The sequence below is a fragment of the Bradyrhizobium sp. SZCCHNR2028 genome (genome assembly GCF_032380995.1).
Classification (GTDB): domain Bacteria; phylum Pseudomonadota; class Alphaproteobacteria; order Rhizobiales; family Xanthobacteraceae; genus Bradyrhizobium.
Genome location: NZ_JAUHJF010000001.1, coordinates 226,886 through 342,228, shown reverse-complemented (window position 1 = coordinate 342,228; position 115,343 = coordinate 226,886). Strand labels below are relative to the sequence as shown.

At 64.6% G+C, this 115,343-nt stretch carries 90 protein-coding genes, 1 tRNA gene and 2 pseudogenes (2 of these 93 running past the window's edge); 47 read left to right on the top strand and 46 right to left on the bottom strand.

What is annotated here, in order from left to right; genetic code table 11:
• Both QX121_RS01555 and QX121_RS01550 read right to left on the bottom strand, forming a co-directional pair.
• Positions 1-994, bottom strand: the 5' portion of a protein-coding gene (locus QX121_RS01555) for an efflux RND transporter periplasmic adaptor subunit (protein ID WP_315797451.1). The gene continues 401 nt to the left of window position 1, outside the view; 994 of the gene's 1,395 nt are visible here — the first part of the coding sequence; the start codon lies at positions 992-994; its stop codon lies beyond the left edge, outside the window.
• Positions 984-2,438 carry an efflux transporter outer membrane subunit gene (locus QX121_RS01550; protein WP_315810989.1) on the bottom strand — a complete coding sequence of 485 codons (1,455 nt, stop codon included), beginning with the start codon at positions 2,436-2,438 and terminating at the stop codon, positions 984-986. The genes QX121_RS01555 and QX121_RS01550 overlap by 11 nt, the downstream gene beginning before the upstream one ends.
• 367 nt (positions 2,439-2,805) lie before the next feature.
• On the opposite strand from QX121_RS01550, the gene QX121_RS01545 reads away from it, so the two are divergent.
• The 4 genes from QX121_RS01545 to QX121_RS01530 all read left to right on the top strand — a co-directional run bounded on the left by QX121_RS01545 (position 2,806) and on the right by QX121_RS01530 (position 7,431).
• Positions 2,806-4,119, top strand: a complete 1,314-nt coding sequence (locus QX121_RS01545) for an NAD(P)/FAD-dependent oxidoreductase (protein WP_315810988.1) — start codon at positions 2,806-2,808, stop codon at positions 4,117-4,119.
• A gap of 7 nt (positions 4,120-4,126) precedes the next feature.
• On the top strand, positions 4,127-4,972 hold the full coding sequence (locus tag QX121_RS01540) for a DUF1365 domain-containing protein (RefSeq protein WP_315810987.1): 846 nt from the start codon (positions 4,127-4,129) through the stop codon (positions 4,970-4,972).
• A 110-nt stretch (positions 4,973-5,082) separates the two neighbouring features.
• Positions 5,083-6,315: a cyclopropane-fatty-acyl-phospholipid synthase family protein gene (locus tag QX121_RS01535; protein ID WP_315757534.1), complete on the top strand. Its 1,233-nt coding sequence runs from the start codon at positions 5,083-5,085 to the stop codon at positions 6,313-6,315.
• Between the two features lie 81 nt (positions 6,316-6,396).
• Positions 6,397-7,431 carry a cysteine synthase A gene (locus QX121_RS01530; RefSeq protein WP_315738047.1) on the top strand — a complete coding sequence of 345 codons (1,035 nt, stop codon included), beginning with the start codon at positions 6,397-6,399 and terminating at the stop codon, positions 7,429-7,431.
• Between the two features lie 78 nt (positions 7,432-7,509).
• Here QX121_RS01530 and QX121_RS01525 read toward each other — a convergent pair whose 3' ends face one another.
• The 4 genes from QX121_RS01525 to QX121_RS01510 are packed head-to-tail and all read right to left on the bottom strand — an operon-like array spanning position 7,510 to position 12,043.
• Positions 7,510-8,253 carry an amino acid ABC transporter ATP-binding protein gene (locus tag QX121_RS01525; protein WP_315711850.1) on the bottom strand — a complete coding sequence of 248 codons (744 nt, stop codon included), beginning with the start codon at positions 8,251-8,253 and terminating at the stop codon, positions 7,510-7,512.
• A gap of 22 nt (positions 8,254-8,275) precedes the next feature.
• Positions 8,276-9,796 (bottom strand): amino acid ABC transporter permease, encoded by a 1,521-nt coding sequence (locus tag QX121_RS01520; protein WP_315810986.1) that lies wholly within the window; start codon positions 9,794-9,796, stop codon positions 8,276-8,278.
• Positions 9,793-10,998, bottom strand: a complete 1,206-nt coding sequence (locus QX121_RS01515) for an ABC transporter permease subunit (protein WP_315810985.1) — start codon at positions 10,996-10,998, stop codon at positions 9,793-9,795. The genes QX121_RS01520 and QX121_RS01515 overlap by 4 nt, the downstream gene beginning before the upstream one ends.
• Positions 10,999-11,026: 28 nt before the next feature.
• Complete coding sequence (locus QX121_RS01510) at positions 11,027-12,043, bottom strand: amino acid ABC transporter substrate-binding protein (protein ID WP_315738050.1); 1,017 nt, start codon at positions 12,041-12,043, stop codon at positions 11,027-11,029.
• Positions 12,044-12,358: 315 nt separating this feature from the next.
• Here QX121_RS01510 and metC point away from each other — a divergent pair, with 315 nt between their 5' ends.
• Together metC and QX121_RS01500 are read left to right on the top strand one after the other, a co-directional pair.
• A complete protein-coding gene (gene metC / locus QX121_RS01505) occupies positions 12,359-13,552 on the top strand; it encodes a cystathionine beta-lyase (protein WP_315810984.1) in 1,194 nt (397 codons plus the stop codon).
• Between the two features lie 120 nt (positions 13,553-13,672).
• Positions 13,673-15,367, top strand: a complete 1,695-nt coding sequence (locus QX121_RS01500) for a Na/Pi cotransporter family protein (RefSeq protein WP_315810983.1) — start codon at positions 13,673-13,675, stop codon at positions 15,365-15,367.
• 145 nt (positions 15,368-15,512) lie between these two features.
• On the opposite strand, the gene QX121_RS01495 is transcribed toward QX121_RS01500, so the two are convergent.
• From QX121_RS01495 to QX121_RS01470, 6 genes are all read right to left on the bottom strand, one after another.
• The gene (locus QX121_RS01495; protein WP_172109779.1) at positions 15,513-15,851 is read right to left on the bottom strand and encodes a lipid-A-disaccharide synthase N-terminal domain-containing protein; all 339 of its coding nucleotides are present in this window, start codon (positions 15,849-15,851) and stop codon (positions 15,513-15,515) included.
• Positions 15,851-16,588: a glycosyltransferase family 2 protein gene (locus tag QX121_RS01490; protein WP_315780016.1), complete on the bottom strand. Its 738-nt coding sequence runs from the start codon at positions 16,586-16,588 to the stop codon at positions 15,851-15,853. The genes QX121_RS01495 and QX121_RS01490 overlap by 1 nt, the downstream gene beginning before the upstream one ends.
• 97 nt (positions 16,589-16,685) lie before the next feature.
• Positions 16,686-17,477, bottom strand: a complete 792-nt coding sequence (locus tag QX121_RS01485) for a phosphatase PAP2 family protein (RefSeq protein ID WP_315810982.1) — start codon at positions 17,475-17,477, stop codon at positions 16,686-16,688.
• On the bottom strand, positions 17,478-19,220 hold the full coding sequence (locus QX121_RS01480) for a glycosyltransferase family 39 protein (RefSeq protein WP_315797459.1): 1,743 nt from the start codon (positions 19,218-19,220) through the stop codon (positions 17,478-17,480). It abuts the gene before it with no gap.
• 51 nt (positions 19,221-19,271) lie between these two features.
• On the bottom strand, positions 19,272-21,479 hold the full coding sequence (gene pbpC / locus QX121_RS01475) for a penicillin-binding protein 1C (protein ID WP_315810981.1): 2,208 nt from the start codon (positions 21,477-21,479) through the stop codon (positions 19,272-19,274).
• Positions 21,476-26,695, bottom strand: coding sequence for an alpha-2-macroglobulin (locus tag QX121_RS01470; protein WP_315810980.1), 5,220 nt, complete (start codon positions 26,693-26,695; stop codon positions 21,476-21,478). Before QX121_RS01470 ends, pbpC begins: the two co-directional genes overlap by 4 nt.
• 485 nt (positions 26,696-27,180) lie before the next feature.
• On the opposite strand from QX121_RS01470, the gene QX121_RS01465 reads away from it, so the two are divergent.
• Positions 27,181-27,257, top strand: a tRNA-Arg gene (locus QX121_RS01465).
• 105 nt (positions 27,258-27,362) lie between these two features.
• On the opposite strand, the gene QX121_RS01460 is transcribed toward QX121_RS01465, so the two are convergent.
• The 4 genes and pseudogenes from QX121_RS01460 to QX121_RS01445 all read right to left on the bottom strand — a co-directional run bounded on the left by QX121_RS01460 (position 27,363) and on the right by QX121_RS01445 (position 29,561).
• Positions 27,363-27,602, bottom strand: a complete 240-nt coding sequence (locus tag QX121_RS01460) for a hypothetical protein (RefSeq protein WP_315810979.1) — start codon at positions 27,600-27,602, stop codon at positions 27,363-27,365.
• A 34-nt stretch (positions 27,603-27,636) separates the two neighbouring features.
• Positions 27,637-28,377 (bottom strand): annotated as a pseudogene (locus QX121_RS01455) (IS3 family transposase); the annotation flags it as partial.
• Between the two features lie 133 nt (positions 28,378-28,510).
• Positions 28,511-29,248, bottom strand: coding sequence for a hypothetical protein (locus tag QX121_RS01450; protein ID WP_315810978.1), 738 nt, complete (start codon positions 29,246-29,248; stop codon positions 28,511-28,513).
• A 40-nt stretch (positions 29,249-29,288) separates the two neighbouring features.
• Positions 29,289-29,561, bottom strand: a complete 273-nt coding sequence (locus QX121_RS01445) for a hypothetical protein (RefSeq protein ID WP_315810977.1) — start codon at positions 29,559-29,561, stop codon at positions 29,289-29,291.
• Between the two features lie 26 nt (positions 29,562-29,587).
• Between QX121_RS01445 and QX121_RS01440 the strand changes: the two genes are divergently transcribed.
• The 3 genes from QX121_RS01440 to QX121_RS01430 all read left to right on the top strand — a co-directional run bounded on the left by QX121_RS01440 (position 29,588) and on the right by QX121_RS01430 (position 31,584).
• Positions 29,588-29,983 carry a helix-turn-helix transcriptional regulator gene (locus QX121_RS01440; RefSeq protein ID WP_315810976.1) on the top strand — a complete coding sequence of 132 codons (396 nt, stop codon included), beginning with the start codon at positions 29,588-29,590 and terminating at the stop codon, positions 29,981-29,983.
• 441 nt (positions 29,984-30,424) lie between these two features.
• On the top strand, positions 30,425-30,847 hold the full coding sequence (locus tag QX121_RS01435; RefSeq protein WP_315810975.1) for a hypothetical protein: 423 nt from the start codon (positions 30,425-30,427) through the stop codon (positions 30,845-30,847).
• Positions 30,841-31,584, top strand: coding sequence for a tyrosine-type recombinase/integrase (locus tag QX121_RS01430; RefSeq protein ID WP_315810974.1), 744 nt, complete (start codon positions 30,841-30,843; stop codon positions 31,582-31,584). Before QX121_RS01435 ends, QX121_RS01430 begins: the two co-directional genes overlap by 7 nt.
• Positions 31,585-31,740: 156 nt before the next feature.
• On the opposite strand, the gene QX121_RS01425 is transcribed toward QX121_RS01430, so the two are convergent.
• Together QX121_RS01425 and QX121_RS31605 are read right to left on the bottom strand one after the other, a co-directional pair.
• On the bottom strand, positions 31,741-32,364 hold the full coding sequence (locus tag QX121_RS01425) for a hypothetical protein (protein WP_315810973.1): 624 nt from the start codon (positions 32,362-32,364) through the stop codon (positions 31,741-31,743).
• A gap of 253 nt (positions 32,365-32,617) precedes the next feature.
• Positions 32,618-32,875: a hypothetical protein gene (locus QX121_RS31605; protein ID WP_409999305.1), complete on the bottom strand. Its 258-nt coding sequence runs from the start codon at positions 32,873-32,875 to the stop codon at positions 32,618-32,620.
• Positions 32,876-33,572: 697 nt separating this feature from the next.
• Between QX121_RS31605 and QX121_RS01415 the strand changes: the two genes are divergently transcribed.
• Both QX121_RS01415 and QX121_RS01410 read left to right on the top strand, forming a co-directional pair.
• On the top strand, positions 33,573-34,310 hold the full coding sequence (locus QX121_RS01415) for an FkbM family methyltransferase (protein ID WP_315780023.1): 738 nt from the start codon (positions 33,573-33,575) through the stop codon (positions 34,308-34,310).
• Positions 34,311-34,782: 472 nt separating this feature from the next.
• Entirely contained in the window at positions 34,783-34,944 is a 162-nt protein-coding gene (locus tag QX121_RS01410; RefSeq protein ID WP_315810971.1) for a hypothetical protein, read from the top strand.
• A gap of 82 nt (positions 34,945-35,026) precedes the next feature.
• Here the strand turns inward: QX121_RS01410 and QX121_RS01405 are convergent, their stop codons facing one another.
• From QX121_RS01405 to QX121_RS01395, 3 genes are all read right to left on the bottom strand, one after another.
• Positions 35,027-35,239: a hypothetical protein gene (locus QX121_RS01405; protein ID WP_315738059.1), complete on the bottom strand. Its 213-nt coding sequence runs from the start codon at positions 35,237-35,239 to the stop codon at positions 35,027-35,029.
• Positions 35,240-35,361: 122 nt separating this feature from the next.
• A complete protein-coding gene (locus QX121_RS01400; protein WP_315738060.1) occupies positions 35,362-35,835 on the bottom strand; it encodes a hypothetical protein in 474 nt (157 codons plus the stop codon).
• A gap of 149 nt (positions 35,836-35,984) precedes the next feature.
• Entirely contained in the window at positions 35,985-38,021 is a 2,037-nt protein-coding gene (locus tag QX121_RS01395) for an acyltransferase family protein (RefSeq protein WP_315810970.1), read from the bottom strand.
• Between the two features lie 1,131 nt (positions 38,022-39,152).
• Between QX121_RS01395 and QX121_RS01390 the strand changes: the two genes are divergently transcribed.
• Both QX121_RS01390 and QX121_RS01385 read left to right on the top strand, forming a co-directional pair.
• Positions 39,153-39,308: a hypothetical protein gene (locus tag QX121_RS01390; protein WP_315738062.1), complete on the top strand. Its 156-nt coding sequence runs from the start codon at positions 39,153-39,155 to the stop codon at positions 39,306-39,308.
• 265 nt (positions 39,309-39,573) lie between these two features.
• Positions 39,574-39,849 (top strand): hypothetical protein, encoded by a 276-nt coding sequence (locus QX121_RS01385; RefSeq protein ID WP_315738063.1) that lies wholly within the window; start codon positions 39,574-39,576, stop codon positions 39,847-39,849.
• Positions 39,850-39,934: 85 nt separating this feature from the next.
• On the opposite strand, the gene QX121_RS01380 is transcribed toward QX121_RS01385, so the two are convergent.
• Positions 39,935-40,303: a PRC-barrel domain-containing protein gene (locus QX121_RS01380; RefSeq protein WP_315738064.1), complete on the bottom strand. Its 369-nt coding sequence runs from the start codon at positions 40,301-40,303 to the stop codon at positions 39,935-39,937.
• A gap of 72 nt (positions 40,304-40,375) precedes the next feature.
• Positions 40,376-40,540 carry a hypothetical protein gene (locus QX121_RS01375; RefSeq protein ID WP_315738065.1) on the bottom strand — a complete coding sequence of 55 codons (165 nt, stop codon included), beginning with the start codon at positions 40,538-40,540 and terminating at the stop codon, positions 40,376-40,378.
• Positions 40,541-40,751: 211 nt separating this feature from the next.
• Between QX121_RS01375 and QX121_RS01370 the strand changes: the two are divergent.
• Positions 40,752-41,179 (top strand): annotated as a pseudogene (locus tag QX121_RS01370) (SDR family oxidoreductase); the annotation flags it as partial.
• 10 nt (positions 41,180-41,189) lie between these two features.
• On the opposite strand, the gene QX121_RS01365 reads toward QX121_RS01370, so the two are convergent.
• On the bottom strand, positions 41,190-41,321 hold the full coding sequence (locus tag QX121_RS01365) for a hypothetical protein (RefSeq protein ID WP_315756589.1): 132 nt from the start codon (positions 41,319-41,321) through the stop codon (positions 41,190-41,192).
• Positions 41,322-41,345: 24 nt separating this feature from the next.
• A complete protein-coding gene (locus QX121_RS01360) occupies positions 41,346-41,537 on the bottom strand; it encodes a hypothetical protein (RefSeq protein ID WP_315810969.1) in 192 nt (63 codons plus the stop codon).
• A 650-nt stretch (positions 41,538-42,187) separates the two neighbouring features.
• Here QX121_RS01360 and QX121_RS01355 point away from each other — a divergent pair.
• Positions 42,188-48,367 carry a HAMP domain-containing protein gene (locus QX121_RS01355; protein ID WP_409999304.1) on the top strand — a complete coding sequence of 2,060 codons (6,180 nt, stop codon included), beginning with the start codon at positions 42,188-42,190 and terminating at the stop codon, positions 48,365-48,367.
• A 13-nt stretch (positions 48,368-48,380) separates the two neighbouring features.
• Positions 48,381-49,874 (top strand): HWE histidine kinase domain-containing protein, encoded by a 1,494-nt coding sequence (locus tag QX121_RS01350; RefSeq protein WP_315797467.1) that lies wholly within the window; start codon positions 48,381-48,383, stop codon positions 49,872-49,874.
• 14 nt (positions 49,875-49,888) lie between these two features.
• On the opposite strand, the gene QX121_RS01345 is transcribed toward QX121_RS01350, so the two are convergent.
• Entirely contained in the window at positions 49,889-52,174 is a 2,286-nt protein-coding gene (locus QX121_RS01345; RefSeq protein WP_315810967.1) for an FdhF/YdeP family oxidoreductase, read from the bottom strand.
• A 266-nt stretch (positions 52,175-52,440) separates the two neighbouring features.
• Positions 52,441-53,001 (bottom strand): type 1 glutamine amidotransferase domain-containing protein, encoded by a 561-nt coding sequence (locus QX121_RS01340; RefSeq protein ID WP_315810966.1) that lies wholly within the window; start codon positions 52,999-53,001, stop codon positions 52,441-52,443.
• Between QX121_RS01340 and QX121_RS01335 the strand changes: the two genes are divergently transcribed.
• A complete protein-coding gene (locus QX121_RS01335) occupies positions 52,994-53,578 on the top strand; it encodes a hypothetical protein (protein WP_315810965.1) in 585 nt (194 codons plus the stop codon). The two genes, QX121_RS01340 and QX121_RS01335, sit on opposite strands and share 8 nt — an antisense overlap.
• A 103-nt stretch (positions 53,579-53,681) precedes the next feature.
• Here QX121_RS01335 and QX121_RS01330 read toward each other — a convergent pair whose 3' ends face one another.
• Positions 53,682-53,876, bottom strand: a complete 195-nt coding sequence (locus QX121_RS01330; RefSeq protein WP_315810964.1) for a hypothetical protein — start codon at positions 53,874-53,876, stop codon at positions 53,682-53,684.
• 289 nt (positions 53,877-54,165) lie between these two features.
• Between QX121_RS01330 and QX121_RS01325 the strand changes: the two genes are divergently transcribed.
• Complete coding sequence (locus tag QX121_RS01325; protein WP_315738073.1) at positions 54,166-54,453, top strand: hypothetical protein; 288 nt, start codon at positions 54,166-54,168, stop codon at positions 54,451-54,453.
• Positions 54,454-54,473: 20 nt separating this feature from the next.
• Here the strand turns inward: QX121_RS01325 and QX121_RS01320 are convergent, their stop codons facing one another.
• Positions 54,474-55,835: a glycoside hydrolase family 3 N-terminal domain-containing protein gene (locus tag QX121_RS01320; protein ID WP_315774907.1), complete on the bottom strand. Its 1,362-nt coding sequence runs from the start codon at positions 55,833-55,835 to the stop codon at positions 54,474-54,476.
• A gap of 108 nt (positions 55,836-55,943) precedes the next feature.
• Here QX121_RS01320 and QX121_RS01315 point away from each other — a divergent pair, with 108 nt between their 5' ends.
• The 7 genes from QX121_RS01315 (at position 55,944) to QX121_RS01285 (ending at position 65,209) form a co-directional block, all read left to right on the top strand.
• Positions 55,944-57,521, top strand: coding sequence for a DUF4173 domain-containing protein (locus QX121_RS01315; protein ID WP_315810963.1), 1,578 nt, complete (start codon positions 55,944-55,946; stop codon positions 57,519-57,521).
• 23 nt (positions 57,522-57,544) lie between these two features.
• Positions 57,545-58,246 carry a response regulator transcription factor gene (locus QX121_RS01310; RefSeq protein WP_315738076.1) on the top strand — a complete coding sequence of 234 codons (702 nt, stop codon included), beginning with the start codon at positions 57,545-57,547 and terminating at the stop codon, positions 58,244-58,246.
• Entirely contained in the window at positions 58,243-59,856 is a 1,614-nt protein-coding gene (locus tag QX121_RS01305; protein ID WP_315810962.1) for an ATP-binding protein, read from the top strand. The genes QX121_RS01310 and QX121_RS01305 overlap by 4 nt, the downstream gene beginning before the upstream one ends.
• 276 nt (positions 59,857-60,132) lie before the next feature.
• A complete protein-coding gene (locus QX121_RS01300; RefSeq protein WP_315810961.1) occupies positions 60,133-61,749 on the top strand; it encodes an ABC transporter substrate-binding protein in 1,617 nt (538 codons plus the stop codon).
• A 24-nt stretch (positions 61,750-61,773) separates the two neighbouring features.
• Positions 61,774-62,751, top strand: a complete 978-nt coding sequence (locus tag QX121_RS01295) for an ABC transporter permease (RefSeq protein ID WP_315756600.1) — start codon at positions 61,774-61,776, stop codon at positions 62,749-62,751.
• A gap of 2 nt (positions 62,752-62,753) precedes the next feature.
• On the top strand, positions 62,754-63,584 hold the full coding sequence (locus QX121_RS01290; RefSeq protein WP_315738080.1) for an ABC transporter permease: 831 nt from the start codon (positions 62,754-62,756) through the stop codon (positions 63,582-63,584).
• Positions 63,581-65,209 carry an ABC transporter ATP-binding protein gene (locus tag QX121_RS01285; protein WP_315810960.1) on the top strand — a complete coding sequence of 543 codons (1,629 nt, stop codon included), beginning with the start codon at positions 63,581-63,583 and terminating at the stop codon, positions 65,207-65,209. The genes QX121_RS01290 and QX121_RS01285 overlap by 4 nt, the downstream gene beginning before the upstream one ends.
• Here the strand turns inward: QX121_RS01285 and QX121_RS01280 are convergent.
• Positions 65,206-66,516: an NAD(P)/FAD-dependent oxidoreductase gene (locus QX121_RS01280; protein WP_315810959.1), complete on the bottom strand. Its 1,311-nt coding sequence runs from the start codon at positions 66,514-66,516 to the stop codon at positions 65,206-65,208. The genes QX121_RS01285 and QX121_RS01280 overlap by 4 nt on opposite strands.
• A gap of 151 nt (positions 66,517-66,667) precedes the next feature.
• Here QX121_RS01280 and QX121_RS01275 point away from each other — a divergent pair, with 151 nt between their 5' ends.
• On the top strand, positions 66,668-67,525 hold the full coding sequence (locus tag QX121_RS01275; protein ID WP_315775302.1) for a VOC family protein: 858 nt from the start codon (positions 66,668-66,670) through the stop codon (positions 67,523-67,525).
• A gap of 40 nt (positions 67,526-67,565) precedes the next feature.
• Here the strand turns inward: QX121_RS01275 and QX121_RS01270 are convergent, their stop codons facing one another.
• The 3 genes from QX121_RS01270 to QX121_RS01260 are packed head-to-tail and all read right to left on the bottom strand — an operon-like array spanning position 67,566 to position 70,710.
• Entirely contained in the window at positions 67,566-68,600 is a 1,035-nt protein-coding gene (locus tag QX121_RS01270) for a 2Fe-2S iron-sulfur cluster-binding protein (protein WP_315738084.1), read from the bottom strand.
• A complete protein-coding gene (locus QX121_RS01265; protein ID WP_315810958.1) occupies positions 68,600-70,531 on the bottom strand; it encodes an ethylbenzene dehydrogenase-related protein in 1,932 nt (643 codons plus the stop codon). Before QX121_RS01265 ends, QX121_RS01270 begins: the two co-directional genes overlap by 1 nt.
• Positions 70,528-70,710: a hypothetical protein gene (locus tag QX121_RS01260; protein WP_315738086.1), complete on the bottom strand. Its 183-nt coding sequence runs from the start codon at positions 70,708-70,710 to the stop codon at positions 70,528-70,530. The genes QX121_RS01265 and QX121_RS01260 overlap by 4 nt, the downstream gene beginning before the upstream one ends.
• Positions 70,711-71,487: 777 nt before the next feature.
• On the opposite strand from QX121_RS01260, the gene QX121_RS01255 reads away from it, so the two are divergent.
• The 9 genes from QX121_RS01255 to QX121_RS01215 all read left to right on the top strand — a co-directional run bounded on the left by QX121_RS01255 (position 71,488) and on the right by QX121_RS01215 (position 90,600).
• Complete coding sequence (locus tag QX121_RS01255; RefSeq protein WP_315738087.1) at positions 71,488-73,350, top strand: type I secretion system permease/ATPase; 1,863 nt, start codon at positions 71,488-71,490, stop codon at positions 73,348-73,350.
• Between the two features lie 3 nt (positions 73,351-73,353).
• A complete protein-coding gene (locus QX121_RS01250) occupies positions 73,354-75,309 on the top strand; it encodes an HlyD family type I secretion periplasmic adaptor subunit (protein WP_315810957.1) in 1,956 nt (651 codons plus the stop codon).
• Positions 75,310-75,377: 68 nt separating this feature from the next.
• Entirely contained in the window at positions 75,378-77,510 is a 2,133-nt protein-coding gene (locus tag QX121_RS01245; RefSeq protein WP_315810956.1) for an autotransporter strand-loop-strand O-heptosyltransferase, read from the top strand.
• 552 nt (positions 77,511-78,062) lie between these two features.
• The gene (locus tag QX121_RS01240; protein ID WP_315810955.1) at positions 78,063-81,329 is read left to right on the top strand and encodes a hypothetical protein; all 3,267 of its coding nucleotides are present in this window, start codon (positions 78,063-78,065) and stop codon (positions 81,327-81,329) included.
• A gap of 566 nt (positions 81,330-81,895) precedes the next feature.
• The gene (locus tag QX121_RS01235) at positions 81,896-83,695 is read left to right on the top strand and encodes a hypothetical protein (RefSeq protein ID WP_315810954.1); all 1,800 of its coding nucleotides are present in this window, start codon (positions 81,896-81,898) and stop codon (positions 83,693-83,695) included.
• A 252-nt stretch (positions 83,696-83,947) separates the two neighbouring features.
• Positions 83,948-88,174: a sulfotransferase gene (locus QX121_RS01230; protein ID WP_315810953.1), complete on the top strand. Its 4,227-nt coding sequence runs from the start codon at positions 83,948-83,950 to the stop codon at positions 88,172-88,174.
• Positions 88,175-88,872: 698 nt separating this feature from the next.
• A complete protein-coding gene (locus QX121_RS01225; RefSeq protein ID WP_315738093.1) occupies positions 88,873-89,466 on the top strand; it encodes a formyltransferase family protein in 594 nt (197 codons plus the stop codon).
• A gap of 293 nt (positions 89,467-89,759) precedes the next feature.
• Positions 89,760-90,110 (top strand): hypothetical protein, encoded by a 351-nt coding sequence (locus QX121_RS01220; RefSeq protein ID WP_315738094.1) that lies wholly within the window; start codon positions 89,760-89,762, stop codon positions 90,108-90,110.
• A 22-nt stretch (positions 90,111-90,132) separates the two neighbouring features.
• Positions 90,133-90,600, top strand: a complete 468-nt coding sequence (locus tag QX121_RS01215; protein ID WP_315770776.1) for a hypothetical protein — start codon at positions 90,133-90,135, stop codon at positions 90,598-90,600.
• Between the two features lie 6 nt (positions 90,601-90,606).
• Here the strand turns inward: QX121_RS01215 and QX121_RS01210 are convergent, their stop codons facing one another.
• A complete protein-coding gene (locus QX121_RS01210) occupies positions 90,607-90,837 on the bottom strand; it encodes a hypothetical protein (protein ID WP_315738096.1) in 231 nt (76 codons plus the stop codon).
• Positions 90,838-91,060: 223 nt separating this feature from the next.
• On the opposite strand from QX121_RS01210, the gene QX121_RS01205 reads away from it, so the two are divergent.
• Both QX121_RS01205 and QX121_RS01200 read left to right on the top strand, forming a co-directional pair.
• Entirely contained in the window at positions 91,061-91,951 is an 891-nt protein-coding gene (locus QX121_RS01205; protein WP_315770779.1) for a DMT family transporter, read from the top strand.
• A gap of 208 nt (positions 91,952-92,159) precedes the next feature.
• Positions 92,160-93,620, top strand: coding sequence for a caspase family protein (locus QX121_RS01200; RefSeq protein ID WP_315738098.1), 1,461 nt, complete (start codon positions 92,160-92,162; stop codon positions 93,618-93,620).
• A 75-nt stretch (positions 93,621-93,695) separates the two neighbouring features.
• Here the strand turns inward: QX121_RS01200 and QX121_RS01195 are convergent, their stop codons facing one another.
• Both QX121_RS01195 and cysK read right to left on the bottom strand, forming a co-directional pair.
• On the bottom strand, positions 93,696-93,935 hold the full coding sequence (locus QX121_RS01195) for a BrnA antitoxin family protein (RefSeq protein WP_315711784.1): 240 nt from the start codon (positions 93,933-93,935) through the stop codon (positions 93,696-93,698).
• Positions 93,936-93,937: 2 nt separating this feature from the next.
• Positions 93,938-94,900 (bottom strand): cysteine synthase A, encoded by a 963-nt coding sequence (gene cysK, locus QX121_RS01190; protein ID WP_315738099.1) that lies wholly within the window; start codon positions 94,898-94,900, stop codon positions 93,938-93,940.
• A gap of 488 nt (positions 94,901-95,388) precedes the next feature.
• On the opposite strand from cysK, the gene QX121_RS01185 reads away from it, so the two are divergent.
• Positions 95,389-95,607 carry a hypothetical protein gene (locus QX121_RS01185; RefSeq protein WP_315711782.1) on the top strand — a complete coding sequence of 73 codons (219 nt, stop codon included), beginning with the start codon at positions 95,389-95,391 and terminating at the stop codon, positions 95,605-95,607.
• A 174-nt stretch (positions 95,608-95,781) separates the two neighbouring features.
• Here the strand turns inward: QX121_RS01185 and tgt are convergent, their stop codons facing one another.
• Positions 95,782-96,936, bottom strand: a complete 1,155-nt coding sequence (gene tgt, locus QX121_RS01180) for a tRNA guanosine(34) transglycosylase Tgt (protein ID WP_315770781.1) — start codon at positions 96,934-96,936, stop codon at positions 95,782-95,784.
• A 272-nt stretch (positions 96,937-97,208) separates the two neighbouring features.
• On the opposite strand from tgt, the gene QX121_RS01175 reads away from it, so the two are divergent.
• Positions 97,209-98,234 carry an aspartate-semialdehyde dehydrogenase gene (locus QX121_RS01175; RefSeq protein WP_315738101.1) on the top strand — a complete coding sequence of 342 codons (1,026 nt, stop codon included), beginning with the start codon at positions 97,209-97,211 and terminating at the stop codon, positions 98,232-98,234.
• A gap of 39 nt (positions 98,235-98,273) precedes the next feature.
• On the opposite strand, the gene queA is transcribed toward QX121_RS01175, so the two are convergent.
• The 4 genes from queA to coaD all read right to left on the bottom strand — a co-directional run bounded on the left by queA (position 98,274) and on the right by coaD (position 101,391).
• Complete coding sequence (gene queA, locus QX121_RS01170) at positions 98,274-99,368, bottom strand: tRNA preQ1(34) S-adenosylmethionine ribosyltransferase-isomerase QueA (protein ID WP_315810952.1); 1,095 nt, start codon at positions 99,366-99,368, stop codon at positions 98,274-98,276.
• A gap of 139 nt (positions 99,369-99,507) precedes the next feature.
• The gene (locus tag QX121_RS01165) at positions 99,508-99,972 is read right to left on the bottom strand and encodes a peptidylprolyl isomerase (protein ID WP_315770783.1); all 465 of its coding nucleotides are present in this window, start codon (positions 99,970-99,972) and stop codon (positions 99,508-99,510) included.
• A 291-nt stretch (positions 99,973-100,263) separates the two neighbouring features.
• Complete coding sequence (locus QX121_RS01160; protein ID WP_315711771.1) at positions 100,264-100,827, bottom strand: peptidylprolyl isomerase; 564 nt, start codon at positions 100,825-100,827, stop codon at positions 100,264-100,266.
• Positions 100,828-100,896: 69 nt separating this feature from the next.
• Positions 100,897-101,391, bottom strand: coding sequence for a pantetheine-phosphate adenylyltransferase (coaD, locus tag QX121_RS01155; RefSeq protein ID WP_315810951.1), 495 nt, complete (start codon positions 101,389-101,391; stop codon positions 100,897-100,899).
• A 290-nt stretch (positions 101,392-101,681) separates the two neighbouring features.
• On the opposite strand from coaD, the gene QX121_RS01150 reads away from it, so the two are divergent.
• Positions 101,682-101,939: a hypothetical protein gene (locus tag QX121_RS01150; protein ID WP_315738105.1), complete on the top strand. Its 258-nt coding sequence runs from the start codon at positions 101,682-101,684 to the stop codon at positions 101,937-101,939.
• A 119-nt stretch (positions 101,940-102,058) separates the two neighbouring features.
• Here the strand turns inward: QX121_RS01150 and gyrA are convergent, their stop codons facing one another.
• The 3 genes from gyrA to QX121_RS01135 all read right to left on the bottom strand — a co-directional run bounded on the left by gyrA (position 102,059) and on the right by QX121_RS01135 (position 105,937).
• Positions 102,059-104,809, bottom strand: a complete 2,751-nt coding sequence (gene gyrA / locus QX121_RS01145; protein WP_315756621.1) for a DNA gyrase subunit A — start codon at positions 104,807-104,809, stop codon at positions 102,059-102,061.
• 170 nt (positions 104,810-104,979) lie between these two features.
• The gene (locus QX121_RS01140; protein WP_315810950.1) at positions 104,980-105,378 is read right to left on the bottom strand and encodes a DUF2306 domain-containing protein; all 399 of its coding nucleotides are present in this window, start codon (positions 105,376-105,378) and stop codon (positions 104,980-104,982) included.
• Between the two features lie 58 nt (positions 105,379-105,436).
• Positions 105,437-105,937, bottom strand: a complete 501-nt coding sequence (locus QX121_RS01135) for a single-stranded DNA-binding protein (protein ID WP_315738108.1) — start codon at positions 105,935-105,937, stop codon at positions 105,437-105,439.
• 461 nt (positions 105,938-106,398) lie between these two features.
• On the opposite strand from QX121_RS01135, the gene QX121_RS01130 reads away from it, so the two are divergent.
• The 6 genes from QX121_RS01130 (at position 106,399) to uvrA (ending at position 114,308) form a co-directional block, all read left to right on the top strand.
• Entirely contained in the window at positions 106,399-107,154 is a 756-nt protein-coding gene (locus QX121_RS01130) for an outer membrane protein (RefSeq protein ID WP_315810949.1), read from the top strand.
• A 192-nt stretch (positions 107,155-107,346) separates the two neighbouring features.
• Positions 107,347-108,102 carry an outer membrane protein gene (locus tag QX121_RS01125; protein ID WP_315774929.1) on the top strand — a complete coding sequence of 252 codons (756 nt, stop codon included), beginning with the start codon at positions 107,347-107,349 and terminating at the stop codon, positions 108,100-108,102.
• Between the two features lie 273 nt (positions 108,103-108,375).
• Positions 108,376-109,161, top strand: a complete 786-nt coding sequence (locus QX121_RS01120; protein WP_315738111.1) for an outer membrane protein — start codon at positions 108,376-108,378, stop codon at positions 109,159-109,161.
• Between the two features lie 212 nt (positions 109,162-109,373).
• Positions 109,374-110,114, top strand: coding sequence for an outer membrane protein (locus tag QX121_RS01115; RefSeq protein WP_315738112.1), 741 nt, complete (start codon positions 109,374-109,376; stop codon positions 110,112-110,114).
• 286 nt (positions 110,115-110,400) lie between these two features.
• Complete coding sequence (locus QX121_RS01110; RefSeq protein ID WP_315738113.1) at positions 110,401-111,045, top strand: porin family protein; 645 nt, start codon at positions 110,401-110,403, stop codon at positions 111,043-111,045.
• Between the two features lie 275 nt (positions 111,046-111,320).
• Complete coding sequence (uvrA, locus tag QX121_RS01105) at positions 111,321-114,308, top strand: excinuclease ABC subunit UvrA (protein ID WP_315810948.1); 2,988 nt, start codon at positions 111,321-111,323, stop codon at positions 114,306-114,308.
• A gap of 185 nt (positions 114,309-114,493) precedes the next feature.
• Here the strand turns inward: uvrA and QX121_RS01100 are convergent, their stop codons facing one another.
• Together QX121_RS01100 and QX121_RS01095 are read right to left on the bottom strand one after the other, a co-directional pair.
• Positions 114,494-114,841, bottom strand: a complete 348-nt coding sequence (locus QX121_RS01100) for a hypothetical protein (protein ID WP_315810947.1) — start codon at positions 114,839-114,841, stop codon at positions 114,494-114,496.
• A 236-nt stretch (positions 114,842-115,077) separates the two neighbouring features.
• Positions 115,078-115,343, bottom strand: partial view of a hypothetical protein gene (locus QX121_RS01095; protein ID WP_315810946.1) — the 3' portion only. Its footprint extends 52 nt past the window's final position; 266 of the gene's 318 nt are visible here — the last part of the coding sequence; the start codon falls outside the window, past its right edge; its stop codon occupies positions 115,078-115,080.

Sequence of the window (115,343 nt, the reverse complement as noted above, 5' to 3'; positions counted from 1 at the left end):
GCTGCACCGCCGAGGTCGGCACCGTGATCGCCTGCGACAAGGTCTCGACCTTGAGGCGGACATTGACGAACTGTCCGGGCCAGAGCTGGAATTTGCCGTTGGGGAATTCTGCTTTCAGTTTCAGCGTGCCCGTCGTCTGATCGACCTGGTTGTCGATGCCCCGCAACGTGCCAGTGTCGATGACGGTGACGCCGTCATTGCCGAACACGTCGACAGCGAGCGGCCCCTTGGCAGCGGCCGCATTGACGCGCATGATCTGCTGCTGCGGCAGGCTGAACTGCACCGCGATCGGCTGAAGCTGCGTGATGACGACGAGACCGGTCGCGTCAGAGGCATGAACGATGTTGCCCTGGTCGACCTGGCGCAGGCCGGCGCGGCCGGAGAGCGGCGCCACGATCTTGGTGTAGCTCAAGGTCGTCGCCGCATTATCGATCGCGGCCTGATCCGCCTTGATCAGCGCCTGCTGCTGCGCCACCACCGCGCGCTGCGTGTCGGCCTGCTGCTTGGAGCCGGCATTGCTGGCGGCCAGCTGCTCGTAGCGGGCGAGGTCGAGCTTCTGGTTGGCGAGCTGCGCCTCGTCCTGCGCCTTCTTGGCGACGGCCTGGTCGTACTGCGCCTGGTAGATCGCCGGATCGATCTCGGCGAGCACGTCGCCCTTCTTGACGTCCTGCCCCTCGACGAAATTGACCGCGATCAGCTTGCCGTCGACCTGGGAGCGCACCGTGACGGTGTTGAGCGCGCGCACCGCGCCGACGCCGTCGAGATAGACCGGCACGTCCTTGATGACAGGCGAGGCGGCCAGGACCGGAACCGGAAGGTCGGGCCGCGCGAAGCGGTTATTGGCCTGCTGCTTCTGCTGCATCGCCGACCAGCCGATATAACCGAGGCCGCCCAGGATCAGCAGCGTGATCGTGATCGACACCAGCCGCCGTGCCACGCTGGACCGCGCGCGCTTCACTGCCGCTGCTCCCTTCTCGTCCGGTTTAAAGAGCATCGGCCGACTTCTCCATGCGCGGCTCCCAGCCGCCGCCGAGCGCCTGATAGAGGCTCACGAACGCCTGCAGGCGCGCCAGTTGCGCCTGCCATAGCGCGTCCTCGGCCTGGAACAGCGTCAATTGCGTATTCAAGACTGTCACGATGTCGGCAGTTCCCGCGCGCAGTTGCTGCTCGGAGAGCTGGAAGGCGCGGCGGGAGGCGGCAACGACTTCTCGCTGCAATTGCAACTTGATCGTGGTCTGCTTGATCGAGAACAGCGCATTGTTGACGTCGGTGAAAGACTGGATGACCGTCTTGCGGTAGGTTTGCAGCAGCTCGTCCTGCCGCGCCTTGGCGTTCTCGAAATTGCCCAGGATTCTGCCACCATCGAAGATCGGCTGGGTCAGGCTGCCGGCGAGGCTGAAGAACGCCGCATGCGGCTGAAACAGCGACATCAGTGCTGCGCTCTGGTAGCCGCCATTGCCGGTCAGCTGGATGCTGGGAAAGAACTGCGCCCGCGCGCTGCCGACATTGGCGGTGGCCGACGCCAGCTGCGCTTCCTGCCGGCGGATGTCCGGCCGTTGCGTCAAGAGTTCGGACGGCAGCCCGGGCGTGACCCGCGGCGTCCTGATCCGGTCGAGCGAGCCGCCGGCAATGCGAATGCCCTCGGGCGATCGCGCGACCAGCACGGCCAGCGCGTTGACGTTCTGATCGAGCGTCTGGCGCAGCGGCGGCACCGCCGCCTTCTGGTTGGCGAGCACGCTCTCCTGCTGCGCGACGTCGAGATCATTGCCGGTGCCTGCCTTCTGCCGTTCGCGGATGGCATCGAGCACACGCGTGGCGCTGGCGATGTTGCGCTCAGCCGTCCGAATCCGATCCTGCGCGGCCAGCACCTGGAAATAGGCATTGGCGACGGTGGCGAGCGTCGTCAACTGCGTAACGTCGCGGTCGAAGCGGTTGGCCACCGCGGTTTCCTCGGCCGCCTGCAGCGCGTCGCGATTCTGGCCGAAGAAGTCGAGCTGGTAGCTCGCAGAGAGCGAGGCTTGGTAATTGACGACCTCGCGGCCGCCATTGGTGAGCCCGCTGGAGCTCGACCCGGACGTGCGCGAATAGGTCTCCTGGCCGGTGGCGGACAGGCTCGGCAGCAGCGCCGCGCCGGCCTGCCGCGCCAGCGCATCGGCCTGCCGGAACCTTGCCACAGCAGCGGCAATATCAAGGTTGACGCTCTGCGCCTCCTCCATCAGCTGGGTCAGCTCGCGTGATCCGAAGCCGCGCCACCAATCCAGCGGCGGTGGCGCCGCCATATCGGAACCGGACGCCGCCTTGTAGCGCTGGGGCATGTCGAGGGCCGGATCGGGAATATCCTGCGTCAGCAGGCAGCCGGCCGAGTTCGCCGCCAATCCGATCGCCGCCAGCCAGTGGACAAATCGCCGCAGGGTAGCCGGCACACGGCGCTCCCGCATCCCGGCGACGATCCGCGGGTCAGCGGACGCGCGGCAAGGCTCGTCGACGGCGATCGGCACGATGGACACTGGCGTGATGCTTCCCTGTAGTCTTGGGAATCATTCTAGCCGCAGCCCACGGCGCCGGACAGCCCTGCAGCCCCCCGTCCCCCCAGCAGCGATGGTGCCGATAAAGTCCACCGAATCGACGAATCTCCCGCAAATCAGCGAAGTTTCGTGCAGGCACGGCCACGGGCCACCGGCTGCCGCCTTACCAAGATTTCATCTGTCGAATGCCGTTTTGGGCGGGGTGTGACGCGGGGAGCGCGCCCGTGAAACCCTTTGGCGGCGACTCCGTAACTTGCACGTGAACTTCAGGGGGGCATTCATGCGAGTTGCGGTGGTCGGAACGGGTATTGCGGGTAACGCCGCGGCCTGGTCCCTGGCGAAGCGTTATCCGATCACCGTCTACGAGCGAGATCTCCGTCCGGGCGGCCACAGCCACACCGTGACGATCGACTATGACGGCGCTCCGGTCTCTGTCGACATCGGCTTCATCGTCTACAACGAGCTGAACTATCCTGAGCTCACCGCCTTGTTCGACCATCTGGGGGTCGAGACGGTCGACAGCAGCATGAGCTTTGCCGTCACCGCGGATGCCGGCCGCTTCGAATGGAAGGGGGGCGGCAACACCTGGCTCGACACCGCCAAGGGGCTGTTCGCGCAGCCGAGCAATCTGCTGTCGACATCCTATCTCTGGATGCTCAGGGACATCCTGACCTTCAACGAGCAGAGTACAGCCGACTTCAAGGCCGGGCGCCTGCATGGCCTTACGCTCCGGGATTATTTCCGGCGCAACCATTTCGCCCCGCGACTGCTCACCGACTATCTGGCGCCGATGGGTGCCGCGATCTGGTCAGCCCCGGCGTCCGAGATGCTGGACTTTCCGGCCGAGAACTTCGTCGCGTTCTTCAGCAATCACAGGTTGCTGCAATATGACCGTCCGATCTGGCGCACCGTCAAGGGCGGCAGCCGCCGCTATGTGGAGAAGCTGACGTCGAGCTTCCGCAAGCATATCCGGCTCGGCAGCGCCGTGACCAGCATCGAACGCACTGCCCACGGCGTCGTCGTTCAGGACAGCAGCGGCCGTCGCGACACCTACGATCATGTCGTGATCGCCGCACACAGCGACCAGGCGTTGTCGATGCTCACCGATGCGGACGAGCGGGAGCGCAGCATCCTCGGGGCGATCAAATATTCGCCCAACACGATCTATCTGCACCGTGACAGCAGGCTGATGCCGAAGCGTCGCCGCGCCTGGGCTTCGTGGAATTTCCTGCGCTGGCAGCGTGAGGGCGTTCCCATGAACGACGTCGCCGTCACCTATTGGATGAACAACCTCCAGGACATCGACAACGCCAAGCCGCTGTTCGTCAGCCTCAACCCACCCTTCGCTCCGGCTCCGGAGCTAACCTTTGGCAAGTATATCTGTGAGCACCCGCAATACACGGCTGCCGCCTTTGCGGCGCAGAAGCGTCTGGCAGCGATTCAGGGGCAGCGCCATACCTGGTTCTGTGGCGCCTGGACCGGCTATGGCTTTCATGAGGACGGGCTACGCTCGGGTCTCGCCGTGGCAGAGGCGCTCGGCGCGAACGTGCCGTGGCGCGGGCTTCCCACCGAGCTCGCCGAGGCTGCGGAATAGGCGCGATATGGACATGGATCACTCGGGACCAGATGACAGAACGGAAGCGGCCGCGCTCTATGTCGGACAGGTCATGCATGCCCGCATGCGCCCGACCACGCATCGCTTCCGCTATCGCGTGATGAGCCTGCTGATCGATCTCGGTCGGCTCGACCAGGCGGACCGGCAGGCTTCGCTGTTCGGGGTCAATCGGCGCGCGCTCTACAGCTTCCACGAGGCCGACCACGGTCCGAGCGACGGCTCGTCGCTACTGGCCTATGCGCAGACCTGTGCGGCGGATCAGGGGATCGATCTCAGCGGTGGGCGCGTGCTGCTGCTGTGCTATCCGCGGCTGCTCGGCTACGTGTTCAATCCGCTGTCGGTCTATTTCTGCTATCGTAGCGACGACACCCTGGCGCTGATGATCTACGAGGTCCGCAACACCTTCGGCGAGATCAAGCCCTATGTGCTGCCGGTCAGGCCGGATGAGCTATCGGCAGCAGGGCTCCGCCAGGCGCAGGACAAGACCTTCTACGTCTCGCCCTTCATCGACATGGCGATGCGTTACCATTTCCGGGTCATGCCGCCTGGCGACAATGTCAAGCTGCGGATTCTCGAAACTGGGGCCGACGGCCCCCTGCTTGCCGCAACCTTCTCCGGCCGCCGTCGCACGCTGACCTCTGGCTCCCTGCTCGCCGCCTTCGTCTCGCTCCCGCTGGTGACTGTCAAAATCTTTGCCGCGATCCATTGGGAGGCGCTGCGGCTGTGGGCCAAAGGCGTCCGCCTCGTCCCGCGCGGCGAAATCAGCGCAAGCCCTGGAACCAATACCGACTTGGCGGGGAACGGCAGCCACGCTTATATTTCACGACGCTGACCGGAAACGGCCGGCGCGCTCTGCGTCCGTGATTCCCTGCCCGCACAGGTGCCACACCGGCCAGCCGACGGGGGACGTGGGCTCGAGCCGTTTGCGTGAATGGACCTGCCATGCCGAACGTCATCCCAGTCACCCCTGACACCATCGACAAGGTGCTTGCCGATCTTCCCCGCCTGCCCCGCCTTGCCCTCGGCTTCGGCTCGCGCTTGCGGAAAGGCACGCTCGACGTGACCCTGCCGGACGGACGGGTGATCCGGCTCGGCGGCGTTGAGCCCGGGCCGGCCGCCGCAATGATCCTGGCCAATTACGGCTTCGCATCGCGCCTTCTCAATGGCGGCGACATCGGCATCGCCGAGGCCTATCTGAACGGCGACTGGGACACGCCGGACCTGACGCAGTTTCTCTATCTGTTCTGCGTCAACCAGCACCTGCTGCAGTCGATGCTGGAAGACAAGCCGCTGATCCGGTTTGCCCAGCTGGTTCGGCACTGGTTCAACCGCAACACCAAGCGTCAGGCAAAGCGCAACATCTACGCCCATTATGACATCGGGAATTCGTTCTACTCGGCGTGGCTCGATCCGAGCATGACCTACTCCTCGGCCCTGTTCGAGGAGGACACCACCGACCTCACCGCCGCGCAGACCAACAAGTACAAGCGGCTGGCCGAGGCGATCGATCTCAAGCCCGGGCAGAAGCTGCTCGAGATCGGCTGCGGCTGGGGCGGCTTTGCCGAATATGCCGCCAAGACGTTCGGCGCCCAGGTCGTTGGGCTGACGATCAGCCAACAGCAGCGCGACTTCGCGCAGCGCCGCATCCACGAGGCCGGGCTCGCCGAGAAAGTCGAAATCCGCCTGCAGGATTACCGCGACGAGCGTGACCGCTACGATCGCATCGCCTCGATCGAGATGATCGAGGCGGTCGGCGAACAGTTCTGGCCGAAATATTTCTCGCAACTGCGAGACCGTCTGCTGCCGGGCGGATTGGCCGGTGTCCAGGCAATTACCATCCAGGACAGCCTGTTCCAGCACTACCGCCGCGAGGTCGACTTCATCCAACGCTACGTCTTCCCGGGAGGCATGTTGCCGACGCCGCAGATCCTGAAGTCGCTCGGCGACCGCTTTGGCATACCCGTCATCCGCGAGCGCATCTTCGGGGAAGATTATGCCAGGACGCTCGCGATCTGGCGAAAGAACTTCCGGGAGGCCTGGCCGGACCTCACGCCCGCAGGATTCGATGAGCGCTTCAGGCGGCTCTGGGAATATTATCTGTCCTACTGCGAAGCAGGTTTCCTCTCTGGGAACATCGATGTTCGCCAGGTCGTCTTTGCGAAATCAGGGGGCTGATCCGGCCGGCTTACGCTGCCCTGGATATCAGGCTAGGGTCCTCTTAAGTGTGCTCGAGGAAACTCCTACGGTATCTGCAAAATGACCATTCACAACGACGTCGTCGCGGCGATCGGCAACACGCCCCTGATCAAGCTCAATCGCGCCTCGGAGGCGACGGGCTGCACCATTCTCGGCAAGGCCGAGTTCATGAACCCGGGCCAGTCGGTCAAGGACCGTGCCGGCAAGTGGATGATCCTGGAGGCCGAGAGGCGCGGCGATCTCAAGCCCGGCGGCCTCGTGGTGGAGGCCACAGCCGGCAACACCGGCATCGGTCTGGCCGTGGTCGCCAGCGCGCGCGGCTATCGCACGCTGATCGTGATCCCGGAGACGCAGAGCCAGGAAAAGAAGGACATGCTGCGGCTGTGCGGTGCGGAGCTGGTCGAGGTGCCGGCGTTGCCGTTCAGCAATCCCAACAACTATCAGCATGTCGGGCGCAGGCTCGCCGACGAATTGCGCAAGACCGAACCGAACGGCGTGCTGTTCGCCGACCAGTGGAACAACCTCGACAACGCCAAGGCGCATTATGAGTCCACGGGACCCGAGATCTGGGAGCAGACCGGCGGCAAGGTCGACGGCTTCATCTGCGCGGTCGGCACCGGCGGCACGATCGCCGGCACGAGCCGCTATTTGAAGGACAGAAACAAGAATATCGTCACCGCCTGCGCCGATCCGCACGGCTTCGCGATGTACGAATGGTTCAAGAACGGCGTCGTCAAATCGACGCCCGGCGATTCCATCACCGAAGGCATCGGCATCGGTCGTGTGACGCCCGTGATCGAGACCGCCAAGGTCGACGACGCGTTCCTGGTGTCCGACGAGGACGCCGTCAACACGATCTACGACCTCGTACAGCATGAAGGCTTATGCCTGGGCGGCTCGACCGGCGTCAACGTCGCCGGCGCGGTGCAACTCGCCAGGAAACTCGGCCCCGGCCACACCATCGTGACCATCCTGTGCGACTCGGGCACGCGCTATCAGTCGAAGCTGTACAATCCCGAATTCATGCGTTCGAAGAACCTGCCGGTGCCGGCCTGGCTGGAGCGGCGCAGCGGCATCAAGCCGCCTTTCGTTTGAGGGCGAGTAGCGAGTAGCGAGTAGCGAGTAGAACTTTTCGCCCTATTCGCTATTCGCAAGTCCCTATTCGCTTCCTCATCAATGCCGCAAAATCTGGCTCAGAAACAGCTTGCTGCGCGCATGCTGCGGGTTGGCGAAGAATTCCTGCGGCGTGTTCGATTCGATGATCTGGCCGGCGTCCATGAACACGACGCGGTTGGCGACCTCGCGCGCGAAGCCCATCTCGTGGGTCACGACCAGCATGGTCATGCCCTCCTTGGCGAGATCGACCATGGTGTCGAGCACCTCCTTCACCATCTCCGGATCGAGCGCCGATGTCGGCTCGTCGAACAGCATGACCTTCGGGTTCATCGCCAGCGCGCGCGCGATGGCGACGCGCTGCTGCTGACCGCCCGACATCTGGCCCGGGTATTTCTGCGCCTGATGCGGGATCTTGACCCGCTCCAGGAACTTCATCGCAGTCGCCTCGGCTTCCTTCTGGGGGATGTTGCGCACCCAGATCGGCGCCAGGGTACAGTTCTCCAGCACGGTCAGGTGCGGAAACAGGTTGAAGCTCTGGAACACCATGCCGACCTCGCGGCGGACCTCGTCGACGCGCTTGAGGTTGGGCCCGAGATCGATGCCGTCGACATTGATCTCGCCCTCCTGGAATTCCTCGAGCGCGTTGATGCAGCGGATCAGGGTCGACTTGCCCGAGCCCGAGGGCCCGCAGATCACGATGCGCTCACCCTTCCCGACGGAGAGGTTGATGTCGCGCAGGACGTGGAATTCGCCGTACCATTTGTTGAGGGCGGAAATGCTGACGATCGAATTTGCAGTCATGGGTCTCTCGATGATCTCTGGCTCAATGGCGCCGGTGCGCGTTGACGCGGCGCTCGACCAGCATGGAGTAGCGTGACATGCCGAAGCAGAAGGCGAAGTAGATCAGCCCGGTGAAGGCAAAGCCGGTGAAGGCCGTGGTCGGCGTCGCCCATACCGGATCGGCAAACGAGGCCTTGAGGCTGCCGAGCAGGTCGAACAGCGCCACGATCGATACCAGCGAGGTGTCCTTGAACAGCGAGATGAAGCTGTTGACGATGCCGGGGATGACGTGGCGCAATGCCTGCGGCAGCACGATGAAGCTGGTCGTCTTCCACCAGGACAGCCCGAGCGCGCTCGATGCCTCCGCCTGACCACGCGGTATAGCCTGCAGGCCGCCACGGATGACCTCGGCCATGTAGGCGCCCGAGAACAGCGCGACGCCGATCAGCGCCCGAACCAGGCCGTCGACCCTGACATTGCCGGGCAGGAACAGCGGCAGCATGTAGGTGGCGAAGAACAGCACCGTGATCAGCGGCACGCCGCGAACCAGTTCGATGAAGGCAATCGAAAAGATGCGGATCAATGGAATGGTCGAACGGCGGCCGAGCGCAAGCGCAATGCCGATCGGCATCGACGCGACGATGCCGATCACCGAGACGACCAGCGTCACCAGCATTCCGCCCCACAGCCTTGTATCGACGATGGGAAGGCCGCCGCGATCGAGGCCCATGATCGCAATGACGATGGCGATGCCGGCGAAGGCCGCGGCCGTGGCGATCACGCTGCGCAGCGCCCTGCTCCCGCCACCGACGATGAAGACCAGCGCGGTGACAATGATCGCGGAGAGCACGAGATCATTCCACACGGGCTGGTGAGATTGCTGCAGCTCATTGCGGATCCAGACCAGCGGCCAGATCACGAGCGATGCAAGCGTACCGATCAGCACGACCAGCTTGCCGAGCAGCCACAGCAGCATGCCGACCACCGGCAAATTGTCGCCGGCGCGAACCAGCGCGTTACCGGCCGTATCGATGCTCTCGACGAACAGCTGGAGCGCGCCTGTGGTCCAGCTCACGCCGAAGCCCTCCAGCCCACCGCCATAGAGCAGGAAGAATGCGACCACCGGAAGCGCGAAGAAGAACAGGCCCGCGTTCAATCCTTTGGCCGGCAGGCGCGGGATCAGCAGCGGCGCCAGCAGCACCACCGCGAGCCCGTAGGTCAGATTGACCCGCCACCGGTCGGCCTCCGGATAGAAGCCGTACATGAACTGGCCGAACTTCGCCGAAATGTAGGGCCAACAGGCGCCGACCGGATGGCCCGCGTTCTGCGCCAGACAAGCTTCGCGGTCCTTGCCGACCCACACCGCGTCGGCCAGCAGGAACTTGACCGCCGGGATCACGGTGAACCAGATCAACAGCGCGCTCACCAGGGTGAGCAGGATATTGGTCGGCGAGTTCAACAGCCTCGTGCGGACGAAGCCGACGAACCCCGTCGTCTTGATGGGCGCCGGACGTTCTCCGGCCATGTCCTGACGGATGAAGGTTGAGGCCGTGATGTCGGTCATGCGCCAAGTCTCTTCCCAAGCCGCCAGCTGTAGAAGCTCATCATCGCGCTGGTGATCAGCGACAGCGCCAGATAGACGCCCATCGTGATTCCGATGATCTCGATGGCCTGACCCGTCTGGCTCATCGTCGTGCCCGCGAACACCGAAACGAGATCGGGATAACCGATGGCGACCGCGAGCGAGGAGTTCTTGGTCAGGTTCAAATACTGGTTCGTCAGCGGCGGCAGGATGACGCGGAGCGCCTGCGGCACGACGATCAGGCGCAGCACGGTGCTGCGGCTCAGTCCGAGCGAGAGCCCCGCTTCCATCTGCCCCTTGTGGACGGAGAGGATGCCGGCACGCACCACCTCGGCGATGAACGACGCCGTGTACATGGTCAGCGCCAGGGTCAGCGCGACGAGCTCGGGAATGATGCGCGAACCGCCGGCGAAGTTGAATCCCTTGAGCGCCGGCACCTCGAACGAAATCGGCACGCCGAACACGAGCGTTGCAATCAGCGGCAGGCCGATCAGCAGCCCCAGCACGTAGGGCCAGATCCGCATCGCATGGCCGCGTACGAACAGCTCACGCCGCGCGTAATAGTGCAGACCGGCCGAGCCGACGATCGCGGCACCGAGCGCGACCAGGAACGGCATCAGGCCGGGCTCCTCGATCGGTCGCGGAACGATGAAGCCACGATTGTTGAGAAAGAACGTCGAGAAAAGAGAGATGCTCTGTCGCGGTCCGGGCAGAGCCGCCAACACCGCAAGATACCAGAACAGGATCTGGAACAGGAGCGGCAGGTTGCGGATCAGCTCGACATAGGCGCCGGAGACACGCGACAGCAGCACATTCGGTGATAGCCGGCCTAGAGCGACCAGGAAGCCCAGGATGGTCGCCAGCACGATGCCGATGACCGAGACCAACAGGGTGTTCAGCACGCCGACGATCAGCACGCGGCTGTAGCTGTCGGAGCCGGAGTAGCTGATCAGGGTCTGGTTGACGTCGAAGCCGGCCGTGTTGTTGAGAAAGCCGAATCCCGACGTGATACGTTGGGCTGCGAGGTTGCTGCGTGCGTTGGCCACGATCTCGTAGCCAACCCACACCAGGACTGCGACGAACAGGATCTGCAGGATGATGCCGTTCCATCCTGCCTTTCCTCCGAGCATGCGCTTCAGCCGAAGCCCATATTGCGGAGGCGGTAGCCTCGCTTCGATGCTCATTCGCCGCAGCCCCGATCTCGTGCAGCGATCAGCGGATCGGCGGCGCGTACTGCAGACCGCCCTTGTTCCAGAGCTGGTTCAGACCGCGCGCAATCTGCAGCTTGGACCCTGCGCCGACGTTGCGGTCATACATCTCGCCATAATTCCCGACCGCTTTCACGATGCGCGAGAACCAGTCCTTGGTGAGGCCGAGCTGCTCGCCGAGATTGCCGTCGGTGCCGAAGGCGCGCTTGAACTCGGGCTTGTCCGACTTGGCCATCTCGTCGACGTTCGCCTGCGTCACGCCGAGCTCCTCGGCGGTGACCAGCCCGAACAGCGTCCACTTGACGATGTCGAACCACTGATCGTCACCGTGACGCACCATCGGGCCCAGCGGCTCCTTCGAGATCACTTCCGGCAGCACGACGTGATCGGCCGGATTGGACAGCTTCAGCCTCTCGGCGTAGAGGCCCGAGACGTCGGTGGTAAACACGTCGCAGCGGCCGGATTCATAGGCCTTCACAGTCTCGTCGGCGCCGGCGAACGCGATCACCTCGTACTTCATCTTGTTGGCCTTGAAGTAGTCGGCGAGGTTCTGCTCGGTGGTCGTGCCGGTCTGCACGCATACCGAAGCGCTGTTGAGCTCGAGCGCCGAATTGACCTTGAGGGCCTTCTTCACCATGAAGCCCTGGCCGTCATAATAGGTCACGCCGGCGAAATTGGCGCCCAGCGAGGTGTCCCGCGACAGGGTCCAGGTGGTGTTGCGCGACAGCACGTCCACTTCGCCCGACTGCAGTGCGGTAAAGCGGTCCTTGGCGGACAGCGGGACGAACTTCACCTTGGTCGGATCATTGAAGATTGCGGCGGCGATGGCGCGGCAGACGTCGACGTCGATCCCGGTCCAGTTGCCCTTGTCGTCGGGCGACGAGAAACCAGGGAGGCCCTGGCTGACGCCGCAGGCGAGCATGCCACGATCCTTGACGGTCTTGAGCGTTTCGGCCTGGGCGCCGACGCTCGCCAGCACCGGGGCGAGAGCAAGAGTGAGAGCCAGAGTGACGCGTTTCATAAATACAGCCTTTCGCGGTCGTCCTTGGGGAGCGATGAAGTCTCAGCGCGCAGGGGGGCCCGACCTGAATCCGCGTTGCAAACGCCATACCAAGAATATGGCGTACACCATGCACGACGAAGCCGTGCAGGCGAGATGAAGCGGAAATCGCGGCAAGCCCCTCAACGTGCAGCGATCGAATTGCCCCGGCATCACAGAACGACTGGCGGTCCGGGTCAAGGGGTTGACGGGCCTGTTCTGCATTCTGTTATTAACGACCGCAGTGCTGCCCGATTTCGAGCTATCCCGGCAGGTTAAGAGAGAAAAGACACGCGAATGGCATCATCGAATGACCCCGCTGCGGCGGTGCGACAAAACGTCGAAACACGGCTGATCACGGCGGGGCGGGATACGAAGGCGCAGCACGGATTCGTGAATCCCCCCGTCGTTCATGGTTCGACGGTTCTGTATCCAACCGCCGAGGACCTGCACGCACACCGCGGCGAATTCCAGTATGGCCGCCACGGCACGCCGACGACGAAGGCCCTGCAGCAGGTCCTGATGACGCTGGAGGGACCGCAATGCGCCGGCGTCGGCATCGCACCATCCGGCCTTGGGGCAATCTCGACCACGCTGCTGTCGGTGCTCAAGGCCGGCGACCACGTGCTGGTGTGCGACAGCATCTATCGTCCGACCCGCAATTTCTGCAACGGCATGCTGGCACGCTACGGCGTCGAGACGACCTATTTCGACCCATTGATCGGCCCAGGAATTGAGCAACTGCTCAAACCAAATACACGCGCGGTGGTTGTCGAGGCGCCCGGCTCGCAGTCGTTCGAAATGCCGGACATCCCCGCCATTGCCGCGGTCGCACATGCGCACGGCGCACTGGTCATCGACGACAACACCTGGGCGACGCCGCTCTACCACCGCTCCCTCGACCAGGGCGTCGACATCAGTATGCAGGCGGCCACCAAATATATCGGCGGCCACTCCGACATCATGTTCGGCACGATTTCGGCCAATGCGAAGGCGTGGCCGCTGATCGCCGAGGGCATTCGCCTGCTCGGCGTCTGCGCCGGCCCGGACGACGTGTTCCTCGCCCTGCGCGGGGTGCGGACGCTGGGCGTGCGCCTGGCGCAGCATCATCGCTCGGGGCTGGAAATGGCCCGCTGGCTCGCCGCGCGTCCCGAGGTGATCGAGGTGCTGCATCCCGCGCTGGAGAGCCATCCGGGGCATGCGATCTGGAAGCGGGACTTCACCGGCGCCTCCGGCCTGTTCAGCATCGTGCTGCAACCAAAGCCACAAGCCGCGGTTGATGCGATGCTCGACACGCTGACGCTGTTCGGAATGGGCTATTCCTGGGGCGGCTTCGAGAGCCTTGCGATTCCGTTCGACTGCGCGAGCTACCGCACGGCCACCACCTGGGCGCCGGGGGGGCCCTCGCTGCGTCTGCATATCGGCCTGGAGAACGTGGAGGATCTCAAGGAGGATCTCGACCGGGGCTTTGCGGCGTTCAACGCGGCTTAAGCACGCTTGCAGCCAGCGGAGCGCCGCGCGATCGGGCAGCCGGGGCCGACAAATTGGCGTTGATGTCCCGCCGATTGGGGGTAGCCTGCGCGGCAAGGAAAGCTCGAACGAACGGAAATCATGGTTCTGCTCGATCTGATGGGCGGCGTGGCGTTGCTGCTGTGGGGCCTTCACATGGTCCACAGCGGCATTCTCCGCGCCTTCGGCCCGGACCTCCGGCTGCTGCTGTCGCGGGCGCTGCGCAACCGCTTCAGCGCCCTCGCTGCCGGCCTCGGTCTGACCGCTCTGCTCCAGAGCAGCACGGCGACCGCGCTGATCACGACCTCCTTCGCAGCGGAAGGCCTGGTCGGCCTGATCCCGGCGCTCGCGATCATGCTCGGCGCCAATATCGGCACCACGCTGATCGTCCAGGTGCTCTCGTTCAACGTGGCGGCAGTCGCCCCCATCCTGTTCGTGCTCGGCCTGGTGGCGTTCCGCAGTGGGCCGCGATCGCGCATCAAGGATCTCGGCCGAGTAGCAATCGGCCTCGGCCTGATGCTGCTGTCGCTGCATATTCTGATCGATACGTTGGCACCCGCCGAAGAAGCGCCGGCGATGCGCGTGTTCATGCAGGCGATCACGGCCGATGTCACGCTGTGCATCATCTTCGGTGCGCTCGTCACCTGGATCGTGCACTCCAGCGTCGCCAGCGTGCTGCTGGTGATGTCGCTGGCCTATGCGCATTTCGTTACGGCCGATGCGGCGCTGGCGCTCGTGCTCGGGGCCAATCTCGGCAGCGCCGTCAACCCGGTGTTCGAGGGCGCGCACCGCGACAATCCTGCGAGCTATCGCCTGCCCGTCGGCAATCTCCTCAACCGCATCATCGGCGTCGCGCTGATCACACCCTTCCTGCATCCGCTCGCCAATTTGCTGCAATCGTGGCAACCGGATCTGTCGAAGCTGACAGCGCAGTTCCACATGGCGTTCAATCTCGGCACGGCCGTGGTCTTCATCGGCCTGCTGGGCGGCATGGAGAAGTTGCTCACGCGACTGTTTCCGGACCGCCCGGCCGAGGTCGATCCGGCGAAGCCGCGCTATCTCGACGAGACCGCGCTGGAAACCCCGTCGCTTGCGCTTGCGGACGCGGCGCGCGAGGCGCTGCGCATGGGCGATCTGGTCGAGACCATGTTGCGCAACGTCATGACCGCGATGATGACCAACGACCGTGGCCTCGTGGATCAGGTGTCACGCGCCGACAACGTCGTCGACCGGCTCGACGAGGCCATCAAGCTCTACATCACCAAGCTGACGCGCGGCAGCCTGGACGAGCGCGAGGGCAAGCGCGCGATGGAGATCATCTCCTTCGCGATCAACCTCGAGCATATCGGCGACATCATCGACAAGAACCTGAGCGAGCTCGCGACCAAGAAGATCAAACGCAGGTTCCAGTTCTCCGCTGAGGGCGCCGACGAGCTGCAGGCCTTTCATCGCCAGATCATGGAGGCGCTCCGCATCGCGTTCGGCATCTTCATGTCCGGCGATGCGCAGCAAGCCCACCAACTGCTCGATCAGAAAGCCGAGCTCCGCAACGCCGAACTCGGCGCGACCGAGCGGCACCTCGAACGTCTGCGCGAGGGCCGCTCGGAGACGCTGGAAACCACCTCGCTGCATCTCGACGTGCTGCGCGATCTCAGGCGTATCCACTCGCACATCTGCTCGGTCGCCTATCCCGTGCTCGACGCGGCCGGCGAGGTCGCGACCCGCCGCAGCGAAGCAGTCGAGAGCGCAGAGACCGCCGCCCTGCCCGCATCGTCGGCCCAGCCATTGCCGCGTTGAGTCTTGCGCGTCCTATCAGTGAAACTACTCTTCCGGTTTCACGACCACCGTCATTCCTGGGCAAGCGTCAATGTGCAGCCGCGACGCGGCTGCGCGTGGCGATTGAACCCGGAATGTCGGCGGTGGTGAGACCCCTACGGCTCGATCAGTTGCTCAGCGTCTGCGATTCCCGCTGGCGGTTCTTGAAGATCAACATCACGTTGCGGACGTAGATGATGTTCGACAGCAGCTGGCCGAAGATGATGACCGGCTCGCGCTTCACGAGACCATAAATCAGCGTCATCAGCCCTCCCCCGATCGAGAAGAACCAGAATGCGAGCGGCACGACGCTCTTGCCCGCGCGCTCGCTGGCGATCCACTGCACCAGGAAGCGCGCAGCGAAGGCCAGTTGTGCGGCGAGGCCGAACACCAGCCAGAAATCGAACTTGGCGATGAAGATGTCGTAGAGATAGTTGCTGAACGCCTGCCCGAATTGAATCAGCATTACTTCACCTCGATCGCAACCGGCGTCGGCTTCTTGCGGCGGATCAGCCACCACACGCCGGCGAGATCCATGATCCCGATCCAGAGCCGGTCGAAGAACCCGTAGTTCGAGACACCGGAGTGCCGAGGCCGGTCGATCACGTCGACATAGGCGATGTCATAGCCCTCGCGCCGCACCAGCGCCGGCAGGAAGCGGTGCAGACCATCGAAATACGGCATCATCAGGAACACGTCGCGGCGAACCGCCTTGAGGCCGCAGCCGGTGTCACGCGTTCCATCGTGCAGCACCGCATTGCGGATCTTGTTGGCGAGCCGTGACTGCAGTTTCTTGAAGCCAGTATCCTTGCGGCCGACCCGCTGCCCGGCGACGAGGCCGACATGCGCACCGCCCTTTTCGAGCGCGGCGATGAGCTCGGGCAGAAAAGCAGGGTTGTTCTGCCCGTCCCCGTCGAGCGTCGCGACGACAGCGCCGTGAGCGGCGCGGATGCCGCTCCTGACAGCCGCCGATTGGCCGGAAGACGTCTCATGCCGCAGGACGCGCAGGTTCGGCCGCCGTGCCATTTCCTCGGCGAGCCGCTGCGCGGTCTCGTCGGTCGAGCCGTCATTGACGTAGATGATCTCGTACGGCCACAGACCATCGAGCGCGGTCGCGATCTCGCTGATCAGGGGCGTGATGTTGCCGGCCTCGTTGCGCACGGGAACGACGATGGAGACGGCAACGGGGGATTCGGTCGACAAGAGTTTGAGACTCGTAAGGGCGTGATCGGGCCGGTTCCTGCCCCGGGGCGCTCCGGCGGAGGCTTCTTATGGGGCTTGGGGCCCGCTATCAACCCCTTTAGCGCGGTACGATTTGGCCGTCCTTGCCGAGACGAAAGCCGAGCCGACGAGCTGCGAACCAGTAGCGGACGAGCATGGCGCAGGCCAATCCCACCACGGCGCCGGCGACCACGTCGCTCGGATGATGCGCCAGCAGCACCAGCCGACTCAAGGCGATCACGACGGCATAGATGAACATGGGAACGCGCAACCGCGGCCAGATGGCGGACATTGCAAAGGCCAGCGCGAAGGCCGTCACCGCATGTGCGGACGGCATGCTGAAATAGGCCGGCGTGCCGTTGAACGGGTCGAAATTGAAGGCATTCGCCTTGCCGCCGACGAAGGGGCGGCCGCGGCCGATGATGTATTTCAGCACTTGGGCAGCAAGTACCGCGCTCAGCACCGCGAAGAAGGCGTATTGAACGTGGGTCGCGAAATTGAGCAAACGGCTGCGGCTGGCTTCCGGCCACAGCGGCGCAATCAGGATCGTCGCGACGACGCCCACGGCCAACAGTCCCAGCACGTATTCATCCTGACCGAACTCGGTGATGATCCGCACCGGCCAAAGGCTCGGTGTTCCCCGCGCCGGCATCAGCCCGATCTCGTAAGCATCGAACGCGAACATCAGCACCAGGACCACACTCAGGCCGATGGCGCCGAGCAGGAGAAGCTCGCGCCCCAGGCGTTGCTGGCTCGCGGCCTCCGGCGCCGTTTGCGGCTGGCGGACCAGCCGGCCGAGCGAGAATTTGCCGACCAGCGCGAGCTGGGCGAAATAGCCTGACGATCGCGCGGGGCTGTCGGGCGCCGACATCTATTCGGTGCCCTCCGAGCGATAGATCGCGATCGAGACCGGACGGCCCTGCGAGATGTTGTAGCCGTCGATGCGCTTGGCGACGTTGTAGCGCAGCCCGATCGCTTCGGCCCGTTGCACGAAGGCGCGCTCGGTGCGCTGCTCGACCAAAGCAAAGCGGCAGGTGCCCTGGCTGAGGAAGTCGGCGGCGCCGGAGCCGTCCGTGAGCTGCGTCGACGACCCTGTCATGAAGACGAGGCTCGGCTCGTGGAAGCCTGCCGCCGCCGCCTTCGGCCCGACGCAGACCACGTTGCGGAGAGCGCGCGCAATCTCCGCGCTGGGAAACAGCGGCGTCAGCGCCGGCAGCACGGCGCCGTACACCACGAACGCCAGGAACATCGCCGCCACGCCGGCATTCAAGAGCGAGCGCTCGGCACGGCCGTCGTCATAGAGCCACCAGGCGAACAGGCCGAAGATCAGCGACGCCGCGACGAACGGCCAGGCCAGGAACACCGGCTGGTGCGTGACGATGATGGCGCCAATCACGGCCACCACCGAGGTGATGGCGGGAATCGCAAACCACCAGGCGGCGCCGCGCCGCAGCCAATTGCGCGCCAGCACCCGCCGCTCCAGCGCGCCCACCGTGAGGATCGCGATCGCCGGATACAGCGGCAGCACATAATGCGGCAGCTTGGTCAGCACCGCCTCGAACACGATCCAGGACGGAAGCAGCCAGGCCAGCAAGAACTGCGCCCCCGGCTCGCGCCGCGCGCGCCACACCGCAGGCGCCGCCATTGCGGCCAGCGGCGCGCCGGGCCAGAAGGTGATGAACAACAGCAGCAGATAGAGGCCCGGCGGCGCGCCATGCGACTCCTGGGCGCCGATCTTGCTCAGCATGTCGCCGCCGACGGAGTCGGCGAAGAAGGTGTCGCCGGCGCGCAGGAAGATCAGCACGAACCAGGGCAGCACCAGCACCAGCATCCACATCAGTCCCCACAGAGGGCGCAGACGCGATAGCCAGCCGGCGCCGCGATCCATGATCGCCAGGGCCACGATCGTCAGTCCCGCGAACATCAGGATCAGCGGGCCCTTGATCAGGATGCCGCCGGCGAGCGCCGTCCAGAAGATCGCAGGCGGTCCCCAGGGCGGATGCACCGGATCCTCGCCGCGCTGCCACGACAGATAGACGCGCGCCAGCGCACCCATGGCAGCCACCACGGTGAACAGCAGCATCGCGTCGGTCTTGGCGAGCCGGGCTTCCACGCCGAGCAGCACCGAGCAGCACATCAGCAAGGCGGCGAACACGGCGCCGCGCCGTGTCACGAAGGAGAGCGCGGTCCAATAGGTCAGCAGCACCGCGCCGATCGCGCCGATCAGCGAGGGAATGCGGTAGACCCAGATGCGCAGTTGCGCACGCGGCAGACCGATCGCCGACGCCGTCTCGACCGCGGCCGATTGCAACCAGTAGATGCCGACCGGCTTCTTGTAGCGCACGTCGTCCTGGAAGCGGATGTCGACGTAATCGCCGCTCTCGACCATCTGCTTGGTCGCCTGGGCGAAGCGCGCCTCGTCGCGATCGATCGGCGGGATCGTGAAGAAGCCCGGCAGGAACAACAGCAGCCCGCAGACGAGCAGGAACGCCGCCGCCCTGGTGTGGTTCACGGTGACGGCATCGATCATCCGCACCAGCCGATTGCCTGGATTGACCAGGTTCTTCGGCTCGCGTGGCTCTCCAAAACGGGGGCGGGCATAGGTCTCGACCATGGGGTTCCGAATACGCTGAAACCGCCATGTCGACAACCGCTTAGCGAACCCTCACTGGATTCTGACCACAACTGTGTCCGCAGCGCCCGTGGCGTCGATCACGGTGAGGCGGGCAAAGCCCGGCCCGGGCGGATCGATCAGGCGCTGGCGGCGGCTATCGATCTCGCCGACGGCCAGTCCATTGACCAGCATGGTCAGCGGCAGCACGCCGCCCGACACTTTCACCGGCATCACCGATGCCTCGCGTCCCGCGGATCGGTCGACATCGATGCGCGAGCCGTTCGGCGGGAACTGGATGTGCGGCGCCTGTTCGGCGCCGGTCCGCACCAATTCGCCGATCGGCCGGAACCGGCGCAGCGGCAGCGGCAACTTTGAATTGCTGGCGACCAGCGCCCCCTTGGGCGGCTTCGGCAATGTTGCTGGCAGCTTGCCACTGCGGGCAAAAGCGTCGAACAGGATCGGCGCCGCGGCGACGCGACCGATCAGGCCGGGCACCGGCGCGCCATCAGGCCGGCCGACCCAGACGCCGATCGTGACGCGGCCGTCGAAGCCGACCGACCAAGCGTCGCGATAGCCGTAGCTGGTACCGGTCTTGAAGGCGATCCGGTTGCGGGCTGCGTTTTCCGGCGGCGGCGTCCCCAGCAGCACGTTGCCGACCTGCCAGGCGGCCGCCGAATCCATCAGCCGCATCGGCTCGCGCGCGCCGTCAGTCCCCTCAGCCGTCATGATCTCGCGCAGCGGCCTGGTGGTGCCGAGGCGCGGAAAGCCTGCATAGAGCTGGGCGAGGTCCTGCAGGGTCACGCCGACGCCGCCGAGCCCCATCGCAAGGCCGGGCGCCTCGTCCTTCGGCAGCACCAGATTGCCGCCGGCCTGCTTCAGCCGCGATGACAGCCGGCTCGCCCCGACGCGATCGAGCAGCACGATCGCCGGCACGTTCAGCGACAGCTGCAGCGCCTTGCGCACCGGCACCGTGCCCTGGAACGTCATGTCGAAATTCTCCGGCGCGTAGGAGCCGAAGCGCACCGGGCGATCCTCGATCAGGCTCTCCGGGTGCACGAAGCCGTCCTCGAAGGCGAGTCCATAGATGAACGGCTTCAGGGTCGAGCCCGGCGAGCGCACCGCGCGGGTCATGTCGACCTGCCCTGCCCGCTTCTCGTCGAAGTAGTCGGCCGATCCGACATGGGCGAGCACGTCGCCGCTGTCATTGTCGACCACGATGATGCCGACCGAGACGTTCGGTCCCAATGCGATGGCGCGATCGCGCGCCAGCGGCTCCAGCACTTTCTGCAGCGACGCATCGAGCGTCAGGCGGATGATCGGCTGATCCTTGACGGCCGCCGAGGCCTGGTCGGCGGCATGCGGCGCCAGGATCGGCATCGGCTTGCGGAAGGCCGGAACGGCTTGCGCCTTTGCCTGCGCCGCGTCCTCGGCGGAGATCACGTTCTCCGACACCACGCGGTCGAGCACGCGGTCGCGGCCGCGTCGAGCGGCCTCGGGATGCCGGTCGAGCCGCCGCGTCTCCGGTGACTGCGGCAGCGCCACCAAGAGGGCCGCTTCCGCCAGTGACAGCCGCTTCGGCTCCTTGCCGAAATATGCAATCGAGGCGGCGCGAATGCCTTCAAGATTGCCGCCATAGGGCGCCAGCGTCAGGTAGAGATCGAGGATCTCGTCCTTGCTCAGCTCTCGCTCGAGCTCGAGCGCGCGCACGATCTGCCGGAGCTTGGCATGCAGCGAGCGCTGCCGCCGCGGCTCGAGCAGCCGCGCCAGCTGCATCGTGATGGTCGAGCCGCCGGAGACGATGTGGCCGTGCGAGCCGAGCTGGATGGCCGCCCGCACCAGCGCGCGCGGATCGACGCCGTGATGGTCGAAGAAGCGCTGGTCCTCATAGGCCAGCAGCAGCTTCAGATAGGTCGGATCGACGTCTTTTTTGGCGCTGACCGGCAGCCGCCACCGCCCGTCCGCCATCGCATAGGCACGCAGCAACTTGCCGTGGCGATCGACCACGGTGGTCGAGACCGCCCTCGCCTCGCCCAGCGGCAGCGGGCCGAGGGAGATGGTCCAGGCGGCGACGGAGACCGACGCGACCAATGCGAGCGCAATGGCGAACAGCCGTTTGACGCCCCGCCCTCTCCTGCCGTCATGGCCGGGCTTGTCCCGGCCATCCACGTCGTTCGGAGCGCGCGGAGCGACCGGGCATGGCGGAGTGTGGAGGTCCGTCTTGCCACCCAGCTCACGATCGCTCGTCCCACCCTCGCTCATTTGGCCGCGCGGACCTCCACCGAGCCCGTGCCCGTCCGACCATAGCGCGAGGGATTGTACATGTCCTCAACATAGGCCTGCGGCAGCACGTATTTGCCGGGCGACACCGCGCGCACGACGTAGGCGACCGTGAACACCGACTTGGAATCCGCGGCGCGGTCGAGCGCGGCGGTGAAGCGGTCGTCGCGGAACTCGGTGTTGACCGGTTCCTGGCCGTCCTCGATCCAGTCCAAGGTGCCGCTGTCACCCGACGACACCAGGTGCGGATTGTCGATCTCAAGCCCCGCCGGCAGATAGTCCGACACCATGATGTGGCCGTACTCCGGCTTGGCCTCGGTGACCTTCAGCACGACAGCGAAACGGTCGTTCTGCTTCGCGGTTCTGATATCGGCCGGCTTGCCGTCGAGCGTGTAGTAGCCGCGCTCGATCTTGAAACCGTTCGACGCGGCCGGCTCCGGCGTCAGCGGCGAGCCGGAGACCGAGACCACTGCCTGCACCGGCGCATCACCGGTGTTGGTGATCTTCAGCGGCTGACCTGAGAGTTCCGCCGCCTTGTAGCTGCGGTACATCGCCTGCTTTACGGCCTGGCCGTTGACGTCGAGCGTCAGCGTCTCCCTGGCCATCGCGCGCGCCGCCAGCACCATCCACGCATTCTCCTGCGTCGAGGTGTACGGCGTCAGCCCGCGCGCGGCTTCGACACGGGCGACGGCCTGCGTCAACGTCGCCCGCGGCGCATTGCCCTCGCCCGCCAACGACACCAACGCCGCTGCATCGCGCAGGTCGGAGCCGTAATCGGTGCGGCCGAACACCAAGACCGGCTTCGGCGCGAGGCTGTCGGCCGCGGCGGCATAGACCCGCTCCGCACGGGCGCGGTCGCCGACCAGCGCCAACGCCGCGGCAAGCTGCGCCTTGGCGATCGGGGTGGCGAGATTGCCGAGCTTGGTGTCGGCGAGATAGCGCAGGTCGCCGATCGGCGCCGCGCCATTGCGCGCCAGCACGTAGAGGCCATAGGCAAGATCGCGGCCCCCGCTCTTCTCCGGCTCCTCGGCATTGACGACCGAGTTCCTGACGCGGTCGAGCGCGCTCTTGAACAGCACGTCCGGCACGGCAAAGCCCTTCTCGCGGGCGCGGGTCAGGAAGTCCGTCACATAGGCATCGAGCCAGGGATCATCGCCGCCCGACGACCACAGCCCGAACGAGCCATTGGATCCCTGCCGCGCCAGCAGCCGGTCGATCGAGTCGCGGATGCGCTGGTCGACCTCGGTGTCCATCGCCAGATGCGCGCCGGCCGCGAGCTCGTTGACATAGAGCAGCGGCATCGCGCGGCTCGTGATCTGCTCCGAGCAGCCATAGGGGTAGCGGTCGAGCGCCTTCAGGATGGTCGCCGCATCGAGCGCGGTCGACAACCCCGCCGACAGCGACACCGTGCCGGTGCCCGCCACGAGATCGGAGAACATGTCGGACGTCAGCGTCAGGCTCTCGCCCTTGGCGAGCGTGCGGATCGAGCGCCGCGCCAGCACCTGGGTCGCCGGCTTGACGTCGAGCTGATAGTGCCGCGCCAGCGAAAGCCCGTTCGGTCCCTTGATCTCGACGTCGAGCTGCGCCGTGCCGGTGCCGCTGGCCTCCAGCGGCAGGGTCGACGACGCCCGCTGCTTGGCCGCGAGCTTCATCGTGACGTTGGCATTGCCGGACACCTTGACCGGACCGCCCGCCTTCACGCTGACGACATAGTCGCCGGGCCCGCCTTCGACATTGTCGACATCGAACGACAGCGTGCCGCGATCGCCTGACAGGAGGAAGCGCGGCAGGGTCGCGGTCAGCACCACGGGATCGCGCACGGTGACGTCGACATTGGCGCGGCCAACTTTGGTGGCGCTCCACGCCACCGCCATCACCCGCGCTGTGCCGGCGAACTCCGGAATGTCGAAGCTGACCTCGGCAGTTCCGTCAGGCCCGACGGTGACGATGCCCGAATACAGCGCCAGCGGCTTCTGCGTCGGTGGCGAGCCCTGCAGCTCGGCGCCGCCAGAGTCACCGCCAGAGCGGATCTGGCCGCGCGAGCCCTGCATGCCATCGATCAACTGGCCATAGAGATCGCGGATCTCGGCCGAGAGCTGGCGCTGGCCGAGATAATACTCGTCCGGCGCCGGCGGCTTGTAGTTGGTGAGGTTGAGAATGCCGACATCGACTGCGGCGATCACGACCTTGGCGTCCTCGCCGGGATTGAGCCCGCCGATCTTGACCGGGATCTTCAAGGCCGAGCCCGGACGGACCAGGGCCGGCGGCGTCAGCGCGACGTTGAGCGTGCGCGCGGACTTGTCGATCCCGAACCAGGCGACGCCGAGCGCGCGGCCCGGCATGCGCTGCGCGGCCGTATCGAGCGGACGGCGCAGCGTCGTCACGACATAGGCGCCAGTGCCCCAGTCCTTGCCGACTGCAAGCTTGACCTGGTTGGTGCCCTCCTTGACCTCGGTGGTCTGCGTCGTCAGCAGCCGGTCGCCGAGCACATTGACCGTCAGCTTGCCGGCGGTGCGCGCATTGATCGTCACGACCATGCTGTCGCCCGACTGGTATTGCGGCTTGTCGAGCGAGGTCTCCAAGAGATCCGGCGTATCGGCGCTGCCGTCGGTGTACCAGCCGACGTCGAACTGCAGCGACGTCACCGGACCGTCGGCATCCGCCGACTTGACGTCGAGGCGATAGCGCCCGGCCTCCGGCAGGAAGCTCAGCCGCGCCGGCTTGTTGGCGGCGATCGTGACGTCGCCATCGCCGACCCGGCGCGTCGACTTCACCGGCTCGTACTCCCAATAGGAGTTCTGCCGGTACCACTGATAGCGCGACTCGATCTTGAGCAGCTCATAACGCAGCCCATTGCGCGCCAGCGTCTTGCCCTCGGGCGAGACGAACACGACGTCGAACTCGGCCTTCTCGCCCTCGCCGACGCTCTTGCCGGAAAACGACGGCTTGATGCCGATCTGCGCGGCCTTGGGCGCCACGGGGAGCACCAGCTTGCGCTCGACGGCGCGGCCGCCGGTCTCAGCCATCCGCACATAGATCTGCGCCTCCTGCGGCCGGCTGGAGGACGGCGGCTTGGACAGGCTCACGGGGAACGTCGCCGCGCCCTTCTCATCCGTTTCCGGCATGCCTTCGATCGGGGTGCGCTCGTTGGAGGCGCTCTCCTCGTCGGCGACGCCGAACTGATAGCCCGGGAAGCCCGGCCGCTCGGAGGCGGTCGTCACCAGCAGGTCGCCCTCGAGCTGCAGGCCGGAGGCCGGCGCGCCGTAGAGGAAATGGCCGTCGACCTTCACCTCCACAGGAGTCTCAGCCTTGATCTGCTTGTCCTTGGACGACAAGTCGAATTCCAGCCGCTCGGGGACGTAGTCCTCGACCATGAAGGTGGTCTCGCCGACGGACGCCCCCTTGGGATCGGTGAAGGCGCGCACGCGGTAGGTGCCGGTCGGCACCGCCGAATTCAGCGCCACGCTGAACGACCGCCCGCCGGCACCCTGGTCAGGCAGCACGGCGCGGCGGAACTCGACTCCATCCGGGCGCTCGACGACCAGCGTCAGCGGCGTGCCGGTCATGGCGTTGCCCTTGCCGTCGCGCAGCAGCGCCGTGAGGTAGACGGTCTCGCTGGACCGGTAGACGCCGCGCTCGGAATACACGAAGGCGTCCGGCCCGGCCGGCGCCTCGCGGCCGGACACGCCACGGTCGGAGAGATCGAAGGCGGTCGTCTTCAGGCTGAGGAAGGCGTAGTCGGCTTTCTCGCCGACCACCGTCAGCATCGCCGGCGACAGACCGCCCTCGCCCCGCGCCAGCCCCGTCTCGAAAAGCGCGTGCCCGGCCTCATCGGTCCTGCGGGTCGCCAGGATCTCGTTGTTGCGCGCCACCAGCCTCACCTCGGCGCGCGCCACCGGATCGGTGGACGCTAGCGAATTGACGAACACATGGATTCCGTCATTGCCGGAAAACGAGGCGACGCCGAGATCGGACACGATGAACCATTGCGTGGCGAGCTGGCCGCCGCTGTCCTCGTCATTGCCACTGGTCGGGCCCTTCGGCGCGGCCGTCATCACATAGACGCCGGGCTGCATGTCGCTGAGCGCCTGATCCACCGGAAAGGCGGTGGTGACGTCCTGGTTCAGGGTCATCGCGGTCGAGAGCTCGCCGCTCCACACCTTCATGCCGCGCTCATTGCCGAGATCGGTGAGCTGGTAGCTCGACAGCGGCCGCTGGAAGTCGCTGTCGATGACGGTGTTGATCAGGTTGCGGTCGCCGATCCGGAAGACGTTGATGTTGACGGCGGGCGTGTTGACGCTGACCAGCGGAATGCCCTTCTGGCCGGTGCGCGGCAGCACATAGGCCTTGCCGGTGAAGCGCACGAACGGCTTGCGGTCGCGGACATAGATGTTGAACTCGGCCGATTTCGGCAGGCTTTCCTTCACGCCTGACGGCAGCCCGGCGCGCAGGTTGATGTTGTAGCGCTCGCCATGCTTGAGGCCTTCGACGCAGAGCTGCTTGTCCTCCGAGGTCAGCGCCGGCTTGTCGGTACCTGCCTGTGCCACGAACGGCGAGAAGTCGGTGCGCTTGGCAAGATCCTCGGAGAACTGGAAGCAGGCGCGCGGGCTCGCCGAGTCCGAGTCAACGGTATAGTCGAGCAGCTTGAAGCCGTGCTCGTCGCGCATCCGCTCATACTGTCCTCGGACGTCGGCGATCTCGCGCAGCTCGAGCGACATCCTGAGCGTATCGAGCGCCGGCCGCCACAGCTTGCGCTCGGCCATGGTCTTGCCGAGCACGGCGAGCGCGTCCGCCTCCTCGCCGGCATTGCCGGCGCGCTGGTAGGCGATGTAGGCCGCCGTCGAGGCGCGCTCCAGCAGGAAGGTCTGCTCCGACGAGTTGATCGGCTTGATCTGGTTGAGCACGGTGCGTGCCAGCCGCAGCCAATTACCGGAATCATCCGGGGCCACTGTGGCGATCTGTCCGAGGATCTGCAGACCCGTGCGGAGGTCGTTGCGGCGCAGCGCCGCATCGGCGTCGGTGCGCAAGGTCGCCAGCGGCTTGTTGACCGCCCCCGCCTCGCTCTTGATCTGCGCCTCCAGCTTGACGGCGGCGTCAGCCAGATCGTCGCGCTTGAACGCCTTGTCGGCGGCGTGGGCGGCCACGAGGCCGAGCGCCATGGTGGCGCAGAGGACGGCGGCGCGAACCAGACCGATCATGGGACAGCTCCTTGGACGGCTCTTTGAAAGTTCTCTGGAAAGATTTCCGGACAGGTCCTGGCGGTGCACGGATCGACGCCCGTGTTTGGCCGATTGGTGGCGAGAATGGACGCGATATGGTGACGGACTGATGGCAAGAGTTGTAGGGGCCAAGATAGCGACCCGTGGCCTTGGCTGCCATCGGCAGGCGGCCGCGGCCGGGAAAATCTGTTCATCAACGGCAATTCACGGGACATGTTCACAGGACATGGCATACCGGCAAAGACCGCAGCAGCCGTTTGACCAGCGCCGCTGACGCGCGAACGGCCCTTGATGACCCTCCTCCGCCTCCGCTTGGTCGCCGCCGGCCCGTATCCGGTTCGGACGGTCTTGGCGAAACGGAAGATTTTTCATATGACCCATGCTATGGGATGGCCGTACCGGCGGGGCTTCGCCTCGGGGAGTCATCCCGCGACGTCCGCCCGTGCCGTTCACGTCGCGACGACGGTCCCATAGCTCAACTGGATAGAGTAGCGGATTTCTACTCCGCGGGTTGCAGGTTCGAGTCCTGCTGGGATCGCCAACGGCTTTTTCCTCCGCTGATTTCATTGAAGAAAACAACGCTCAGTGACCCACATTTTGGAACGCCTGTTCTGGTGGGTCACATTCGCCTCTTGAGCGGTCGAAATCACACCAGCGACAACAGATCCGGCGCGGTAGCAAAGCGGTCCGGCGACGGGCCGGTGACGAGGATCTCGGCGACGTCGGACCATTGGCCGGAGATGGTGTAGCGGGTCGTCCCGGCCTCGATCGCATAGTTCGCGAAGACCTCGCGCGTCTCCGGCACGTCGTTGACCGACAGCATGAACTTGCCAGCGATGCTGCCGAGCCGCTGCGCCAGGCACGCGAAATCGTCTCGCGAGAACACGCCGGCGCCGTAGTCGTGACCTTGCCCCCAAGTTTTATCCAGATCTGAGTTCGTTCGGGCGGTTGGATGTGCCCATCCGGGCGGTGGTAGCGGCGGGAGCTGGCGCGGAGCTCTCGGCATAGCGCAGCGCCAGATCCCGACGCGGATTGCAGGTGGCCGCGAACTCGGATGGCGTCTTCCATCCGAGCTGGGAGTGCGGTCGAGCGTCGTTATAGTCGGCCTGCCAGCATCGGAGCGCAACGCGGGCCTGGGCGAGCGAGGTGAACAGCGTCTCGTTCAGCAGTTCGTCCCGCAGGCGGCCGTTGAAGCTCTCGATGAAGGCGTTCTGCATGGGTTGCCCCGGTGCGATGTAGTGCCAGGCGATGCGGCTCTGATCGGCCCATGTCAGGATGGCATTGCTGGTGAGCTCGCTGCCGTTGTCGCTCACCACCATCTTGGGCTTGCCGCGCTCGGCTACAAGCCGGTCCAGCTCTCGAGCGACCCGGGCGCCCGAGAGTGAGGCGTCGGCCACCAGCGCCAGGCACTCGCGGGTGCAGTCGTCGACCACGGTCAGGACGCGGAATCGCCGGCCGTCGGTCATCTGATCCGACACGAAGTCGAGCGACCAGCGATCATTCGGGAGCAGCGGCACCGTCATCAGTGCTCGTGTGCCGAGGGCCCGCTTGCGGCCACCTCTGCGGCGCACCGTGAGCCGTTCCTCCCGGTACAGCCGGAACAGCTTCTTGTGATTGACCAGATAGCCCTCCCGCTTGAGCAGGACGTGCAGGCGACGATAGAGGCGAGGACATCGAGCGAGAAGTCGTCGTCGCGCGTCGCATACCCAAGGCACTGCCGCCGCGGGCGCTATGGGTGGAAAGCGGACATCAGCACGGCCGACAGTCCCGGCGAAGCACCCGCTTCGACGACGATCAGAAATAAGCCCGTATAGGGTGACCCCGTTCGCCCCAGAAAATGAACCAGCGCCCTGCGGCGCGCACAATATCTAGCTGCTCCGGCAACGGAAGAGGCTCGGCTGATTTCACGAGGCCAAGACGCGAAAGAAAACTCCGGTGCGCCACGCGAGACGATGTCTCGGCCGCGTCTGCCGCGGCGAGGAGCGCTCGCCCATACTTCGTCGCCGCCTCAGGAAACTTATGTTCCCACGCCTCATCCAGCAATTGCTTGTCGATCACATTCCCACAGCTCTTCAAGAAAGCGCCGCGAAAACTGGTCTCGTCAATGCCTTCGTAGAGGCCGGCATTGCAGTAGGTCGGCACACCGTCGCACTTAACGAGCCTTAAGACGTAATATCCGGAGAATTCCTTTAGAGTAGCCGCTACCTCATCGGTCGTTTGCGCTTTCCGGGCCTCGATGATCCACGCATCCGCTGCGGCATCAAAACCGACCCGCGGAGCGCCGATACGCTCATAGCCGGGAACGCTGATCGAGTTGAAATGGGTGATCTCGGCCTCTGATAGTTGACTGCTCGAGAATGCGCGTTCCAAGAGACGGCGCCACTCCCTCTCATGGCCGGGCTTGGCGCAACCTTCCACAACGAGGTCGAGACCCATAAAATCCTCCGCAGTCAAAACCCAATTCGACAGCGAACCGGAATAGCACAGGCGATGCTGTAATTGCATAGCGGCTTCACTGCTGCTGATGACCAACCGCCCTCGGCGATGTCCAGCTGCAATTGCCGACGGCCTACTACACCGCCGAGAAGGTGACGCCGCCGAGCGTCGCAATCTGGCTCGGCGACAGCGCGACGTCGACCGCCGGCGCGTCGACGCGGCTGCGCGCCTCGCCGGCCGCGTTCGCAATCGCCTGCCAGATCCACGACCGCGAGAACGATGCCGGTGAGGCCAGATAGGGCATCGTCGAGATCGCAGCGTCGCTGCCAGCGACGCGGGAGTTGAGCCGAAAGGCGGCTGCAAGCTCGACCTTGATCGCCTCCTGCACGTCCGTGGTGAAGGGCTGCAAGCCAACCACCACATCGAGAGACATCGATGCCGAAAAGCGCTCAAATCAAGAAGCCCCGATCCACGACCGAGACTGACGCGAAGATCGGCAGGCGCATTCGCATGCGCCGCCTCGAACTGGGCATGAGCCAGACCGATCTGGCGAACGCCGTCGGCGTCACGTTTCAGCAGATCCAGAAGTACGAGAAGGGCACCAACGGCATCCGCGGATCGCGGCTCGCCGCCATCGCGGCCGCGCTGCAGGTCGATCTTCCCTTCCTGTTCGCGGCCAAGGACGCGGCGCCGGACGATACCGTCGTGGACACGTTCATCACCTCGTCGGAAGGCGTGCGCATCGCCAAGGCGTTTGCTCAGATCCCCGAGAGCATCTGCTTGACGATCGTCAAGCTCGCGGAATCATTGGCGCAGGAACTCGTTCGATGAGGCAACGCTCCCATCCGTTCCCACTCGGGGAAGGCCTGACGCACGCCACCGCGGCAAAGGAGCTTGGATTGGCCTCCTCCCAGCGACCGTCCAGGCCCCAGGGACCCCCGCTCGCCGAACCACGGCTCGGAGATCCGACCGCAGGGTCTCGCGGAAGAAGAAGGCGCCCGACCATCGCGAACGAGCCTACGCGCCGCGCGGCCTGCGCCGGCCCGCAGCGGCCGACTGGGTCGGGATGTCGCCGACCAAGTTTGACGAGTTGGTCTCCGACGGGTTGATGCCCCGCGGCCGACTGGTGCGCGGCTGCCGGGTCTGGGACCGTTACGAGCTTGACATTGCCTTCGAGAACCTGCCTCGATGAAGACGAGGCCGTCGCGCTTGCGCCGGTGCCCAGCGCCTGGGACAGCGTCGCCTGATCCCAGGCTCCGAGGAGAGGTCCTCGTGCCCCCAATCGACCAGCGCTACTATTACGAAGACCGCGATCGCCACGGCAATCTACGGCGCTATTTCCGCAAGCGCGTTCCCGGTACAGCCAAGTTTCGCAAGGTGCGCTTGCGCGAGGAGCCTGGCACGGCTGCCTTTCACGAGGAATTTGCCGCTGCTTTGGCCGGGCGGCATTATCAACGACCGGACACGGCGCCACGGCCGCCAGCGCCTCCCCGTGTGGTCGAGCGCTCGCTGCGTTGGCTGATCCAGAAATTCTACCGGGAGTGCCTGGAATTTCTAGGCTACGACGTCGAGACCCAGAAGAACCGGCGGCGCATCCTGGACGCCCTGTGCCGTGAGCCGGTGCAGGAGGGCGCCGAGCTCGAAGTCGGCGATCTCCCCTGCGACATTCCCAAGGGGCCAAGATCCAGGTGCTGATCAACCGCAAGGCGCTGACCTCGATCAACTCGGCGAACCACCGGCTGAAGGCGCTTCGCAAGCTATCGGAATGGGCGGTCAAGACCGAGCCAAAGCTAATGGCAGCCAATGTCGCCAAGGAGGTGGAACTGCTCGACGTGCCCAAGACCGGCGGGCATCACACCTGGAGCATCGAGGAGATCCTGCAGTTCAAGCAGCGCCACCCGGTCGGCAGCAAGGCCTATCTGGCTCTGGCGCTGTTCATGATGACCGGCCAGCGGCTTTCGGACGTGGCACGTATGGGACGTCCGCACATCCGCAAGGCCGAGCACATGAGCCCGCTATTGCGCCAGGTGCATCCCGGGCGTTGGCTCGACTTCCGCCAACGAAAGAACCGCACGCGCAGCCCGGTCGACCTGGTGATCCCGATCCTGCCGCAGCTGGAGGCCGTGCTTACGGCCTCGCCGCTCGGCGAGCTGACCTTCCTGGAGACCGAGCACAAGCGGCCGTTCACGACCAAGGGGCTCGGGAATTGGTTCGAGAAACGGTGTATCGAGGCCGGCGTCCCCGGACGCGCCCACGGCCTCCGCAAGGCCGGCGCGACCATCGCGGCCGAGAACGGGGCGACACCCCACCAGCTCAAGGCCATCTTCGGTTGGAAGACACTGCAGCAGGCGGAACTCTACACCGAGAAAGTGCGCCAGCAACTGCTGGCTGGCGGCGCCATGGGACTGATTACGTTCACTGGCAAGATTTGACGACCTACAACGTCGCGTTGGGGATGATCGTCGTTTGATGCACGATCGCTAGGCCGTGAAGCTACAACCCGTCGGCCAAAAGCAGCCATCAGCCGAATTGTCTCGATCCTTGCCCGCGAGTAGCGGAGGTCTCGCGGGCCACTCCCACTTGCTGTCTCAGCGCGAGGGTATATTCCACGGGACCGCACTCCATATCGTTGTCCATTCGCTTGCGAGATCTTTCTTCACTTCGACACGCGCAACTACAAATCCATCATAACCCTGGTAGCGATAAGAGTAGCGTCCTAGGCTTTGACTGGTGTCCGAACCTATTTCGGCCCGAAAGATACCTGTATCTTGCTGATATTCTATACTTCCCGGTCTATCCGTTGTTCCAAATCCGTCTGGATATGCCGCAACCGGAAACAGAACAACTCTAGGCTTTTGCAACTCTGTAAGATCGAAAACTTGGTCCGATCCAGAGATTCCAGGCCGACAAAAAATGATCGAGAGACGACGGCCTTCGATGCGCATAAAGCGGATCGGATGCTTCTTGATGTCTGGTTCGTAGACGCAGCCTGACTGTCTTGCAAAATGCGCAAGAAACTTCGGCACCAGCTCAGGATCCGACACCTCGAAGTTGGTCTGTCCTTTGGAAACCCTGGACCACTCTTGCAGCACCTCTCGCCGGGTGCGCTCTGCGTCCGACAGTTCCTCACCGGGTACAGCGGGGGCTGGCCCAAATAACAACATTGCTACGGCCAGAATGAGTGGCGATAGTTGGGAAGCCGCAACGCGCACGACGCAAATCTCCATAGTTGGCTACAACCAAACACAGCTCGACGACTATCGTCTTGATATTTCGATATAGGCAATGGGCCAAAAGTGGCCCTCCGGTCCTTCGACGGTTCACTTCCGGTTGCCGCCCAACAGTAGACGTCCCTGGCGCCGACCGGAAGGTCCGAGATGGGCCATATGCAGACACTCGATCACGTCTCCGTCCACTCTATCGACTTCGGGAGCGTCTCAGATTCAGCAAACTCTTGAGCGGCAATTAGGCCCTTTTCAAAAAGGGTATCACATATTTGCGCGGAAACTCCGTCTGATGAGCGAGCCCGACGTAGCAAGTCATAACCGGATGCGTGCTGGACTGATCGCCGCGACTTACATAGTACGGCGGATTGTGGTGACCGAACTGAAAAGCGAGGACGGTCTCGTCGCCACCCACGACCAACGCAAGATCATTACCGTTTGGGGCCTGGAGAGAGATGATGTTCAACGTGTCCAGCGTTCGCGCTTCGTCGCGAGCCATGCGGATTACTCTTTCAAATTCTGCAAGCGTTGAGACCCGCACGGCCTCCTCGGCATCGTGAACGATAATCGAAAGATCCACGATCTAGCTCCCCTGGTGGCCGCCCTCGGCTGGACAATATCCGTTGCTCCGCAGTCCGTCATTGCGTCCGCTGTGGGTCACAAGCGGCCTATCAGTCCTGCCGTGGGTTACTTCCGGTTGTGCCCCGGAAGCGGACATCGCCGCGCCGACCGGACGGTCCGAGATGAGGTCATTCACGGCCGCGGCAAACCAGCGACAGGCCGGGCTACTTCCGCCATACCTTGATGACGAGCAACCTTGCGGTGCCACAAAGATTTCGCGATGGGCTGGCTACCCACTATCATCGGCGCGGAAATCTTTAGCTTGAACCGAGATTCGTCGCCTTCTGGCGTGCCGACCTAGGGTGAGCCAGTCGGCACCCGACCGTCGGTTGAGGTGGGTCACAAGCCCCAAAAACTCCCGGGAATCGCGTGAATGCGGGCTGTGACCCACTCGCCGCCATCCCATTGATCCGGCTTATCCGGAAAGCCCTGCTGGGATCGCCAATCGCCACGCCAGCGCCATCGTGGCGCCCCGCCGCTCGTCCATTTCGAAACATTGCCGTGAACGACAGGGCGTGCGCACCCAAGCTTGCCTTCGTTTGGCGGATGCGTAGCCATGGCATTGGGGGGCTCGGTTGGCGAAACATGAGGCATCCCGGTTTCTGGTGAGAATTTTGCGGTCCAGATTCCGCGACCACAAGACGGAGCTTTCCGAGCTGCGGCGTCACATCCGGCGCGGCGACGTCGTCTGCGACATCGGCGCCAACAAGGGCAGTTTTCTCTACTGGCTGGCGCGGTGGTCGGCGCCGGGGCGGGTCGTCGCCTTCGAGCCCCAGCCGGACCTGGCCGAAAGATTGGCGCGGCTCTGCAAGCGGTTCTCGCTCGACAACGTCGTGGTCGAACCACGCGCCGTCTATTCGTGCTCCAGCAAGAAGACCCTGTTCGTGCCCGAGGGGCACCAGCCCGGGGCCTCGCTGCTCCGCCCCGCCGAGACCTCGAAGGCCATCCAGGTGCAGACGACGTCGTTGGACGACTATCTCCCCGATACGGGAAACGTGTCTGCGATCAAGATCGACGTCGAGGGTGCCGAACTCGACGTGCTGCGCGGCGCCGAGCGCACCTTGCGCCGATGCCGGCCGTTGATCGTGGTCGAGTGCGACCACCGCCTGGCGACGCTCGACAGGGTGAAGGAGACGTTCTTGCTCCTGCGGGGTCTTGGCTATCGAGGCCAATTCCTGAGCCGCGGGAGATTGCTTCCGTTGTCCGCCTTCGACCCGGAGATCCACCAGCGCGCCGATGGCGAATGGTTCTGGAAGCGAAAGGACTACTGCAACAACTTCATCTTCAGGAGCTTGCACGCGCCCACGTCCTGAGCTGCGGATGAGCCGGGCTGGTCGATGATGACGTCACAGTCGCTGATCAATCGCCCCTCCCCCGCGCAGGACGAAACATTCCGGGAGCCGATCGAAACCATTTCGCCGCGCCTACGAAGTCGTCGTGAAACAGACCCCCGGCATGTTGCCGAACATCAAATCGACCGTAGGGGTTACCGATGTCCGCGTTGCTGAGCTTCATTTTCGAATCCTATTGCCTGAGCTGCCGGGCGATGTTTCCAGAGCTCAATACCGATCAGTCGACCGTCGCGGAGTAGCTCGCGGCCGAGTGGCCGGAATTTCGATCCGAGATTGAGCCGCGCGGGCGCCGCCGGCCCACTTTGGCTGTCTGCTTGCAGACTGCTCGTCCGGAAAACCAACGCGCATCAAGCTTTGCTCTTCAGCTTAATGGCGGCTTCCATTTGACGCCGACGCCCTTCATCCGCCACGTCTTGGGCGATGGAGTTGGACCATGTTTGAACTAGCCATGTTTGCCGCAATCTGTTTCATCGCCGCTGTCGCCCTCACGATCATTTACCGGCGGCGTCAGGACGTCCTCTACGGCCCCTATGTCGCGGATGTCTCGTGGCCGACGGCGCTGCCCGACGACCGCATCGAAGCGTCGTCACCCTGAACCTGGATGTGCTCCCGGGAGGCACCGGGCAGGCCGTCGCGATCACGCCAGCGATGATTGCCGATCTGCATGACGCCCGGCTTCACAAGCCGATGCGCCCGCCGGAATCGTTGAGCAGCGCATCGAGCCGGTCTGGGCTCATCCTCTGTCCACCCGGCGTCTCTATGCTGACGCAGGCAGCGCCGAGACGCAGATAGGCGTTTGCCGTGAGCAGCGCATCCTGCGCGCTGCGGCACCTGATGGTGGCGATCGCGCTGGCGCTTTCGGCCCGGACGGTGAAGGACGCGGCGGCCATGAGGGGCGGGCTCGTCTGTAAGCGGCGGCTGAAATGAAGCCGAAGCTTATGCGACGCAGCCCGACGGTATCATTGAGGCGGATCAAAGCCGCCGGTCCCAGGCTTCGCTATGGGCGTCCCGCTCAGCTCCGATTCAGCGACAGGCTGATGCGGGTGACGATGCCGTCCCAATCGCGCTCCCAGGCCCGGGGGTAGTTGATCAGCACGCAGTGGACATAGCCCCCAACGAAGTTGCAGCGATTATACCAGACGTAGTCGCCCTTGTAGCTCGACACCGCGAAGAAGCGCGAGGTGACGCGCTTGTACTGGATGTTCGGCGGCGGGTTCTTCTGGGCGAGGAATCGCGCCGGCGACTCCCGGGTGTCATCGGGCATCGACTGCACGGTCAGATTGGCGCGACCGTCCGCGGTCTGGAAGCGCTGGCCGTAGCCCTCGGGTTGGCCCGCCGTGTCGCTGAAGATCGAGACGGGAATGTCGACCGACGTGCCGGTCTCCGGGATCCTATAGGTGTTCCAGCGCACCGATTCGGCCGGCGCGGCGTTGCTCCAGCACGCGGCGCATGCAAGCACAGCCATGGCCTTGATGATCGGATTCATGTCTGTCGTCCCCAACGGCTTGAGAAAACATGACGTTGAACCACCTTCGCGGCTCAGCGAAGGCAGCGTCCGCCATCAGCGGCAGGCGAACGCGCGACCCCAGTCGAAGGTTCATGGCTCCCGCAGGTCCCGTGCTCGATCGCTCCTCATCATTGAACCTGGGATGGAGCGACGTTCCGGGTTGCCGTCGGGCCGTCACCCGCCATGAGTTCGTGCGTTCCGGTCTCGGCGGGCTGCTCAAGTCTCCGCAAGAACGCATCCAGTTGCGGCGCGAGTTGCGAAAGGACAAACCTCGACCCTTCCGGGGTGAAATGGATGGTGTCCCAAACAATCGGCGTTTCCGCGTCGATCGTCAGCGGGCAACGCCTCTTGCTGCAAATCGTGTCGAGAATGGAAACGTATTGAACGAGCGGATACGCGCTGGCGATCTCCTTCAAACGGTCGTCCGCCTTGAACGCCCCCTCTCTCGGCAAGAGCGAATTGCCGATTGGGACGTGCGTCTGCTCATGGTTGAACAACGTCGAAGCCAAGGGAGCGGGGAACTCGATCGAAGGACCGAGGAGCAGAACTGGAACGCCGGCTTCCTGAGCTGCCGCCAGCAGCGCGTTCAAATACCGATCGACGCGCCGTGCAGGAGGCTGGCCGTAGGTTTCGAGATAGGCGCGCCAATTGCCGGAAAGAACGACGCCGTCAAAGCCGTGGGCCCTGATCTGATCGCGTAGCAGCTGATTGACGTCGTTGCAGTTTCGCGAGGTGCTCAGCTTGAGCTCGACGAACGGGGGACAGGCCGCTGACGTAAGCTGCAGAAGATGATAGGCATCGGAGGATAGGTAGCTGCGCAATCCCCAGGCATAATGTGCGGCGAGACTGTCGCCGGCGAGCAGAATGTTGCGCTTGTTTGCGGCCGGCTTCAGGCACGCATCAAAGTCGTAGGCCGATGGCGGCTCATCGGGCTGCAAGAAGCAGCTGTGCGCACGATAGAACGGCTCCATCGTCCGGGAATCGTACCGGAGCATTCGTGCCTGGGATTGCGGGAAGCGATCGGCGTAGCCGTCATGAGCGATGCCGTGAACTCCGACCGCGATCAGGACGACGGCAATGCCCGCGATCACCGGGGAGCCACGCACGCCAACCCACTCCGTTCGCGCGCGTGCCGGCCGCTCGACGATGACGTAAGAGAGATAGGCCAGCAGCAGCGAGCACAGCAGGAGCCCGGCGGTAGCAAACGCCGAGGTCGCGACATCGAGCGGCAGCGCGGCCCTGCCGAGGACGAACACCGGCCAATGCCAAAGATAGAGCGAATAGGACAGACGGCCGAGGAAGGCTCCGGTCTCGCGGAACGGCAGCCGGGGCCTGCCCTGCTCCTGATTGAAGGCGACAATATAGAACGCAGTACCGAGACAGGGAATCAGCGCATGCAACCCGGGGAATCGTGTCTCCGCGCGGAAGATGACCACGGGAATCAGCACGGAGCCCATGCCGGCTGTCGCAAGGATGAGACGCGCCTCGCTTCTGACCGGTGACCATCGATGCAGAAAGAATGCGATGCTTCCGATCAGAAACTCCCAGGCCCGCAGCGGGGCGATGTAGAAGGCGGCCGAGGGCGATTGCTTGATCCAAAGCTCATCGAGCACACACAGCGCGACCGTTCCGGTGACGACCAGTCCGAGCGACAGCTTCGACGTTGGGTCGGGAAACAGTCTGCTCCAGAGCCAAGTCACGACCGGAAACAGGAAGTAGAACTGCTCCTCCACCGACAATGACCAAGTGTGGATGAGAACCTTCCCGATCGTTGGGAGATCGAAATAGCCGGTCTGCGACCAGAAGAAGATGTTCGAGGAAAACAGAAGCGTAGAGACCGCGCTTCCGAAAAACATTCGGTAGTCGCCAGGAGGCGCAAAGAACCACGCGACTATCCCGGTAACGACAATCATCAGGTAGAGCGCTGGAAGCAGGCGCCGCGCCCTTCGTTCGTAGAAGGCGATGAACGAAAACGAATTGGATTGAATGCCGGTCCAGATGAGCCGGGAGATCACATAACCGGAGATGACGAAGAAGATATCGACGCCGACAAACCCGCCGCCAAAGCCTGGCAACTCGAAATGAAATCCAATGACCGAAATCACGGCTACGGCGCGCAGCCAATCGATGTCCGGCCGGTACTCCAAAACCTTTGTGTGCGTCATGCTGGTAGCCTGGGCGGGCCATTCGCCCTAACGAGTTACCTGCTGACATGTCCGCAAATGGATCGCAACGTTCCGAAACACACGGAAATACCGTTCTTGGTTGGTGTATCCGAATTGCCGCACCATCCCACGGTCCCGCCGCGTGGGGACGCCGACGGATCGCAGGCCCAGCGGGAGGCCATTCGCCTGCGGGGGTGCATCCCGCGAGCATCAAGACAACTCGCACTCGGTCCCGATCCCGGTGCTGACTTTGAGGCGGTGATTGAAAGCCCGACGCGCCAGAGAGAATGGCAGCACCGTCAAGGCCAACATGCCGGCAAGCCGGATCATTCACTGCGCCAGCGCGCCCCCCCGCCCGACGCAGCTTTCGACACGAGGACCGCTTGTGTGTCCGTGACTGACCAGCCCTCCGCCTTGATTGCTCCGGCTAGCAACGCGCTGTCGTCACGCGGGCAGACGTGCCGCGCGTACTCCCTCGATCATCATCCACGAAACGCCTGCCACGCTGACGCCTCAACTAGGCTCGACGCGAGACGCACGCGGGATCCACGCTCGATGATTGTGCGGCTGTTGTTTGATGAGCACACCCACCCGCGAGATTTCAGCGACCGCCTTCCGTCGTCACCACTCACATGATACCAATCATGCCAAAGAAGCTGGCGAGCGAGTGGCGACATCGCCATAGCCGTTAACACCTCGCCACAAATCGGCCGAGGTCGAGGTGGGCTGCCTCTATACTTCGAGTTGCTTTTGCAACCGCATTGGCGTCGTACCTCGGACAGTGCTTATCGGCACCGGCCCGCGCAGGCTGAGCGCGCCTAAACCGCTTCCCTGAAGGAATTTGGCTTAAAAACGTGCGACGCCGCGTCTCCGCAACCTGGCAACTTCCTTCAACAGCCAAAACGTGCAACAATACTGCACGCAACTAATATCAACCTCAGATTTAATTTACTGATCATTTACTTTCCGCAACTTTGCCCCAAAAACTGCACGATGCTGGGTTCCTCTTTCACAATTAGAACTCTTCTGGGGCCCTACAAAAACCACCTCCCCAGAAACGGGATCTAACAACCTCGGATATACTTTTCAAAACTCACTCTCCGTCTTCGTTTCGCGTACAGAGGTCCCACAATGACAACACTCATCAAGGCTCTCCCGACCCATCTCGAAGAGACTCGTATCGACTCCGAGAAGCTGCGCACGATCCTGATGCTCTGCGGCGCCACTGCGTTTGGCTTCATTCTCCACGCCACCTACGGTCTCGATCTCAGCTACGCCTTCTTCTGATTTGATCAGTCTGCCGGTCGAGGCTGGCGGCTCTTCATTGCCGGACGCAATCGGCGTCGGTCCGGGCTCGCGGGGTTGTTGAACGGCCCCGCGCGTCGCCTTTTCGAAGTGATACGCGCCACGCGAAGAATATGGCAGATGCCGTCCATTGCAGGCTTGATCGTGCTTTTGCACAGCTTGGCCGCGCCGCTCCCACAATTCCGCCGCGACGACGCGACACGCTGAGGGTGTTGAGGATTGCGGTTGCTTGAGGACGAGTAGCGTCATGCGTTCACCAGTATATGATCTCTATCAGATGAAGCAGGATCGCTTGCCGAAAGGAGCTCGTTCGGCATGGCTGAGGACGAGGCCGAATGAGCCGCCGCCCGCCGCCGACGACTGGGTCTTCGTCGGCAAGGAACGGCATCCGAGCCGGTGGACGGTCGCGGAGATGAATGAAAAAGGCACCTGCTACCGCGAGATCCCGATCTGGCTGTCGAGCCGCCGCAGCATGATGGCTGGATCGGCGGCCGAAAGCGGCGCTCAGCCGCCGGCCGCCTGAGATTCATCGGAGATCGCTGACGATGGCCGCTACGCGCCACGTTCGTCAGCAAGCCTCGCCAGGGCAATGAGCGGGATCGGCGGTCCTACGCGAGTTGGACGCCGTAATAGTCGTCGACCTTGCGCCCCGCCCCGGCATCCCCCCAGTCCCACTCACGCTCGTCGGAATATTTCGGCGCGCCTCGCAGTTGGTTCTCGGTCACGCCGGTAACGTAGCCGCCGAGTCGCGTGTCGTACTTCAGGGATTGCCAGGGCAACGGGTAGTGATCATTCCCAAGCCCGAGGAAACCGCCGAAGCCCAGGACGGCATACGAGACCCGCCCGCTCAGCTTGTCGATCATCACGCGTTCGATGGTGCCGATCTTGGTGTCGTCGGCGCCATAAACGGCCGTGCCTTCGACCTTGTCGCTTCCAATCAGGTTGCCATATTCGCGTTCATCGAGCATCGACGTCATGTGGTCCTCCCGGTGCGAGTGGATCGATAACGTTCGGCCGTCACCGGCCGTTCCCAAGAGCCTGAAGCGCTCTCAGTCGGCCTCCGACGGGTTACCGTCCTGCTCGGGATGACGTGTCGCCTCGCGGGACGGAGCATCCGGAGATGTGGTCTTATGAACCTGCTGCGCACGCTCCTTGTCGGCGGGCTGATCCTCACCGCGTCCTGTCCTGACGATGCCTTGGCCTTGCTGCGCCATCGGATGGCTCTCCTTGGTTGGTGATCCACGAAGGGCGCCGGATTGGATAGCGCTGACGCCGCTGCGATTCGATCGAAACGACGCGGGCCGCGCCTGTTCGTTCCCTCCTTGAGCCAACAGGCCGCAGAGCCGACCGCGCATCTGGCGCAACACGGTGCTTTGAGCGATCCAAACGAAACGTTGGCGATCTCAGGCTGTTGACCACGTCCCTCGAGAGGAGACGTTCTGCCGGCGGCTGGCGCAACAGGCCGTCGAAGCACTCGGCGGACTCGACATTGTCGTCAATAACACCCGCGCGGCAGCAGACGCGTCAGTCGACCCTGGATGTCTCGTCCGAAGATTTCGACGCGACGATGAAAACCAATATCTATGCCCCGTTCTGGATCATCAAGGCCGCCCTGCCCCATCTGAAGCCGGGATCGGTCATCATCGGCACCTCGTCCGAGCAGGCCTATGATGGCTCTGCGGATCTCTACGACTATGCGCGAACAAAGGCGGCGACCCATGAACTATGTGAAGTCGTTGGCCAAGCAGCTCGGACCGAAGGCCATACGCGTGAACGCCGTCGCGCCCGGGCCGATCTGGACGCCGCTTCAGGTCTCCGGCGGGGCCACGATGGAGAAGATGGAGAAGTTCGGCTGCCGCTGGTTCAGATGTGGGTGATGGGCTGCGGCAGCGAATACGCTTCCGTATGCACCTGACGAATCGTCGTGAACGCGGCGACGGCCGAGGCCAGGCTGAAGGCCGTCAGCAGCGCAATGAGAACGGTGCGGGGGGTCATGGGACGCTCCTCCATCCAGATTGGTTACTCGCGTAGCGCGGTCCGGCACTCGCCGAGCGGTGCGATTTCGCCATCGAGCCAATCCTGCTGGAGCGCGAGCGCTTTCCAGCCTTGGGCCATCCGTCGATAGCGCCGGAACGCCGGCTCTCCCTCGGCGCGCTCCGCGAGCTGGAGACAGTTGTCTGCGTTCTCTCTGAAAAGATCCGATCGTTTCATCTCAATCAGCTGGGAGCCACGGCGGACCGCCGCAACTCTGTTACACGATATTAATGTTCGCTCTGCGCTGGTGGAACATGGCGCACGTTGCAGCGCGGGTCCTGCTCAGAAGCGACGCGACACTGCCAACGTGAAGGGCCTGCATTCTTAGGCGTCTCGGGATCTTCGGATCCGTCGGCATCCCGGCGCCATTGCTTCCGGCATCCCCGTCTCTGCCGTGGTTTCCATTGCTAGTCCCCTTCGGAGGCATCAAGACGGCAGCAATAGCGAACTTGAGGCAGGTTCTCCTCTTACTCGAATGAGACGCGCCCCCTTTCCCCGTTCCAATGGAAATCGCCTCCTTCGTCAGCGACGAATACATGGGAACCCTTTTCCTGGATTGGAGTTGAAGCACTCGCGCCAGTAAAGGCCGGTTCCATTAGCCTTGGAAATCGGCATCCTGGCTTGATTTGAGTAGTTGCGGCGGCTTCTATGGCCGCCGGCTATCCGAGTCTCGGATTTTTGCTGGTAGACGGTCTGCCACGGGGAACTTGATGAGCGATCTCGATTCTGCTGCCAGTCCGATGCCCGAGCGCCAAGGGTTTGGCCGCCAAGGCAACGGAGCCGAGGCGGCCGATGCCAGCCAGGACCTGCTCCGCGCTCTCCAGGCCATGCGTTCCGGAGATTTCTCCGTGCGTATGGGCGGCGACTATCTCGGCATCGACGGCAAGATCGCCGACACGTTCAACGAGATCATTGCGGCCAACGAGCGGATGGCGCAGCAGCTCGAGCGCGTCGGCCAGGTCGTGGGACGGGAGGGAAAGACGCGCCAGCGCGTGCGGTTCGGCATCGCAAGCGGCTCCTGGGCGGATATGGAGAGTTCGATCAACACGTTGATCGACGATCTTCTATGGCCCACCCGTGAGGTGACGCGCGCGGTTGCCGCCGTGGCCCAAGGCGACCTCCTGCAGACCGTGAAACTGGACGTCGATGGCCGGCCTCTGGGCGGCGAGTTCCTGCAGTCGGCGACCATCGTCAACACGATGATCAAACAGCTCAGCGTCTTCACGTCCGAAGTGACCCGCGTGGCGCGCGAGGTCGGCACCGAGGGCAAGCTCGGCGGCCAGGCCCAGGTTCCCGAAGTCACGGGCGTCTGGAAGGACCTGACCGAGAGCGTCAACTCCATGGCCAATAATCTCACCGGCCAGGTCCGCAACATCGCGGAGGTGACGATCGCAGTCGCCAATGGCGACCTATCGAAGAAGATCACGGTCGACGTTCGTGGCGAGATCCTGCAGCTGAAGGAAGCCATCAACACGATGGTCGATCAGCTCAGGTCGTTCGCGTCGGAGGTGACGCGTGTGGCGCGCGAGGTCGGCACCGACGGCAAGCTCGGAGGTCAGGCCATCGTTCCCGGCGTTGCCGGCACCTGGAAGGACCTCACCGACTCCGTCAACGCGATGTGCGGCAACCTCACCGCTCAGGTCCGCAATATCGCCAACGTCACCACTGCGGTCGCCCGCGGTGACCTGTCACGCAAGATCACGGTCGACGTGCGCGGCGAGATCCTGGAGCTGAAGGACACCATCAACACGATGGTCGACCAGCTCAACGCCTTCGCATCCGAGGTGACGCGCGTGGCGCGCGAGGTCGGCACCGAGGGCAAGCTCGGCGGCCAGGCGCAGGTGCCCGGCGTTGCCGGCACCTGGAAGGATTTGACCGACAACGTGAACTTCATGGCGTCGAACCTGACGGCACAGGTCCGCAACATCGCCGACGTCGCCACGGCCATCGCCAGCGGCGACCTGTCGAAAAAGATCACCGTCAACGTCTCCGGCGAGATCCTTCAGCTGAAGGAAACGCTGAACACAATGGTCGACCAGCTCAATGCGTTCGCCGGCGAGGTCACGCGCGTGGCGCGAGAGGTCGGCACCGACGGTCGGCTCGGCGGACAGGCCAACGTGCTCGGCGTCGCCGGCACCTGGAAGGATCTCACCGAGAGCGTCAACTCGATGGCGTCGAACCTGACGGCGCAGGTCCGCAACATCGCCGAGGTGACGACCGCCGTCGCCAATGGCGACCTGTCGAAGAAGATCACCGTCGACGTGCGCGGCGAGATTCTGGAGCTGAAGGACACCATCAACACGATGGTCGACCAGCTCAACGCGTTCGCCGGCGAGGTGACCCGCGTCGCGCGCGAGGTCGGCACCGAGGGCAAGCTCGGCGGGCAGGCCATGGTGCGCGGAGTCGCGGGCACCTGGAAGGACCTGACCGACAGCGTCAACTCGATGGCCTCCAACCTGACCGGCCAGGTCCGCAACATCGCGGAGGTCGCCACCGCCGTCGCCAAGGGCGACCTGTCGAAGAAGATCACGGTCAACGTCTCCGGCGAGATCCTTCAGCTGAAGGAGACGCTGAACACGATGGTGGACCAGCTCAACGCCTTCGCCGGCGAAGTGACGCGCGTGGCGCGCGAGGTCGGCACGGACGGCAAGCTCGGCGGACAGGCCGAGGTGCCCGGCGTCGCCGGCACCTGGAAGGATCTCACCGACAGCGTCAACTCGATGGCCGGCAATTTGACGGCGCAGGTGCGCAACATCGCCGAGGTGGCAACGGCCATCGCCGGAGGCGACCTGTCGCGCAAGATCACCGTCGACGTGCGCGGCGAGATCCTGAGTCTCAAAGAGACGCTGAACACGATGGTCGATCAGCTCAACCGCTTCGCGGGCGAGGTGACGCGCGTCGCGCGCGAGGTCGGCACCGAGGGCCGGCTCGGCGGCCAGGCCAACGTGCCCGGCGTCGCCGGCACCTGGAAGGATCTCACCGACAGCGTCAACTCGATGGCCGGCAATCTGACGGCTCAGGTCCGCAACATCGCCGAGGTGACCACGGCAGTGGCGCGCGGCGACCTGTCGCGCAAGATCACCGTCGACGTGAAGGGCGAGATCCTCGAGCTGAAGAACACCATCAACACCATGGTCGATCAGCTCAACGCCTTCGCCTCCGAAGTGACGCGCGTGGCGCGCGAGGTCGGCACCGAAGGCAAGTTGGGCGGCCAGGCCGAGGTGCCGGAAGTCGCGGGCACCTGGAAGGATTTGACCGACAGCGTCAACTTCATGGCCTCGAACCTGACGGCCCAGGTGCGCAACATCGCCGAGGTCGCGACCGCGATCGCCGGCGGCGACCTGTCGAAAAAGATCACCGTCGACGTGCGCGGCGAGATCCTGCTGCTCAAGGACACCCTGAACACGATGGTGGAGCAGTTGCGCTCGTTCGCGGCCGAAGTGACGCGCGTCGCGCGCGAGGTCGGCACCGAGGGCCGGTTGGGCGGCCAGGCCGTTGTGCCCGGCGTCGGCGGCACCTGGAAGGACCTGACCGACAACGTCAACCTGCTCGCGGCCAACCTGACCACGCAGGTCCGCAACATCGCCGAGGTGACCACCGCCGTGGCGCGCGGCGACCTGTCGCGCAAGATCACCGTCGACGTGAAAGGCGAGATCCTCGAGCTGAAGAACACCATCAACACCATGGTCGATCAGCTCAACGCCTTCGCCGGCGAGGTGACGCGCGTGGCACGCGAGGTCGGCACCGAGGGCAAGCTCGGCGGACAGGCGCAGGTGCCGGGCGTTGCCGGCACCTGGAAGGACCTCACCGATACCGTGAACTTCATGGCCGCGAATTTGACCGAACAGGTCCGCGGCATCGTCAAGGTCGTGACCGCCGTCGCCAATGGCGATCTCAAGCAGAACCTCACGGTCAAATCGAAGGGCGAGGTCGCAGCGCTCGCCGAAACCATCAACAACATGACGGAGACGCTGGCGACCTTCGCCGACCAGGTGACGAGCGTTGCCCGCGAGGTCGGCGTCGAGGGCCGGCTCGGCGGCCAGGCCAACGTGCCCGGCGCGGCCGGCACGTGGAAGGATCTGACCGGCAACGTCAACCTGCTTGCGGCCAACCTGACATCCCAGGTGCGCGCCATCGCCGAGGTCGCGACGGCCGTGACCAAGGGCGATCTCACCCGCTCCATCCAGGTCGATGCCCGCGGCGAGGTGTCCGAGCTCAAAGACAACATCAATACGATGATCACCAATCTGAGGCTCACCACCGACCTCAACACAGAGCAGGACTGGCTCAAGACCAACCTGGCCAAGTTCACCAACATGCTGCAGGGCCAGCGCGACCTGACCACCGTCGGCCGCCTGCTGCTGACCGAGCTGACGCCGCTGGTGAACGCCCACCGCGGTGTGATCTACCAGGTCGAGACCGAGTCCACGCCACAGCTGCGCCTGCTTGCCTCATACGCCGATGACGGCATCTATCCTCACCGGACGCACGTCCAGTTCGGCGAGGGGCTGATCGGACAATGCGCGATCGACAAGCGACAGCGGCTCGTCTCCGAGATTCCATCCGACGTCATCCCCGTGGGCTCCGCCCTGCTCCGCGCCGTCCCGAAGAACCTCGTGGTGCTGCCGGTGTTGTTCGAGAACCAGGTCAAGGCGGTGATCGAGCTGGCGTCGCTTAGTTTGTTCACGACGTCGCAGATGACGTTCCTCGAGCAGCTCACCGACTCCATCGGCATCGTGCTCAATTCGATCGAAGCCACGATGCAGACCGAAGGGCTGTTGAAGCAGTCGCAGCAGCTCGCCGCGGAGCTTCAGACCCAGCAGCGCGAGCTGCAACAGACCAACGAGCAGCTCGAGCAGAAGGCGCAACAGCTCGCCGAGCGCAACGTCGAGGTCGAGCGCAAGAACCAGGAGATCGAGCAGGCCCGCCGCGCGCTCGAGGAAAAGGCGACCGAGCTCGCGCTGACATCCAAGTACAAGTCCGAGTTCCTCGCCAACATGTCGCACGAGCTGCGCACGCCGCTCAACAGCATCCTGATCCTCGGCCAGCAGCTGACCGAGAATCCGGACGGCAATCTCACCCTCAAGCAGGTCGAGTTCGCCCGCACCATCCATGGCGCCGGCACCGATCTGCTCAATCTGATCAGCGACATCCTCGATCTCTCCAAGATCGAGTCCGGCACCGTGACGGTCGATGCCGAGGAGATCCTCACCACCAACCTCCTGGAAACCGTGGGACGTCCGTTCCGCCACGAGGCGGAAAATCGCCTGCTCGCCTTCAACATCGACGTGGACCCGAACCTTGCGCGTAGCATCGTCACGGATTCCAAGCGCCTGCAGCAGGTGTTGAAGAATCTGCTCTCGAACGCCTTCAAGTTCACCGCCGAAGGAGGGGTGCGCTTGAAGGTATCTGCGGCGCTCGGCGGATGGAGCGCAGAACATCCGGTGCTCAACACTGCACCGGCCGTGATCGCGTTCGAAGTCTCGGACACCGGCATCGGCATTCCGCAAGACAAGCAGAAACTGATCTTCGAGGCGTTCCAGCAGGCGGATGCCGGCACGAGCCGCAAATATGGTGGCACCGGCCTCGGGCTCGCGATCAGCCGCGAGCTCGCCAACCTCCTGGGCGGCGAGATCCATCTCAAGAGCGCACCCGGCAAGGGCAGCACCTTCACGCTCTATCTGCCGCTCAAATATTCAGGTCCCGCAACGACGCCGCGCGTCAGTCCAGCATCGCCCGTTCCCTATGTTCAACCCCCAGCCGTACAGCAAGCGGCCGCGCCGGAGCGCGGGATCGAGCCCCCGCCGGATGATCGTCTCGATCTCGAACCCGACGATACGATCCTGCTCGTGGTCGAGGACGATCCGCACTACGCGCGCGTCCTGATCGACCTCGCGCGCGACAAGGGCTTCAAGGTCCTGATCGCCGGCCGCGGCGCCGAGGCGCTGGACCTCGCCAAGCAGTATCAACCGGCCGCGATCTCTCTCGACGTCTTCCTGCCGGACATGCTCGGCTGGACCGTTCTGAGCCAGCTCAAGCACAATCCGCTGACGCGGCACATCCCGGTGCAGATCATCACGCTCGACGAAGACCGCCAGCACGCTTTGGCGCGTGGCGCGTTCTCCTTTGTCAGCAAGCCCACGACAACGGAAGGCGTCAGCGCGGCCCTGTCGCAGATCAAGGAATACGCCAAGCCGCGACGCAAGCGGCTGCTGATCGTCGAGGACAACGCGGCCGAGCAACTCAGCATCCGCCAGTTGTTGGATCACGACGACATCGAGATCATCGCGGCGCATACGGGAGCTTCGGCGCTCGAGACGCTGCGCAGCGCGCCGTGCGATTGCGTGGTTCTCGATCTGCGGCTGCCCGACATGAGCGGGTTCGACGTACTCGATCAATTGCGCTCCGACGATTTCTTGTCGAGCGTTCCGGTGGTCGTCTTCACCGGGCGGGAATTGTCGGCCGAGGAGGATGCGGAACTGCATACGATGGCGCGCAGCATCGTCGTCAAGGGCGTCGAGTCACCGGAGCGGCTGCTCGACGAGACGTCGTTGTTCCTACACCGTGTGATTACGGAACTGCCGCTCGAGAAGCAGCGCATGCTGGAGAAGCTGAACAGTTCCGACGAAGATCTGATCGGCAAGACGGTGCTGCTGGTCGACGACGACGCCCGCAACATCTTTGCTCTCTCCAGCGTGCTGGAACGCCGCGGCATGAAAGTGCTGACGGCGACCACCGGAAGCGAAGCGATCGACCTGGTGCAGAGCAATCCCGCGATCTCGATCGTCCTGATGGACATCATGATGCCGCAGATGGATGGTTACCAGACGATCGGCGTCATTAGGCAAAATCCCGCCTTCGTCCGGCTCCCCATCATCGCGTTGACCGCGAAAGCCATGAAGGGAGACCGCGAAAAGTGTCTCGAAGCTGGCGCCTCCGATTATCTGGCAAAGCCCGTCAACACCGAGCAGCTGCTCCTTGCGATCCGCATGTGGCTGCACCGCTGAACGGTTCATCATGATGGAACATGCGAAGGTCAACATCCTCCTGGTCGACGATCAGCCGGCGAAGCTGCTGGCTTACGAGGTCATCCTGAAGGAACTCGGCGAGAAACTCGTAGTCGCCACCTCCGGGCGCGAGGCGCTCGAAATTCTGTTGAAGAACGAGATCGCGGTGATCCTCGTCGACGTCTGCATGCCCGAGCTCGACGGCTTCGAACTGGCGCAAATGATCCGTGAGCATCCGAGGTTCCAGAAGATTGCGATCATCTTCATCTCCGCCATCCAGGTGAGCGACTTCGACCGCCTTCGTGGCTATGAGATGGGCGCCGTCGACTACGTACCGGTTCCCGTCGTGCCGGAGGTGCTGCGCGCCAAGATCAAGGTTTTTGCCGAGCTCTATCGCAAGACACGCGAGCTGGAACATCTCAACCTTGAGCTGGAGGACCGGGTACGGGCCCGCACGGCCGAGCTTGAGCGATCGACAGCAAAGCTCGTCGAGAGCGAGCAGCGTCGGAGCATGGCGATCGCGGCCGGCAGGATGGGCTCGTGGGACTGGGACGGTGTCAATGGCGATTGGATGTGGGACGAGGGCCAGTACCGTATCTTCGGCGTCTCGCCTCAGAGCTTCGAGCTGAACACCGTGAACATCATGGCGCTCCTGCACCGGGAGGATGCCGAGCGTGCCCGCCAGGTGGTCGCGGAATTTAGCCGAGGCACGACATCGTATGAGGCTGAGTTCCGGATCAACCGGCCAGATGGCGAAGAACGCTGGTGCGTCGGAACGGCCGCAGCGACAACCGACAGGACCGGTCGCGTGATCCGCGTCAGCGGGGTCACGATCGACATCACCGAGCGAAAACGCGCCGAGGAACGCCAGAACCTGCTGACCCGCGAGGTCGATCATCGCGCCAAGAATGCGCTGACCTTGGCCCAGTCGATCGTTCGCCTGACAAAAGCCGACAGCGTGAAGACCTATGTCGACGCGGTAGAGGGGCGCATCAGCGCGCTGGCCCGCGTACACACCATCCTCTCGCTATCAAGCTGGGAAGGTGCGAAGATAAGCAGGCTGGTGGCCGAAGAACTCGCGCCCTATGCAACCGGCGGCCAGGTCGCCTTCGACGGCGCCGAGCTGCAACTCGAGCCGGCGACCGCGCAGACGCTGGCGCTGGCGCTGCACGAGCTGGTGACAAACTCGGCCAAATACGGCGCGCTGTCGGTCCGCTCCGGGCATCTCTCAGTCAAATGGACCATCGAGAATGAGCGCCTGGATCTGATCTGGATTGAAACCGGCGGTCCCTTGGTGCGCGCGCCGACCTCGCGCGGCTTCGGCACGCGCAGCCTGATGGCCAGTGTGGAAAGCCAGCTCGGTGGGCGCGCCTCGTTCGACTGGCGTCCCGAGGGATTGGTGTGCCGGCTGGTCGTCCCGCTCCGCCCCGGCGCGACCCCGCCGGAGATCACAAGCCCTTGCGCAACGGTGGCGCCGGGCGACGCACGACAACGGGCTGCGGGCTGACCGCTCCGGACGGCTCAGGCGGCCATGTCGCGCGAGATCCGGACCGGGATCGACTTGGCGGCGGGCACCTTGCTCCCCTCCGCGTAGTGCCATAGCGGAATCAATCCGTTGCATTCGGGATAGTAGGCCGCAACGCTGTAGCGCGGAATGTCGAACGCCACCGCCTGAAGCCCGCCCAGCGAGCGCGCCACGCCGTCATCGGCCTCGGTCGAAAGCCGTACCAGTTCGCCCTGCTTGATGCCCAGATCAGCCATGTCGCTCGCGTTCATGAAAACGATCTGACGGCCACCCGTGACGCCGCGAAATCGGTCGTCCTCGTTGTAGATGGTGGTGTTGAACTGGCCGTCGGCGCGCAAGGTCATCAGCTGGTACACGCCATTGCCTTCCTCCGGCGGATTGAGTGCCGCCTTGGGCACGGTGAAGTTCGCCTTGCCGGTCGATGTCTTCCATTTGCGTTCGCGGGCGCCAATGGGCCGCGGAAAGCCGCCGGGCTGAAACAGGCGCTTGTTGAAGTCCTTGAACTGGTCGGGATAGGTTCGCTCGATGGCATCTCTGACGCGCGCGTAGTCGCCGACCCAGGCATCCCAGTCGACTCGCGGATTTGGCTTCAGGGTGGCCTTGGCGAGACCGGCGACAATGGCTGGTTCGGACAACAGGGTCTCGGCGACTGGCTGGCGCTGGCCGCGCGAGCCGTGAATGCAGGTAGTGGAGTCCTCCATCGAGACCGCCTGCTCTCCGCCCGCCTGCCGGTCGATTTCGATGCGGCCGAGGCACGGCAACAGATAGGTCACCTCGCCCGGAACGAGGTGACTGCGATTGAGCTTGGTTGCGATCTGCACCGACAGCCGCAGCTTCGACCATGCCGGCTCCATCAGCGAACGTTCCGGAATGGCGCGCAGGAAATTGCCGCCGAGGCTGACGAAGCCCTTCACGTCGCCCTTGATGATGCCCTGGCAGGCATCGACCGTGCTGAGACCGTCCCAGCGCGGCGGCTCGAAGGAATAAAGCTCGGCCAGCTTGTCGAGCGGCACGAGCTTGGTCTTCTCCGAGATTCCCACGGTACGCTGCCCCTGCACGTTGGAATGGCCGCGGACAGGCGAGATACCCGCCCCGGGCTTCCCGATGTTGCCGCGCAATAGCAGCAGATTCACGATCATCTTGGCTGTCTCGACGCCATGGCGATGCTGGGTAATTCCCATCCCATAGTTGGCTATGACGGCGCGTGAGCCTGCGTAGACCTTGGCGGCCTCCAGAATAGCGCTGCGCGTGAGGCCGGAGGAGCGTTCGATATCGCTCCACGATGCCTGCCGGCAGCAGGTTGCGAAAGCTTCGAAGCCGGACGTGTGCTGCTCGATGAAGGCGACATCGAGCACGCGCGGGCTCTTGGTCGCGACCGCGGCATCATCCGCCTCGATCACGGCCTTGCACAATCCGAGTAGCGCCGCACCATCGCCGCCAATGCGCAGCTGATGATACTGCGTGCTGATCCGCGTTCCCCCGGTCAGCACCATTTGAATGGGATTTTGTGGATTGGTGAAGCGCTCCAGCCCACGCTCCCGCAGCGGATTGAACGTGATGATGGGCACGCCGCGTTGTGCCGCCTTCTGCAACGGATGCAGCATGCGCGGCGAGTTGGTCGTCGTGTTCTGGCCGAAGAAGAAGAAGCAATCTGCCTTGTCGAAATCCTGAAGGAGCACCGTACCGACGGGGACGCCAATCACCTCCGGCAGAGCCACTGATGTGGATTCGTGGCACATGTTGGAGCTGTCGGGAAAATTGTTGGTGCCGTACATGCGGCCGAACAACTGATACATGTAGCTGGTCTCGAGCGAAGCCCGGCCCGAGGTGTACATCACGACCGAATGCGGATCGAGATTGTTCAACTCCGCGCCGACGTCACGAAAGGCCTCCTCCCAGCTCACGGCGACATAGCGATCCGCCGCAGCATCGTAGCGCAGGGGATGAGCAAGACGCCCTTGCTCTTCCAGCTGATGATCCGACCAGGTCCGCAACTCAGCTAACGTGTGCCGAGCAAAGAACTCCGGTCCGACCGTCTTGCCGGTGATTTCCCACGCGGTTGCCTTGGCGCCATTCTCGCAGAATTCGAACGGGTGCGGCTTTGCCGGCTTGGCCCAGGAGCAGCTGACGCACATGAAGCCGCCTGGCTTGTTCTGTTTGAGCAGGATCTCGCTGCCGAGCAGCGTGACCTCCTCCTGCGTCAGGATGCTCGCGACCGCGCGCACCGATCCCCAACCGCCGGCCGGAGCCTTGTAGTCCTCGATTTTTGCTTTCTCACTCACGACACATCTCCCGCGGCCCGTTCAAGAGCGGCAAACCCGGGATAAGCAGCGAAGTTCCGACGTTTCACTGAACGTTGCGAGGCCGTCGACCACTGGCCAATGTGCGATCGGGGGCGGAATTGGGAACGACCCAGCCCGCCGCGCGTCTTTTCTGGGCCTCTGGCGGCGTTCCCCCATTGCGCTGGAGGCGCTCCGTGTGGACTGCGGCCCAGCGTCCGAACACCTTCGGACGCTGGGCCCGTCCCCGCGCCCTGATCGCTGCGGACTCAGGCCGCATTGCGTTTGAGATGGCGGCCTTCCTTGACCTCTTCGATAATCTTGGCGCTGAAGGCTTCCAGATCGCTGGGATTGCGCGAGGTGATCACGCCCTGATCGACCACGACCTCCGCGTCCTGCCACTGAGCGCCGGCATTGGCAACGTCCGTCTTGATCGATTTGTAGGACGTCATCTTGCGCCCCTTGGCAATTCCCGTCTCGATCAGGAGCCACGGCGCATGACAGACCGCAGCAACGATCTTCTTGGCTTCGAAGATCTCCTTGATGAACCGCAGTGCCTTCGGCTCCATACGCAGCAGATCCGGATTGATCTGGCCGCCCGGCAGCACGATGGCGTCGTAGTCCGAAGCAGAAGCCTCGTCCAACGTCTTGTCGACCTTGACGGTCCGTCCCCAGTCCTTGTCATCCCAGCCTTTGATCTCGCCCGGCGCGAGCGAGATGATCTCGACGGTCGCGCCCGCCTGCTTGAGGCGATCGCGCGGCACTTCGAGCTCGGATTGCTCGAACCCGTTGGTCGCGAGGATCGCGATCCTCTTTCCCTTGATGTCCATTGAATTCTCCTGGAAATTCGACACCGCGGGCAACCTCGCGCTTGCGTCCATGTTCCGCCGGGCGGGCCGGACGGATCGTTACAACTGGTCGATCGGATCGGCACTCTCCTGCGTGGAACCAGCCAGCACCTGCAGCAGTTTGTCTGGACGTGCCTGCCTCGAATGGACGGCCGGCTTTGAGCAGCGCGGCATCGCTGCCTCGATGGATCGCAATCTGGAGGCGCTCGTGCCCTACGCATTGTTTGAGAATGACGAACAGCTGACCCGTCCGTTTCGTACCGAGCGCGAGGTCTGGGAGGCTGCGGAACAGGCTGATCTCATCACGCTCGGCACGCACGGCGAAAAGATCCTGGACAACAATTTCGAGATCAAATCGTGCGAGGCTACCGCGGAAGAGCTCATGACCGTGCCGCCGGACATCGTCTTGCCCGAGGCTCGTACCTCCGAACCGGCGCCAACGACGGCAGCCAACAGGAAGTCGCAGGGCTCCGCACGCCCCAGCCAGGGTGCAACGGATCAGGATGAAGTCGGCTCGGGCGCGCCGAACAACGACCTGTCGCAAGTATCGGACCGCTGACGCACATCGGCCGGTCAGAGCCCTCGCGTCCGGAGGGTCCGTTTTTCGCTCTGGCTCCAGATGACTGGCATCGCTCCGCGATGCTCCCAACGCCGCCAGCATCTCATGCGTGCCGGGCGCCCCGCTGCTTGCGAGGCAGCAGGCTCGCCTGCTCCACCTTGAGCTGCTCGCGCTGCTGCCGCAGCCGCTCGAGAGTTTCCAGCATGCGCTGCAACAGCGCCTCGGCCGCTACTGTCGCCACTCCGGCTCGCCGCAGTTGCAGGATTTCACGACGCTGCCGCCCGACCTGTAGACGCATTCGATCGATCTCGTCTCGGACCCAACACAGATCGCGCATGGAGCACCCATAGGCAAGCATCGCCGCAATCTAGAACAAATCATGAACTTACGCAAGCCATTCCACAGGCGGGGGCATCCGAACTGATCAATGAGATCGAGACGCTCGCGGGGGACTGGAGCGTTCGTGCCTCAAGTAATCAGGACAACAGATCGACAAATGGTATTCCCATGTTGCCGATGCCGGCCTGGAGCCGTCGCGAATCAAGACCTGGTTGTTTAGTCTTCGCGGCATTTCGCGGGAGTGCACCATGGTTGCGGACAGTGACAGCAAGGTTGCCTGGCATCGCGCCCAGCTCAAAAAGAATCGTGCGGTCTTGAAGCAGATCGAGACGGCCCGGTTCACCGTCGGCGAGAGCGCCGACGGGAAAGCGCTGGAACTGACCAAGCGGCAAGTCGCTGAGCTCCAGCTCAAGATTCGTGAGTCCGAGCAGGTCATTGCCCAGCACGATAAGCAGACGCGACGCCCGCTGGCGACCGACCTGCGTAGCCTCTCCAACGTCGCCTGGCGCAACTGGACGGGCAACGGCCCGCGCTGAGTGTAGGCTCCTGCTGCGAGTCAGTCGACGACATTCCGACGCACGCCTTCCACCCGAACCGTCGAGATGGTCGAAGGCTCGGACGGATTGTCCTCAGGCCTCCAGCGCTTCAGCCGCTCATCGCTCCTCCGGAGTGCATCGAGATCGATGCGTCCTTCCGCCAGAGCTTCCTTGGCGCAAGCAAGCACGCGATGGAACTGGGTCCCGTCATAGGCCACCAGCAAGAGATCGGCGCCGCCATTGAGCGCTTCCACAACGGCTTTGCACAGATCATTGCCATAGACCGCCCCCATGACCAGATCATCCGTCACGATCACGCCCTGATAGTTCCAGCGGCCGCGAATGAGGCCATCGAGCACGGCCTTGGAATGTGAGGCAGGCCGTTCTGGATCGATCGCATCGACCATCACGTGACCGACCATCATTGCCGCGTGCGAGCCCTGCAGCACTTGTCGGAACGGCCGCCAATCCGACTGTTCCAACACATCGACTGCCGTGTCGAGCTGTGCCGAGAAGTGATGCGTGTCCGCCGCGACGCGCCCGAGGCCAGGGAAGTGCTTCACCGCCGCGCGAACACCGCTTGCTTCCAGGCCGCGGACATAACCAAGCGCGATGTCGCCGACCACCGTGGGATCGTTGGAGATCGCGCGCCGGCCGATCAAGGTGTGGAAGTCCAGTCGGTTGCGCGTCCAGCTCGGGCGAAGGTCGACGACAGGAGCCAGATTGAAGGTGATGCCCGCAGCCGCGAGCGCCTCACCTTGGGTACGTCCCATCGCGAACGCATCCTGCGCGCGGCGAGAGGCCGGCAGATCGGCCAGCGTCGCGAGGCCGGGCATGTTCGGCAGGGTCGGAGACAGGTGTGCGACAGTGCCTCCCTCCTGATCCGCCGCAACCAGCAGGGGCGACAGCCCGGCGCTCCGGCGCTCGGCCTGCAATCGCGCGATCTCGGCGCGCAATTGAGGCTCGGTCCGGCCACGTACGTTGTGGTGTGTCACATAGACGCCCGCGATCAATCCCTGTCGCGCCAGCGCGGCGGCGTCGTCCACGGCCGTGTAGCCGACGATGAAATGCCGGCCGAGCAGATGCGCCACGTCCGGGGGCGTGCGGAACGTCTCGTACTTGCGCCAAGCAAACATGAACTGCGTCGACGTCAGCATGATCAGCGGAACACACCATGCCACGACGAGCGCGCGTCCGGCGGCATCCCGCCGCCACCGACCGCCGAGCATCAGTAGCAGCGGAACGGCAAGTCCTATGAGAAGCAGGGCTGCGTGGCCACTGCCCCGCAGCCGAACCAGATAGGGCTCGTTGCTGTTCAGCGTGACGAAAATGAAGAGCAGAGCAAGAAGCCAGAGAACCGCGGTCCTGATACGTCCGAGCATGTGTGCAGCCGATCATCCCAGGGAAAGACGACCATTGCGTAACAATCACGCTTCCCCTGCGCCAGATGTGGAATCGCGTCTGCACGAAATCTGCAAACAAATCCTGAAATGCTGCAGACCGTCTCCGGCACCGCTGCACGCGCGGGGGTCATGCTCGCTTCATCGGCGGGCGCTGCCGACCGAGTCGTGACTCAACCAAGGACTACTTCAATGAATGGCTCCGCCGAGCTGACGGCTTCCCCAGAGGCATCTGAGTCCATGTGGCACAAGTTCATCATCGCGATCGGCCTGCTCGGGCTCGCCGACATCCTGCTTTACGACCAGACGCTAGGCCTCTCCTTCCCGATCTTTGCGGCAGCGCTCTTCGCAGCCAGCCTCCTCGCCAATCACGACCGGATCCACCGCCCGCGCGCGATTCTTGCGAATATCGTCCTCGTTGCAGGCCTGTTGCCCGCGATCGAGGACCTGACGACGTTGTCGGTATTGATCGTCGTCCTCGGGACGATATCGGCCGTCGCCCTGTCGACCGATCCGGCCGCCGAAGGACTTCTCGTGCCGCTGAGCGCAGCACGGCAACTTCTTCTGATCGGACCGTTCCAACTGATCCCCGATACTTTGGCCACGCTTCGTGCCAACGATTTTACACGCATCGTGCTGACCTGGAGCATCCCCCTCGCCCTCAGCCTCGTCTTCATTCTCCTGTTCGCGGCAGCCAATCCCGTCATCGAGCAATGGCTCGACGAACTGCATCCTCAGCACATTGCGTCGAGCCTGAGCGTAGGCCGTCCCATCTTCTGGCTCCTGATGGTGTCCCTGATCTGGCCATTCATCAACTTGCGCTGGCGCCAACGAGGCAAGACGCAACGTCCTCCGATCGATCTCGATGGCGACGACCAGGCGCCGTCGGTCGTCAGCCCCCTCCTCAACCAGCAGACCGTCGTCCGCTCCTTGATTCTGTTCAACCTGCTGTTTGCGATCCAGACCGCCCTGGATGGCGTCTATCTGTGGGGACATGCGGCGCTTCCCAACGGAATGACTTACGCGACCTACGCCCACCGAGGCGCCTACCCGCTGATCGCTACGGCACTTCTGGCGGCCGCCTTTGTCATCGCCGCCGTCCGCTCGGGACAGGAGGGGTCGCGGCTCATCCGCCCGCTCGTCTATCTCTGGGTCGGACAGAACGTGATGCTGGTCGTATCCTCGATTCAGCGGGTCCACATCTATATCGAGAGCTATCTCCTGACGCAGTGGCGCATCGCGGCTCTGATATGGATGGCGCTGGTCGCCGTGGGACTGATCCTGATCATGGCGCGGATCATTCTGGAGAAGCCCAATGCATGGCTCGTGCGCATGAACCTGCTTGCGCTCGCGGCGACGCTCTACGGCTGCGCGCTGGTCAATTTCAACGGGCTGATCGCCGACTACAACGTGACCAACAGCCGTGAGGCAGGACGCAGCGGGTCCGCCATCGATAGGGACTATCTTTCCAGCCTCGGTACCCAAGCCCTGCCGGCCGTGCGGCGGGCCATGTTGCTGTTGCCGCAGGACGCCGGTCTGCCCCGGATCCACGACCGGCTGCTGGACCAGCAGGTGGCCGAAATGGCGTCGTGGCGATCCTGGAGTTTTCGCGGCTGGCGCTTGCAGCGCTATCTCGATAGACATCCTCTAACGCAGAATCCCAGTTGATGCCTCGCCGCGGAGCCCTGGCCGTGTCCCCCCGAATCCTCATTGTCGACGATGACGCGCATATCCGCGAGGTCCTGCGTGTCGCCGTGAGCAAGGCCGGCATGGCGGTGACGGAGGCGGCCGACGGTCGGGCCGCGCTGGTCAGGTTCGCCGAGGACCGGCCCGACCTCATCGTGCTCGACGTCGGCATGCCGGAGTTCGACGGGCTCGAAGTCTGCCGGCGCATCCGCCGGACCTCGCAGGTGCCGATCCTGTTCCTGTCGGCGCGCGACGAGGAGATCGACCGCATTCTCGGGCTCGAGATCGGCGGCGACGACTACGTGACCAAGCCGTTCAGCCCGCGCGAGCTGGTTGCCCGCGTCAACGTCATTCTCCGTCGGGTCAACTCCGGTGCTGCGGATCGTACGCTCGAACCGGAGGAGCTGGCGCACGGCAGGCTTCGTCTCGACTCGCAGCAGCATCTGGCGCGCTTCGGCGATACGCCGCTGACGCTCACAGCGCTGGAGTTCAGCATCCTGCGCACGCTGATGACGCGTCCTGCAGTCGTTTTCAGTCGCGAGCAGATCATGACCGCCGCCTATCAGCTCAACATCCAGGTCTCCGACCGAACGATCGACAGCCACATCCGCAACATCAGAGCGAAGCTCGCAGCCGCGCATTGCGACGACGCGATCGAGACCGTCCATGGCGTGGGCTTCCGGCTCGGCCGCTGCGGCGCCTCATGATCGCGCCCAAGCCCAAGGCGAAATGGCGGCCGTCGCTGGGACAGATCGTCTTCAGCGTGCTGGCGCTGGTCGCCACCCTGCCCCTGGTCGGGCTGTTCTTCTTTCGCATCTACGACAACCAGCTGATCCGTCAGACACAGGCAGAGCTGATCGCGCAGAGCCGTGTGCTCGCGGCGGTCTTTGCCGAGGAGGTGTCCGCGCGCCTTGCCGCTGGCCTTCCGCTCGGCGCCGAAATCCCGCCCGAGGCACGCCCCGATTCCGCAGACGAGGTGACACCCATCCGTCCCCTACTCGATCTGCTGGCCAACGATCTGTTCGTCCGCCGCCCGGACGCCCGCGACGCGATCCATCCTGCGGATCCCGCCTATGTCGCGATTGGCGCGCGGCTGCTTCCGATCGTCAGGGAGACGCAGAAGGTCACCTTGGCCGGATTCCGTGTGCTCGATCCGCAAGGCGTCGTGATCGCCGGCCGCGATGAAATGGGCAAGTCACTCGCCCATATCGACGAGGTGGCTGCCGCCCTGAAGGGACGCTACAGCGCCGCGCTCCGCATTCGCATTCCGGACAAGACGCCGCCACCGATCTATTCGATCAGCCGCGGCGTCGGTGTCCATGTGTTCTCGGCCATGCCCGTGATCGTCGACGATCACGTCGCCGGGGTCATCTATACCTCGCGCACGCCCCGCAACATCTTCGAGCATCTTTATCAAGAGCGCGGCAAGTTCGTTGCCGCAGGCTCCGCCATCGTCCTCACGACGCTGCTGGTTGGCCTCATCGTGGCACGCACGATCACACGGCCGATGCGCGAGCTGGTCGATCGCGCCGGCAGGATCGGACGCAACGATCCCGCGGGTTTCCGTCCGCTCGCCCATTACGGCACCCGCGACTTCGCCGAGCTCGCCGAGCACTTCTTCGCCATGGCCGAGCAACTGGCCCAACGCTCCAACTACATCCGGAGCTTTTCCGCGCATCTGACGCACGAGCTCAAATCGCCGCTGACCTCGATCAAGGGCGCAGCCGAGCTGCTGCTCGACTCTCTGGCCAGCCCTTCCGAGACCTTGACACGCGCCGAGCAGGAGAAATTCCTCACCAACATCCTTGGCGACGCCGACCGCCTCGCGGCGCTGGCCCAACGCTTGCGCGAGCTGGCACGGGCGGAGACGGTGTCGACGGTCGAGGCCGGTAGCATAGCCGAGGCCGTCAGCACGCTGCGAGCGCGTTTCCCCTCGACCGTCATCGAGACGTCCGGCCCGGTCGAGCGCAGCACCACGCTCCCGAACGAGACCGTGCTGATCGTGCTCACGCATCTCGTCGACAACGCCGTCCGGCATGGCGCCCGGCGCATCCGCCTCGAGGCCGAGGAGAGCAAGGAGATGCTGATCGTCATCGCCAGCAATGACGGCGATCCGATCTCGCCGGAGAACCGCGACCGCATCTTCGATGCCTTCTTCACGACCCGGCGCGACAGCGGCGGTACCGGCATGGGGCTGTCGATCGTGCGCGCCATCATGGCAAGCCATGCCGGCGAGATCTCGCTGCGGCCGGGCGACAACGGTGTTGCGTTCGAGCTGCGGCTGCCGATCGAAGGAGCTCCCCTGACGTCGATCTGAGATAGCGCGATCTATTGGCGCCACGTCAAAGTTGCCTCCGGTCGCTCCGTGGCAGCCGGCAATCCCCACCACATTCAGGGTCTTGTCGGCGAAGACCTTCTCCCATTCGTTTGTATACGAGCAATGTATGCCACGATGCCGCCGGCTGCATGGACCGGCCGAGAATGCCGCAGATCTGCATCGCAATTCGCAAATGACTTGGACCCGCGATCCGCGTAATCTTCAGCGCGATTGCACCATCGGCCAGCGTCCCCGCTTGGCCTTCGGGAGACCTTGATGAATTCGAGCCGTTTCGAGATCAGCCGCCGGACCGCCCTCCTGACCTCCGCCGCCATCGCCGCGAACGTGGTCAATCCATTCCGGGCCTTCGCCCAGGAGACCCCGCGCAAAGGCGGCGTATTCAACGTGCACTACGGCGCCGAGCAGCGCCAGCTCAACCCGAGCCTCCAGGCATCGACCGGCGTCTACATCATCGGAGGCAAGATCCAGGAGAACCTCGTCGACCTCGATGCCAACGGCCAGCCGGTCGGCGTGCTGGCCGAGAGCTGGGAGGCAACGCCGGATGGCAAGACCGTCACTTTCAAGCTGCGCAAGGGCATCACCTGGCATGACGGCAAGCCGTTCACGTCGGAGGACGTCGCCTTCACCGCGATGAACATGTGGAAGAAGATCCTCAACTACGGATCGACCTTGCAGCTGTTCCTGACAGCGGTCGACACGCCGGATCCGCAGACCGCGATCTTCCGCTACGAGCGGCCGATGCCGCTCAACCTGCTCCTGCGCGCGCTACCCGATCTCGGCTACGTCTCGGCCAAGCACATCTATGAGAGCGGCGACATCCGGCAGAACCCCGCCAACCTCGCCCCCATCGGCACCGGTCCGTTCAAGTTCGTGAAGTACGAGCGCGGGCAATACATCATGGCCGAGCGCAACACCGATTATTGGCGGCCGAACGCGCCCTACCTCGATCGCATCGTGTGGAAAGTGATCACCGACCGCGCCGCCGCAGCCGCGCAGATGGAGGCCGGCGAGTTGCACTACAGCCCGTTCTCTGGCCTGACCATCTCCGACATGGCGCGGCTCGGCAAGGACAAGCGCTTCATCGTCTCGACGAAGGGCAACGAGGGCAACGCGCGCACCAACACGCTCGAGTTCAACGTCCGCCGCAAGGAGCTGGCGGATGTCAGGGTCCGCCGTGCCATCGCGCATGCGATCAACGTTCCCTTCTTCATCGAGAACTTCCTCGGCGATTTCGCCAAGCTGGGCACCGGCCCGATCCCGTCGACCTCGACCGATTTCTACCCCGGCGCCAATACGCCGCAATATCCCTACGACAAGGCCAAGGCGGCAGCGCTCTTGGACGAAGCCGGCTACAAGCCCGGCGCCGGTGGCAGCCGCTTCTCGCTGCGGCTGCTGCCCGCGCCATGGGGCGAGGACATCTCGCTGTGGTCGACCTTCCTCCAGCAATCGCTGGGCGAGGTCGGCATCGCGATCGAGATCGTGCGCAACGATGGCGGCGGTTTCCTGAAGCAGGTCTATGACGAGCACGCCTTCGACCTCGCGACCGGCTGGCACCAGTATCGCAACGATCCGGCCGTCTCGACCACGGTCTGGTACCGCTCCGGGCAGCCCAAGGGCGCGCCGTGGACCAACCAGTGGGGGTGGGACAACGCCAAGATCGACAAGATCATCGATGACGCGGCGACCGAGGTCGATCCGGCCAAGCGCAAGGCGCTCTATGCCGATTTCGTGCGCGAGGCCAATACCGAGCTGCCGGTGTGGATGCCGATCGAGCAGATCTTCGTCACCGTGATCACGGCCAAGGCGCGCAACCACTCGAACACGCCGCGCTGGGGATCGTCGAGCTGGCACGATCTGTGGCTTTCCGCCTGAGCCGGAATCCGTCAGGATAAGGCCATGCGCATCTTGAGCCTTGCGGGGCGGCGGCTCGCCGCCTCGATCCCCACCCTGTTCCTGATCCTGATCGGCGTCTTTCTCCTGCTGCAACTCGCGCCGGGCGACACGGTCGACGCGATGATGGCCCAGATGGGCGGCGGCGATGCTGCGACTGCCCGCGAGTTGCGCCGCTTCTATGGGCTGGATCTGTCGGTCCCGATGCAGCTGGCCAATTACCTGTGGCGGCTGGTGCGCCTCGATCTCGGATTCTCCGCGATCTACGGCAAGCCCGTCGCCGCCGTGATCCTGGAGCGGCTGCCGCCGACCCTGCTGTTGATGACTTCGTCCCTGTCCTTTGCCTTTTTCTTCGGTCTTGTCTTCGGGGTGATCGCTGCGCGCGACGTCAACCGGTGGCCCGACACGCTGATCTCCACCGTGGGGTTGATCTTCTACGCGACCCCGTCGTTCTGGTTTGGTCTGATGGCCATCGTCGTGTTCTCGATCTACCTGCAGTGGCTGCCAGCCGGCGGCTTCGAGGATATCGGCGCGGTCACGAACGGCCTCTGGCGCGTGCTCGACATCGCCCGCCACCTGGTGTTGCCGTCCTTGACGCTCGGCCTGATCTTCCTGGCCATCTATCTGCGCATCATGCGCGCATCCATGCTCGAGGTCCAGAACCTCGATTTCGTCCGCACCGCACGTGCCAAGGGCCTCGACGAGACCCGCATCATCACCCGCCACGTTCTGCGCAACGCGCTGCTGCCGATGGTCACGCTGATCGGGCTGCAGGCGGGGACGATGCTCGGCGGCTCCGTCGTCGTCGAGACCGTGTTCTCGCTGCCTGGCCTCGGACGCCTTGCCTATGAATCGGTGGTCCAGCGCGATCTCAACACCCTGCTCGGCATCGTGTTCGTCTCCGCGCTCCTGGTGATTGCGGTCAACTTCATCACCGATCTGCTCTATGCGCGGCTCGACCCGCGCATCACGGCGGAGAACTGAGCATGGACGCCGTGAAACGCTATTTCCGCAGTCCCTCCGCGGTGTTCGGCCTGATCCTGCTTCTTGTGGTGGTGGGCATGGCGATCAGCGCCGGCTATCTCTATCCGCGCGATCCGCTCGCGCTCGCCGGGCGTCCGCTGATCTGGCCGTTCGCCAATCCGCGCTTCCTGCTCGGCACCGACAATTCCGGCCGCGACATTGCCGCCCAGATCTTTCATGGCGCCCGCATCTCGCTCCTGATCGGCGGCGTCGCGACGTTGATTGCCGTGGCGATCGGCGTCATGGTCGGCGCGCTCGCGGGCTACTACGGCGGATGGGTCGACAACATCCTGATGCGCATCACCGAGGCCTTCCAGACGCTGCCGAACTTCGTGCTGCTGCTGGTACTGGTGGCGGTGTTCGGCTCGACCTTGACGACTGTCACGATCGCGGTTGGCATCGTGTCGTGGCCCGCGCCGGCGCGGCTGACCCGGGCGGAGTTCCTGTCGCTGCGCGGCCGCGAATTCGTCCAGGCCGGCCGCACGCTCGGCATGCGCGACACCCAGCTGATCCTGGGCGAGATCCTGCCCAACGCGCTGCCCCCGGTGATCGTCTATGCCGGCGTCGTGATGGCGGTCGCGATCCTCCTGGAGAGTGCACTCGCCTTCCTGCGGCTGTCCGACGCCAACGTCGCCTCCTGGGGCAACCTGATCGGTCTCGGGCGCGATGTGCTGCGCGTGCAGTGGTACGTGTCGGCGATCCCCGGCGTTGCCATCCTCATCACCGTGCTTGCGGTGTCGCTGGTCGGCCAGGGCCTCAACGATGCACTGAACCCGCGGCTGAAGCAGCGATGAGTCCAGCACAGCCCGTTCTGACCGTGGATCGCCTCAGCGTTCGTCTGCCGAAAGGCGCCGACCGCACGCATGCCATCTCCGAGGTCTCGCTTGCGATCGCCGAAAACGAGATCGTCTGCATCGTCGGCGAATCCGGCTCCGGCAAGTCGATGATGGCCAACGCCATCATGCGGCTGCTGCCCGACAGTGTAGGCACGGATGGCGGACGCATCCTGTTTACCGGGCGCGATCTCTGCACCGCCACGGCGGCCGAGATGCGCAGCATTCGCGGCGCCGAGATCGCGATGGTGTTCCAGGAGCCGATGACCGCGCTCAATCCGTTGCGCACGATCGGCGACCAGATCGGCGAGGTCTTCGACATCCATACCGATCTCTCCAAGGCCGAGATCAGGTCGCGCGTGCTGTCCCTGTTGTCCGACGTCCATATTCCCGATCCGCCGCGCGCGGCGAAGGCGTATCCGCACGAGTTGTCCGGCGGCCAACGCCAGCGCGCGATGATCGCCATGGCCTTGGCGCTCGATCCGAAGCTGCTGGTCGCCGACGAGCCGACCACGGCGCTCGATGTCACGACGCAGGCGCAGATCCTCAAGCTGATCCGGGAGCTGCAGCAGCGGCGCAAGACCGCGGTGCTGTTCATCACCCACGACTTCGGTGTCGTCGCCGAGATCGCCGACCGCGTCGTCGTGATGCAGCATGGCAGCGTCGTCGAACAGGGCGCGGCGGCGGATGTCCTGCAACGACCGCAGCATGACTACACCAGGCAACTGATTGCCGCGGTGCCGCCCGTGGCGGCGCCCCCGGCACGCGAGCTGTCGGACCGGATGATCCTCACCATCTCCGGCGTCTCGAAGACCTATCGCACTGGTGGCTTCCTCGGCCGCGGCGAGCGCGTCACCCATGCGGTCAGGGACGTCTCGCTCGCACTGCCAAAGGGCGCAACGCTCGGCATTGTCGGCGAGTCGGGCTCCGGAAAATCCACCCTCGCCCGCTGCATCATCCGCCTCATCGATCCCGATGCAGGAACGATCCTGCTCGACGGTCAGGACTGGGCTCGCCTCTCGCGCAGCGAGGTCAGAAGCCGGACCCGGCAGATGCAGATGGTGTTTCAGGACCCGTTCGCCTCGCTGAATCCCCGGCGCAAGGCGGTCGAGCTGGTGGCGCAGGGACCGATCGTGCACGGCACCGCGCGAGACCAGGCACTGACCGAGGCGCGCGAGCTGTTCAGCCTGGTGGGGCTCGACCCGTCCGCCGCCGACCGCTTCCCGCATGAGTTCTCCGGAGGTCAGCGTCAGCGCATCGGGCTGGCGCGCGCGCTGGCACTGAGGCCCAAGGTGCTGGTCGCGGACGAACCGGTGTCCGCGCTCGACGTCTCCGTCCAGGCGCAGGTGTTGAAGCTGCTGACCAGCCTGCGCGAGCGGCTCGACCTGTCGATCATCTTCATCACGCATGACTTGCGCGTTGCAGCCCAGATCTGCGATCTGGTCGCGGTGATGAAGGACGGCGTCGTCGTCGAGCATGGACCCACGCACGACGTGTTCGGCAACCCGCAGCATCCGTATACGCAGGCTCTGCTCGAGGCCATTCCGGGCGGCGACTTCGCCCGGACCGAACATCCCACCTCTTAGCTGATCTCGCGCGCGTCACGGTATCGGTACAAGAGCAGCATCAGCGGCGCAAACGGACGCAGCAGGGCGTGCGCCGGAATGGTGACCGGCTCCGTGAATGGCAGCGCCAGCTCGTTCGCCGACACGCCGCGCACCGCTTTCGCAAGCTCCGCACCGAGGGGGATCGTGAGCGCGACCGCCCGGCCGTTGCAGCCGGTCCAGCCATAGGCATCAGGACCGAGGCGATGAATCCGCGGCATGTAGTCCGTGGTCATGCCGACATAGCCGTTCCAGACGTAGTCGAACCTGACCTCGCCGATCGGCGGCCACAGGCGCTGCAGGCGTTCGGCGATCCGCGCCTTCAGCCGCTCGGCCTTATTGCCGGGGCCGATCACGGCGCCGCCGGTGACCAGTCGGTTGCGGGCGTCGTAACGCGCAAAATAGAGTTCGCCATGGGTATCGGACATCGCCTGCCGCGCCGGGATGACGGTCTTCCGCACATTGTCCGACAGCGGCTGCGTCGCCATCTGCCACGACAGCACCGGCATCACCTCGTGCGCGATATCCGGTGCGAGCGCCTTGGAGAACTCGCCGCTATAGGCATTGCTCGCCAGCACCAGCGCGCGCGCCGACAGCTCCCCTCGTGCGGTGCGCACGATCCAGCGATCCCCCCGCCGGGCGAAATCGATCACCGGCGAGCGCGCATAGATCCGGCCTCCCAGGTTCAGCACCGTCCGCGCCAAGCCACGCGCCAGCGCGAGCGGATTGATGTGGCCGCCGGTCTTGTTCCAGAAGCCGCCATGCCAGGCGTCCGAGCCGAGCATGTCTCGCGCCTGATCGCGCGACAGCAGCTCGACCGGCGCGCCGAACTTCGACCACTGCTTGAACCTGCGCTCGGCGATCTTGATGCGGCCGGGCGTATGCACCGGCTGGACCCAGCCGGCCTGCTCATGCTCGGCGTCGATGTTGTACCGTCTCACGGTATCGAACAGACTGGACGCGCTGTCGCGTAACATCGCCACGAAGCGCTCGCCCGCGGCGCCATGACGCGCGACGAGATCGTCAGGATCGGGACGTGACAGCGTCGGAATGACCTGACCGTTGTTCCGGCCGGATGCGCCCCAGCCCGGCTCCATCGCCTCGACGATCGCGACATCGACGCCGGCCTCGCGCAGATGCAGCGCCGTCGACAAGCCGGTGAAGCCGCCGCCGATGATCACGACATCGGCCTGCAAGCTGCCCTGTAGCACGGGCAGATCAGGGCCAGGCGGGGTCTGTGCGGCCCACAAGGACGGCGGCCATTGAACGTTTTCTGCGGTCATGCTCATGGAGGACAGCTCATCCTTGCTGATCGACCAACATCCCGGAGGTCGATCTTGCCTTGCGCCCGGCACCCGGCATGCGCCGGTTGCGGTGCATGGGTCGATTGGGCATAGTTCGGCCGCCAATATGCCAAGTTCGCGGCAAGGAGACAAACGCGTGGCTCTCAAGAATGTCATCGGTATCGATCACGCGGTCGTCGTGGTGAAGGATCTCGACGCGGCGGCGGATACCTGGAAGCGGTTGGGTTTTACGCTGTCTCCGCGCGGCACGCACAGCGCCAAGATGGGATCCGGCAATTACACCATCATGCTCGATCCGGACTACATCGAGCTGCTCGGCATCCTCGCCGAGACCGACCATAACGTTCCGACCCGCAACTTCCTCGCCCAGCGCGGCGAAGGCATCGAGCGCATCGCCTTCACGGCGATTGATTCCGCGGCCGGCGCAGAGGAAATTCGCGCGAAGGGCTTCGAGCCGATTGGTCCCATCGACTTCGAGCGTCCGGTGCCCCTGCCCGACGGCAGCATCTCGGCCGCGAAATTCCGCGTGTTTCAATGGCCGGTCGCGGAGGCTCCGGGCGGCCTGCGCATTTTCGCCTGCCAGCACAAGACGCGCGAGACGGTCTGGATCCCGGAACTGATGCGCCATGCCAACGCCGCCAAGCAACTGAAGCAGGCGCTGATCGTGACGCCGGACCCGGCCAAGGACGCGGCTCACCTGTCGCGCCTGATCGATCGCGACGGCCGAGACGAAGCCGACGGCGCCGTGACCGTCACCTCGGGCGGTGACCGCGCCGATTTCGTATTCCTGACCAGGGACCAGCTCGCAGCGCGCTATCCGGGTGTGTCGCTTGCCGGCCTGCCGGAGCGGGGCGGCGCAGGCCTGGTGCTGGCCTCACACGATCTGACCGCCACCGAAAAGGTTCTGGACGCGGCAGCCGTGCGCAGTGGCGCGAGCCTGATCGTTCCGCCCGCGTCGGCCACCGGCACTCTGCTCGCTTTCGTGGCCGGCTGAGCGCCGGACTGCGGCCGCGCGCGTCGCGGCCGCCACGATCTCATTCCGCCGGCTGGAACATGGCCGGCCGGCCGCGCTGGCTGTCGAGCCACCCGACCAGCCGATTCATGAGTCCGCCGCTCGACTCGGAGGGCTGCGCCGATGATACGAACGGATCGCAGTGACACTTCGCTCCGGCCCCGCGCGCCATCTTCGCAACCGCCTCCGTCATGGCCGGCGCGCCACAGGTGTAGACGACGTCGTTCGGTGTGAGCTCCGGCATGTGTTCGGTCGGCCGGCCGCTGCGAATCGCCGGCGAGACGTTCTGCGGCTCCGACACGATCGGGATGATCTTCACGTTCGGGAAGCGCGCGAGCCGGCACAGCGCCTGATGCATGTAGAACGACTGCAAGGTGCGCGACACAACGATGAAGACGATCTCGCGCTTCGGATTTTCGGTGATGGCGGCGACCGCGATCGCCCACATCGGGGCAAAGCCCGTGCCGCTCGCGACCAGGATGATTCGACCGCGATGCTTCTGCCGGAAGAACGCAGTGCCCAGCGGCGCCGTCAGCTTGACGCGATGGCCGACCTGGATGTCGCGGCCAAGCGCCGACGACACCAAGCCATCCTTCAGGATGCGGATGTGCAGATACAGCAGATGGCTGTCAGGCGCGCCGACCATCGGATAGGTCGGGCTGTAGCAACGCGTCGGAAAACCGCGGTACTGGACCTTGGCGTATTGCCCGGGGAAGAATCGCAGCGGCTTCGGCATCTCGATGGTGACACCGACGACATCGGGCGCGAGCCGGACGAGATCACCCACCTCGCAATTCATCGTCACCGTGTCCGGCACGGGCTCCGTGATGATCTTCAGGTCGGACACCACACGCGCCTGGCACGCATGCGCCATGTCGCCTTCCATGCCGCCGAACAGCTTGCCGTCGACGACCGTCACTTTGCAGGATCCGCAGATTCCGCTGCGGCAGTCATGGGGCAGATCCACGCCGCTGTTGATGGCGCCGTCGAGCAGGATATCGCCCACATTCGCGTAGAACGTTTCCCTGTTGTACTGGATTTTGCAAATCTTACCCATCACTGCACCTCAAGTCGCATAGGCCGGATCTGCCTCGTATGTCTGATCTGGGTATGGTCGAACGCTGCGACACGCATGAACACGCCATTCTTGATCGGAACGTCGTACTTGCTTTTCGTGTCCATTTTGCGGGCAATTTCGAGCGTCCAATGGCCCGCGGCCCAACGCGCTGCGCAACGGATGTCCGCGCGATCACCGGTGAACTCGCCGCTGACGAGAACACCGGGCACGACGGTCCCGATCGGCGTCTGCGCATCCGCCTCGGCCGAATACGGCACGGATTCGGCCTCCGTCATGAACCAGCGTGCGCCTTCACTCTCGCCGATGTTCGGATCGAGATTGATCTCGCCCATCGCCGCGGTCATCGCGGCGATGTCCTTCGGAAGACGCTTCGGTCTCACACCCCGATTCCCTAGTCTTGCGGCCTCCCTGTCGATCACGAAATTGTCCGAATAGTTCGCGGTGCCCGGATCCGATGCGAACCCGCCCTTGTAGGGCGTGAGTCCCTTGACCTGATCCGGTGTCGGCTCCGCAGGCGGACCGAAATGATCATCGTCCATCCATCCGGTCGGGCCGCCGCTCGTCGCCTTCCACAGCCAGGCGTCGGCATAGAGATTCGGCGCCGGCGTGTAGTGGATGCCGCGACCGGACAGGGTCGGCGGCTTGTCCGGCATCGGCTGCGAGCTCATGTGAAACGTTCGGTCCGCGGCCAAGGTGATCGGCAGCGTCGTGAACAACAGCGAGAACTTGTCCTCGTTGAAGTCGTTCTCGTCGCCCTTGTCGAATCCGTTCTGCAGGAGATGCCAGCCATCCGCCTTCTTGATCAGCGGCAGCTGCTTCAACGACCGCGTCGGATCCTCCCAGATGACGAGGAAGTAGACCCACGTGCCGTCATGCGCTGCCTTGATCCACACCCGCGATTCGCCGGTACCGTCGAAATTGTCGCCCTGGTTGGTCGTGACCATGTGCGGCTGGATGTTGCGCCAGACACGATCCGACGAATCGCCGTCGAGGGTCGGCGCATCGGACGTGGCAATCCGGTACACCGTGACGGTGTCCTCGGCGTAGTAGTCGGCGGCGAACATCGCCGAACCGATCACGATGGCTGCGGCGATCGCGACCATGAACGGGTTGGATTGGAAGCTCGGATTGCGGCGGCGGGAATTGCCCTTGGCAGGTGCCGGCGGCGGACGCATACGGCCTGGCGGCACGCGCGGCTCGGAGCGCGCCCGCATCGGCTCCTCCATGCGCCGCGGCGCCGGCATCGGCTCACGCGCTGCAGGCCGCGCAGCGGGCGCCGGCCTCTTCGGAGGCGCCTCCGCCTCCTCCAGCTTTTCCGACTGCTCGACCAGCATCGTGAGGAGCTCGACGGGATCGAGCTTCGGCGGCGGGGGCGGCAAGGGCGCCGGCCGGAACACGCGATAGAGCTGCATCTTTCCGCCGATGCTGAAGTGAACCAGGACGTGCAGCACCACGAAGGCCGGGATCACCCAGGTCGCGTACCAGTGGATCATCATGGTGACGTAGCCGGAGGCCACGCCGAAGAAGAGCATCCCTCCGGTGACGATCAGGATCGCCATGGAGATGAAAAGCACCCAGTGCAGCATCACACTGATCGATCCCAGCCGCGCCGGCCGGCGGCCGAGCAAGCCCTTGAAGCGCATCTTGTCGATGGTGACGCGGCGACCGAGCCCTGACTTCGAGATATAGATCATGTAGGCGAGGGCCACGCTCGCGAGCACGACCCCAGCCGGCATGTGCCAGGTCCAGGTCCGGTGCCGGGGCAGCAGCCAGTCGAGATTGTTGGCGATCCACGCGTGTCCAGGCGCTTCGGTCGCCATGCGAAGCCCTGTCATGAAGGCGATCACAGTGGCCCCAACCAGGGTCCAGTGCAGGATGATCGTTCCATAGTCGGTCTTGCGGATCTTCATGCGTGCGCCTCCAGAGCTGCGCGCACGCGATCGGCGCGATTCACCGCCGACCCGGCGACCGTATTTCGTCTCAGCGGATCGATCCGGCGCGGGATGATTAGGTATTCAACCCTGCAGGCCGCCCCTCGACCCGAATCCATTCCCGCATCACGCGTCTCGATGGTGATGTCGTCCAGCAACTTTGTCGTCCCCCGGATACGCTTTACTAAGTGAGCAACTTCGTCCGACTTCGGCGTCACAGCGCCGTTCTGCACCCAATCGTTGCCCCGCTACGCTTGAACGTGATCGGTTGGATCACGCCTATGGTCGATCAGCTGCCGCGGCCCGAGCCGGTGACGAGTTGCTCGGATCACCCGCGGACTGATCTGCTTCGTCCTCCCTCGAGTTGATGTTGATCTCGTGCGCCCGATGCTGGACGGGTCACTGGTTCCACAGCGGCCGCACGTTCGATGATAGAACACATCGTCGGCCACCATGGCCGGCTGAGCTGATTGCACGTCTTGGATTGGTGCGCGGAGCCGCACGCCCTCGTGTTGCCGCCGCCATCATGATCGTTCTCAGCACCATCATCGAATACCGCATGATCGAGATGACAACGCCTGTGCGTTGCACCGCAGGAAGATTTATTCGCCTTCGTGGCGTCATTCGGCCCGGACCGCGACCAATGAGTACGGAACCAAGGTGATAGACGGACGAATGTGTGACGCGCGTCGCATGCCGATGGCTGTTATCACGCTGCAACTATCGACGATCGCGGACAGATTTCGCGCAGACCCGATCGCGCTGAGCGACGCCACAACTTTTCAGAGCCGGCCCGGCGCATTGTACCTCGCACCGGTCGTGTACCCCCGTCGCTGCGACAGAATTGCCCACGTGTCCAATTGTTGCCGGAAAATCGTCGGTATCGACTGTCAATAGCGCGGAGTGAAGCACTGTGTTTTGGGAGACGCGCCTGGATGAGTCTGGCTCAAGACCGCCCGAGAACGAAAGCCGCGGCTGCCCTCAACGACCTTCTCTCGGGAAGCGACGATCCGGTGACGCGCGGGTTGCGCCAGGCTGTCAAACGCATGGCCGGCATCGGCGTGTTCAGCGGCGTCATCAACATCCTGATGCTCTCGGGCTCGGTTTATATGATGCAGGTCAATGATCGCGTCGTTCCGAGCAAAAATCTCGCCACGCTCGTCGGCCTGTCGGTGATGATTCTGGTCGTCTATCTGATTCAAGGCTATTTCGACGCATTGCGCACCCGCATGCTGTGCCGGGTGGCGACCGTGTTCGACGCGAGCTTGCAGGACGCGATTCATCACGCTCTGGCCACCCTGCCCCTGCGCGGCACCAAGCCGATGCTGATGCAGCAGCCACTGCGCGATCTCGACCAGCTCCGCGCCTTCATGTCGAGCATGGGACCGACCGCCTTTCTCGACATGCCATGGATACCGATCTTCCTGATCGGCATGTTTCTGTTTCATCCGCTGATCGGCATCACGGCCGTCATCGGCACGGTCGGAATCATCTCGATGACGCTGGTGACCGACCGGTTGTCGCGTCAGGCGAGCAAATCCGCCAGCGATACGAGCGCCGCACGGCAGGTTCTCGCCGATGCTACCCAGCGCAATGCAGAGGTGATTCGCGCGCTCGGAATGCTGGATCGCTTCTCGGCACGCTGGAACGCCGTCAACGAGCGCTATCTGAAGGACAACATTCGCGCGAGCGATGTCTACGCCAATCTCGGGGCCGCCGCGAAAGTGCTGCGCTTCATCCTGCAGTCGGGCATGCTCGGCATCGGCGCGGCGCTCGTCGTCTCCGAGCAGGCCTCCGGCGGCGTGATGATGGCCTCGTCGATCCTGATGGGCCGCGCGCTCGCCCCGATCGAGATCGCACTTGGCAGCTGGAAACAGCTGGTCGCCGCGCGCCAGGGCATCGCGCGTCTGCGCGATATCTGCAAGGCCACCGCCAGGCCGGAAGCGCCGCCGGTCGCGTTGCCCCGCCCGTTCCGCGAGCTGACCGTACAGGAGCTGACGGTCACCGCGCCGGGCACCGACCGGCCGATTGTTCAAAACGTGTCGTTCTCGATCAAGGCAGGCACGGGTCTGGCACTGCTCGGCGCGAGTGCCTCCGGCAAGACCTCACTCTCGAAGGCGCTGGTCGGCATCTGGCCTGCACAGCATGGTTCCGTCCGCCTCGACGGCGCAGCGCTCGACCAATGGAGCAACGAGGATCTCGGCCGCCACATCGGCTACCTGCCGCAGGACGTTGCCCTGTTCGATGGCAGCATCGCCGACAACATCTGCCGCTTCGACGAGAATGCGAGCTCGGATGCGATTCTGAAGGCGGCGCAGATCGCCGGCGTGCACGACATCATCCTGCGGCTGCCGGAAGGCTATTCGACGCGAATCGGCCAAGGCGGCATGTCGCTGTCGGCCGGTCAGCGGCAGCGCGTGGGTCTGGCCCGCGCGGTGTATGGCGATCCGTTTCTCATCGTCCTCGACGAGCCAAATGCCAATCTGGACACCGACGGCGAGAACGCGCTCAGCCGCGCCATTCAGATCATGCGGCAACAGAATCAGAGCATCGTGATCGTGATCTCACACCGTCCCAGCGCGCTGAATGCGCTCAACGTGGCGCTGGTGCTGTACGAGGGCAAGGCGATCGCATTCGGGCCCTGCCAGGAGATCTTTGCCCGCGTCGCCGGGGCCAACAAGGCCGCGGGACCTGCCGTCGCGCATGCTCCTGCTCCGCCCAGGGTTGCAGCTCCGGCAGCGGCGCCAAATCCGAACGCCCGCTCGCTTCGTCGCGCCGCCCCAGCAGAAAGCGCTTGATCAATGAAACACATCAACGACTTCAGGCCCTTCGACGACGACGACTATGTGCGACCGAAGACCCGCGCCGTCGGTCCGCAGGGCGATGCATTGATTCTCGAACTGCAGCGGCTGCAGGGCGCATTCGACGACGGCTCGGACGAGGACCCGCGGCAGCGCCGCGCCGCACGTGACGGCGGCAAGAAGCGCCGGCGTCCGCCGCCGTCGCAAGTCAGGCCAAAGCCGCGCTCGAAGAAGAAGGGCAGCACCATGGGCCGCGCCCTCGGTGCGTCGCTGTCGCTGTTCGGTCTCGGCGCCCAGGCGCCCCGGGCACGCCGGGGTGAAGGCATCCGCGAGATGGACTGGCAGCAGCCCGCACCGATGCGTGGCTACGAGCCGGAGCTGTCGCCACCCCAGCGCAATCCGCCTGCACGCATGGCGGGCGGCAATTCGGCACCCCTGCTCGACCTGCAGGATGCGCGACGCGACGGCAATTTCGGCGTCGGTGCGCCGCGGCCGATGGGACAGCAGAACCTCCCTGCCCGCCTGGCGCATGCGCCTGTCGTTCCGCAAACCCGAGTCGGCCGCCTGGTCGGCACCGCCGGCACGGCCTTGACCACTGGCATGACCTTCATTGCGACGCAAGGAACGGCGGCCGATCTCGACGACGGCTCGGACGAATCGCTGGTGCCGCGCGTCAGCCGCATGTTCGAGAACGAGCTGCGTCTCGGCATGCGGGTGCTGCTTGTCGCCGGCGTTCTCGGCGGCGGTTGGCTGACCCTCGTGCCGCTCGCCGGCGCGATCGTGGTCCCCGGCAATCTCGTGGTGCAATCCAACGTGAAAGCCATTCAGCATCCGACCGGCGGCATTGTCGCCGAGATCAAGGTCGACAACGGCAAGCGCGTCGCAGCGGGCGATCTGCTCGTGCGGCTCGACGCCACTCAGAGCCAGGCCCAGCTCCAGGCGATCACCAAGCAATTGAACGAACAGCGCGCCAAGATTGCACGGCTCTCGGCCGAGCGTGACGGTCTCGATCAACCGGACTATCCGTCCACGCTGACCTCACGTCAGGACGATCCAAATGTCCGCACCGTCATCGCGTCGGAGAACGCGCTGTTCAAGGCCCGTGCCACGACCCGCAAGAGCCAGAAGGAGCTGCTGCAAGGCCGCATCGTCCAGCTGAACAACGAGATCAGCGGTATGGAGTCTCAGCTCGAATCCAAGAACAAGCAGATCGAGTTGATCAAGGGCGAGTTGGCCGGCGTGCAGGAGCTCTATGACAAACGGCTCGTTCCGCTGACGCGACTGACCACGCTGCAGCGGGAAGCCGCTCGGATCGACGGTGAACGCGGCCAGCTGGTGTCCAGCGTGGCGGAGACGAGATCCAAGATCAGCGAAGCCGAGCTCCAGACCGTCAAGATCGATCAGGATTTCCGCAGCGAGGTGGTCAAGGACCTCAGCGAGTCCCAGGCCAAGGAAGGCGATCTGGTCGAGAAGGGCGTCGCCGCGCGCGACCAACTCGATCGCATCGAGATGCGCGCGCCGAACTCCGGCACCATCCACCAGCTCGCGATCCACACCATCGGCGGCGTCATCAAGCCGGGTGAGACCGTCATGGAGCTGGTCCCCGATTCGGACGAACTGCAGGTCGAAGGGCACGTCCAGCCCAAGGATATCGATCACGTTCACACCGGGCAGGATGCGATGGTCCACTTCAACGCCTTCAACCAGCGCACCACGCCGAAATTGAGCGGCCAGGTCTCGTTCGTGTCGCCTGATATCACCAATGACCCGCGAACCGGCTCCACCTTCTACACGGTCAGGATCACGCTGTCCGACGAGGAGCGCAAGCGGCTTGGCAACGTCAACCTGATGCCCGGCATGCAGGCCGAAGTCTATGTTCAAACCGGCAGCCGGACGATGCTCAGCTATCTGATGAAGCCGGTTCTCGATCAGTGGCGCCGCGCCTTCGTGGAGTAACAAGGCCCGAACAGCCGCGGTCGGCGTCATCGCACACGAATGAACGCAGACCGCGTCAGCACCTCAACATGAACGTTGCAAATTTTCCCCGCACCTCGGACCCGGCGATGGTGCCGACACGTGCGTTACCCGCCGACGCCCAGCCTGGCGCCCGCACCGAGGCGTCTGATCACGCACGCAAGCCGCGACTGCCGCCGCCAGCGGCCGTGCCGACCCAGGAGGGTCCCCAGGGGCTGCGCTTCGATTTCAACGACGGCTGCCGCGTGATGCTCCCCGACACCGGACACCCCTGGCGCGTCCGGCTGAGCGATCTCGAGACCACCAACGTCCTGTTCGACATCGACCTGCGTTCAGGGCACGTCAACAGTAGCAAGCGCTATTTCGTCCGGTTCAGGCTCGAAGTCTGGTCAGGGCCCGAGCTGCTGTTGTGCCACGACTATGATGCCACCGACCGAGACGTCCTGATCCAGTTCCCGGTCGGCACGATCGGCGACATCATCGGCTGGATGGGCTATGCGGTGAGGTTCAAGGACCTGCATCGGTGCCGCCTGAGCTGTGCTATGGGCGAGCCGCTGATCCCGCTGTTCCGCGCCGCCTACCCTGACATCACGTTCCTCAGCCACGAGATGGTCCAGGCGGAGCGATACTACGCCACCTACTCGGTCGCGCTGTTCTTCGACGATGCCGAGCTGGTCCATCAGCCCTGTGATTTCCGGCAGGTCGGCCTGCATCGGACGGCCGCTCATATCCTCGGCGTCGATCCGGCCGAGCAGCCGCCGCGCGTCGCACTGAGCGAAGACAGCCGTCCCATCGAGGAGCCCTATGTCTGCATCGCGGTGCAGGCGACGACCGCGTGCAAGCACTGGAACAATCCTGAGGGCTGGCAGAGCCTCGTCGATTTCCTGCGCGCGACCGGCTATCGCGTGATCTGCATCGATCAGACCGCGGCGCGCAGCCACGGCGCTTTCCGAACGCAAATTCCCGCCGCAGCCGAGGATCAGACCGGTGACCGGCCGTTACCCGAGCGCGCCCGCTGGCTCAAGCACGCCGCGTTCTTCATCGGCCTTTCCTCGGGGCTGTCATGGCTGGCCTGGGCTGTCGGCACTCCGGTCGTGCTGATCAGCGGCTTCACTCATCCGACCAACGAGTTTGCGACCCCCTATCGGGTCATCAACCGTCACGCCTGCAACAGTTGCTGGAATGATGTCCGTCATCGCTTCGACCATGAGGACTTTCTGTGGTGCCCGCGATGGCAGGGCACGCCTCGACAGTTCGAATGCACGCGCCTGATCACGGCCGCGCAGGTCGAGGGCATGTTGCTTCGAATTCCCGGCTTCGGACAGGGATTGCGTCCGAAACCGCGCACCTCTCAGCAGCAGACGCCGCCTGCGCCCTTTGATCGGCAGCGAACCTCCAGGGCAGAGTCTGCGCAGGACTCCGTAGAGAGCGACGAGCCGGTCGCGCTCGCCGCACTGCTGGCGCAGCCGCGCGGCGACGTTCCCCACGGGGGCCTTGCGGTCGGCGTCACGGTCGCCGCCGGCAGACTGCTGGATCAGGCTGCCGCCGGGATCGCGGAAGGCGATCGCGCCGCCACCGCCAGCGATCTGATGGAGGCCTTGCAGAACTACAAGCAGAGCATCGCCATCGTCAGACACCTGACCGGAGCCAATCCGGACGACGCCGGGCTTCAACGCAACCTCTCGGTCGCCTTGAACCGCATCGGCGCCGTGCTGTTCGTTCAGCGAAACCTCGAGGCCGCGCATGCCGCCTATTCCGCCAGCCTCGCCATCGTTCAAAAGCTGACCGCAGCACACCGCGGCAATCTCAGCTTCCAGCGCGATCTCGCCTGGTGCCATGCTCTGCTGGCGGACGTGCTCGCCGCCCAGGGCCGGCATGCCGAAGCCTTCGATCAGCGTCGCGCCAACACCGCGCTGATTACCCACCTCGCCAACAGTGCCTCCAACGATCCGTTGCTGCAGCAGACTCTTGCAAACTCCTACCAGAATCTGGGCGATGCCTTCGTTCCGCTCGGCAACATCGACGGCGCCCTCGCCGTCTACCGGATCAGCCTCGGCCTGACCAAGCAAGGGCTGGACGCGAACGGGCAGAATGATCCGGCCTGGAATCAGCTCTACACCGCGCTGCTGCAGAAGATCAGGACTGCGCTCCTGGCGCAGCGCCAGGCTGCGCCGCCGTCCTGAACAGCGTTCGGCGCGGTTGGCCGGCCGCCACGCCTTCACCTTAAAGCTCACCCGGACGGATGATCCATCGTGGCATTTTTCCAGCGATGGCCCTGCGGCAAGGCCGCGCGCAAGTGTCGCCGGGCAGCCTTGACAACGTCTGACAGACCCTACGGCTGACTTCTGGAGACCGGCCACTCACCGGCGAGATGCAGGCAGCATCTTGACGACAACATGCAGCTCGCGCCCGATCGCGCCCCCTCGCGTTTGCCGCTTGCCACCAAAAATCAATCACTTAGCACGCGATCGCGGCGCATCCGTCACAGATCCGCGATGTCTCGAGAACAACATAATTGCGGACTCCCCCACGCCTTTTTTGGCCCGATTGCTCCGAGCATATAGCGAGGTGCGACAAAGTAACGCGCGTCAGAAAAGCGCGCGGCACAGAAGCGCACGGGCGTGAGGCGCGGCGCGCAGCACGTCCGACGCAGGGCCGATGCGCTTCCGCATCGTCTGGCCAGTTTCGGTACGGGGCCCTGCCGGGCGTCGGATGAACTTGGGGAGAGATGATCTATGGCGAACAACACCTTCAACCCGACGGCGCTGGCCAACGGAACGTCGAACCTGCTGGTGCGCGCCTCAGCGCTCAACATGTCGACCGACCTCGTCCAGGCCGGCGTGGTGTTCAACGATGCAGTGCGCGCCTCGCTCGGCCTGTTCTCACAGGCCGGCAGCGGCAACTCGAACCCGTTCCTCGGCAGCTACACGACCGACCTCCACGCCGTACAGAACGACATCGCCGCGATGCTCACCAATCCCGGCCAGGTGACCCTGGGCGGCCAGGCCTTCACGCTGAACGCGACCGACACCGCCGTTCTTTCCAACGTGCAGGCGCAGATCTCGACGCTGCTCACGGCCGCACCGCAGACCACGAATGCTGCGACGATCACAGCCGCGGATCAGACGCTGCACGCGGTCCAACAGGAGATCCTGCAGGAGATCAACGGCGACGCGCATCTGTCCGGCGCGCTCAACAAGGTCAACTTCCTCGCCAACACCGGCGGCCAGGACGTCGGCTTCCAGAATACGCCGGCCGGTGCCGATGATGCGGCGACCTTGGCCGCTGCGACCGCAGGCAACACGCTGAAGGACGTCGGCCTCGTCTTCAACAAGGTCGTCGACCTCGCCTCCGGCGGCATCCACACCGGCAACCTTCAGGAGGTCACGACCGACCTCACCGCGATCTCGCAAGGTCTCACCAACATCCTCAACAACAAGACCCAGCTCGCGCAAATCGAGAAAGGCGAGACGGCGAATGCAGCCGCGCTGACGACCATCCATCTGCAGACGGTACTCGGACAGGTCAACCTCGAGCTCAACCAGTATGCCAAGGCGGAGACGACCGGCAATCAGGCCGCGTTGCGCGGCACCGCGGACAATCTGCTCGACAGCATCGACATCATCCAGAACGACGCCAATCTGAACACGGCGGCCGGCGGCAACGGAATGCCCGGCCATGCCGGCGGCTTCGCGGAGGATCCCGGCGGATTGACCGGCACGGTCACCAAGTTCCAGGACAACCAGGCGCAGACCAATTTCTGGGCCGCATTCCTGGCCGAAGCCAACACCATCAACGCAACCCTGCAGAAGATTTCGACCGGTGGCGCGCAAGCCAGCGCGGCATTGATCACGCAGATCCAGAACTACCAGCAGTTCGGCGCCAATTTCGACGCCGCCCAAGGCAACGTCTTCCGTGGCCGCTTCGACAACGAGCTGCTCAGCGGCACGCTGGAAGCCGACTCGGCGGCCGCCGTGAAAGGCTTGCAGGGCATTCTGAACGGCGACACCGGCGCGGCGCTGGCGGCCGACAAGGCGGCGCTCGCCGCTGCCGGCCAGGGCTTCGCGGCCGACGCCATGGACGTCTCCGGCAACAACATCGCCATCGGCGGCGCGACCTATGTCGGCTCGGCGACCACGGTCTCGACGGCCACGTCGGTGCACGGCCTGGCCCAAGGCACGATCCCGGTGACGGCAACCCCGAACATTGCCAACGGCACCGGCGGCTCATCGTCGACGCCGCCGGCTGGCGGCGCCACGCCGGTGAACTTCAGCCCGACCGCGCTTGCCAACGGCACGTCGAACCTCTTGACCCGTGCCACGGCGATCCAGCATTCGACCGATCTGGTGCAGGCTGGCGTCGTCTTCAACGACGCGGTGCGCGCCTCGCTCGGTCTCTTCAGTCTCGCCAACAGCGGCAACTCGCCGACCTTCCTGAGCAGCTACCAGGCCGACATCACCGCGGTGCAGACCGACATCGCCGCGATGCTCGCCAATCCGGGCCAGGTCACGCTCGGCGGGCATACCTTCGCGTTGAACGCCACCGATACGGCGGTTCTCACCAATGTCGAGGGCCAGTTGGGCACGCTGCTGCAGGCCGCGGGACAATTTGCGAACGCCACCACACAGGCCGCGGCCAGCCAGACCATTCATGCGCTGCAGCAGGAAATCCTCGGCGAAATCCACAACGACGCGCATCTGGCGAACGCGTTGAACAACGTCCCCTTCCTCGCCAATACCGGCGGCCAGGACGTCGCCTTCCAGACGTCGCCCGCGGGCGCGGACGATCCGGCGAGTCTTGCCGCCGCTACCGCCGGCAACAGCCTGAAGGACGTTGGTCTGGTCTTCAACAAGGCCGTCGAGGTCGCCTCGGGCGGCATCAACACCGGTAACCTTGCCGAGGTGGCCGCGGACTTCACCGCCGTCCAGCACGGACTGACCGCCATCCTCAACAACAAGACCCAGCTCGCGCAGATCGAGGCTGGCGAGACGGCCAACGCCGCGGCGCTGACGACGATCCATCTGCAGACTGCGCTCGGCCAGATCAACCTGCAGCTGGGCAAGTATGATCAGGCTGCGACCACCGGCAATCAGGCCGCTCTCCGCGGCACTGCCGACAACCTGCTCGACATCATCGACATCATCCAGGGCGACACCAACCTCAACATGGCGGCAGGTGGCAACGGCAACGCCGGCCATGCGGGCGGCTTTGCCGAGGATCCGGGCGGGCTCAAGGGGACGGTCACCAAATTCCAGGACAACCAGGCACAGACGAATTTCTGGGCCGCATTCCTGGCCGAGGCCAACACCATCAACGCGACGCTGCAGAAAATCTCGACCGGCGGCGCGCAGGCGAGTGCGGCCCTGATCACGCAGATCCAGAACTACCAGCAGTTCGGCGCCAATTTCGACGCCGCCCAGGGCGCCGTGTTCCAGGGACGGTTCGACAACGAACTGCTCAGCGGCACGCTCGAAGCTGACACGGCCGGTGCCGTGAAGGGCCTGCAGGGCATCCTCAACGGCGACACCGGCGCAGCACTCGCGGCGGACAAGGCGATGATCGCCGCTGCCGGCCAGGGCTTTGCGGCGGACGCCATGGACGTCTCCGGCAACAACATTCCCGTCAATGGCGGCACCTATGTTGGGACGGCCACGACGGTCTCGGCGGCGACCTCAATTAAGGGTACCGCGCACGGCACCATTCCGGTCACCGCGACACCGAACCTGGCCAACGGCACCGGCGGCACCGCGGCGGCAGGAACCACCGCCGCTGGCGGCGCCGCGGCCGGCGGCACCGCGGCGACCGGAGGCACGTCGACCGGCGGAACAACGGCGGCTGGCGGAACGTCGGCGGGCACCACGGCCAACAACGGCAGCAACGCCACGCATCACAGCGATCATCACCATCATCACGATCACAGCCAGGGCGCGCATACGAGCCAGGCCGCGGCTGCCGGGCCCGACATGTCGCATCTCCACGCCATGCATCACATGTGGGGTTGACACGGCAGGACGAAGCAGCCGCAGCAACTGCGGCAGAATCAGATACCCGGGAGCAACCAGATCAGGTCAACGCTCCCGGGCGAACGAGAACGACGATTAGTTCAACGAGGAGAAGAGATGACGCGGCCTGAATGAAGGAGCTTCTCGAGATTCGCGAAGATGCATGTTCTCCGCGCCGAGCGCGCCCGTCACGCTGGAACTTTTCTAAGGAGAGATCGATGATAGGCCCCAAGATCGGGGCAACTTCTTGTCTGCACCGTGCGTCGAAGGGTCGCTGAGCGACGGTGTTACAGGGATGCCACGACGGAAATCAAGGAGTTAGTCCGCCTTCCGACGCGGCCGTAACCCGGCTGCGACAGTAGCCATTTGCCCGAACAACATCATATTTGAGGACTCGGCGGCGCTTCTTTTGGCCCCATTGGAGCAAATAATTCCCAGGTGCTCTGAGGCTGCGACATTTCGCCCGTTCCGCGAGGGGTGAACGAGACGTCGCAGCCCGATCAACGCCCGCGTGCTGCCGATACGCCAAGCAGCAGACGCCGGGTTGAAACTTGGGGAGATGATCAATGGCAGCCAATACCTTCAACCCGACGGCGCTGGCGAATGGCACGTCCAATCTGCTGGTTCGCGCCTCTGCGCTCAACCTGTCGACCGACCTCGTGCAGGCCGGCGTCGTATTCAACGACGCTACTCGCATCTCGATCGGGCTGTTCTCGACGCCGCAGAACAGCGGCAACTCCAACCCGTTCCTCGGCAGCTACACCACCGACCTGCATGCCGTGCAGAACGACATCAATGCGATGCTGGCCAATCCCGGCCAGGTCACGGTCGGCGGTCAGGCCTTCACGCTCAACGCGACCGACACCGCGGTGCTCACCCAGGTTTCGAACGAGCTCACGACGCTGATCAACGCCGCCCCGCTGACGGCCAATCCGGCGACGCTCGCAGAAGCCGACCAGACCATCCACAACGTGCAGATGCAGATCCTGGCGCAGATCCAGGGTGACGCGCATCTTTCGGCCGCGCTCAACAACGTTCCCTTCCTGGCCAACACGGGTGCCATGGACGTGGCGTTCCAGAGCCTTCCCGCCGGTAACGACAGCGCCACCAATCTTGCTGCAGCGGCAGCGGGCGACCTGACCGCCATCGGAACGGTGTTCAATGCCGTCGCTGACCTTTCGCTGGGCGGCATGAGCGCCAACAACATCAACCAGATCCAGACTGATTTCACGGCCGTGACGCAGGGCCTTCAAGCGATCCTGAATGACCCGGCGAAGCTCGCCGCGATTGAAGCAGGTCAGACCTCCGTTGCTGCCCAAACGACGACACTTCATCTGATGACGCTGCTCAGCCAAGCAAACCTTCAGCTGAACAAATACGATGTCGCCGAGACGATGGCCAGTCCGACGGCGCTGCGCGGTTCCGCCGACAACATCGTCGACATGATCGACGTGTTTCAGAACGACGCGGCGCTCAACGCGGCAGCGGGCGGCACCGGGGCGCCCGGTCACATTGGCGGGTTCTCCGAAATGGCCGGCGGCCTGACCGGGACCGTCACGAAGTTCCAGGACAACCAGGCGCAGACCAATTTCTGGGCCTCGTTCCTCGCCGAGGGCAATACGCTGGGAGCGAAGTTGGTTGCGGTCGCCAATGGAACAGGTGCGGCGTCGCAAGCCCTGATCGACCAGATCACGAACTACCAGAACTTTGGCGCGGCGTTCGATGCGGCGCAGGGAGCGGTGTTCAAGGGACGGTTCGACGACGAGCTCGCCGCCGGAGCTCTACAGTCTGACACCATCATGGCCACCAAGGCGCTGATGGGCATCATGAACGGCGACACGGGTGCAGCCCTGGCGACGGATCAGGCGATGTTGAAGGCTGCGGCCGCGAACTACATCGGCAATGCCGGAGACATTGCTGGCAACAACATCGCGATCGGCGGATCGGCCTACGTGACATCCGCGACGAGCTTCGTGACGGCGACCGCGGTCAATGGCATTGCCCAGGGCACCGGCATGCCGGCGGGCGCCAATCCGAACATCGCCAACGGCACGGGCGGCGCCCCGGCGAGCCCGACCACGCCCGGCGGCGGCATGGGCGGAGGTGGCACGACGGGAGGCGGCACCACCGGCGGAGGCACCACGGGAGGCGGAACGACCGGTGGCGGCACGACGGGCGGTGGAACGGCCGGCGGAGGAACAACCGGCGGCAACAACAACACCACCACGACGCACCACTGCGGCGGCCACCATAGCCATCATGGCAGCCACCACACGGCGGCAGCGGCCACAGCCGCAACGGCGGCAGCAGCTTCGAGCGGTCCGGACATGTCGCACCACCACGCGATGCATCACATGTGGGGCTGACGCCTCCAACGACACGCCCGATCAAAGCCGGTGCAGACTCCTTGGTCTGCACCGGCTTCGTTGCATTCCGGCGAGAGCCGGCGATCGCGCGAAAGACATTGGCGAGACCGGGCAGCGAGATCGCGGAGCGCGCCGACCGCACCGGCTCGAAGGGTTCTAGACGATCAATCGGGATCGGCCCCCGCCAAGCCTCCGTTTCGCTTCATTCCGCCACGACAACTGCTTCCGTCGAACAATCAGTCAGTTGTGATCATGAACGAGCCAGCACTCGCCTTCCGCCCCCGACTCGTGTCCGCATCGACCAACTCCAGCGCGCCACTCCCGTCCACGCTTGATGGTCGCGCTCTGCAGGTTGCCGAGGAGGCCTACCGGAAAGTGCTTGCTCTTCAGCCAAGGCATTTCCGGACCCTGTGCAGCCTTGCGACTGTCCGCCTGCAACTCGGCGACGCGCAGGAGGCACGAACTCTGCTCGACCGGGCCGCGGACGCGGCGGGCGACTCGGCAGACCTGCACTTGACAGTCGGAAAGGCGTTCGCAAGTTTGGGCGACCTCGCCAAGGCGACATCGCATTTCGCGCGCGCCGCCGCACTCGACGAATCCTCGATCGAGCCCCGCCTGCTGCTCGGCGGCGCGCTGTACGGCCTGGGGGATCCCGCAGCGGCCGTCCGGCACCTCGAACTGGCGCTTGCCATCGATGGCACGAACCCGGACCTCCACCAGGCGCTCGGACTCGCCCTGCAGCGGCTCGGCCAGTCCGAGCGAGCGATGTCGCATCATGAGGCAGCGCTTGCGGCGAGGCCGCAATTTGCGGCAGCAGCCAGCAGTCTCGGTGATGCCTGCCGGCAGCTCGGCCGGCATCCGGAAGCCATCGCTCACTATACCCGAGCGCTCGCCATCGAGCCCAAGATGCCGACGGTCCTGCTCAATCTCGGGGGCTGTCATCAAGCGATGGGCGAACTGGATGCCGCCATTCGCACCTTGCAGCAGGCGCTCGCGTTGAGCCCTCATCTCGCCGAGGCGCACTACAATCTCGGCAATATCCACCTCGACATGAAGAGCTGGCCGGGGGCGATTTTCCACTACGAGCGAGCCGTCACTGAGCGGCCGGACTTCCCCGAAGCGCACAACAATTTCGCCAATGCGCTGCAGTCGGCGGGCCGGCACGAGGAGGCCCTGTCCCACTATGACGAGGCACTGCGGCTGCGACCAGACTACGCCATTGCCCACCGCAATCGCGCCGACTCGCTGCGGAACGTGCAGCGCTACGACGAGGCCATCGCCGGATATCAGGCCGCTCTTGCGCACGATCCCGGCGACACCACGACCATGAACCACCTTGCGGGCGTCCTGACGATCGTGGGCCGGCTCGACGAGGCGGCGCGTGCCTACGAATCCGCACTGGCTGTCAACCCGCGCAGTATCGGCACGCACCTCAACTACGGCGTGGTCAAGCCGTTCGCGGTCGACGACGCGCGCTGGGCGCCCTTGCAGGATCTGGCCGCGAGATCGGAGACGCTCACCGAGGATGCGCGCATCGCCCTGCACTTCACCCTCGGGCGGGCTTATGCCGACATCAAGGACGGCGAACGGTCGCTGGTCCACCTCAACGCCGGCAATGCCCTCGAGCGCCGCCGCATCAACTATGACGAGAACCAGACGCTGCGCCAGATCGAGCGCATCCGTGCGGTGTTCTCCAGGGACATGCTAAAGGCGCGCGCAGGCCATGGCGATCCATCGCACGCGCCGGTGTTCGTCATCGGCATGCCCAGGTCCGGCACCAGCCTGATCGAGCAGATCCTGGCCAGCCATCCCGCCGTGCATGGCGCCGGCGAGGTCAACTACTTCGCGGCAGCCGCGGGGCTCTTCACCGATCGCGCCCGCGGCGACTATCCGGAGATGCTCGCCCAACTGTCCGATGCCGATGTCACCGCCCTCGCGCGCGCCTATCTCCAGCGTTTCACGGAGCTTCCGGCGAATACCCAGCGCATCGTCGACAAGATGCCGTCGAACTTCCTGTTCGCAGGGCTCATCCATCTCGCGCTGCCGAATGCGCGCATCATTCACGTCCGGCGCAATCCGATCGACACCTGCCTGTCCTGCTACACGCAACTGTTTGCCGAGCCGCAGCCATTCGCCTACGACCTCGCCGAGCTCGGTCGCTACTACCGGGCCTACGAGGCGCTGATGAGCCATTGGCGTGCGGTCCTGCCGCAGGGCGTCATGCTCGAGCTGTCCTACGAGGACGTCGTGCGCGATTTCGAGCCGAATGCCCGCAAGATCGTCGCGCATTGCGGGCTGGACTGGGATGAGGCCTGCCTTTCCTTCCACGAGAACGAGCGCCCGGTGAACACCGCGAGCGTGGTGCAGGTGCGCAAGCCGCTGTTCACCGGATCGGTCGGCCGCTGGCGCATGTATGGCGACCGGCTGAAGCCGCTGCTCGATGCGCTGGGCACCGAGGCCCTGCGACCGACGATCGCCGAGGCGATCGCGGGCATGACGCAGCCTCAGCCCGTCAACGTCGCCCCGCCGGTGGTCACGCCGACGACGGACTCGCGGCCATTTGACGCCACGCGGCTTGCGTCACTGCAGACGCTGGCAGACGGCGTGGTCGCCGTCGCCAAGAGGCTGCAGAGCCGCGGCGAAATCAGCGATGCCGAACAGATCTTCAAGCTGATCCTTGCCGGCCAGCCGGCCAATTTCGACGCCCTCATCGGCCTCGGGATGATCTCAACCACGGCCAACCGGCTCGACGAGGCCAAGGACTACTTCCAGCGCGCGGTGGCGGTAAACGACAAGTCCGCCGAAGCCCATGGCAGCATCGGCGCCGTCGAGGCCTCGGCGGGGCGCTACGACGTAGCGGTGCAGCATTACGAGACCGCATTGTCGCTGTCGCCGAGCCATCCCGGCATTTTCTACGCCTTCGCCATGGTCCGGCAGAACCAGGGCCTGATCGACGAGGCGATGGCTCTGCTCCGGCGGGCGATCGACAACAAGCCGCAGCACCTGGACGCGCATTTCGCGCTCGGCAACCTGCTGTATACGGCGGGCAAGGACATCGAGGCGGCGAAACACTACCTCAAGGTCCTCGACTTCAACCCGGAGCACGCCGAGACCCACAACAACATCGCCAACGTGCTGCTGCGCCAGGGCCATCGCGAACGTGCCATCGAGCACTACAAGCGGGCGATCGCGAGTCGGCCCGACTATGCCGACGCCTATGGCAATCTCGGCAACGCCTTCCTCGAGCTCAACCGGCTCGAGGAGTCGATCGAGCAGAACCTGCTGGCCATCAGGATCAAGCCGGAGCGCTTCGGCTCCTACAACAATCTCGGCGTTGCCTATCAGGCGCTCGGGCGCTTCGAGGAGGCGACGGCGGCGTTCCAGAAGGCCTTGGAGCTGGCGCCGGACGACGCGCCGATCCACCTCAATCTCGCGAACATGTCGAAGTTCAAGCCGGACGACAGCCGGCTTCCAAGTCTGCGGCAGCTCCTCGAACGCGTCGACCGGCTCGATCAGGAGAAGCAGATCGCAGCCCATTTCGCGATGGGCAAGGCGTTGTCCGACCTGAAGGACTACGACCAGGCCTTCTCGCATCTGCACAAGGCCAACACCCTCAAGCGCAAGACCTTCGACTACGACTCCGAGCAGCGGCTCGGCATGATGAAAAATGTCGCGGCGCGCTTCACGCCCGAGTTCTTTCGCATGGTTGAAGGGCACGGCGACGACTCCTGGGCCCCGATCTTCATCGTCGGCATGCCGCGCTCTGGAACCACCCTGATGGAGCAGGTGCTGGCCAGCCATTCCAAGGTCTTCGGCGCGGGCGAGCTCGAGACCTTCAAGGAGCTCGTCGGCGAATGCGCCAACCGCCAGAAGGTCGTGCCGGCGTATCCCGATCTGATCACGCTTCTGCCACCCGAGGAGATGACGAAGATCGGGCAGGAATACACAGCCCGCGTTCGGACGCTGGCGCCGGAGGCCGAGCGCATCGTCGACAAGATGCCGCTGAACTTCCTGTTCGTCGGGCTGATCCACGCAGCATTCCCGCGCGCCAGGATCATCAACACGCGGCGCGACCCGCTCGACAATTGCGTCTCCTGCTACTCGCTGCTGTTCACCGGAGCCCAGCCCTTCGCCTACGACCTGACCGAGCTCGGCCACTACTACCGGGGCTATGAGAGCGTGATGGACCACTGGCACCAGGTGCTGCCGCCCGGCATCTTGATGGACGTTCAATACGAGGATCTGGTCGACGACCTCGAGGGCGTGTCACGCCGCGTGCTCGCCCATTGCGGGCTCGACTGGGAGGATGCCTGCCTCGACTTCCATCGCACCGAGCGCATGGTGCGCACGGCGAGCTTGATGCAGGTGCGCGAGCCGATCTACCGCCGTTCGATCGGAAGCTGGCGCCGCTACGAGAAACATCTCGGACCACTGTGCGCCGCGCTCGGCATCGACCATCCGCCGCCGGAAGCCACATGACCGCCGGCAAATAACCGGGTGCTGTTGCCCAGGGATCGGTGACAGGCGCGGCACCCGGCTATCCGGCCGCGCGGCGGAGCGGCTTGAGCATTGTGCTGCAGGGCCTTTAAGAAATTATCTTCGTCATATGCAGAAGCGTCAATTTTACTACGCAGACGGCCAACTGATAATACAATCACAAGTTCATTGACCTCTTCAGCCATTGGCCGAGGGGAATTGCGTTCGCAGACCGACCAGATCGCGTCCATTGAGCCGGCAGGAGTAGCGTCTTCGGTTGTCCTCATCAGTTCGGCTGATAGTTCGACCCTTTTAGTTGAGGTGTGTCGACCGATATGCCGTGATGCAGCAACCGGCCTTGACACAACCTTTCGGCGAGCTGCCGGTACCTATCCTGACTCCCGGTCCATCTGAAGCTGCAGCCGGCACCAGAGAGGGCATGTCATCCGCTCGGCCTGCATCTTGATGGCGGCCATGGCGATCGGCGCGCCGATAGGCGAGAAGGGCCCTGCCCCAACTCTGGCTCGGAGCGGCTTTCCCGTTCCCGTTTGGGTCCCCCAACGCCTCGGCCGGCCGGACGAAGCCAGCCTGTGACGACGGCCCAGCAGGCGCTTGACCTGGAGGCCAAGGCTTGGTTTGACCCGTTTCATCCGGTCAGAGTCCGACCGGATCCAGCCCCCAACCGTGGAAGATCCCTGACCATGCGCATCACTCTCGTCGGCTCCCGCCATTTCGGTGTCGCCACACTGAACATGCTGCGCGAGAGAGGAATCGAGATCGCGCGGGTCGTCGTTCATGATGGCGAGGACCGGCTCGCAGCAGCGGCGCGGGCGGCCGGGATCGAGGTCGTAGTCCAGGCCAATCCGAAGGTCGTGCCGGCGGGGGAGATCGCCCCCGACACGGACCTGATCGTCACGGCGCATAGCCACGCCCGCGTCACCCATGAGGCGGTCGCAGCCGCCCGGCTCGGCGGCATCGGCTACCATCCGTCGCTGCTGCCGCGTCACCGGGGCATCGCTGCGGTGGAGTGGACCATCAATGAAGGCGATCCGATCGCCGGCGGCACCATCTATCACCTCGCGGACCGCATGGATGCGGGCGCCATCGCCGCTCAGGATTGGTGCTTCGTCAAGAAGGGCGAGACCGCCCGCGAGCTGTGGGAGCGCGCGCTGGCGCCGCTCGGCCTCAAGCTGCTCGGCGATGTCATCGAATCGGCCAAGGTGACCGGCACGATTCCGGCCAAGCCGCAGGACGAGCAGTTCGCGACCAACGCGCCCAGCCTCACCCCGCACTGAGCATCCGATCGCATCGCCCCGACAATTGCGTCGTCGCTCCAGCCGGCGCGCTCCTGTGCCCTGCGACGGCAGCATCACCTGCCATTGCAAGGCTGCGACGCTGGTCCGCTCGTGGGGTGCGCGAAGGCGCAGTTTGCCCATAATGCCGCCCGAATGGTTCAAGGCGGAGTTCCGCATTAATCGTTAATGAGCTGAAATTGCTCGATAAAATTCCGTTGCGGCGGTGCGGCAAATTTTCGTCACAATTCTTCCAAATAAGGTCCTGATCAAACGACATTGAGGGACAACGATTCATGCGTCTCGACCGCATTGGAATGGCTTTCGCCGCGTCGATCCTGGTGGGTAGCTCGGCCGCCCCCGCATTCGCCCAGTCGCCCTATGACGGCCAGTGGCAGGTGACGATCGTGACCAACAGTGGCACCTGCGAGCCCACAGCCAGCTCGACCTTGATCGTCGCAGACGGTAAGATTTCTGCGGCTGGCGCCAATGTGTCGGGTTCGATTGGACGCGAAGGCCTCGTCAAGGTCTCCATCAATGGCGCATATGCGAATGGGCAGCTCAACGGCAATTCTGGCTCGGGCAAGTGGAACGGCGCCTCGGCAGGTATCCCCTGCAGCGGCCGCTGGCAGGCTTCGCGCCTGTAACGGCGCGCACGCGCTCCTGAAGATGGTGCGGCGGCTAGCGGCCGCCGCCGTCGTTTTGACGGCAGGTGTGACCGCTTCGCCGGGGCACGCCGATCCCGGTCCCTTCACCGCCTTGGCCGGAACATGGGGCGGCAGCGGCACGGTTGCCCTCGAGGACGGCTCAACCGAGCGCATCCGGTGCCGGGCCCGTTATGGCGTCTCGGGACCGCGGATGACGCTCGTCCTGACCTGCGCCAGCGATGCCTACAAGTTCGCTCTGCAGGCCGAGGTGATCGCCGAGGGCTCCGCCATCTCGGGAACCTGGAGTGAGTCCAGCCGCGGCATCAGTGGCGTGCTGCAGGGACGCGGCGGCGGCGGCAACTTCCAGCTGGTTGCAACCACCGCCGGCTTCAATGCCAACATCGCGCTCGCCACCCGCGGCAACAGGCAGTCGGTATCGATCCGGGCCGACAGCCAGTTCCGCGCAGCCAACATTTCAATGTCGCGGTGATCCCGATCAGCCGCTGCGCTTGGCGCCGGGGACCGCACCTGCGGATGGCGCCGGAGCCAGCTGCGCGGCGGTGCGCTTGATGGTCTTGGCGACCAGCAGCGCCTGCTCCCGCGTCATGGCAAAGTCCTGCACACCTTTATGGGTGGTCAGCGACAGCACCATGAGATGAGGCTCCCGCTCCGGCCAGCCAGTGGCAAAGGCGGTCACGAAGTCGGCTGAAGCGGCGCGTTCGGTCATGTCTTGTCTCTGGCTGCCTTGGGCTGTTTTACGGGCTGTTTCGCGGCGGTCGCTTTAGGACGAAACACAGCCACACTCCACGTTTTTCTCGATGACACGCGTCCGTCGCGAGCAAAGCCTGTAGCGGCGTTGATGCACTGCACCGTTGATTTCATTTGCATTGCCCTGCATGCGAGGTGATACAGCGCGCCTTCGCCGCCCTCCTCCCTGTCTCCACCACCTCATGCATCGTCCCGCTTCGAAACTGATCGCCGCATTGTGGATGACGGGCTGGCTCAGCCTGATGCTGGTGATGGCGGTGGCCGGACGCGAAGCCATGCGCGAGCTCAACGTGTTCGAGCTGATGGAGCTGCGCTGCCTGATCGGCCTGGTGATGCTGTCGCCGGTCATCGCACTGAGCGGCGGCTTTGCGAGGCTGCGCACCTCGCGGCTCAAGCAGCACGCGGCGCGCAACCTCGTCCATTACGGCGCGCAGCTCGGCTGGTTCTTCGCGCTCACCTTGATCCCGATCGGCCAGGTGGTGGCGATCGAGTTCACGATGCCGATCTGGACGGCGCTGCTGGCAGCAGCCTTCCTCGGCGAGCGCATCACCCTGTTCAAGCTGGCGGCGATCGGGCTCGGCCTCGTCGGCGTCGTCGTGATCGTCCGCCCGGATACCGGGGCGGTCAATTCGGGACAGCTCATCGCGCTGGCCGCCGCGGTCGGCTTCGGCATCTCGATCGCTCTGGTAAAGCTGCTGACGCGCACCGAGCCCACCGTGTCGATCATCTTCTGGATGCTGGTGGTGCAATCCATCGCCGGCCTCATCCCTTCGCTCTTATTCTGGACGCCGCCATCGGCCACGACCTGGGGCTGGATCCTCCTCGTCGCCTTCTGTGGGACCTTCTCGCATTTCTGCATGGCGCGCGCGCTGCTCTACGCCGACGCTACCATCGTGGTGCCCATGGATTTTCTCCGCGTTCCGCTGACCGCCACCGTCGGCTGGCTGGTCTATGCGGAGCGTCTCGACGGATTGACCGTGCTCGGCGCTGCGTTGATTCTCGCCGGAAACTTGCTGAACCTGCGTCCCCCGCAACCTCGGCCCGTGCCGATCGGCGGTTCGGCAGGGACTTGAGGCGCCGGGGAGCCCCTGCCTCCCCTCGAGCGACGTGATTCGGATCACGAAACGGGCGCGCTACACGCGACCGTCGTGGATCTGGCGCAACACCCGCGAACTGGTTTGTGGCGGAAGCGTGATTTTTTGCTCGGGAACAAGACTTTTCGCGCCGATCCGCGACAAATGCTGCAGTGAACGCTTCGCTTGATCGTTGGGGGATCTCCTGATGCGCTATCTCACCGTCGCCCTGTCCCTGCTCTGCATGGTGCTGACCGCTGAAGCCGCCAAGGCCGACCGCCGCGTCGCCTTTGTCGTCGGAAACGGTGCCTATAAGAGCGTGGCTCAATTGCCGAACCCGCCGGTCGATGCCAAGGCCATGGCGGCAACCCTGCGCAACGTCGGCTTCGACGTCGTCGAGGGCACCAATCTCACGCGCGACAAGATGACCGAGAAGCTGCTCGATTTCGGTCGCAAGGCGCAGGGCGCCGATATTGCGGTGTTCTATTACGCCGGACACGGCATCGCCATTGCCGGCACCAACTACCTGCTGCCGGTCGACGCCGACCTGAAGTCGGAAATGGACGTCAAGCTGGGCTCGGCCATCAACATCGACGTGACCCTCGACCAGACGATGGGCGACGCCAAGGTCAAGCTGGTGTTCCTCGATGCCTGCCGCGACAATCCGTTCGCCGCCAAGATCAAGTCGAACTCGCCGACCCGCAGCGTGTCGGTGCAGACCGGTCTGGCCGAGATGAAGTCCGGCGAGGGCACGCTGATCGCGTTCGCCACCGGCCCGGGCCAGACCGCCCTCGACGGCGAGGCCGGCGCCAACAGCCCGTTCACCCGCGCGCTGATCTCGCACATCGCCCAGCCCGGCATCGAGATCCAGCAGGCCATGACAGCGGTGCGCGCCCAGGTCAATGAGGAGACCAGCAAGGGCCAGTTGCCCTGGGGGCATACCAACCTGATCGGCGCGGTCTACCTCAACCCGGCGGCGGCCCCTGCTGCAACGGCCGCCACGGCCGGGACGACGCCGGCCGTCGCGACGGCCACCGTGACCGCGGGCGAGGCCGAGCTCGAATTCTGGCGCTCGGTGAAGGATTCCAACAAGCCGGAAGAGCTCAACGCCTATCTCGCGACCTACCCGAACGGGCAGTTCAAGTCGCTGGCGATGGCGCGCATCGCCGCGATCGAGAGCGGCGCCATCAACACCGCGACGCGCAATGTCGCCAAGGGCGTCGATCCCGCCACCTACACCGAGGAAGGCAGCCAGGTCAGCGAGGATCAGATCGGCCTCGACAAGACCAAGCGCCGCGACGTGCAGCGGCGGCTGACCGGCCTCGGCTTCGACACCAAGATGACAGGTGTGTTCGACGACCAGACCCGCGGCGTCATGAAGCGCTGGCAGGCGGCCCGCGGCTATCCGTCGACCGGATTCCTGACCAAGCTGCAGCACAAGGCGCTGCTGGCCGAGCCGCAGCCGGCGCCGGCGACCGCCGCAGTCGGTGACGAGGCCAAGCCGCGACGCGCCAAGCCGGCCGGCAACGTCGCTGCCGGTGGCCCGCCGCCGCAGGGCGCGCCCGTCTATCGCAATCCGCCGCCGCAGGACAACGCGGGAAACGCCGCCGGCGCCGCCTTCATCGGTGGCATGATGGGCGGTGTGCTCGGCAGCGCGCTGCGCCGGTAAACGTCGTCGTCTCCCCCACGTCAAAAGCCCGGAGCACGAGCTCCGGGCTCTTTCGTTAGAATAATGCGGCCGCCCTCAGAGCCCTGCCGCCTTGCGCAGCGCCGCATTGATGCGGTCCTGCCAGCCCGGCCCTTCAGACTGGAAGTGCTCGAGCACGTCCTGGTCGATCCGCAACGTCACCTGCTCGCGCACGCCAGGGACCGCCGCCTTCTTCGGCGGCGCCTCCACCGGCTTGGTGGTCACCTTCTTGAACGCGGCCTCGGCCTCGGTACGGGCGTCAGCGAGGGTGCGGGGCCGCCGCGGCTGGTCGGCCATGATCAGATCCCCTCGAACAGCGCGGTAGACAGATAACGCTCGGAGAACGACGGCACGATCGCCAGGATCGTCTTACCCGCGCTTTCCGGTCGCTTGCCGATCTCGATCGCGGCCGCAATCGCCGCGCCCGAGGAGATGCCGCCGGGAATGCCCTCGTTGCGGGCCAGCGCACGCGAGGTCTCGATCGCGGTCGTGCTGTTGATCTTGACGATCTCGTCGATCACGGACCGGTCGAGAATGTCGGGCACGAAGCCGGCACCGATGCCCTGGATCTTGTGCGGCGAGTGCTGGCCGCCCGACAGCACCGGGCTCTCCTCCGGCTCGACCGCGACGACCTTGAGGCCGGGCTTGCGCGACTTCAGCACCTGGCCGACGCCGGTGATGGTGCCACCGGTGCCGACGCCGGCGACGAAGACATCGATATTGCCGGCCGTGTCGTTCCAGATCTCCTCGGCCGTGGTGCGACGATGAATGTCCGGATTGGCGAGGTTCTTGAACTGCTGCGGCATCACCGAGTTCGGCGTCGTCCGCAACAGCTCCTCGGCAGTGGCGATGGCGCCCTTCATGCCCTGCGACGCCGGCGTGAGCACGATCTCAGCGCCGAGGAAGGCGAGCATCTTGCGCCGCTCCACCGACATCGACTCCGGCATCACCAGCTTCAGCTTGTAGCCGCGCGCCGCCGCGACGAAGGCCAGCGCGATGCCGGTATTGCCCGAGGTCGGCTCGATCAGCACGGTGTCGGGCTTGATCACGCCGGCCTGCTCCATCGCCAGGATCATGCCGACGCCGATCCGATCCTTCACGCTCGCGGCGGGATTGAAGTATTCCAGCTTGGCGAGGATGGTCGCTTTGACGCCATGCTGCTCCGGCAGCTTTCGCAACCGCACAATCGGCGTATTGCCGAACGCGTCGACAATTGAATCAAATACGCGCCCGCGTCCGGGACGCTGTGCTGACGACTCCATGAAATCACTCCTCTGCGCGCCCCGCGCGACATCGACAACGCGTCTGACCATCTTCAGCGAGCCTGTTGCGCTGCGCAAGCACGTTTGCGCGATCTTAAGACGATCGCGGCGCACAACAAGTCGTGGCTAAATTGCGAAAAACCAACGCATTTGTGTTGCGACAAGGTCAATAAACCGGGTGTATGTTTGACTTCAGCCGGACGAAAATTCATGATGCAGGTCGACGGCAACCCGGGCGGACATCAGCAAGATGTCATCTTCGGAGTGATACAATCGGGGCGTTCGTGCCAAACGACACCGCCGTTGTAGAACAGACATAAGAACAGACCACCCAGACAAACTCTTTGTGTGACGGACTTGATATCCGCGAAAAGTTGGACTCGTCGGAAATAGACCCGTTCGAACGCGACTCGTTCGAAATCGACCCTTTCGAAATTGACGTCGTTCAAGCAGAGATCGCCAGCAAAGAGATCGTCCAGGAGGTCAATATGTCAGCACTCGCTGATCTCGTGTCGACCGCAACCGCCCGCCCGAATCCCCGCGGCTGCGATCTGCCGACATGCCCGGTCTGCGCCGACTCCATGATTGCCGCGGAGGCGTCGGCATACTTGGCCGACAATGCCATCAGCTATCTCTGGACCTGCGACACCTGCGGCTATGGCTTCGTCACCAAGCACTCCGTGAAAAGCCGTTTCGTCTGCAACTGAACGGCGCCAGGGCGAGAGAGTTCCGCGACGTGATGTCACGACCGTCCGTCGCTACGGATCGCACAACGGTCGGCCATCGGGCAGGTCGGCAATGCATCACCAGCACGATTTCATGTGGGCCGGCGCATAGGGCCGGGCTCACAACAAGCTGACGGCCTTCACCTGACGCGGCCGTCAGCCGGCGCGCGGGGCGATGTCGCCGCGGGCCCAATCCGCCTTGGTGCGCTCGTAGAATTCCGTGAAGCGCCCCTGTGCGATCGCCTCGCGCATCCCAGCCATCAATTGCTGGAAATAGGCAATGTTGATTTCCGACAGCAGCGTCGCGCCGAGCGCCTCGCCGGCCTTGATCAGATGATGCAGATAGGCGCGGGCATAGCTGCGCGCCGCCGGCCACGGGCTCTCTTCATCCAGCGGACGCGGGTCGTCGGCGTGACGCGCGTTGCGCAGGTTCACTGGCCCGAAGCGTGTGTAGGCGACGCCGTGGCGGCCGTTGCGGGTCGGCAGCACGCAGTCGAACATGTCGATGCCGCGCCTGACCGACTCCAGGAGATCGTCAGGCGTGCCGACGCCCATCAGGTAGCGTGGACGGTCGGCCGGCAGTGCCGGCGCGGTCGCCTCGATCATCTCGAGCATGACCGCCTGCGGCTCGCCGACGGCCAAGCCGCCGATCGCATAGCCGTGGAAGCCGATGTCGACCAGCGCCTGCGCGCTGGCGACGCGTAGCGCGGGCACGTCGCCGCCCTGCACGATGCCGAACAGCATGTAGCCTGCCGGCGCACTCTCGAAGGCGCGGCGGCAGCGTTCGGCCCAGCGCAGCGACAGCCGCATCGCGCGCTCGATGTCGTCGCGCTCGGCCGGCAACCGCACGCATTCGTCGAGCTGCATCGCGATGTCGGAGTTCAGCAGGCGCTGCACCTCGATGGCGCGCTCCGGTGACAGCTCGATTCTAGCGCCGTCGATATGCGAGCGGAACGTCACCGCCTGCTCCGTGACCTTGCGTAAGCCCGATAGCGACATCACCTGGAAGCCGCCGGAATCCGTCAGCATCGGACCGCCCCAGCCGGTGAAGCGCTGCAGGCCGCCGAGGGCGGCGATGCGCTCGGCCGTGGGCCGCAGCATCAGATGATAGGTGTTGCCGAGCACGATGTCGGCACCGGCCTCGCGCACGTCCCGCCAGTGGATCCCCTTCATGGCGCCGGCGGTGCCGACAGGCATGAAGGCCGGCGTGCGGACCACGCCATGCGGCGTCGTCAGGCGGCCGGTGCGGGCCGCGCCGGAGGTCGCGAGCAATTCGAAGTGGTTGGGACGGTCGCCAGCGGGAGAGCTCATGGCCGGCTTATTGCGTCAGGACGGCCCCCGATTCAACCGCGATGGCGCCGTTTTCGCCCCTTTTGGCCGTTGACGGCGGTTCCGACCGCCCCTATGGTCCCGCGCCATGTCGATCTTGACCAAACGCACGACGAAAACCACCAAGCCCATGAGGGCCTCGGGAGGCGTGCGCGCGTAGTCGAACTCGATTGCGACCATCTTCGAACCGAAGCCCCGCCTGATGAAGGTCCGGGGCTTTTTTATTGCCCGAATTTCAACCGGAGACTTGAGACGTGCCCCACGATCCCACCATTGCCATCGTCGGCGTGACCGGCGCCGTCGGCGCCGAGTTCATCGCCACCCTGGACCGCCGCAACGTCCGCGTCGGCAAGCTCAAGGCGCTGGCGAGCGCCCGCTCGGCCGGCCAGACCGTGACCTTCCGCGGCCAGACCATCGTGATCGAGGAGCTGACCGAACGCTCCTTCGAGGGCGTCGACATCGCGCTGTTCTCGGCCGGCAGCGGCATTTCCAAGAAGTTCGCGCCGATCGCCGTGCGTTCCGGCGCCGTCGTGGTCGACAATTCCTCGGCCTTCCGCATGGACCCGAACGTGCCGCTGGTCATCCCGGAGATCAACGCCCGCCGAATCCGCGACCACAAGGGCATCATCGCCAATCCGAACTGCGCGGCGATCACGGCGCTGGTGCCGCTGTGGCCGATCCATCAGAAGAACCGCATCAAGCGCGTGATCATCTCGACCTATCAGGCCGCCAGCGGCGCCGGTGCGGCGGCGATGGACGAGCTGGTGCAGTCGACCCGCGCGAGCCTCAACGGCCAGGTCTACGCGCCCAAGGTGATGCCGCATCCGTTCGCCTTCAACCTGTTCAGCCACAACACCGCCATCGATCCCGAGACCGGCTACAACGACGAGGAAACCAAGGTCATCAACGAGACCCGCAAGATCTTCGAGGACGAGGGCATTGCGATCGGCGTCACCTGCGTGCGCGTGCCGGTGCTGCGCGCCCATTGCGAGTCGATCACCTTCGAATGCGAGAAGCCGATCACGGAAGATGAAGTCCGCCGCATCCTCGCCACCGCGCCGGGTGTGCGCGTCGTCGACGACCGCGCCAAGAACCACTTCCCCATGCCTGTCGACGCGTCGGGACAGGACGACGTGCTGGTCGGGCGCATCAGGAAGGATCTGTCCGATCCGTCAGGCCACTCGATCGCGATGTTCGTGGCCGCCGATCAGCTGCTCAAGGGCGCCGCGCTCAATGCGGTGCAGATCGCGGAGCTCTTGCCGGAGCGCGCGATGGCGTAGCTCTCAGAGCGAACTTGCAGGGTGGGCCTTTTGCCCACCCTACGGCTCGACGATGCGCTCGTCTGGCTGACGAAACAACAGGCACGCATCGCCATACGAATAGAAGCGATAGCCGCTGCGGATCGCATGCGCATAGGCCGCGTGCATCGTCTCCAAGCCGGCGAAGGCCGAGACCAACATGAAGAGCGTCGAGCGTGGCAGATGGAAGTTGGTCATCAGGATATCGACCGCGCGGAAGCGATAGCCGGGCGTGATGAAGATCGACGTCTCCGCCTCGAACGGCGCGATCGTGCCGTCGGGCTGCGCCGCGCTCTCCACGAGCCGCAACGACGTCGTGCCGACCGCGACGATGCGGCCGCCCTTGGCGCGCGCCTCGTTCAATGCGGCCGCCGTGTCCGGCGTGAGACTGCCCCACTCCGCATGCATGCGGTGGCCCTCGGTATCCTCGACCTTGACCGGCAGGAAAGTGCCGGCCCCGACATGCAGGGTCACGCGCTGCAGCCCGACGCCGCGGTCGCGCAGCCGCTGCTCCAGCGTCGGCGTGAAATGCAGCCCAGCCGTCGGCGCAGCCACCGCGCCCTCTTTGGCCGCGAACATGGTCTGATAATCTGTCGCGTCCTGCTCGTCTGCGGGCCGCTTGCCGGCGATGTAGGGCGGCAGCGGCGGCCGGCCGAGATCGGCGATCGCTTGGTCGAGCGCGGGCCCATGGAACACAAAGGACAGCGTCAGCTCGCCCTCCTCGCCCTTGGCCTCGACGGTGGCGTCGAGATGGCCGAGCAGGCAGACCTTGCCCTCGTTGCCGAACCGGATCGTATCGCCTGGCGCGAGCTTCTTGGCGGGCCGCACCAGCGCCTGCCAGCGCGAGCCGTCGAGCCGCTTGATCAGGGTCGCCTCGATCTTCGCTTCGGTCTCGCGGCTGATGCGGCGACCGGACAGCTGCGCCGCGATCACCTTGGTGTCGTTGACGACGAGCTGATCACCGGGCTCCAGCCAGTCCGGCAGGTCGGCGACCGTGCGGTCGCGTAAGACACCGTCGCCCTGCACCACCAGCATGCGCGCGGACTCGCGCGGGCTCGCCGGGCGGAGCGCGATGTTTTCGGGGGGAAGATGGAAATCGAACAGGTCGGTGCGCATCGTCGTTCTGGGACGACCATCGGCCCTTCATTCCGGGGAGCGTGCGACAGCACGCGTCGCGAAGGATGAAGGCCCGACTGTCCGCCTCATGGTGCGAGACGCGTGCTGCGCACGCGCCTCACCGTGAGGATCGCAAAGTCTACGCAGCGTCGGCGGCCATGTAGGCCTTCACGATCTTGTCCGGGTTCTGCACCGGTTCGCCGCGCTTGATCTTGTCGACGTTCTCCATGCCCTCGGTGACCTTGCCCCAGACCGTGTACTGCTTGTCCAGGAAGCGGGCGTCGTCGAAGCAGATGAAGAACTGGCTGTCGCCTGAATCCGGATTGGCCGCACGCGCCATCGAGGCGGTGCCGCGCACATGCGGCTCGGCGTTGAACTCGGCCTTCAGCTTCTTGCCGGAGCCGCCCATGCCGCTGCCCTGCGGGCAGCCGGTCTGCGCCATGAAGCCGTCGATGACGCGGTGGAAGACGATGCCGTCGTAGAAGCCCTCGCGGACGAGCTCCTTGATGCGCGCGACATGGCCGGGCGCGAGATCGGGACGCATCTCGATGGTGACGGGGCCCTGGGTGGTTTCGAGGATCAAGGTATTTTCGGTCACAGCCATGCTGGTCTCTCGGTTTTTATGGAATTGACGGGGGTCAGGACAAAGTAAATCCTGGGTCTGAAATGTCGCGGCGCCTTCCCATGTGCGGCCGTCACCCCTCCTGACGGCGATCCGAGCACGACGAGGCCCGCGATGCTGGTCGAGAATAGACCCAATGCGCTTAAAGCTGAAGCCACCGGCCCTGTCGATGTGACGGGGCGGCAGAATCGGCATGCCTCCGCGACGTGGCAAAAGGTTCCTTAATGCCTGAGGGAACCGGGCGCGAGACCCGGGTGCCCTGCTTTCTCGGACCTACTTGATGTCCGAGGCGACCTGCACCTTGACCATCTTGTCGGGATCGGTCACGGCACCGCCCGACGAGCCCGGAGGCGCCTTCTTGAGCTTGTCGACGACGTCCATGCCCTGCACGACCTCGCCGATCACGGTGTATTGGCCGTTGAGGAAGGAGGCGTCGCCGAAGCAGATGAAGAACTGCGAGTTGGCAGAATCCACGCTATCGCCCCGGCGCGCCATGCCGACGGTGCCGCGCTTGAACGGCGTGCTCGAAAACTCCTGCTTCAGGTTCGGGTACTTCGAGCCGCCGGTGCCATTGAAGTTCTGGCCGTCGCCGGTCTGCGCCATGAAGCCGTCCATGACGCGGTGGAACGGCACGTTGTTGTAGAAGCCTTCGCGCGCCAGCGTCTTCAGCCGCTCGGCATGCTGCGGCGCCAGATCGGTGCGCAGCTTGATGATGATGCGGCCCTTGGTGGTGTCGATGACCAGGGCATTCTGCTTGTCGAGGCCGGCAGGCAGCGACTGGGCCAACGCCGGCAATGCGAACACGAGAGCAAAGACGAAAGCGAGAGCGCGGATCATGGCAACTCCGATGACATGAGACGATGTGGAGAGAAAAGGCACCGCCGGAAGCGGCCGGTGCCTGAAGGATCAGTTGAACTTGGCCTTGAGACTTTCGGCCACCGACGGCGGCACGAAATGCGAGATCTCGCCGCCCATGGCGGCGATCTGGCGAACCAGCGTGGCGGCGATCGGGCGGACACTCACCGAGGCTGGAACGAACACCGTCTGGACCTGCGGTGCCATGGTCTGGTTCATGCCGGCCAACTGCATCTCGTAGTCGAAATCGGTGCCGTCGCGCAGGCCCCGGATCATCATGATCGCGCCGGCTTTTTGCGCGGCCGTGACGGTCAGATTGTCGTAGGTCGAAGCCTCGAAGCCGCAGCCCGCAGCGGCTGCGACGGGGCCGAAGATCTCATGCGCCATCGCCAGCCGCTCCTCGGTCGAGAACAGCGGCTTCTTGCCATGATGCACGCCGACCGCAACGATCAGGCGATCGCAGAGATGAACGGCCTGCCGGACCACATCGAGATGGCCGTTGGTGACGGGATCGAACGAGCCCGGATAGAGCGCAATGCGTTGCATGCGCCCGTCCTATACCGCCGGGAACAGGCCGGCAAGCCACCGCCAGGCCCGCTGGCGTGGCTGTGATGGGCAAAGAGTGGCCGAGACTGCACCGCAATGAAATGAGGTGCGACGCCGGGGGGCCGGAACTGTGGTCGGCTACCGCGATTGTTTCATCGGAACTTGGGACATGAAACACGCCGGGCCGAGACGAAACCAATTCGCCCGTCCCGCGAAGACGTCTCGAAACCCGAGCTGATTATCAAATCCTTAACGAACAACGGGCCGAACGGCCCGGACAGGGGACCGTCATGATCAAAGCGCTATCTGCAGTCGCAGCTGCCGGCTTGGTGGCTGCCGGCATCACCGTCCTGCCCGGCTTCGCTCCTCAGGTTGAAGCCAGCGTGCCGCGTCCGCTCGCCAAGGCGGACCGCCTGGACATTCGCCCGATCGGCCGCGACTGCTCGCAGCAGGCTTGGCCGAACTTCGAAGCGGGCTGCCTGCGCAGCGCCGGCACCAGGGGAACGATCCGCGAGGCCAGGATGGTCTCCGTCGAGCGGACACAGTAAGGGCGAATAGCGAATAGCGAATAGCGAATAGCGAATAGCGAATAGCGAATAGCGAATAGCGAATAGCGGGAAGACTTGATTCCTCCTCTATTCGCTACTTCCTATTCGCCATTCGCAACTCACTCGCCATTCGCACCTTCAGTCCCGTTCCCACCGGTGCCGTTCTCGGTCTCCTCGCCGATATGCTCCACCGAAACGACGTGCTCATCATCGGCGGTGTCGAACACGATGACGCCCTGGGTCGAGCGTCCCGCGATGCGGATGCCGTCGACCGGGCAACGGATCAACTGCCCCTTGTCCGTCACCAGCATGATCTGATCGCCATCCTCGACCGGGAATGAGGCGACGAGCTTGCCGTTGCGGTTGTTGACGGACATCGCGACGATGCCTTTGCCGCCGCGGCCGGTGGTGCGGTACTCGTAGGACGAGGTGCGCTTGCCGTAGCCGTTGACCGAGACGGTCAGCACCACCTGCTCCTGCGCGGACATCTCGACGTAGCGTTCCTGCGACAGCTGGATCGCGCCAGCGGCCGCCTCCTCGCCCTCGGTCTCGACCGGCTCCTCGGTGGCAGCATCGCCCGACATCGCCCGGCGCATCTTCAAATAGGCCGTACGCTCGTCCGAGGTCGTCTCGACATGGCGCAGGATCGACAGCGAGATCACCTTGTCACCGCCGGCGAGCGCGATGCCGCGCACGCCCATCGAGGTCCGCCCGGTGAAGACGCGCACGTCGGTGACGGGGAATCGGATGCACTGCCCGCCCGACGCCGTGAGCAGCACGTCGTCACGCTCGGTGCAGATCTGCACGTTGACGATCTCCTCGCCCTCGTCGAGCTTCATCGCGATGATGCCGGAGCGGCGCACGTCGACGAAATCCGACAGCTTGTTGCGGCGGACGTTGCCGCCGGTGGTGGCGAACATCACGTCGAGATTGGCCCAGGAGGATTCATCCTCCGGCAGCGGCATGATCGTGGTGATGCGCTCGCCCTGCTCCAGCGGCAGGATGTTGATCAGCGCCTTGCCGCGCCCGTTGGGCGCCGCGATCGGCAGCCGCCAGACCTTCTCCTTGTAGACCTGGCCGCGCGACGAGAAGAACAGCACCGGCGTGTGCGTGGAGGCCACGAACAGCCGGCTGACGAAATCCTCCTCGCGGGTCTGCATGCCCGAGCGGCCCTTGCCGCCGCGACGCTGCGCCCGATAGGCCGACAGCGGCACGCGCTTGGTGTAGCCCGCATGCGACACGGTCACGACCATGTCCTCGCGCTGGATCAGGTCCTCGTCCTCGACCTCGCCTTCCTGCTCGGCGATCACGGTGCGGCGCGGCGTGCCGAACTCCGCCTTCACGGCGGCGAGCTCGTCCTTGATGATGCCCTGAACCCGCGCCCGCGAGCGCAGGATGTCGAGATAGTCGTTAATCTCGACCTTGAGCTTGTCGAGCTCGTCGGAAATCTCCTCGCGGCCGAGCGCGGTCAGGCGCTGCAGACGCAGGTCGAGAATCGCCTTGGCCTGCTCGAACGACAACCGGATGGTGCCGTCCTCGGCCAGGCGATGGCGCGGATCGTCGATCAGCGTGATGATGGCCTCGACGTCGCGCGCCGGCCAGTCGCGCGACATCAACGCCTCGCGCGCCGTCGCAGGATCGGGCGAGGTCCTGATGACCCTGATGACCTCGTCGATATTGGCCACGGCCACGGCAAGGCCGACCAGGATATGAGCGCGGTCGCGCGCCTTGTTGAGCAGGAACTTGGTCCTGCGCGTGACGACACGCTCGCGGAACGCGACGAAGATCGTCAGCAGGTCCTTCAACGTCATCGTCTGCGGGCGGCCGCCGTCGAGCGCCAGCATGTTGGCGGCGAAGCTCGTCTGCAGCGGCGTGAACTTGTAGAGCTGGTTGAGCACGACGTCCGGCACGGCGTCGCGCTTCAGCTCGACGACGACGCGGTAGCCGTCGCGGTCGCTTTCGTCGCGCAGGTCGGCGACGCCTTCGATCTTCTTCTCGCGCACCAGCTCGGCGATGCGCTCGACCATCGTGGCCTTGTTCACCTGGTAGGGGATCTCGGAGATGATGATCGCCTCGCGATCCTTGCGGATCGTGTCGATCGTCACCTTGCCGCGCATCATGATCGAGCCGCGGCCCAGATGGTAGGCCGAGCGGGCGCCCGCGCGGCCAAGAATGATGCCGCCGGTCGGGAAATCCGGCCCCGGAATGATGTTGATGAGGTCATCGATCGTGAGCGCGGGATTGTCGATCAGCGCGATGCAGGCATCGATCACCTCGCCGAGATTGTGCGGCGGGATGTTGGTGGCCATGCCGACCGCGATGCCGCCGGCGCCATTGACCAGCAGGTTCGGATATTTGGCCGGAAGAACCGACGGTTCCTTGTCCGAATTGTCGTAGTTCGGCTGGAAGTCGACGGTGTCCTTGTCGATGTCGTCGAGCAGCGGGATCGCCGACTTGGCGAGCTTGGCTTCGGTGTATCGATAGGCGGCCGGCGGATCGCCGTCGACGGAGCCGAAATTGCCCTGGCCGTCGATCAGCGGCACGCGCATCGAGAAGTCCTGCGCCATGCGCACCATGGCGTCGTAGATCGACTGGTCGCCATGCGGATGATATTTACCGATGACGTCGCCGACCACGCGCGCGGACTTGACGTATTTCTTGTCGGGCGTGTGCCCCTGCTCGTACATCGAATACAGGATGCGCCGGTGCACGGGCTTGAGGCCGTCGCGCGCATCGGGCAGCGCTCGCGACACGATCACGCTCATCGCGTAATCGAGGTAGGAGCGTTTCATCTCGTCGAGGATGGAAACGGGACGAATGTCGGAAGGTCCGCCCGGCTCGCCGGGCTTCTCATCTTCTTTATCGGACAAAGGGGATACCGGTCGGTTTTGACACGCGAAAATCGCTTGGAATCATATAGCGCAGGAGCGCGCCGCAGGCCACCCCCAAACCGAGGTGGGCTGCGCTTTTTCTGCTCGCCTTTCCAGGGACTTAACCACATGACACGGCTCCGCGAGGCTTGCTCGGGAACCGTCTCTGGCTAGGGCCCGAAGACCACCTTGTGCATGATCCGTCCGGGCAGCAGCGTGAACAGTCCGGCAATCACGAGGGCACCGGAAAACAGCGTGATCATGGCCCGGCGATGGGCCGCCACCCGATGGCGGTGCGCAGCCCACACCGCAAGCGGCAGCACGGCCAACGTGTAGAGCGACAGCAGGTGGATCGGGCTCCATGGCCCGACCAGCCGGATGGTGTGGATCCAGAACGAGCTGACCGCAACGGCCGCCATCAGCGCGACCCAGACCCAGCCGATCGTTCGATGCGGCAAGGTCCCCTTCGGGGCCGCGAACTGGACGAGTCCCAGCGCAAACGCCGTCATCGCGGCGACGGCGTGCAGCTGGACGGCGGGTTCAGCAGCGAGCAGCGGTGCGAAGCTCATGCAACACCCCCGTGGTCAGACGGCAGCGGCCTGAACGTCGTGCGGCCGCCCCTGCGCCTCAGAACGGAATGTCGTCGTCCATGTCGCTGTTGCGTCCGCCACCACCGGCCGAAGCGACCGCGCGGCGCGGCGGCGCCATCGACGGACCGCTGCTGCCGAAATCGCCGCCACCCATGTCATCGGAGAAGCTGCCGCCACCGCCGCCGCCCCGGCCATCGAGCATCGTCAAGGTCGAGTTGAAGCCCTGCAGAACGACCTCGGTCGAGTACTTCTCGACACCGCTCTGGTCGGTCCATTTGCGGGTCTGCAGCGCGCCCTCGATGTAAACCTTGGCGCCCTTCTTCAGATACTGCTCGGCGACCTTGCAAAGGCCCTCGTTGAAGATCACCACTCGGTGCCACTCGGTCTTTTCCTTGCGCTCGCCGGTCGCCTTGTCGCGCCACGTTTCCGACGTCGCAATGCTCAGATTGGCGATCGGCCGCCCATCCTGCGTACGCCGGATCTCGGGGTCCTTGCCAAGATTGCCGACCAGAATCACCTTGTTCACACTACCCGCCATCACCACTCTCCCGCGGTTCTCGATCATCGGACCGGCCGTCCACACCGGCCTCACGGCGTCCGGTGGCTAACCCTTCCTCTCGCGGCGGACCCTATACGGTTGCCGCGCGGTCCACCCGCCCTGTCCATTGCTTATCCACATATAGCAGGCGGAAGGCCATTGTTCCAGTTTTGTTCGCGCGCATATGTCTACAACCGTGCGTCGAGTTCCGCGGAACTCGATGGAACCGCAACTTCTCGCAATGGAACCCGCAAAAAGTTCCCTTATTCACGGAAAAGGGATTAACTTTCATCAAGTTAGCTCGCCGCACTTCCTCCTCGGCTGTGGCTTTTGGGAGACGGTATCCAGGGTTGAATAGCGTATATTTCTGGACGGATTGGGGCCGCAAGCGTGGTCGCACCAACTTCACAGAAGTGCGTCTCCGGGGACCAATTGGAGACGCCCAACGCGGGAGACTTGGGATGAAAAGAATTTTTCTCGGAGCTGTCAGCTTAATGGTTTTGGGGGCGCTGACGCCGGCGGGAGCCGCCGATCTCGCCGCCCGCCCGTACACGAAGGCCCCGGTGGTGGCGCCGGCGCCACTTCCGACCTGGGCCGGTTTCTATCTCGGTCTGCAGGGCGGCGGCGGCTGGGGCCGAAGCAACGAGACCTTCTTCGGAGCGCCCAATACGGCGATCTTTGCCGGCACCCAGAACTATAACACCAGCGGCGGCTTCATCGGCGGTGTGATCGGCTACAACTGGCAGGTTGACAACATCGTGTTCGGTCTCGAGGGCGACTATCACTGGGCCGACATCAACGGCCGGTCGGGCGTCATCAACGCCGGTCTCGGCGATACCTACTTCACCAGGCTGCGCGGCTTCGGCGACATCAAGGGCCGCCTCGGCTGGGCTGCGGGTCCGGCGCTGTTCTTTGTCAGCGGCGGCGCTGCCGTCGGCGATCTCCAACACCGCTACGACGCAGCGCTCAATGGCGGCGCGGCGAATAGCTTCGCTCAGAACAACTGGCGCTGGGGTTGGACGATCGGTGCCGGCGCCGAGTACATGTTCGCGCCGAACTGGTCGGCCAAGGTCGAATACAACTATCTCGACTTCGGCAAGAGCTCGATTCAGTACAGCGCGGTTCCGGCCAATCGCTCCGAGTGGAGCGACACCGTGCACACCGTCAAGGCCGGCATCTCCTATCACTTCAGCGGCCCGATCGTGTCGCGCTACTGATTGCACGCGCAAATCGAATGTGTCGAAAGGCCGGCTTCGCGCCGGCCTTTTTTGTGTGCCAGAACCGGTACTTGCTGGGCCGTTGTGTCATTTGGGTGACGGCTTTTTACGACGGAAGGGGCTATCAAGGTCCGGCGGGTGGGCGTTGGTGAGAGTGTGCGTGCGGGCGTCGGACTTGGTTTGGGGAATGCGATGAGAAGGCTGTTGCTGGGGGCGACAACTTCGCTGGCGCTGGGGATTGCGCCGGCCATCGCTGCCGACTTGCCCGCGCGCACCTTCACCAAAGCGCCTGCGATGATCACGACGATCTATGATTGGAGTGGCTTCTATATCGGCCTGAATGCCGGTGGCGCATCGGCCCGCACCTGCTGGACCAACAAGGTCAGCTTCGCCGGCGTGGCCGCAACCAACGCGGAAGGCTGCCATGATGCGACCGGCGCGCTGGCTGGCGGCCAGATCGGCTATCGCTGGCAGGCCGGCGGCTGGGTGTTCGGCGTCGAAGGCCAGGGAAACTGGGCCAACCTCAAGGGCAGCAACACCAGCCAGTTCGTCCCGCCCGTGACCAACCAGACCAAGATCAATGGGATCGGCTTGCTCACCGGCCAGATCGGCTATTCCTGGAACAACGTGCTCTGGTACGTGAAGGGCGGCGCCGCGGTTGCGGGTGAGAAGTACAACGGTCTGTCCACGGCAACTGGCGGTGTGCTCGACCAGTCCAGCGCCACGCGCTGGGGTGCGGCTGTCGGCACCGGCGTCGAGGTCGGCTTCGCCAAGAACTGGTCGGTCGCAGCCGAATACGAGCACCTGTTCATGGGCAACCGCACCCTGGGCTTCTCGGGCGTTCCCGGTGGAGCCGCGGGCCGGACCGATGCGGTCGGCCAGGACGTCGACATGGCGACGGTCCGCGTGAACTATCGCTGGGGCGGCCCCGTCGTATCCAAGCACTGACTTTTCCAAGCGCTGACCCTCGAGGACTGGTGGTCGAGGGTCTGACGCGCCAAGCGCTCACCCGCCCCTCGCGCTTCGGGACAGCTCTGCGATCTGCACGACCGGTCGCGATCTTTACCAGCGCTTAAGTACGTTCGGCACATCCCGCCACGCGCCTGCTCCCGATCACGAGTTTAGAAAGCAGTCTCTCCTACAACCAGCAACAGGCCACCTTCGCGTGGGCCCGGATCGGAGGGATCCGGAGCGTGGTGTATTGGGACTGGGGAGAGACGAATGCAGAAGACGACCTTGATCTTGACCGCAAGCGCCGCGGCGCTGGGACTGGCGCCGGCCTCAGCGGCCGACTTCGCGACGCGCCCTTACAGCAAGGCGCCACCGCCGGCTTATGTCACGCCGCTGCCGAACTGGGCCGGGTTCTACCTCGGCGTCAATGGCGGCGCCGATTGGAGCCACAACTGCTGGACGCTCAATCGCGTCGGCGGCGTGCCGGTCGTGCCGACCCAGTCCGAAGGCTGCCACAATGCCTCGAGCGGCCTCATCGGCGGCCAGGTCGGCTATCGCTGGCAGGCGGCGAGCTGGGTGTTCGGCGTCGAGGCCCAGGGCAACTGGACCGACCTGAAGTCGTCCAATGCGAGCACGGCGGCGCTGGCTGCGGGCATCACCAACAACACCAAGACCGATGCGATCGGCCTGTTCACCGGCCAGGTCGGCTACGCCTGGGGCAACGTGCTCTGGTACGTGAAGGGCGGCGCCGCCGTCACCCACAACAAATACACCGGCACGGCGAATGCGGCTGCGCCCTTCCCGGTCGGCACGCTGCTGGATTCCGCCAGTGAGACCCGCTGGGGCGGCACCGTCGGCACGGGCGTCGAGTTCGGCTTCGCGCCGAACTGGTCGGTCGCCGTCGAGTACGACCACCTGTTCATGGGCTCGCGCGACATCAGCTTCCCGGCCACCGCAACCGTGCTGTCGCGCGTCGATACCATCAAGCAGGACATCGACATGGCGACAGTCCGGGTGAACTATCGATTCGGGGCGCCGATGGGCACGCGCTACTGAAAAAAGCCGCCGCTCGCGCGCATTCGGAAAGGCCGGCCCTCGCGCCGGCCTTTTTCGTGTCAACAGCCCGGCAGCGTCGCGGCGTTTTTGTGCTAAATATATGATTTATAATGCTTTTTCGTTTCTGTGGCGGGCGCGTTACAGCCTCGCCGGGATGCCCTGTGTATGACTTGCCCATCGCTTGTCATTCCAACCTCCCGGGGGAGAATTTGATGAAGAAGTTGTTTGTGATCACGACGGCGCTCGTCGGCATCGCAACGGCCACGTCCGCTTCGGCGGCCGACATGGCGGCACGTCCCTATACGAAGGCGCCGCCGATGGTCGCGCAGATCCTGAGCTGGTCGGGCCTCTACGCCGGCATCCAGGGCGGCGGCGGCTGGGGCACCAGCAAGGAGACCTTCCTCGGCCGCTTCAATGCGCCGGGCTTCCTGGGCACCCAGAACTACAACACCAATGGCGGCTTCGTCGGCGGCGTGGTCGGCTACAACTGGCAGGTCGACAACGTCGTGTTCGGCCTCGAAGGCGACTATCACTGGGCCGACATCAACGGCCGCTCCGCCGTGGTCAATGCCGGCCTCGGCGACACCTTCTTCACCAAGCTGACCAGCTTCGGCGACATCAAGGGCCGCCTCGGCTATGCCGCAGGCCCCGCCCTGTTCTTCGTCAGCGGCGGCGCCGCGGTGGGCCAGTTGCAGCATCGCTATGACGGCGTCCCCGGCAACGTCTTCAGCCAGAACACCACCCGCTGGGGCTACACGGTCGGCGCCGGCGCCGAGTATATGTTCGCGCCGAACTGGTCGGCCAAGCTCGAGTACAACTATCTCGACTTCGGCAAGAGCGCGATCCAGTACAGCGCTTTCGCAACCAACCGCTCCGAGTGGAAGGACACCGTCCACACCGTCAAGGCCGGCCTCAGCTACCATTTCGGCGGCCCGGTCATCGCCAAGTACTGACACCTGCAACCGACAGGTTCCGAGAAAGGCCGGCGAAAGCCGGCCTTTTTTGTTGCCCTGATGCCACCTTGCCGGCTCGCCACACCCGGAACGAAGCAGTTGAGTGACATAGGCTTTCTGGAACTTGCCCGTAAAAACGCGGTTTGGCCGCGAGTGTGTCTTCAGGGTGACGGTAATCCGTACGGAACCGGGCTATAGGAACCTCGTCAACTTGAACGGGTGAGTCTGTTTCGTGCGTAAAACTCTCGGTGCGATGCGGACTGCTAGGAATTAACTGGAGACTGGAATGAAGAAGATCCTGCTCGCGACCGTGGCCTTGGCCGCCCTGGCCGCTCCCGCTGCCGCCGCTGATCTTGCCGCGCGCCCGACCTATACCAAGGCGCCGGTTGCCGCGCCTGTGCTGACCTGGACCGGCTTCTACATCGGTGCCATGGGCGGCTATGCCAACGAGGATGCTGACTTCGCGGCCATGAAGGGCGGCTTCGCTGGCGGCACCGTCGGCTACAACTGGCAGCAGGGCGCTGTCGTGTTCGGCCTCGAGGCCGACGCCGCTTGGGCCGACATCAACGCAAACGTTGGCGCGCTCGGTGTCAACGCCGAATCCAAGATCCGTGACTGGGGCACCGTCCGCGGCCGCATCGGCTACGCCTTCGGCCCGACCCTGCTGTACGCGACCGGTGGTTACGCCTGGGCTGACAACCGCGTCTCGCTGACGGCTCCGGGCTTCGCCGCTTCGGACAGCAAGATCCACTCCGGCTGGACCGTCGGCGCTGGCGTCGAGTACATGTTCGCCCCGAACTGGTCGCTGAAGGGCGAATACCTCTACAAGAGCTTCGGTGGCGAGAGCTACACCTTCACCGGCCTCGGCACGCTCGCGACCGGCACGCTCAACGTGCATTCCGGTCAGGTCGGCATCAACTACCACTTCTAAGTCTTCGCCTCCGGGCCAACGCACACAGCCTCCGCTCTGCCAGAGCGGAGGCTTTTTCTTTGCGGGATCGCGCACAAGGCAGGACGGAACCGGCAGCCTCCTGCCATTCGCTGCCATTCCCTGAGCGCATTGTTGATGATTCGCTGACGGCACTGGAAATCCAGCCCCGTTCTTCCTACGTTCCGACGATACCTTTTCCCTCTGGCGTCCGATGGCCGGCTTCCGGCGAACGCGCCTGCAACGATGGCGCGACTCTGCGCCGTGGGACGATCGTCATGGATGAAGTGCTCAAGGCCAAGCAGCGCGCGCAAGCCAACCAGTCGAGCCTGCGGGCGATCACGATCCGCGGCGCCCGCGAGCACAACCTCAAGAACATCGACGTCGAGATCCCGCGCGACAGGCTCGTGGTGTTCACCGGCCTGTCCGGTTCCGGCAAATCCTCGCTCGCCTTCGATACGATCTATGCCGAGGGCCAGCGCCGCTACGTCGAATCGCTGTCGGCCTATGCGCGCCAGTTCCTTGAGATGATGCAGAAGCCTGATGTCGACCAGATCGACGGCCTGTCGCCGGCGATCTCGATCGAGCAGAAGACCACCTCGAAGAACCCGCGCTCGACGGTCGGCACGGTCACCGAGATCTACGACTACATGCGGCTGCTCTGGGCGCGCGTCGGCGTGCCCTACTCCCCGGCCACCGGCCTGCCGATCGAAAGCCAGACCGTCTCGCAGATGGTCGACCGCGTGCTGGCGCTGCCCGAGGGCACCCGCCTCTATCTGCTGGCCCCGGTCGTGCGCGGACGCAAGGGCGAGTACAAGAAGGAGCTCGCCGAATATCTCAAGAAGGGCTTTCAGCGCGTCAAGATCGACGGCACCTTCCATGAGCTCGCCGAGGTGCCCACGCTCGACAAGAAGTTCCCGCACGACATCGACGTCGTCGTCGACCGCATCGTGGTGCGCCCCGACATCGGCCAGCGCCTCGCGGAGAGTTTCGAGACCGCGCTGAAGCTCGCCGAGGGCCTGGCCGTGATCGAGTTCGCCGACGCGCCCGCCTCCGCCGCCCCGGCCGAGGAGAAGAAGAAGACCGCCAAGATCCATGACAAGAGCGGGCCCGAGCGCATCCTGTTCTCGGAGAAGTTCGCCTGCCCAGTCTCCGGTTTCACCATTCCCGAGATCGAGCCGCGGCTGTTCTCGTTCAACAATCCCTACGGCGCCTGCCCGGAATGCGGCGGCCTCGGTGTCGAGCAGCACGTCGATGCTGATCTCGTCATCCCCGACAAGGACGTCACCCTGCGCAAGGGCGCGATCGCCCCCTGGGCCAAGTCGTCCTCGCCCTATTACCTGCAGACGCTGACAGCGCTCGGCAAGTTCTACAAGTTCACGCTCGACACCAAGTGGAAAGACCTGCCGAAGAAGACGCAGAACGCGCTGCTGCACGGCTCCGGCGACGACGAGATCAAGTTCACCTATGAGGACGGCGTCCGCGCCTACGACACCAAGAAGCCGTTCGAGGGCGTCATCACCAACATCGAGCGCCGCTTCCGCGAGACCGAGAGCGAATGGGCGCGCGAGGAGCTCGGCAAGTACTTCAACGACGTGCCCTGCGCTGGCTGCAACGGCTTCCGGCTGAAGCCCGAGGCGCTGTGCGTCAAGGTCGCCGGCAAGCACATCGGCGAGATCTCCGAGCTCAGCGTCAAGGCTGCCGGCGAATGGTTCGCCGAGGTGCCGAAGGCCCTGAACGCGCAGCAGACCGAGATCGCCACGCGCATCCTCAAGGAGATCCGCGACCGCCTGACCTTCCTGCTCGACGTCGGCTTGAACTATCTGACCCTGGCGCGCTCCTCCGGCACCTTGTCGGGCGGCGAGAGCCAGCGCATCCGCCTGGCGTCGCAGATCGGCTCGGGCCTGACCGGCGTGCTCTACGTGCTCGACGAGCCCTCGATCGGCCTGCACCAGCGCGACAACGCCCGCCTGCTCGACACGCTGAAGCGGCTGCGCGACCTCGGCAACACCGTGATCGTGGTCGAGCATGACGAGGATGCCATTCGCCTCGCCGACTACGTGCTCGACATCGGCCCCGGCGCCGGCACCCATGGCGGCAACATCGTCGCCGAGGGCACGCCGACCGAGATCATGCGCAATCCGGCGTCGCTGACCGGCAAATATCTCACCGGCGAGCTCGAGGTCGAGGTGCCCGAGCGGCGGCCACCGAACCATCGCCGCACCATCAAGGTCGTCAACGCCCGCGGCAATAACTTAAAGAACGTGTCGGCCGAGATCCCGCTCGGCCTGTTCACGGCGATCACCGGCGTCTCCGGCGGCGGCAAGTCGACGCTTCTCATCGACACGCTCTACAAGGCGATCGCGCGCAAGCTCAACGGCGCCAACGAGGCCGCCGCGCCGCACGACCGCATCGAAGGGCTGGAGCACATCGACAAGATCATCGACATCGACCAGTCGCCGATCGGCCGCACCCCGCGCTCCAACCCCGCGACCTATACCGGCGCGTTCACGCCGATCCGCGAATGGTTCGCCGGCCTGCCGGAATCGAAGGCACGCGGCTACGAGCCGGGCCGCTTCTCCTTCAACGTCAAGGGCGGCCGCTGCGAGGCCTGCCAGGGCGACGGCGTCATCAAGATCGAGATGCACTTTTTGCCCGACGTCTACGTCACCTGCGACGTCTGCAAGGGCAAGCGCTACAACCGCGAGACCCTCGACGTGCTGTTCAAGGGCAAGTCGATCGCCGACGTGCTCGACATGACGGTCGAGGAGGCCGCCGAATTCTTCAAGGCGGTGCCGCGCGTGCGCGACACGTTCGAGACGCTGCGCCGCGTCGGCCTCGACTACATCCATGTCGGCCAGCAGGCCACCACGCTCTCCGGCGGCGAGGCGCAGCGCGTCAAGCTCGCCAAGGAGCTGTCCAAGCGCGCCACGGGCCGCACGCTCTACATCCTCGACGAGCCCACGACCGGCCTGCACTTCCACGACGTCAAGAAGCTGCTGGAGGTGCTGCACGAGCTCGTGGCACAGGGCAACACGGTGGTCGTGATCGAGCACAATCTCGAGGTCATCAAGACCGCCGACTGGGTCATCGATCTCGGCCCGGAGGGCGGCGACGGCGGCGGCGAGATCGTCGCCTGGGGCCCGCCTGAGGACATCGTCAAGGCGCCGCGCAGCTACACCGGGCAGTTCCTCAAGCCGGTGCTGGAGAAGTCAGCCAAGCCGAAGAAGCGCGGCCGCGGCGCCGCCAGCGAGGCGGCGGAGTAGTTGCCCTCAATTCCCTTGTATCGATCGTCGTTGCGAGCGAAGCGAAGCAATCCAGGGCCGCGTACGCGATTCTGGATTGCATCGCGCTCCTCGCAATGACGCATGTGGTCGATACCGGTTCATCACAGCAAAGCCCGCCGCTCTCTACAGAGCGGCGGGCTTGATGTTTCTGCAACGAACTCAGATTACCACTGGCGATAATATCCGCTGCGCGTGCCGTTGTTGTTGCCGCCCGGGCCGACGTCGCCCTGGGTCGAGCTCGGAGTCGGATGGTTGGTGCCGTTGTAGCCGGTGCCCCAGCCCGGGCCGTCATACGGGCTGGGTGCAACGGCGACGTAGCCCTCGTCATAGCCCGGACCCACTTCATAGACCGGCCCCGGCGCCCAGGCGAAGGAATCGCGGTAGGCGTAGGTGCTGGTGACCTGGCCACCATAGCCGTAGCCGCCCGGGCCGTATTCGCCGGCCGAGGCCGCAGCGGTGCCGGCCACGAGCGTGACGGCGGTCAGCGCGGCGAATCCAAACGTGCGCGTCATGAACTTGCTCCTTCGTTCCTAATTCTCGGAGAACAAACGATATCGATCCATCCAAGGTTCCGCCGGTCCCCACAACAATCGTGCGACACAACGCGACGCTCACCTTCGCGCGACCTCGTGATCCAATGGCTTCGTGACATCGCCCGACACGCGCAGCGAACCCGTCCGACACGACAAACCCGCCGCTCTTGTCGAGCGGCGGGTTTGATCGCCTAACGTCTAACGCGAGATGGCGGCTACCACTGCCGGTAGACACCGGTCAGCGTGCCGTTGTTGTTGCCGGACGGACCGACATCGCCCTGGGTCGAGCTCGGAGTCGGATGGTTGGTGCCGTTGTAGCCGTGGCCCCAGGCCGTTGTACCCCACGCCACCTCACCCGGCGCGTAGGCCGGCGCCGGCGCGGCGTCATACACCGGCTCGGAATCGTTGCCCTGTGTCGGCGGCCCCCAGGCCATCGAGTCGCCGTAGCGGGCATAGCCCTGCGCGGATGCGGCGGCGGTGC

Excerpts from the sequence above, each read along its gene's own strand:
- QX121_RS31605 (WP_409999305.1), bottom strand. The coding sequence starts at position 32,875 with ATGGCTCGCGACGAAGCGCGAACGCTGGACACGTTGAACATCATCTCT.
- uvrA (WP_315810948.1), top strand. The coding sequence starts at position 111,321 with ATGGATGAAGTGCTCAAGGCCAAGCAGCGCGCGCAAGCCAACCAGTCG.
- queA (WP_315810952.1), bottom strand. The coding sequence starts at position 99,368 with ATGCGCACCGACCTGTTCGATTTCCATCTTCCCCCCGAAAACATCGCG.
- QX121_RS01350 (WP_315797467.1), top strand. The coding sequence starts at position 48,381 with ATGGAACATGCGAAGGTCAACATCCTCCTGGTCGACGATCAGCCGGCG.
- QX121_RS01525 (WP_315711850.1), bottom strand. The coding sequence starts at position 8,253 with ATGACTGCAAATTCGATCGTCAGCATTTCCGCCCTCAACAAATGGTAC.
- QX121_RS01385 (WP_315738063.1), top strand. The coding sequence starts at position 39,574 with ATGCGTTCACCAGTATATGATCTCTATCAGATGAAGCAGGATCGCTTG.
- QX121_RS01485 (WP_315810982.1), bottom strand. The coding sequence starts at position 17,477 with ATGTCGGCGCCCGACAGCCCCGCGCGATCGTCAGGCTATTTCGCCCAG.
- QX121_RS01305 (WP_315810962.1), top strand. The coding sequence starts at position 58,243 with ATGATCGCGCCCAAGCCCAAGGCGAAATGGCGGCCGTCGCTGGGACAG.
- QX121_RS01375 (WP_315738065.1), bottom strand. The coding sequence starts at position 40,540 with ATGGCGCAGCAAGGCCAAGGCATCGTCAGGACAGGACGCGGTGAGGAT.
- QX121_RS01250 (WP_315810957.1), top strand. The coding sequence starts at position 73,354 with ATGAAACACATCAACGACTTCAGGCCCTTCGACGACGACGACTATGTG.
- QX121_RS01110 (WP_315738113.1), top strand. The coding sequence starts at position 110,401 with ATGAAGAAGATCCTGCTCGCGACCGTGGCCTTGGCCGCCCTGGCCGCT.
- QX121_RS01270 (WP_315738084.1), bottom strand. The coding sequence starts at position 68,600 with ATGGGTAAGATTTGCAAAATCCAGTACAACAGGGAAACGTTCTACGCG.
- QX121_RS01405 (WP_315738059.1), bottom strand. The coding sequence starts at position 35,239 with ATGGCCGCCGCGTCCTTCACCGTCCGGGCCGAAAGCGCCAGCGCGATC.
- QX121_RS01520 (WP_315810986.1), bottom strand. The coding sequence starts at position 9,796 with ATGACCGACATCACGGCCTCAACCTTCATCCGTCAGGACATGGCCGGA.
- QX121_RS01220 (WP_315738094.1), top strand. The coding sequence starts at position 89,760 with ATGCGTCTCGACCGCATTGGAATGGCTTTCGCCGCGTCGATCCTGGTG.
- QX121_RS01130 (WP_315810949.1), top strand. The coding sequence starts at position 106,399 with ATGAAAAGAATTTTTCTCGGAGCTGTCAGCTTAATGGTTTTGGGGGCG.
- QX121_RS01135 (WP_315738108.1), bottom strand. The coding sequence starts at position 105,937 with ATGGCGGGTAGTGTGAACAAGGTGATTCTGGTCGGCAATCTTGGCAAG.
- QX121_RS01325 (WP_315738073.1), top strand. The coding sequence starts at position 54,166 with ATGGTTGCGGACAGTGACAGCAAGGTTGCCTGGCATCGCGCCCAGCTC.
- QX121_RS01150 (WP_315738105.1), top strand. The coding sequence starts at position 101,682 with ATGATCAAAGCGCTATCTGCAGTCGCAGCTGCCGGCTTGGTGGCTGCC.
- pbpC (WP_315810981.1), bottom strand. The coding sequence starts at position 21,479 with ATGAGCGAGGGTGGGACGAGCGATCGTGAGCTGGGTGGCAAGACGGAC.
- coaD (WP_315810951.1), bottom strand. The coding sequence starts at position 101,391 with ATGCAACGCATTGCGCTCTATCCGGGCTCGTTCGATCCCGTCACCAAC.
- QX121_RS01200 (WP_315738098.1), top strand. The coding sequence starts at position 92,160 with ATGCGCTATCTCACCGTCGCCCTGTCCCTGCTCTGCATGGTGCTGACC.
- QX121_RS01255 (WP_315738087.1), top strand. The coding sequence starts at position 71,488 with ATGAGTCTGGCTCAAGACCGCCCGAGAACGAAAGCCGCGGCTGCCCTC.
- QX121_RS01320 (WP_315774907.1), bottom strand. The coding sequence starts at position 55,835 with ATGCTCGGACGTATCAGGACCGCGGTTCTCTGGCTTCTTGCTCTGCTC.
- QX121_RS01340 (WP_315810966.1), bottom strand. The coding sequence starts at position 53,001 with ATGGACATCAAGGGAAAGAGGATCGCGATCCTCGCGACCAACGGGTTC.
- QX121_RS01535 (WP_315757534.1), top strand. The coding sequence starts at position 5,083 with ATGCCGAACGTCATCCCAGTCACCCCTGACACCATCGACAAGGTGCTT.
- tgt (WP_315770781.1), bottom strand. The coding sequence starts at position 96,936 with ATGAGCTCTCCCGCTGGCGACCGTCCCAACCACTTCGAATTGCTCGCG.
- QX121_RS01205 (WP_315770779.1), top strand. The coding sequence starts at position 91,061 with ATGCATCGTCCCGCTTCGAAACTGATCGCCGCATTGTGGATGACGGGC.
- QX121_RS01240 (WP_315810955.1), top strand. The coding sequence starts at position 78,063 with ATGGCGAACAACACCTTCAACCCGACGGCGCTGGCCAACGGAACGTCG.
- QX121_RS01510 (WP_315738050.1), bottom strand. The coding sequence starts at position 12,043 with ATGAAACGCGTCACTCTGGCTCTCACTCTTGCTCTCGCCCCGGTGCTG.
- QX121_RS01210 (WP_315738096.1), bottom strand. The coding sequence starts at position 90,837 with ATGACCGAACGCGCCGCTTCAGCCGACTTCGTGACCGCCTTTGCCACT.
- QX121_RS01335 (WP_315810965.1), top strand. The coding sequence starts at position 52,994 with ATGTCCATTGAATTCTCCTGGAAATTCGACACCGCGGGCAACCTCGCG.
- QX121_RS01330 (WP_315810964.1), bottom strand. The coding sequence starts at position 53,876 with ATGCGTCTACAGGTCGGGCGGCAGCGTCGTGAAATCCTGCAACTGCGG.
- QX121_RS01395 (WP_315810970.1), bottom strand. The coding sequence starts at position 38,021 with ATGACGCACACAAAGGTTTTGGAGTACCGGCCGGACATCGATTGGCTG.
- QX121_RS01480 (WP_315797459.1), bottom strand. The coding sequence starts at position 19,220 with ATGGTCGAGACCTATGCCCGCCCCCGTTTTGGAGAGCCACGCGAGCCG.
- QX121_RS01300 (WP_315810961.1), top strand. The coding sequence starts at position 60,133 with ATGAATTCGAGCCGTTTCGAGATCAGCCGCCGGACCGCCCTCCTGACC.
- QX121_RS01195 (WP_315711784.1), bottom strand. The coding sequence starts at position 93,935 with ATGGCCGACCAGCCGCGGCGGCCCCGCACCCTCGCTGACGCCCGTACC.
- QX121_RS01440 (WP_315810976.1), top strand. The coding sequence starts at position 29,588 with ATGCCGAAAAGCGCTCAAATCAAGAAGCCCCGATCCACGACCGAGACT.
- QX121_RS01245 (WP_315810956.1), top strand. The coding sequence starts at position 75,378 with ATGAACGTTGCAAATTTTCCCCGCACCTCGGACCCGGCGATGGTGCCG.
- QX121_RS01215 (WP_315770776.1), top strand. The coding sequence starts at position 90,133 with ATGGTGCGGCGGCTAGCGGCCGCCGCCGTCGTTTTGACGGCAGGTGTG.
- QX121_RS01265 (WP_315810958.1), bottom strand. The coding sequence starts at position 70,531 with ATGAAGATCCGCAAGACCGACTATGGAACGATCATCCTGCACTGGACC.
- QX121_RS01410 (WP_315810971.1), top strand. The coding sequence starts at position 34,783 with ATGTTTGAACTAGCCATGTTTGCCGCAATCTGTTTCATCGCCGCTGTC.
- QX121_RS01365 (WP_315756589.1), bottom strand. The coding sequence starts at position 41,321 with ATGACCCCCCGCACCGTTCTCATTGCGCTGCTGACGGCCTTCAGCCTG.
- QX121_RS01380 (WP_315738064.1), bottom strand. The coding sequence starts at position 40,303 with ATGACGTCGATGCTCGATGAACGCGAATATGGCAACCTGATTGGAAGC.
- QX121_RS01295 (WP_315756600.1), top strand. The coding sequence starts at position 61,774 with ATGCGCATCTTGAGCCTTGCGGGGCGGCGGCTCGCCGCCTCGATCCCC.
- QX121_RS01280 (WP_315810959.1), bottom strand. The coding sequence starts at position 66,516 with ATGAGCATGACCGCAGAAAACGTTCAATGGCCGCCGTCCTTGTGGGCC.
- QX121_RS01120 (WP_315738111.1), top strand. The coding sequence starts at position 108,376 with ATGCAGAAGACGACCTTGATCTTGACCGCAAGCGCCGCGGCGCTGGGA.
- QX121_RS01140 (WP_315810950.1), bottom strand. The coding sequence starts at position 105,378 with ATGAGCTTCGCACCGCTGCTCGCTGCTGAACCCGCCGTCCAGCTGCAC.
- QX121_RS01540 (WP_315810987.1), top strand. The coding sequence starts at position 4,127 with ATGGACATGGATCACTCGGGACCAGATGACAGAACGGAAGCGGCCGCG.
- QX121_RS01550 (WP_315810989.1), bottom strand. The coding sequence starts at position 2,438 with ATGCGGGAGCGCCGTGTGCCGGCTACCCTGCGGCGATTTGTCCACTGG.
- QX121_RS01185 (WP_315711782.1), top strand. The coding sequence starts at position 95,389 with ATGTCAGCACTCGCTGATCTCGTGTCGACCGCAACCGCCCGCCCGAAT.
- QX121_RS01290 (WP_315738080.1), top strand. The coding sequence starts at position 62,754 with ATGGACGCCGTGAAACGCTATTTCCGCAGTCCCTCCGCGGTGTTCGGC.
- QX121_RS01100 (WP_315810947.1), bottom strand. The coding sequence starts at position 114,841 with ATGACGCGCACGTTTGGATTCGCCGCGCTGACCGCCGTCACGCTCGTG.
- QX121_RS01530 (WP_315738047.1), top strand. The coding sequence starts at position 6,397 with ATGACCATTCACAACGACGTCGTCGCGGCGATCGGCAACACGCCCCTG.
- QX121_RS01225 (WP_315738093.1), top strand. The coding sequence starts at position 88,873 with ATGCGCATCACTCTCGTCGGCTCCCGCCATTTCGGTGTCGCCACACTG.
- QX121_RS01360 (WP_315810969.1), bottom strand. The coding sequence starts at position 41,537 with ATGAAACGATCGGATCTTTTCAGAGAGAACGCAGACAACTGTCTCCAG.
- QX121_RS01125 (WP_315774929.1), top strand. The coding sequence starts at position 107,347 with ATGAGAAGGCTGTTGCTGGGGGCGACAACTTCGCTGGCGCTGGGGATT.
- QX121_RS01545 (WP_315810988.1), top strand. The coding sequence starts at position 2,806 with ATGCGAGTTGCGGTGGTCGGAACGGGTATTGCGGGTAACGCCGCGGCC.
- QX121_RS01500 (WP_315810983.1), top strand. The coding sequence starts at position 13,673 with ATGGTTCTGCTCGATCTGATGGGCGGCGTGGCGTTGCTGCTGTGGGGC.
- QX121_RS01285 (WP_315810960.1), top strand. The coding sequence starts at position 63,581 with ATGAGTCCAGCACAGCCCGTTCTGACCGTGGATCGCCTCAGCGTTCGT.
- QX121_RS01160 (WP_315711771.1), bottom strand. The coding sequence starts at position 100,827 with ATGATCCGCGCTCTCGCTTTCGTCTTTGCTCTCGTGTTCGCATTGCCG.
- QX121_RS01515 (WP_315810985.1), bottom strand. The coding sequence starts at position 10,998 with ATGAGCATCGAAGCGAGGCTACCGCCTCCGCAATATGGGCTTCGGCTG.
- QX121_RS01400 (WP_315738060.1), bottom strand. The coding sequence starts at position 35,835 with ATGAATCCGATCATCAAGGCCATGGCTGTGCTTGCATGCGCCGCGTGC.
- QX121_RS01165 (WP_315770783.1), bottom strand. The coding sequence starts at position 99,972 with ATGGCTGTGACCGAAAATACCTTGATCCTCGAAACCACCCAGGGCCCC.
- QX121_RS01315 (WP_315810963.1), top strand. The coding sequence starts at position 55,944 with ATGCTGCAGACCGTCTCCGGCACCGCTGCACGCGCGGGGGTCATGCTC.
- QX121_RS01235 (WP_315810954.1), top strand. The coding sequence starts at position 81,896 with ATGGCAGCCAATACCTTCAACCCGACGGCGCTGGCGAATGGCACGTCC.
- QX121_RS01115 (WP_315738112.1), top strand. The coding sequence starts at position 109,374 with ATGAAGAAGTTGTTTGTGATCACGACGGCGCTCGTCGGCATCGCAACG.
- QX121_RS01470 (WP_315810980.1), bottom strand. The coding sequence starts at position 26,695 with ATGATCGGTCTGGTTCGCGCCGCCGTCCTCTGCGCCACCATGGCGCTC.
- metC (WP_315810984.1), top strand. The coding sequence starts at position 12,359 with ATGGCATCATCGAATGACCCCGCTGCGGCGGTGCGACAAAACGTCGAA.
- QX121_RS01355 (WP_409999304.1), top strand. The coding sequence starts at position 42,188 with ATGCGTTCCGGAGATTTCTCCGTGCGTATGGGCGGCGACTATCTCGGC.
- QX121_RS01230 (WP_315810953.1), top strand. The coding sequence starts at position 83,948 with ATGAACGAGCCAGCACTCGCCTTCCGCCCCCGACTCGTGTCCGCATCG.
- QX121_RS01495 (WP_172109779.1), bottom strand. The coding sequence starts at position 15,851 with ATGCTGATTCAATTCGGGCAGGCGTTCAGCAACTATCTCTACGACATC.
- QX121_RS01390 (WP_315738062.1), top strand. The coding sequence starts at position 39,153 with ATGACAACACTCATCAAGGCTCTCCCGACCCATCTCGAAGAGACTCGT.
- cysK (WP_315738099.1), bottom strand. The coding sequence starts at position 94,900 with ATGGAGTCGTCAGCACAGCGTCCCGGACGCGGGCGCGTATTTGATTCA.